90 protein-coding genes and 1 tRNA gene (1 of these 91 running past the window's edge) are annotated in these 115,343 nt (G+C 43.0%); 60 read left to right on the forward strand and 31 right to left on the reverse strand.

The features are described 5' to 3' along the window. Positions 1-247: 247 nt before the first annotated feature. The 4 genes from F2B13_RS06655 to F2B13_RS06670 form a co-directional block, all read right to left on the reverse strand. The gene (locus F2B13_RS06655) at positions 248-829 is read right to left on the reverse strand and encodes an outer membrane protein assembly factor BamD (RefSeq protein ID WP_149274224.1); all 582 of its coding nucleotides are present in this window, start codon (positions 827-829) and stop codon (positions 248-250) included. A gap of 612 nt (positions 830-1,441) precedes the next feature. Next, positions 1,442-2,290 carry a ThuA domain-containing protein gene (locus F2B13_RS06660; RefSeq protein WP_149303778.1) on the reverse strand — a complete coding sequence of 283 codons (849 nt, stop codon included), beginning with the start codon at positions 2,288-2,290 and terminating at the stop codon, positions 1,442-1,444. A 732-nt stretch (positions 2,291-3,022) separates the two neighbouring features. Beyond that, complete coding sequence (locus F2B13_RS06665; RefSeq protein WP_149303780.1) at positions 3,023-4,255, reverse strand: alkaline phosphatase family protein; 1,233 nt, start codon at positions 4,253-4,255, stop codon at positions 3,023-3,025. Positions 4,256-4,471: 216 nt separating this feature from the next. Next, on the reverse strand, positions 4,472-4,678 hold the full coding sequence (locus tag F2B13_RS06670) for a hypothetical protein (RefSeq protein ID WP_149303782.1): 207 nt from the start codon (positions 4,676-4,678) through the stop codon (positions 4,472-4,474). Between the two features lie 274 nt (positions 4,679-4,952). On the opposite strand from F2B13_RS06670, the gene F2B13_RS06675 reads away from it, so the two are divergent. Beyond that, positions 4,953-6,050 carry a pyridoxal phosphate-dependent aminotransferase gene (locus F2B13_RS06675; protein ID WP_149303784.1) on the forward strand — a complete coding sequence of 366 codons (1,098 nt, stop codon included), beginning with the start codon at positions 4,953-4,955 and terminating at the stop codon, positions 6,048-6,050. Positions 6,051-6,094: 44 nt separating this feature from the next. Here the strand turns inward: F2B13_RS06675 and F2B13_RS06680 are convergent, their stop codons facing one another. After that, entirely contained in the window at positions 6,095-6,658 is a 564-nt protein-coding gene (locus tag F2B13_RS06680; protein WP_149303786.1) for a sugar O-acetyltransferase, read from the reverse strand. 630 nt (positions 6,659-7,288) lie between these two features. On the opposite strand from F2B13_RS06680, the gene F2B13_RS06685 reads away from it, so the two are divergent. The 7 genes from F2B13_RS06685 (at position 7,289) to F2B13_RS06715 (ending at position 19,863) form a co-directional block, all read left to right on the forward strand. Further along, the gene (locus F2B13_RS06685; RefSeq protein WP_149303788.1) at positions 7,289-9,082 is read left to right on the forward strand and encodes an FAD-dependent oxidoreductase; all 1,794 of its coding nucleotides are present in this window, start codon (positions 7,289-7,291) and stop codon (positions 9,080-9,082) included. Next, the gene (locus F2B13_RS06690) at positions 9,079-10,200 is read left to right on the forward strand and encodes a hypothetical protein (RefSeq protein WP_149303790.1); all 1,122 of its coding nucleotides are present in this window, start codon (positions 9,079-9,081) and stop codon (positions 10,198-10,200) included. Before F2B13_RS06685 ends, F2B13_RS06690 begins: the two co-directional genes overlap by 4 nt. 50 nt (positions 10,201-10,250) lie before the next feature. Then, positions 10,251-11,690 (forward strand): carbon starvation CstA family protein, encoded by a 1,440-nt coding sequence (locus F2B13_RS06695; RefSeq protein WP_149303792.1) that lies wholly within the window; start codon positions 10,251-10,253, stop codon positions 11,688-11,690. Positions 11,691-11,832: 142 nt separating this feature from the next. Beyond that, complete coding sequence (locus F2B13_RS06700; protein WP_149303794.1) at positions 11,833-15,966, forward strand: hybrid sensor histidine kinase/response regulator transcription factor; 4,134 nt, start codon at positions 11,833-11,835, stop codon at positions 15,964-15,966. A gap of 218 nt (positions 15,967-16,184) precedes the next feature. Continuing rightward, entirely contained in the window at positions 16,185-17,303 is a 1,119-nt protein-coding gene (locus F2B13_RS06705) for an endo-1,4-beta-xylanase (protein WP_232625199.1), read from the forward strand. A gap of 30 nt (positions 17,304-17,333) precedes the next feature. Further along, positions 17,334-18,791: an MFS transporter gene (locus F2B13_RS06710; protein ID WP_149303796.1), complete on the forward strand. Its 1,458-nt coding sequence runs from the start codon at positions 17,334-17,336 to the stop codon at positions 18,789-18,791. Positions 18,792-18,819: 28 nt separating this feature from the next. Next, positions 18,820-19,863 carry a glycoside hydrolase family 43 protein gene (locus F2B13_RS06715; protein WP_149303798.1) on the forward strand — a complete coding sequence of 348 codons (1,044 nt, stop codon included), beginning with the start codon at positions 18,820-18,822 and terminating at the stop codon, positions 19,861-19,863. Here the strand turns inward: F2B13_RS06715 and F2B13_RS06720 are convergent. The 4 genes from F2B13_RS06720 to F2B13_RS06735 form a co-directional block, all read right to left on the reverse strand. After that, positions 19,860-23,192: a VCBS repeat-containing protein gene (locus F2B13_RS06720; RefSeq protein ID WP_149303800.1), complete on the reverse strand. Its 3,333-nt coding sequence runs from the start codon at positions 23,190-23,192 to the stop codon at positions 19,860-19,862. The genes F2B13_RS06715 and F2B13_RS06720 overlap by 4 nt on opposite strands. Positions 23,193-23,292: 100 nt before the next feature. Beyond that, the gene (locus tag F2B13_RS06725) at positions 23,293-24,825 is read right to left on the reverse strand and encodes a RagB/SusD family nutrient uptake outer membrane protein (RefSeq protein ID WP_149274257.1); all 1,533 of its coding nucleotides are present in this window, start codon (positions 24,823-24,825) and stop codon (positions 23,293-23,295) included. A gap of 33 nt (positions 24,826-24,858) precedes the next feature. Further along, the gene (locus tag F2B13_RS06730; protein WP_198440091.1) at positions 24,859-27,951 is read right to left on the reverse strand and encodes a SusC/RagA family TonB-linked outer membrane protein; all 3,093 of its coding nucleotides are present in this window, start codon (positions 27,949-27,951) and stop codon (positions 24,859-24,861) included. 411 nt (positions 27,952-28,362) lie between these two features. Further along, positions 28,363-30,498 carry an outer membrane protein assembly factor BamB family protein gene (locus tag F2B13_RS06735; protein ID WP_149274261.1) on the reverse strand — a complete coding sequence of 712 codons (2,136 nt, stop codon included), beginning with the start codon at positions 30,496-30,498 and terminating at the stop codon, positions 28,363-28,365. Positions 30,499-30,726: 228 nt separating this feature from the next. On the opposite strand from F2B13_RS06735, the gene F2B13_RS06740 reads away from it, so the two are divergent. The 11 genes from F2B13_RS06740 (at position 30,727) to F2B13_RS06790 (ending at position 41,825) form a co-directional block, all read left to right on the forward strand. Beyond that, complete coding sequence (locus F2B13_RS06740; RefSeq protein WP_198439706.1) at positions 30,727-31,371, forward strand: carbohydrate-binding family 9-like protein; 645 nt, start codon at positions 30,727-30,729, stop codon at positions 31,369-31,371. Between the two features lie 172 nt (positions 31,372-31,543). After that, positions 31,544-33,301 carry a PQQ-dependent sugar dehydrogenase gene (locus F2B13_RS06745; protein ID WP_198440092.1) on the forward strand — a complete coding sequence of 586 codons (1,758 nt, stop codon included), beginning with the start codon at positions 31,544-31,546 and terminating at the stop codon, positions 33,299-33,301. A gap of 215 nt (positions 33,302-33,516) precedes the next feature. After that, entirely contained in the window at positions 33,517-34,491 is a 975-nt protein-coding gene (locus tag F2B13_RS06750; protein ID WP_149274267.1) for a PIG-L deacetylase family protein, read from the forward strand. A gap of 2 nt (positions 34,492-34,493) precedes the next feature. Further along, complete coding sequence (locus tag F2B13_RS06755) at positions 34,494-35,777, forward strand: amidohydrolase/deacetylase family metallohydrolase (protein ID WP_232622900.1); 1,284 nt, start codon at positions 34,494-34,496, stop codon at positions 35,775-35,777. 107 nt (positions 35,778-35,884) lie between these two features. Further along, the gene (locus tag F2B13_RS06760; RefSeq protein WP_149274269.1) at positions 35,885-36,376 is read left to right on the forward strand and encodes a RidA family protein; all 492 of its coding nucleotides are present in this window, start codon (positions 35,885-35,887) and stop codon (positions 36,374-36,376) included. A gap of 22 nt (positions 36,377-36,398) precedes the next feature. Further along, positions 36,399-37,622: an aminotransferase class V-fold PLP-dependent enzyme gene (locus F2B13_RS06765; RefSeq protein ID WP_149274271.1), complete on the forward strand. Its 1,224-nt coding sequence runs from the start codon at positions 36,399-36,401 to the stop codon at positions 37,620-37,622. A 42-nt stretch (positions 37,623-37,664) separates the two neighbouring features. Continuing rightward, a complete protein-coding gene (locus F2B13_RS06770; protein ID WP_149274273.1) occupies positions 37,665-38,246 on the forward strand; it encodes a RidA family protein in 582 nt (193 codons plus the stop codon). A 7-nt stretch (positions 38,247-38,253) separates the two neighbouring features. Continuing rightward, positions 38,254-39,270 (forward strand): TRAP transporter substrate-binding protein, encoded by a 1,017-nt coding sequence (locus F2B13_RS06775; RefSeq protein WP_149274275.1) that lies wholly within the window; start codon positions 38,254-38,256, stop codon positions 39,268-39,270. After that, positions 39,260-39,724 (forward strand): TRAP transporter small permease, encoded by a 465-nt coding sequence (locus tag F2B13_RS06780; protein WP_149274277.1) that lies wholly within the window; start codon positions 39,260-39,262, stop codon positions 39,722-39,724. Before F2B13_RS06775 ends, F2B13_RS06780 begins: the two co-directional genes overlap by 11 nt. Then, on the forward strand, positions 39,721-40,995 hold the full coding sequence (locus F2B13_RS06785; protein ID WP_149274279.1) for a TRAP transporter large permease: 1,275 nt from the start codon (positions 39,721-39,723) through the stop codon (positions 40,993-40,995). The genes F2B13_RS06780 and F2B13_RS06785 overlap by 4 nt, the downstream gene beginning before the upstream one ends. A 17-nt stretch (positions 40,996-41,012) precedes the next feature. Next, positions 41,013-41,825 (forward strand): alpha/beta hydrolase, encoded by an 813-nt coding sequence (locus F2B13_RS06790; protein WP_149274281.1) that lies wholly within the window; start codon positions 41,013-41,015, stop codon positions 41,823-41,825. A gap of 26 nt (positions 41,826-41,851) precedes the next feature. Here F2B13_RS06790 and araD1 read toward each other — a convergent pair whose 3' ends face one another. Both araD1 and F2B13_RS06800 read right to left on the reverse strand, forming a co-directional pair. Then, positions 41,852-42,838, reverse strand: coding sequence for an AraD1 family protein (gene araD1 / locus F2B13_RS06795; RefSeq protein ID WP_149274283.1), 987 nt, complete (start codon positions 42,836-42,838; stop codon positions 41,852-41,854). Between the two features lie 3 nt (positions 42,839-42,841). Next, positions 42,842-44,686 (reverse strand): FAD-dependent oxidoreductase, encoded by a 1,845-nt coding sequence (locus F2B13_RS06800; protein WP_149274286.1) that lies wholly within the window; start codon positions 44,684-44,686, stop codon positions 42,842-42,844. Positions 44,687-44,931: 245 nt separating this feature from the next. Here F2B13_RS06800 and F2B13_RS06805 point away from each other — a divergent pair, with 245 nt between their 5' ends. The 3 genes from F2B13_RS06805 (at position 44,932) to F2B13_RS06815 (ending at position 47,361) form a co-directional block, all read left to right on the forward strand. Further along, the gene (locus tag F2B13_RS06805; RefSeq protein ID WP_149274288.1) at positions 44,932-45,369 is read left to right on the forward strand and encodes a BLUF domain-containing protein; all 438 of its coding nucleotides are present in this window, start codon (positions 44,932-44,934) and stop codon (positions 45,367-45,369) included. A 189-nt stretch (positions 45,370-45,558) separates the two neighbouring features. Next, on the forward strand, positions 45,559-46,635 hold the full coding sequence (locus F2B13_RS06810) for a peptidoglycan-binding domain-containing protein (protein ID WP_149274290.1): 1,077 nt from the start codon (positions 45,559-45,561) through the stop codon (positions 46,633-46,635). A gap of 45 nt (positions 46,636-46,680) precedes the next feature. After that, the gene (locus F2B13_RS06815) at positions 46,681-47,361 is read left to right on the forward strand and encodes a hypothetical protein (RefSeq protein WP_149303806.1); all 681 of its coding nucleotides are present in this window, start codon (positions 46,681-46,683) and stop codon (positions 47,359-47,361) included. 20 nt (positions 47,362-47,381) lie between these two features. On the opposite strand, the gene F2B13_RS06820 is transcribed toward F2B13_RS06815, so the two are convergent. From F2B13_RS06820 to F2B13_RS06845, 6 genes are read right to left on the reverse strand one after another with little or no spacing between them, the layout of a single operon-like run. Next, positions 47,382-48,512: a glycerate kinase gene (locus F2B13_RS06820; protein WP_149274294.1), complete on the reverse strand. Its 1,131-nt coding sequence runs from the start codon at positions 48,510-48,512 to the stop codon at positions 47,382-47,384. Then, a complete protein-coding gene (locus F2B13_RS06825; protein ID WP_149303808.1) occupies positions 48,509-49,273 on the reverse strand; it encodes a glucosamine-6-phosphate deaminase in 765 nt (254 codons plus the stop codon). Before F2B13_RS06825 ends, F2B13_RS06820 begins: the two co-directional genes overlap by 4 nt. Positions 49,274-49,284: 11 nt before the next feature. Further along, positions 49,285-50,526: an Nramp family divalent metal transporter gene (locus F2B13_RS06830; RefSeq protein ID WP_149303810.1), complete on the reverse strand. Its 1,242-nt coding sequence runs from the start codon at positions 50,524-50,526 to the stop codon at positions 49,285-49,287. A gap of 4 nt (positions 50,527-50,530) precedes the next feature. Further along, on the reverse strand, positions 50,531-51,745 hold the full coding sequence (gene nagA, locus F2B13_RS06835; RefSeq protein ID WP_149274300.1) for an N-acetylglucosamine-6-phosphate deacetylase: 1,215 nt from the start codon (positions 51,743-51,745) through the stop codon (positions 50,531-50,533). 6 nt (positions 51,746-51,751) lie between these two features. After that, positions 51,752-52,765, reverse strand: coding sequence for a Gfo/Idh/MocA family protein (locus F2B13_RS06840; protein WP_149274302.1), 1,014 nt, complete (start codon positions 52,763-52,765; stop codon positions 51,752-51,754). A gap of 36 nt (positions 52,766-52,801) precedes the next feature. Beyond that, positions 52,802-54,145, reverse strand: coding sequence for a Gfo/Idh/MocA family protein (locus F2B13_RS06845; RefSeq protein WP_149274305.1), 1,344 nt, complete (start codon positions 54,143-54,145; stop codon positions 52,802-52,804). Between the two features lie 110 nt (positions 54,146-54,255). Here F2B13_RS06845 and F2B13_RS06850 point away from each other — a divergent pair. The 4 genes from F2B13_RS06850 to F2B13_RS06865 all read left to right on the forward strand — a co-directional run bounded on the left by F2B13_RS06850 (position 54,256) and on the right by F2B13_RS06865 (position 59,046). Then, positions 54,256-54,327, forward strand: a tRNA-Arg gene (locus F2B13_RS06850). A 773-nt stretch (positions 54,328-55,100) separates the two neighbouring features. Further along, complete coding sequence (locus tag F2B13_RS06855; RefSeq protein ID WP_149274307.1) at positions 55,101-57,434, forward strand: TonB-dependent receptor; 2,334 nt, start codon at positions 55,101-55,103, stop codon at positions 57,432-57,434. A 47-nt stretch (positions 57,435-57,481) separates the two neighbouring features. Beyond that, complete coding sequence (locus F2B13_RS06860; protein WP_149274309.1) at positions 57,482-58,618, forward strand: PepSY-associated TM helix domain-containing protein; 1,137 nt, start codon at positions 57,482-57,484, stop codon at positions 58,616-58,618. A 77-nt stretch (positions 58,619-58,695) separates the two neighbouring features. Beyond that, entirely contained in the window at positions 58,696-59,046 is a 351-nt protein-coding gene (locus F2B13_RS06865) for a hypothetical protein (RefSeq protein WP_149274311.1), read from the forward strand. 233 nt (positions 59,047-59,279) lie between these two features. On the opposite strand, the gene F2B13_RS06870 is transcribed toward F2B13_RS06865, so the two are convergent. Both F2B13_RS06870 and F2B13_RS20380 read right to left on the reverse strand, forming a co-directional pair. Continuing rightward, positions 59,280-59,612 (reverse strand): cupin domain-containing protein, encoded by a 333-nt coding sequence (locus F2B13_RS06870; protein ID WP_149274313.1) that lies wholly within the window; start codon positions 59,610-59,612, stop codon positions 59,280-59,282. A gap of 343 nt (positions 59,613-59,955) precedes the next feature. Further along, a complete protein-coding gene (locus F2B13_RS20380; protein WP_198439708.1) occupies positions 59,956-60,111 on the reverse strand; it encodes a hypothetical protein in 156 nt (51 codons plus the stop codon). 514 nt (positions 60,112-60,625) lie between these two features. Between F2B13_RS20380 and F2B13_RS06875 the strand changes: the two genes are divergently transcribed. Next, complete coding sequence (locus F2B13_RS06875) at positions 60,626-61,186, forward strand: helix-turn-helix domain-containing protein (RefSeq protein ID WP_198439709.1); 561 nt, start codon at positions 60,626-60,628, stop codon at positions 61,184-61,186. A 338-nt stretch (positions 61,187-61,524) separates the two neighbouring features. On the opposite strand, the gene F2B13_RS06880 is transcribed toward F2B13_RS06875, so the two are convergent. Genes F2B13_RS06880 through F2B13_RS06890 form a run of 3 tightly spaced genes read right to left on the reverse strand, consistent with a single transcriptional unit; the run spans position 61,525 to position 65,506 of the window. Beyond that, positions 61,525-63,687, reverse strand: a complete 2,163-nt coding sequence (locus F2B13_RS06880) for a xanthine dehydrogenase family protein molybdopterin-binding subunit (RefSeq protein ID WP_232622901.1) — start codon at positions 63,685-63,687, stop codon at positions 61,525-61,527. 23 nt (positions 63,688-63,710) lie between these two features. Beyond that, positions 63,711-64,703: an FAD binding domain-containing protein gene (locus tag F2B13_RS06885; RefSeq protein WP_149303812.1), complete on the reverse strand. Its 993-nt coding sequence runs from the start codon at positions 64,701-64,703 to the stop codon at positions 63,711-63,713. Positions 64,704-64,714: 11 nt separating this feature from the next. Further along, positions 64,715-65,506: a 2Fe-2S iron-sulfur cluster-binding protein gene (locus tag F2B13_RS06890; protein WP_149274319.1), complete on the reverse strand. Its 792-nt coding sequence runs from the start codon at positions 65,504-65,506 to the stop codon at positions 64,715-64,717. 280 nt (positions 65,507-65,786) lie between these two features. On the opposite strand from F2B13_RS06890, the gene F2B13_RS06895 reads away from it, so the two are divergent. The 3 genes from F2B13_RS06895 to F2B13_RS06905 all read left to right on the forward strand — a co-directional run bounded on the left by F2B13_RS06895 (position 65,787) and on the right by F2B13_RS06905 (position 68,287). Continuing rightward, positions 65,787-66,290 (forward strand): hypothetical protein, encoded by a 504-nt coding sequence (locus F2B13_RS06895; RefSeq protein ID WP_149274321.1) that lies wholly within the window; start codon positions 65,787-65,789, stop codon positions 66,288-66,290. A 147-nt stretch (positions 66,291-66,437) separates the two neighbouring features. Beyond that, complete coding sequence (locus tag F2B13_RS06900; protein ID WP_149274323.1) at positions 66,438-66,917, forward strand: hypothetical protein; 480 nt, start codon at positions 66,438-66,440, stop codon at positions 66,915-66,917. Between the two features lie 158 nt (positions 66,918-67,075). Beyond that, the gene (locus F2B13_RS06905) at positions 67,076-68,287 is read left to right on the forward strand and encodes a hypothetical protein (RefSeq protein ID WP_149274325.1); all 1,212 of its coding nucleotides are present in this window, start codon (positions 67,076-67,078) and stop codon (positions 68,285-68,287) included. Positions 68,288-68,511: 224 nt separating this feature from the next. On the opposite strand, the gene F2B13_RS06910 is transcribed toward F2B13_RS06905, so the two are convergent. Beyond that, entirely contained in the window at positions 68,512-68,955 is a 444-nt protein-coding gene (locus tag F2B13_RS06910) for an SRPBCC family protein (protein ID WP_149274327.1), read from the reverse strand. Between the two features lie 91 nt (positions 68,956-69,046). Between F2B13_RS06910 and F2B13_RS06915 the strand changes: the two genes are divergently transcribed. The 18 genes from F2B13_RS06915 (at position 69,047) to F2B13_RS07000 (ending at position 87,357) form a co-directional block, all read left to right on the forward strand. Continuing rightward, complete coding sequence (locus F2B13_RS06915) at positions 69,047-69,472, forward strand: winged helix-turn-helix transcriptional regulator (protein WP_149274329.1); 426 nt, start codon at positions 69,047-69,049, stop codon at positions 69,470-69,472. 115 nt (positions 69,473-69,587) lie between these two features. After that, a complete protein-coding gene (locus F2B13_RS06920; protein WP_149274331.1) occupies positions 69,588-70,160 on the forward strand; it encodes a hypothetical protein in 573 nt (190 codons plus the stop codon). A 155-nt stretch (positions 70,161-70,315) separates the two neighbouring features. Continuing rightward, positions 70,316-70,783 (forward strand): DinB family protein, encoded by a 468-nt coding sequence (locus F2B13_RS06925; RefSeq protein WP_149274333.1) that lies wholly within the window; start codon positions 70,316-70,318, stop codon positions 70,781-70,783. A 468-nt stretch (positions 70,784-71,251) separates the two neighbouring features. Next, complete coding sequence (locus F2B13_RS06930; RefSeq protein WP_232625200.1) at positions 71,252-71,797, forward strand: helix-turn-helix domain-containing protein; 546 nt, start codon at positions 71,252-71,254, stop codon at positions 71,795-71,797. A gap of 51 nt (positions 71,798-71,848) precedes the next feature. Then, complete coding sequence (locus F2B13_RS06935; RefSeq protein ID WP_149303814.1) at positions 71,849-72,316, forward strand: hypothetical protein; 468 nt, start codon at positions 71,849-71,851, stop codon at positions 72,314-72,316. A 132-nt stretch (positions 72,317-72,448) separates the two neighbouring features. Continuing rightward, positions 72,449-73,531 (forward strand): serine hydrolase domain-containing protein, encoded by a 1,083-nt coding sequence (locus F2B13_RS06940; RefSeq protein WP_149303816.1) that lies wholly within the window; start codon positions 72,449-72,451, stop codon positions 73,529-73,531. Positions 73,532-73,812: 281 nt separating this feature from the next. Further along, positions 73,813-74,277 carry a hypothetical protein gene (locus F2B13_RS06945; RefSeq protein ID WP_149274342.1) on the forward strand — a complete coding sequence of 155 codons (465 nt, stop codon included), beginning with the start codon at positions 73,813-73,815 and terminating at the stop codon, positions 74,275-74,277. A 303-nt stretch (positions 74,278-74,580) separates the two neighbouring features. Then, a complete protein-coding gene (locus tag F2B13_RS06950; RefSeq protein WP_149303818.1) occupies positions 74,581-75,357 on the forward strand; it encodes a DUF2490 domain-containing protein in 777 nt (258 codons plus the stop codon). A gap of 469 nt (positions 75,358-75,826) precedes the next feature. Further along, positions 75,827-78,199 carry a glycoside hydrolase family 65 protein gene (locus tag F2B13_RS06955; RefSeq protein ID WP_149303820.1) on the forward strand — a complete coding sequence of 791 codons (2,373 nt, stop codon included), beginning with the start codon at positions 75,827-75,829 and terminating at the stop codon, positions 78,197-78,199. Positions 78,200-78,929: 730 nt separating this feature from the next. Then, on the forward strand, positions 78,930-79,538 hold the full coding sequence (locus F2B13_RS06960) for a hypothetical protein (RefSeq protein ID WP_149303822.1): 609 nt from the start codon (positions 78,930-78,932) through the stop codon (positions 79,536-79,538). A 2-nt stretch (positions 79,539-79,540) separates the two neighbouring features. Further along, complete coding sequence (locus F2B13_RS06965; protein ID WP_149303824.1) at positions 79,541-79,867, forward strand: hypothetical protein; 327 nt, start codon at positions 79,541-79,543, stop codon at positions 79,865-79,867. Positions 79,868-80,025: 158 nt separating this feature from the next. Further along, the gene (locus tag F2B13_RS06970) at positions 80,026-80,961 is read left to right on the forward strand and encodes a HamA C-terminal domain-containing protein (RefSeq protein ID WP_149303826.1); all 936 of its coding nucleotides are present in this window, start codon (positions 80,026-80,028) and stop codon (positions 80,959-80,961) included. Continuing rightward, a complete protein-coding gene (locus tag F2B13_RS06975; protein ID WP_149303828.1) occupies positions 80,958-83,228 on the forward strand; it encodes a DEAD/DEAH box helicase in 2,271 nt (756 codons plus the stop codon). Before F2B13_RS06970 ends, F2B13_RS06975 begins: the two co-directional genes overlap by 4 nt. A gap of 225 nt (positions 83,229-83,453) precedes the next feature. Further along, entirely contained in the window at positions 83,454-83,666 is a 213-nt protein-coding gene (locus F2B13_RS06980) for a hypothetical protein (protein WP_149303830.1), read from the forward strand. A 167-nt stretch (positions 83,667-83,833) separates the two neighbouring features. Further along, positions 83,834-84,718 (forward strand): helix-turn-helix domain-containing protein, encoded by an 885-nt coding sequence (locus tag F2B13_RS06985; protein ID WP_149303832.1) that lies wholly within the window; start codon positions 83,834-83,836, stop codon positions 84,716-84,718. A 96-nt stretch (positions 84,719-84,814) separates the two neighbouring features. Continuing rightward, positions 84,815-85,171 (forward strand): cupin domain-containing protein, encoded by a 357-nt coding sequence (locus tag F2B13_RS06990; RefSeq protein WP_149303834.1) that lies wholly within the window; start codon positions 84,815-84,817, stop codon positions 85,169-85,171. Positions 85,172-85,769: 598 nt separating this feature from the next. After that, positions 85,770-86,072, forward strand: coding sequence for a DUF1330 domain-containing protein (locus F2B13_RS06995; protein WP_149303836.1), 303 nt, complete (start codon positions 85,770-85,772; stop codon positions 86,070-86,072). A 382-nt stretch (positions 86,073-86,454) separates the two neighbouring features. After that, entirely contained in the window at positions 86,455-87,357 is a 903-nt protein-coding gene (locus F2B13_RS07000) for a serine hydrolase (protein WP_149303838.1), read from the forward strand. A gap of 1,175 nt (positions 87,358-88,532) precedes the next feature. Here the strand turns inward: F2B13_RS07000 and F2B13_RS07005 are convergent. Further along, entirely contained in the window at positions 88,533-89,774 is a 1,242-nt protein-coding gene (locus tag F2B13_RS07005) for an MFS transporter (RefSeq protein ID WP_149303840.1), read from the reverse strand. Between the two features lie 177 nt (positions 89,775-89,951). Then, on the reverse strand, positions 89,952-90,566 hold the full coding sequence (locus F2B13_RS07010) for a hypothetical protein (protein WP_149274371.1): 615 nt from the start codon (positions 90,564-90,566) through the stop codon (positions 89,952-89,954). A 349-nt stretch (positions 90,567-90,915) separates the two neighbouring features. Between F2B13_RS07010 and F2B13_RS07015 the strand changes: the two genes are divergently transcribed. Both F2B13_RS07015 and F2B13_RS07020 read left to right on the forward strand, forming a co-directional pair. Further along, positions 90,916-91,389: a hypothetical protein gene (locus F2B13_RS07015; RefSeq protein WP_149274374.1), complete on the forward strand. Its 474-nt coding sequence runs from the start codon at positions 90,916-90,918 to the stop codon at positions 91,387-91,389. 205 nt (positions 91,390-91,594) lie between these two features. Beyond that, positions 91,595-93,007 carry a sulfatase family protein gene (locus F2B13_RS07020; protein ID WP_149274376.1) on the forward strand — a complete coding sequence of 471 codons (1,413 nt, stop codon included), beginning with the start codon at positions 91,595-91,597 and terminating at the stop codon, positions 93,005-93,007. Positions 93,008-93,014: 7 nt separating this feature from the next. Here the strand turns inward: F2B13_RS07020 and F2B13_RS07025 are convergent, their stop codons facing one another. The 4 genes from F2B13_RS07025 to F2B13_RS07040 form a co-directional block, all read right to left on the reverse strand. Next, positions 93,015-94,427, reverse strand: a complete 1,413-nt coding sequence (locus tag F2B13_RS07025) for a c-type cytochrome domain-containing protein (protein WP_149274378.1) — start codon at positions 94,425-94,427, stop codon at positions 93,015-93,017. Positions 94,428-94,433: 6 nt separating this feature from the next. Further along, positions 94,434-95,348, reverse strand: a complete 915-nt coding sequence (locus F2B13_RS07030; RefSeq protein WP_232622902.1) for a beta-propeller domain-containing protein — start codon at positions 95,346-95,348, stop codon at positions 94,434-94,436. Positions 95,349-95,455: 107 nt separating this feature from the next. Further along, the gene (locus F2B13_RS07035) at positions 95,456-96,901 is read right to left on the reverse strand and encodes a DUF1501 domain-containing protein (protein WP_232625201.1); all 1,446 of its coding nucleotides are present in this window, start codon (positions 96,899-96,901) and stop codon (positions 95,456-95,458) included. A 2-nt stretch (positions 96,902-96,903) separates the two neighbouring features. Next, positions 96,904-99,813, reverse strand: a complete 2,910-nt coding sequence (locus tag F2B13_RS07040; protein ID WP_232622903.1) for a PSD1 and planctomycete cytochrome C domain-containing protein — start codon at positions 99,811-99,813, stop codon at positions 96,904-96,906. A gap of 192 nt (positions 99,814-100,005) precedes the next feature. Here F2B13_RS07040 and iolG point away from each other — a divergent pair, with 192 nt between their 5' ends. After that, the gene (gene iolG, locus F2B13_RS07045) at positions 100,006-101,016 is read left to right on the forward strand and encodes an inositol 2-dehydrogenase (protein ID WP_149303842.1); all 1,011 of its coding nucleotides are present in this window, start codon (positions 100,006-100,008) and stop codon (positions 101,014-101,016) included. Positions 101,017-101,019: 3 nt separating this feature from the next. Here iolG and F2B13_RS07050 read toward each other — a convergent pair whose 3' ends face one another. Further along, positions 101,020-101,673, reverse strand: coding sequence for a hypothetical protein (locus F2B13_RS07050; RefSeq protein WP_232622904.1), 654 nt, complete (start codon positions 101,671-101,673; stop codon positions 101,020-101,022). Positions 101,674-102,020: 347 nt separating this feature from the next. Between F2B13_RS07050 and F2B13_RS07055 the strand changes: the two genes are divergently transcribed. The 9 genes from F2B13_RS07055 to F2B13_RS07095 all read left to right on the forward strand — a co-directional run bounded on the left by F2B13_RS07055 (position 102,021) and on the right by F2B13_RS07095 (position 114,428). Further along, complete coding sequence (locus tag F2B13_RS07055) at positions 102,021-103,469, forward strand: type III PLP-dependent enzyme domain-containing protein (protein WP_149274386.1); 1,449 nt, start codon at positions 102,021-102,023, stop codon at positions 103,467-103,469. A 47-nt stretch (positions 103,470-103,516) separates the two neighbouring features. Beyond that, positions 103,517-104,458: an agmatinase gene (speB, locus tag F2B13_RS07060; protein WP_149274388.1), complete on the forward strand. Its 942-nt coding sequence runs from the start codon at positions 103,517-103,519 to the stop codon at positions 104,456-104,458. After that, positions 104,445-105,422: a deoxyhypusine synthase family protein gene (locus F2B13_RS07065; protein ID WP_149274390.1), complete on the forward strand. Its 978-nt coding sequence runs from the start codon at positions 104,445-104,447 to the stop codon at positions 105,420-105,422. The genes speB and F2B13_RS07065 overlap by 14 nt, the downstream gene beginning before the upstream one ends. Beyond that, positions 105,419-105,748, forward strand: coding sequence for a hypothetical protein (locus F2B13_RS07070; protein WP_149274391.1), 330 nt, complete (start codon positions 105,419-105,421; stop codon positions 105,746-105,748). The genes F2B13_RS07065 and F2B13_RS07070 overlap by 4 nt, the downstream gene beginning before the upstream one ends. 72 nt (positions 105,749-105,820) lie before the next feature. Continuing rightward, on the forward strand, positions 105,821-107,350 hold the full coding sequence (locus tag F2B13_RS07075; RefSeq protein WP_198439711.1) for a carbon-nitrogen hydrolase family protein: 1,530 nt from the start codon (positions 105,821-105,823) through the stop codon (positions 107,348-107,350). Positions 107,351-107,449: 99 nt separating this feature from the next. Next, the gene (rimK, locus tag F2B13_RS07080) at positions 107,450-108,820 is read left to right on the forward strand and encodes a 30S ribosomal protein S6--L-glutamate ligase (RefSeq protein ID WP_149274392.1); all 1,371 of its coding nucleotides are present in this window, start codon (positions 107,450-107,452) and stop codon (positions 108,818-108,820) included. 185 nt (positions 108,821-109,005) lie between these two features. Next, positions 109,006-110,697 carry an FAD-dependent oxidoreductase gene (locus F2B13_RS07085; RefSeq protein ID WP_149274393.1) on the forward strand — a complete coding sequence of 564 codons (1,692 nt, stop codon included), beginning with the start codon at positions 109,006-109,008 and terminating at the stop codon, positions 110,695-110,697. Between the two features lie 58 nt (positions 110,698-110,755). Further along, a complete protein-coding gene (locus F2B13_RS07090) occupies positions 110,756-112,174 on the forward strand; it encodes a sulfatase (protein ID WP_149303844.1) in 1,419 nt (472 codons plus the stop codon). A 94-nt stretch (positions 112,175-112,268) separates the two neighbouring features. After that, positions 112,269-114,428, forward strand: coding sequence for a sulfatase-like hydrolase/transferase (locus F2B13_RS07095; RefSeq protein ID WP_198440093.1), 2,160 nt, complete (start codon positions 112,269-112,271; stop codon positions 114,426-114,428). A 58-nt stretch (positions 114,429-114,486) separates the two neighbouring features. Here the strand turns inward: F2B13_RS07095 and F2B13_RS07100 are convergent, their stop codons facing one another. Further along, positions 114,487-115,343, reverse strand: the 3' portion of a protein-coding gene (locus F2B13_RS07100; RefSeq protein WP_149303846.1) for an NAD-dependent epimerase/dehydratase family protein. The gene runs 85 nt beyond the window's last position; only the last 857 of its 942 coding nucleotides appear in the window; its start codon lies beyond the right edge, outside the window; its stop codon occupies positions 114,487-114,489.

A 115,343-nucleotide genomic window follows, 5' to 3' on the forward strand; every position in this document is an offset into this window, starting at 1 on the left:
TGTAATAAACTTATTAAACAAGCTTATGGAATATCAAAATCAGGTATGGATTATGATCGAAATTATGTGGGTAGGTTGAGCTAAATTTCATTTGTTTTTTAGCTCAGTTCTTTGTTACCAACTGTTTTTTTTTCGTCCGAATGAATTTTACCGTTCTGTTTTTCATTTCCATCCGAGTAGGAAGTCCATTAGCACAATAGTTTCGTTCGAGTGAAAAGTCCAATTACAAATCAATTCCACCCCAAACTTATTGGAATGTTTCATTAGTTCTTTCCAAACTTCGTTTACTAAGTTGCGTGTTAACAAGTGTCCCGTCCTTTTCCAAATATGTCTCCGAAATCATTCCAGAATTACCTCGGATATTTATAGTTAAACTATTTTCATCAGCCAACCAAGTTCCAGATTTCCGGTCATCTGATTTTCTGATTTTATTTTGCCCATAATTGACCCATAACCATTCCGCATTACCTTCTTTGCTCAGAATATAAACTTCGACTTGTTTTTTCGAGGAAGTTCCTAAAACCTCTATTTTATAACTTCCTGCATATTTTTCTCTTAACCTATCACTTTCGTTTTTTGCAATGGAATCCTTTCGGGTATTTTCCATCAAAATAGCTTTCTCGATACTATCTATTTTCTTAAGATATTCTTGGGCTTTTTCATAATCAGAATCATCAGATTTAATTGTCGAAAACTGGTTTCTTGCTAGTGCATAATTTTCTTTCTCAAAAGAGTTTTTGCCTAACATTAAATATTTAGGTTTTTCCTCCACACAACTTCCAAGAAATACGATGGTTAGTATTAAAAAAAGAGAGTTTATTCTTTTCATTTGTTCAAATATTGGCACAAATTTCAAAATAGTTGGTAACGTAGGGATATAGATCATATGATATATATATCTTTTATATGTGGAACTAAGATAGCCGATTTTTTATGCCATTAAAGGTAGTTTCAGCCACATGCGTGTAAATTTCCGTTGTTTTGGCCGAATTGTTCCTTAAAAAAACTGAATGTGCTTGATATGAATAAAACGGTCAGTGTGAAAAACGTGCACCGTATTAAAGTGAGCATAACAATACGTATTGAAACTGTTATTTACCTTAGGCTACCATGCGTTTTCAGTGGTTCACTTTGACCGTATTTTGCAGTCTTGCTAAAGGCGTTCTCTTCGAATAACAAACTAAATTCTCCGTTGGCCTTGACCCCTCCGTGACGTCTTAATCATTTGCCATTTAAGATGGGGCGAACATCGCGATTGAAACTAATTTCAGTATTTGACGAATCATTGCAAGACCCCAAAATTAGGATGACCAAAATCCAAATAAGCCTATCTATACTCCTTATACCAATAGGTATTAACATTCCCCATAAATGTAATAGGATAATGGCCTAATATTTTATTTGCCCGACTCCATTAAGCAATAGGTATGCAATAGCTTTATCACTCTTTTTTTACCACCCATTTTATTCCCTCTATAAGATGTTGTCTTCCAAAATCCGTATTCAATGAACGGATATCATGACCCAATTCTGTATAGAAAAATCTTCCTCCTCCCCAAACCCTGGTCCAGGCTACAGGATGATCTTCCCCCATTGTCTCGCCTCCTCTTGTCTTGAAATATTCCCTCACGGGTTCATAAGTTGATTCGTCCACTCTTAATAAAACCTGTACTCCTGGCAGACCTGTAACCGCCCTGGTGTGGTTGGTCCAATCTGCTTCGTACCAAAACTCTTTACCCATTCCCTTAACGGCAGGGTGATCCATGGCAGTGGGATCGACTACTAACTTAGCTCTTAGAAATTCAGAATCACTGTTAAAATCACAACCTCCCAATTCCATTATCCATGGCCAGTTTTCCTGATGTACCAACAATGCATGCAAACCAACAATAGCACCCCCAGCTTTATACCATTCTTCAATGGCATTGCGCTGTTCTTCATTGAAAACCTTATCGAGAACATTTGCATTGTTGAACAGCAATACATCATAATAGCCCAGTTTTTCCTTCGATATGTCCGTACCAGTTTCACTTACATCTATCTGCATATTGTGTTCTGCACCTAAACGAACAATCCATCCATTTACTATGGGGATGTCAGGATGGCGAAACCAACCCGTACCGGAAAAAAGCAAAACCTTCAATGTTGTCTCGTCGCCCATCGCACTGTGCTCGTGCATTTTCTTTTCGTGGTCGGCATCGAGATGCTCTTGCGCAATTAATTGAAAGCTTGATAAAAAAAATAACGAAAAAAAGAGGGTTGCAAAAATTTGGTTTCGTTTGCTTTTCATAAGTGGTAATTCTTTAGAGGTTGGTATATAAATGCCTGTTATAGATTTCAATAAAAATAACGGTTTTATAGGTATTTATAAGGGTCAAAACCTTCCTGACGGGTACTCGACTTAAAGATTTTGCTTTTTCATCATAAATTATATCGAATATTCAACATCTTAAAGTATTGATTTCCAAAATAATCTGTTGAATAGTTGATTTTTGCCCTGTTTTTGAGCCTGTAATTGAGAAAAATCAACTTTCCCTGGGTAAAAAAACTGGAGATATAAATATAGAACATCCCCAAGCGACAAGCTACCCTAAGGGTTTATCTCTCTATTAATCAAGGGTTTGTAATCACCCTAAACGTAGCCGACGGACAACTTTAAGTGGTCATATACAACGGATTTTATTTATAGCCTGAAGGGTGAAACGTTCATAGGGAGCTCCATAATCCAACCCCTTTATGAAGTCGTTCTGGCGCAAATCATCTATAAATTCATTGGCCAACTGCTGGGTGAGTTTAAAAATGGTTAAGGCTATAGGGTTTTAACTGCATTAGGTGCACTACGTGCACTTTCTGCCAAAAGGCAACTTTTCAAGTTTTAGGGAGAACAAGGGACTCTATTCGGGACCCATCAGTTTTTTCGAGGCACCCATTTTGTGAAAGGTATGCCAATTGTATCACATTAAAATCAATTGGTATAAACCAAGAATCAATGACTATCATATTCCGTTACTTCGTTTTGATATTATTTTTTGAGAGCCCATGTGTTAATGGCATTATGTTTACCTTCTAGCACAATCTTATATAAATTGGATGGATATGTAGAGACATCGATGCTTGTTTTATTCAATTTAACCGGAATATGATCCACCAAAGTGTATTCATCCGTTCCACCTTCGGCAAATACATTCGTTGTCGCGATCCAAATAGTAAGCATTCCCTCTTCCTCAAAGGCATCCCAAGTAAGTTCTATTATATCGTTATCAAGAATAGCCTTGGCATTGGCCACTGAGATGGAGTCGGTCAACGCCACCCCGTCAAATTCCCACATGCGTTCTTTTTCTGGGGCTATGCGGAGTGCTTTTAAGAGCGTAGGTGCAATATCTACTATACCCGGACTCCGCCCTTTGAAATACGGGTTCAAATTTTTTGCGTTGGTACTAATCCATGTGAGGCGCTCCCTATCGCTTTGTCCACCATGCCCTTTGCCTGTTTCCGAATTTCTTCCGTGGTCGGTGGTGATATAGACTTGCCAATCTTCGTTGTGATGTTTCTTTCGGTAGTGCATGGCCTGCCATAAACGACCGATTTGGCCGTCCATCGTTTTTACCGCATTGTAAAATGGATCACTATCACCGTATTGGTGCCCCATATCGTCGGTATATTCCAAATATACCCAAGAGAGGTCCGGACTCTCTTCTTTTATGTACCTCGCCGCTTCGTTGGTTACATGTTCATCTATTTTATGGATGAACAGCCGATCATTGCCATGAGGAAAGGTGATGGTATCGTGTTCAAACCCATCAAAATGATAATCCAGTTTTATTTTCGCGGTCTCCGGAAGACCTTCCCCGACCAATTTGGTACGGTTGTCTTCCCAAGTGGAAAAAATGGCCGTTTTCAGTTCGGGGCGGTATTCTTTGGCAAATCTAAAGAGCGTCCAGTACCTATAGTTCGGCTCTTTAATATCGTTGCCCCAAACGTTGTGCTTATGGGCCCAAGTACCGGTAAGTAGACTGTTATAACCTACTGCTGATATTGTAGGGGTTTCAGAATACCCGCCCTTTTCGCCACCCATATAGGCACGTGTATACCCACCTTCCGCCGAAATGGCGTCCAAATTTGGGGTGGGTACTTTTTCGATTACATCTGCCGGGATGCCATCGACGATCACAAAAAGAATTTTTGGAGTGTTGGTTTGGGAAAATCCAAGAGCGTAAAAGGAAGCCCATACAAGCCAAGTAAGAGTCGTTTTCATCACTTTCTGTTTTTTATCCAATCTATTTGAAGGTACGCCGATACACTCTTTTGGTCTGAAAGCGATAGGTAATTGCTATAATAGAGCAATCGCAACACTTGGGTGATTGAGAATTTTTAAAATATACCGACCAAAAGCCCTAATGAACTTACACGAATCATTGGAGCCCCAATGCCTGCCTTTTTGATAGCGTTTCCCTAGAAGATGCCAAAGGCATTAGTCGGGCAATTGATCCCGGTAAATAGAGCCATCAGATCGAATTTCAAATTTTCCGGTAAAATAGGTTTCTTCCTTTCCATCCGGCGACTCGAGCACCGTGATGGCCAGTTGCACCAGTTCATCTCTTAGGTTGTGCACACGTATTTTGTTTTTCTCATAAATCTCTATTCCAGCGAACGCTGATTTCTTTTTTGTTGGAAACATACTTTCTGAATTGCTTCAGTTGTCCTAAGATAATCTTTTTTATAAGCGTGGTATCATAAATTTCTCTTCGATAATAGTATCAAAATGAAGAAAGGCTGTTTGGGTCACAAAATTTGAAATGTTAAAGCGTTTTTGAAATATTTTCGCCCGAGTGCTGTTTTTTAGCAAATTTTGGCACCTAATTATGAGTTTTGAATACTTTTTGCCTTGCCTTAACTTAAATAGGGAAGACAAACAATAATATTCGTTAACTTCATGCGTAAATGCTACCGCTATGAACCGACGAAATTGGATATCACGTGTAACAATGGGCTCTGCTGGACTAACCTTAGTGCCCCATTTGGGGATTTCCATGCCTGCTGCCGACAACAACCGTACTTATTTACGACTAGGAGCCAACGAAAACCCTTATGGTTGCTCATCTGAAGTATTGAAAGTATTCAATACGGCTCAGGCTGAGGTCAATAGATATGCTTTTGCTACAATACCTGAGGTCAAAACAACCTTGGCAGATGCATTTGGCTACGAGACGAACCACGTACTTATTGGGCCTGGATCTTCCGGGCTTTTAGAAGCCGTTGTCCATTTCATGTTGGAAGGTAAGGGAGAGATTACTACCGCAACCCCGACTTTTGATATATTGCCGGCTATGTTCGCCAGATTTAACGGAAATACAAACTATATTCCTCTCAAGAAAGACCATTCCCTTGATTTAAAGGGTATGTTGCAGAAGACCCAAGAACGACCAGGCTTGGTATATATCGTAAACCCAAATAATCCCATTGGTCATGCCTTGAATCCACAAGAACTTAGAACTTTTATTAAGGAAGTGACCCCATACTCCTACGTACTGATAGATGAGGCATATCTCGAGTTCAGTGATAGTAGAGAATCAATGATAGCTATGGTAAAGCACCCCAAGGTTATGGTCATCAAAACCTTTTCAAAAGTCTACGGATTGGCCGGCTTGCGTATTGGTTACGGCTTTGCCCACCCCGAATGGGCCAGTGCATTGGAAAAGCACATGATTTTTTCGGGGCTCCCAGTTTCATCCCCAGCACTAACGGCAGTGAAAATTGCGCTTGAAGACCAAGCGTTCGTTGATTTTGTAGTACAAAAAAACAAGGAGTCTCGTGCCTTGCTCGTAGATACCCTTGAGGGTCTAGGCATCTCTTTTATACCGTCACAGACCAGCTTCATGCTTTTTGACATTTCAAAGTATCGAGGAGATTTTGGTGCGGATATGAAGGATAAGGGTATTATTATCGGCATTCGGGATTATCTCGATAAAAAGTGGTGTAGGGTGAGTATGGGTACGGTTGAGGAAACCACCACTTTTTGCCAAGTGCTGCACCAATTATGGAACGCCTAAAATACCGTTACGCTTTCGAAAGCCAGTTACAAACTTTAAAAATTTCAATAAGGTAATTCTTTAACCACCTTTGCCGGAATGCCTGCCACCACGGTATTTTCGGGAACGTCTTTTGACACCAAAGCGTTGGCCGCCACTACTGAATTTACACCCACGGTCACCCCGGGCAATATGGTAGCACCGGCACCGATCCACACATTTTTTTTTATAAGGATAGGTTTGACTATCAACGATTTTCGTTCTGAAGGTTTCAAAGGATGGCTTTCTGTGATTAGCTTGACCTTGGGGCCGATTAAAACTTCATCCTCGATGGTGATACCCCCAAGGTCTAAAAAAGTACAATCATGATTAATGAACACCTCTTTGCCCAAGCGAATAAATCTTCCGAAATTGGTATGAAATGGGGTAAAAATAGTAGTGCTGTTGTCTATTTGGTATTCAATAATATCGCTTAATAGTTTTCTTATCTCCGTTATATCGGTGGCGGCATTCAGTTTTTTGGAGCGTTGAATAGTGCGTGCCGAGGCCTTGAATATTTTACGATATTGCGGGTCGTTGAAGCGAACGGCCTCCCCTGATTTCAACCGCTCAAAAATATCTTTTACCATGGTATCAATGTAGTTTTGCCTTTAATTGGTCCTAAGAGGATACATGCTCAACCATTAAAAGTACTACTTATCGTTTTTGTTGCCATAAACTGGTTGCTATGATTTTACCCATCTGGATTTAAAAATAAATTCTGGTATCTTAAGATCGAAGACGCTCAACCTTTATCGACCAAAAATCAAATCACTATTTTTAACTCTCCAATGCTTTTGGAATCCCTTATTCCGGTTTAAGCCGAATGGGTAAGAATAATTGCCATTTGAAACCAGTGTATGTCGCGTCGGATGGTGCGGCCCCTAGGGTGTTGAAAATAGTTGCAAATCTGACAAATTTACAGGCAAAGCCATGGAAATATACAGGGTAATGGGTGGATTGTTTATTGATATTTGGCTGTGATAAGAAAAGCCTTAAATTGAAGTCCGATAAAGATGTGTAGTTCACGTTGAATCTGCACTTTAACCATTATCTTGTAGGGCCTATACACTAAAGACTTTTGAACGTAAGGCTGGGCAGGAGATGGGGTACGATTTTCCAGAAGGATTTAGTGGCCATTGGGCGCAACTGCAATCGAGTAAAGGTTGTAGGGCTACGGCATGGTTCATTTATGAGTGATAAACGAAATATTAAAGAACATGAAAGTATTTTTTCAAATCTTTGTCTCGATAATTTGCACACTTCGTTTAGGATGGTGCCAAGAGCTCCTTATAGAGGCCGAAAGCTTTGACAACCCTGGTGGTTGGGTCGTCGACCCCCAGTTTGTACAGCAAATGGGCTCACCTTACTTGATGGCCCATGGTATGGGTGAACCTGTTGCAGATGCCAGCACTACGGTTCGTTTTCCAGAAAAGGGTACGTACCATATCTGGGTAAGAACCATGAACTGGGCTCCTGGGGACTGGCAGGCCCCTGGCAGGTTTCGTTTGAAGATCGACGATCGTTCTTTCGAGAAGCAATTGGGCCAACGGTCGGGTTGGGGATGGGAGTATGTCGGGGCTAAAGAGATACAGCATAATACCGTTGTGCTAAGTCTTGTAGATCTTACTGGTTTCAACGGCAGGTGTGATGCCATTTATTTTTCCGTACAGAAGGAAGAACCCCCGGCTTCGCCCCGAAAAGTAGCTGATTGGCGAATGCAGCTAGCCCAAGAACCCAATGCCCCGGAGGAATTGGAGGCATACGATTTAGTGGTTACAGGCGGCGGAATAGCAGGATGTGCGGCCTCGATTGCCGCTGCCGAACAGGGATTAAAAGTGGCGTTGATCCACGATCGACCGGTGTTGGGGGGGAATGCTAGTAGCGAAATAAGGGTGCATACCCTTGGAATATACGGTCATTTTGAACGTATCCTTAAAAAACTGGATACAGAGCATTATCCCAACGGCTCCGCTGAAGCCAAATTAGATCAAAAAAAACGCGATGATAATGTCAAGAGTTACGAGAACATCGACCTTTATCTCAATTGGCGGGCCTATGATGCGGTGGCCGAAAACGATTCGATTCGCTATGTAGACGCACGCCATACCCGAACGGGCAAAAGAAAAAGGTTTTCGGCCCCTTATTTCGTAGATTCTACTGGAGACGGATGGATCGGTTTTTGGGCGGGTGCCGATTTTTCGTACGGCCGTGAAAGTGTAAACACTTATGATGAAGATTGGGAAGAATGGGGGGAACTATGGAGCCCTGAGGAAGCCGACAACGCGGTAATGGGCTCTTCGGTGTTATGGGGTTCGAAGGAAACCGAAACGGAGCAGAGGTTCCCCGAAGTGCCTTGGGCACTGCCGGTAGCGAAAACCTATGAGGAAGTTAATGGCGAATGGCAGTGGGAGTTTAGCCGAAATGATTTAAATCAAATTGATGATGCCGAAGCAATTAGGGATCATATGCTTCGCGCCATATATGGTTCTTTTGCCAACGCAAAGAAAGACCCAAAAAATGCGACTAGAAAGCTGGAATGGGTATCTTATTTGGTGGGAAAAAGGGAGTCACGCAGATTGGTTGGGGATCATGTTTTTACTTTTAACGATGCAAAGAAGGGTACCAAATTCCCGGACGCCGTAGTTCAGGAAACTAGGGAGGTCGACGTTCATTATCAGACCGTTCTGGAAAATGAACAGAATCCTGACTTTATTTCAGAGGCCCTTTTCTATAAGACTCCCCGGTATTACATTCCTTATAGAAGTCTATATTCAAAAAACATTAAAAATCTGTTTATGGCAGGAAGAAATTTCAGCACGTCACATGTCGGATTGGGCGGCCCGCGAGTGATGCGCACCACGGGTCAAATGGGGGCTGCCGTAGGTCTTGCCGCGGTACTTTGTAAAAAATACGACGTGAATCCCAGGGATATTTATACGGGTTACCTTGAGGAATACCTTGATTTGATAGAAAGCCAGAAATATCTTAAAATTCCGGAATCAAAGAAATGAGATGGTCTTTGACGGCCATAGCGCTTTTTGTTCTGCAGCTAGGGATGGCTCAATTAGGCGGAACACCATCATTTTCCAACGGGTGGAGTAAGAGCGGTCAGGTACAGCAACCTGAATTTTTTATATTCCCTTGGGAACCCGGCACACGGTTACAAGAAAAGAAGACTTCTCTTAGTATTGAAATAGATTCAATGGGTATGCAACCTATTAAAGCTCTGGTCAATGAGGGAGGAAGAACTACACTATATGTCTCGGATATTTCTACACCGGTCTGTGCCGATGGCGATTGCCGCTTGATGGATATTCGATTATATTGGACCCTCTTGGGCGGATATGCGGGCTTTGATCGGTATCGAAGTGCACCATTGACGAAGCACGACCATGATGAGTTCGTGTATGCCGACTATCTAAAACTGCACCAGCTATTGCTTGATGACAATTCGATTCTCAAACGAAGAAAGATCGACGAGCTCGTAAAAAAACCGGCACAGCCCGAAGAAGAAGGGGTTGATGCCATTGCCGGTGCTACCATAAAGGAAGTTAAGGAATCAGTAGTTTCAGGGGCATTGTATTCGTGCTATACAGCTTGGCATTTGGTTAATGGGGGCATTAAAGACAAAATTAAAGATTTGACGATCAGTACATTGAACAATGAACTATTGGAGCAGATGCTAATGACCGATAATTCAGATTATCAAATGTTCGTTCTTAAGCGGCTTTCAGACCGTCAATATGAACAATATTACGTGCGTATCGCTGAAATTTTTGGCGGGGGTATCCCCTTGGTCAGGACTTTAATCGTAAAAAATCTTCCTGAAACCATTTGGAATTCCGAAAGATTACAAGAGCCTTTTTGGGGGCACTTTGAAAGAATCGATATCAATACGCGAAGTTTATTGTTGGGGCATTTATCGGAAGCACCCGCCTCAGTGGTACATGGTCTATCCAATAAATTGGGGCAAATGACGAAAAATCAACTTAAAATCTATCTAGAGTATTTGTCCGAATCACAATTTTTGGATACGTCGATACTCGATAATCTAAAGAATTTTTCCAGTGACCAAAGAGAGGCGAATGCCTATCTGGTATCCTATTTTTTGGAAGACCTTAGACTTTAAGAATGTCGGGGGCTATACTCGTTTTTTAGTATTAATTTAAATAAAAACTTATGGTTTCATTTCTTCTTTCCATTCTAGTTTTGATATTAGGATATTTTTTATACGGTCATTTTGTAGAAAAGGCTTTTGGAATAAAAGTTGAACGCGAGACCCCTGCCATGCGTCTCCGCGATGATGTCGATTTTGTGCCCTTGCCCACATGGAAGATATTTCTGATACAATTTTTGAACATTGCCGGTTTAGGTCCGATTTTCGGGGCGATAGCTGGTGCCATGTTTGGTCCCTCCGCTTTTCTATGGATTGTATTGGGGAGTATTTTTGCTGGGGCGGTACACGATTATCTTTCGGGGATGTTATCGGTGCGACATGACGGCCTGAGTATAAGCGAAATTGTCGGTATATATTTGGGTCAGGGTGCCAAACACTTTATGCGCTTTTTTACCGTGGTCTTACTTATTTTCGTTGGAACGGTTTTCTTGGTCGGCCCAGCTAAAATAATCGATGGTATGACATCGAACGCCTTTGGTATTTGGGTATGGGTCGGTATTATTTTGGTCTATTACATCCTTTCGACCTTGCTGCCAATTGATAAGGTCATAAGTAAGCTATATCCGATTTTCGGAGTTGCCATGTTGTGTATGGCAATAGGGCTGCTCATAGCCCTATTATTCGGCAACTATCATATTCCGGAACTGGTTCCTTCGAATATCCGAAACATGACCACTGATCCTGAGGCAAAGCCGTTATTCCCTATCCTTTTCGTTACTATAGCCTGTGGTGCCATTTCCGGTTTCCACGCCACGCAATCACCCTTGATGGCGCGGTGTATGAAAAACGAACGTTTTGGGCGAAAGGTTTTTTTTGGAACAATGATTACCGAAGGGGTAGTAGCTTTAGTTTGGGCCGCAGCAGCAATGACCTTCTTTGGTAATGTGACCGACCTCAATGCGGCCATGTTGGCCAACAACAACAATGCGGCATGGGCTGCAAACGAAATTTCTCTCAATATGCTCGGGGGCGTGGGGGGTATTTTAGCGCTTTTGGGCATTGTCGCTGCGCCGATAACTTCCGGAGATACCGCTTTTCGATCGGCACGATTGATTTTAGGCGATGTCTTTGCATTCGATCAGAAAAAGATCAAAAATCGACTTTTGATAAGTCTTCCTCTGTTTATTATCGCTTTTGCTCTGACCCAAATGGACTTTGGCATTATCTGGCGTTATTTTGCGTGGAGTAATCAAACTTTGGCCACCGTAGTTTTATGGACGGTGACAGCCTACCTGTTTTACGAGAGTAAAGCCTATTGGATTTCATTATTTCCGGCATTGTTCATGACGATGGTATGTTCAACCTATATTTTAGTCGCACCTGAGGGTTTTCAGTTACCAAATCATATCGCCTATATCGGAGGCACAATATTGACCCTGATTATTTCATTGGGTTTTTGGGTTTATGTGTTCCGAAAGAAAAAAGTCTTTGCCGGAATATGAAACAGTGCCTCTTCAATAGGAGAGGAGACAGCCCTAAACTAATTACTTAGAGTATCCTCTTACTTTTCGTAAATTAGACTTTCGATTACGAAACTTGAAACATCCCAAATTGATAGAAAAACTACTTTTTTTCATGCAAAACATGGCATTTAAGGTAAGGTTAAATTATAGCCTTGTTTTTTGTGTACTGCTGTCTATCGGATTAAACGCACAAATTTCCGGGGTGGACTACAATTTCGTCAACATTGACCAAAGGAATACCCAAAGAGCGGTTTCTACCATTGTTCAAGATAGCTTGGGCCTGATCTGGATGGGTACCAACGGCGTTGGTCTTCAAAAATACAATGGCGTCGATTTTGTTTCCTACAAGCAAGATTTTAACGATTCTACCTCCTTGAGCAGCTCCCTTATTTATGATGCCTTTGTTGATGAGGAAGATCAGTTATGGATTGGGACCGAAGCAGGTCTGAACATATATGATCGTGATCACGACCAATTTCACCAAATCGAATTCTATCGGGATTCGGTGTTGTTAGAGAACGTGCCTATTCGTGCCATCCAGGTCAGTCCAAAAGGCAAGATGATCGTCGGATCCCATTATCACGGTCTTTTTGAAATCGATAGGAATGCGCTGATCGGCCATAGAGTAGCGATGGATATGGTTGAAATTGCCTCCCTAGAAATAAACAGTATTGTACGCAACAAAGGGGAAGAACTATTGATAGGTTCCAACATGGGCCTTTTTACGTATGAGGCGGGGAAGGTAACTTATGTTTCTTTGAACAATGATGATCTGAAAGATGGGAATGGTATACCCTATCATATTGAATCGATGTTCAAGGATGATGAAGGCTCGATTTGGATGGGTACTTTTGCTAACGGTTTGGTAAAGGTCGAAATCAACCCTTTCAATTCGTACAGCATTTTCAATTATACCATTAGCAACGAACGCGTATTGTCCATTGCCCAAGACCCAGATGGTCTAATTCTTTGTGGCACTGAAAACGACGGGCTTTTCATTTTGCAAAAGAACGGCAAGATTTTAAAGCATTATCGATATAGTAAGTTCAATGCCAACAGTATTAAATCAAATTCAATTTGGTCAATTTTTGTCGATCATCACGACCGTATTTGGGTAGGGTATTACAATAATGGAGTAGGCATTTATGATAGGCTATATGACAAGTTTAAGGATGTACGTAGCCTAGCCAACGTCAACAACTCCTTACAATCGCCTTCCGTGACGGGAATAATTGGCGATACGGCAGGCAATCTTTGGATAGGATTGGATGGTGGAGGTGTAGATATATATAATCCACTAACGGGGCGTATTAAGCATCTGTTGAACTCGGCAGATTCGGAATACAAAGGGTTGGATGCCGAAGATGTCACGGCACTTTTTAAAGACAGTAACAACAATATCTGGGTAGGTACATGGAATAGTGGCATCTATTTGCTCCCTTACAAATCAAAAACCTTTCGTCATTTCACCGCATCGAATACGGTTGGCGGCCTTCAATCGAACCGGGTCATGAGTTTTGCGGAAGATGCGGACGGAACGATTTGGATCGGGTCTTTCGTAAAGGGTTTGCACGCTTATGATATACAACAAAAAAAATTCATCCATTACAATGAGGCCATATTCGATGATCCTAGTCCGGGCCAAGGAGCCATGAGGATCGTGTTGGTCGATAAGAACAATTCCATTTGGATGGGGACTACAGCAGGACTTTATAAGCTATCGAATAATGATCCGTTGAACAGTAATGTGATTTCAATGAATCGGGAAATGTACCGTAAGTTGGGGGATACATACGTCACCGATGCCATTGTATCGCTGTTCGAAGATCGTCGAGGGAATATTTGGATAGGAACGGATGGAGCCGGTCTTTGTAAATATGACCGTAATACCGATAGTTTTAAGTGGTTCGGGCAGCAAGAGGGTTTGAGACAGGAAACGATTGCTTCCATTCTTGAAGATGACAATGGCGACCTGTGGATGAGCGGAAATAATGGGCTGTCCCATTTTGATGTGAAAAATCAAACCTTCAAAAACTTCGATGTCAACGATGGTTTGCTTGCCAACGACTTTAATTTTAACGCGGCATTTAAGGATGGCAACGGTCTACTTTATTTCGGAAATTACGGAGGTATCAATTATATCGACCCTACGAATATCAAGATCAACAAAAACAAACCTGAGGTATATTTCACTGATTTTAAGCTTTTCAATAAAAAGGTAAAACCCAATGAAGACGGTACCCCCTTACAAAAGACCATTGCCGAGACAGATAGTTTGAGTTTGAGTCATCGCCAGTCGGTTTTCACTATCGAATATGCCGCCATTAATTTTACCCGACCCAAAAAAAATCAATACGCCTATTACTTGGAAGGCTTTGATGATGATTGGAACTATGTGGGGTCGACCCGAAGTGCTACCTATACGAATTTACCTCCTGGAAATTACACATTCAAGGTAAAGGCTGCCAACAACGATGGTATATGGAACGAGACGCCAAAGTCGCTAAAGATAACAATGCTACGGCCTTGGTGGTCTACTAGTTGGGCCATAGCCCTATACATCATAGCTATACTGCTCATCTCATATTTTTTGGTAAAGCTGATTACACAAAGGATCCGAGAAAAAAGAATGGTACGGATGGAAAGGGAAAGGAGAATACAGGAGGAGGCTCTAAATGATAGGAAAATACAATTCTTTACAAACATTTCCCATGAGTTCAGAACGCCATTGACCCTTATCTTAAATCCGCTGGAAGACATACTGGGAGACACCAATCAAAAGATATCCGGCACCATTCACGACAGGCTGCGAATCATCCACAAGAACACATCTCGATTGAAACGCTTAATCGATGAACTGATGGATTTTAGAAAGCTACAGACCAACAAGTTCAAAATTAAGGTATCACAATTTGAGGCTACGGCATTTGTGAGCGAGGTGGCAAGTCATTTTGATGAAGAGGCCTTGCTGAGAAATATCATCCTAATGGTGGAATCCGATGATGAACCGATTAGTCTATGGAGCGACCCTTCATTATTGGAAAAGGTAATTTTCAATATCCTATCGAATGCGTTTAAAATTACGCCCGATAACGGCTCAATTACCGTAGGGCTTTTCAAATGTGGGCAAGACGTTGTCTTTCCTATGATAGATATTAAAAAAGCTTTTCCTGCTTTGGAAATATATGTTGAGGATACTGGAAGTGGCATCAAGAAGGAAGAACTTGAAAGGGTATTCGAGCGGTTCTACCAAGTAAAGGAAATGAACAGCCAATATTATGGGGGAACAGGCATTGGGCTAGAAGTGGTCAAAAGTTTTGTGGATTTACTGAAGGGGAAGGTCGTTGTAGAAAGCGAACAGGCCATAGGAACCAAATTTAGGATTTTCTTACCGCTAGGAAAGAATCATTTCGACAGCAATGAATTATTGATTACACCGCAAGAGAAAGTGGCAATTTCTACTTCGGCGGATGCAGGGAAGACCTATGAGAGGAAGATAATTGACAGTTCTAAAAAAACATTGTTGATCGTTGAAGATAATGCGGAACTACGTACCTATTTAAAAAATGAACTCGAGCATGAGTATACTGTTATCGAAGTGGTCAATGGGGTTCAGGGTCTCGAAGCGGCTCGTAAACGGATTCCGGATTTAATTTTGACAGATGTGGTCATGCCAGAGATGGACGGTTTTGAGTTTTGTAGCCAAATCAGACAAGACCTTAAGACCAGTCACATACCCGTATTGATGTTAACGGCTAAGGCGATGACCGACGATTGGGTGAAAGGTATCGATTGTGGTGCCGATGTGTACTTGACCAAGCCTTTTGAAATGAAGGTGCTCAAGGCCCAACTCAGACAAATTCTTCATAGCCGTCAAATATTGTTTAAAAAGTACATTGAAGATTCGAATAGCTTTACCGTTCCTGAAAATACCTCAAGCCTGGATAAAAATTTTATGTCTCAAGTATTGAACTATATTTCTAAGAATATCGCCGACGAAAACTTAAATGTCGAATCCCTAGCGGAAGAACTCCATTTGAGCAGAAGCCAGTTGTATCGAAAAATCAAAGCTATGACAGGGCTGACAGCTACTGAATTTTTACGGAAAGTACGCCTTGAAAAAGCGAAAAGGCTCATCGAATCCGGTACGGAATCCATTAGTGAAGTTTGTTATAAGGTGGGTTTTTCTTCACCCTCTTATTTCACCAAATGTTTTAAGGCGTATTTCGGGGTATTGCCCACCGAATTGAAATAGGTAGACGAGACTTCTTTTATCCAATCCCTTTGTCGTTCTTTTTTCAAGTTGCCTTGTACCTGGCGGATATGACACAAATGTTTTAAAGACCGCCCCATATGAGATAGTCATTATTTTTAATATGACCGATATTTATCGTCACGTTTTAAGTTCATACCGTCGTAAAGATGGAACTTCTATAGTTAACTATGAGAACAAATAATATGAGAATTTTTAGTATGGTTGTTACTTTCCTCGTCTTTTTGCTAAGTCTCGGAGGTTGCACGGAAAATAAAACGGATGATATAAAGAAACCTGAACAGGCACGCTCACTGAAGAGAGCATTTGCCGATGATTTTTATGTGGGTGCGGCCATTAATGCCCGGCTAATTTCTGAAGAGGACAGCCTGGCCCTACAATTACTAAGAAAAGAATTCAACTCCATCAGTCCCGAAAATGATATGAAGTGGGAAAACATACACCCCGCTCCAGATTCCTTTTATTTTGATATCGCGGACAGATACGCGGCCCTCGCTGAGGACAATAATATGTTCGCTTTGGGTCATACCTTGGTCTGGCATAGTCAATTGGCAGATTATATGAATACGGTAAGCGATACGGCTACGATGAATGTCTATCTCGAAAATCATATCAGTACCATTGTACAACGTTATAAAGGCAAAATTGATGCTTGGGACGTAGTCAACGAGGCCTTAAATGAAGATGGAACGCTCAGGGAATCCGTTTTTTTTAAGGTACTGGGCGAAAAATACATCGCAAAAGCCTTTAAACTGGCTGCCCAATCAGATTCCGATGCAAAGCTTTTGTATAATGACTATAATCTATGCGTACCCGAGAAAAGGGGTGGTGCGGTGCGTTTGGTCAAAACCTTACAAAATGAAGGGATAAAAATAGACGGGGTCGGTATGCAGGGGCATTGGGGGCTGAAAGAGCCTTCATTGGCCGAAATCGAGAATAGTATTCTGGCCTATAGCGATTTGGGAGTAAAGGTTTCAATAACGGAACTCGACATTACGGTGCTACCAAACCCTTGGGATTTGGAAGGGGCGGAAGTAGGCCAAAATTTTGAAAACGAAGATCGTATGAACCCCTATCCAGATGTTTTACCCGACTCGGTACAGCTACAATTGGCGCAACGCTACCATGATATTTTCCAGCTTTTTGTCAAGCACAGTGATAAAATTGATCGTGTTACCTTTTGGGGAATCAACGATGGTAATTCGTGGTTGAATAATTGGCCAATAAGGGGTCGTACCAACTATCCACTGCTTTTTGATCGCAAGTTCCATCCTAAGGAGGCGTATGATAGCATTCTTTCCTTGATATCGGAAAATTGATTTCCCATCAGCAACCCACAAAGACCACAAATGAATTCAACTGCTCAAAAGTTATCCATTAAGGAGAAAGTCGGATATAGTCTTGGAGATCTTTCCGCAAACTTGGTCTTTCAGACCTTAATGACGTATCTCGCGTATTTCTATACCGATATCTATGGTCTTGAGACCAATGATGCATCTGCTATTATGTTGACCGTGGGTCTCATTGCGGCATTCGGGTTCAATCCGATTATCGGGGCATTGGCGGATCGGACAAAGTCAAGATGGGGAAAATTCCGGCCGTGGATTCTTTATACGGCCGTACCATTAGGGGTGGTTGCCTTGTTGGCCTTCAGTACACCTGATTTTGATTACAAGGGAAAAGTGATTTATGCCACGGTTACTTATACCTTGTTGCTTTTATTGTACGCAGCGAACAATCTTCCGTATTCGGCCTTGAGTGGGGTGATTACAGGAGACATGGGAGAGCGTAACAGTTTGTCTTCATATCGCTTTGTTGCGGTAATGTTCGCCCAGTTTTTTGTGCAGGTATTCATGCTGCCCATTATCGAGTCTGCCGGCGGAGGTAATAAAGCGATTGGAATCGAAATAGTGATGACTTGGTTAGCGGTTATAGGTACCCTCATGCTGATTATTACTTTCTTGACTACCAAAGAGCGTATTATTCCTAAACCGGAACAAAAATCGAGCCTTAAAGAAGATTTGGGCGATTTATTTCAAAATAGGCCTTGGGTAATCATGTTGGTAGTAACCACGTTGATTTTTATTACGTTGGCTATGAAGGGAGGGTCGTATGTGTACTACTTTGAAAACTATGTGAACAAAGAAAGTCTTACTACGTTTATTAGTCCTATACTGAATTTTCTTTCGGAAATAGGTATTAACTTCTTTGGGGAAAATCCGGTGTCAGCTGGTTTCGGTTTATTTAATGCCGGGGGTATTATTTTTATGATAGTAGGGATAACCTTTTCAAAGTGGTTCGCGGACAAATATGGTAAAAAAGATGTGTTTAGAATCGCTCTGTTTCTATCCACCTTATTTATTATTGTTTTCTATTTCTTTTCCAAGACGGCGATAGCCTTAATTTTTGTATCCCAAATTCTACATGGATTCTTTTATGGACTTACCATTCCCTTACTATGGGCTATGATTGCCGATGTGGCCGACTTTTCAGAATGGAAAAACAATCGCAGGGCCACCGCCATTATTTTTTCGGCTATGATGGTGGGCCTTAAGGGAGGATTGAGTATCGGAAGTGCCTTGCTAACTTGGATTTTGGGTCTTTACGACTACATCACCAAGGAGGCTGCTGGAGCCGCAGCTAGTGTCGTTCAGCCGGAAAGTGCCGTGCAGGGAACCAAGCTATTGGTAAGTATATACCCGGCTATCCCCTTTTTATTGGCAATCGCCTTATTGTTCTTTTATGAGATCAATAAAAAAATGGAAGTACAGATCGAAAAAGAATTGAATTTTAGAAGATCGAAATAAATCAAGTTATTCAAAATAGTTCAAAGCCATGCCAGAAGATCCTATAGACCATATTGATTTCGATGAACTCCGTGAAAAGGCCATTTCGCAACCCTTGGTAAAACACATGTATACCGCAGACCCTTCGGCCCATGTGTTCCATGGAAAAATTTATATCTATCCATCACACGATATAGACGCGGGGGAAGCTTTCGACGATCTGGGCAGTCATTTTGCTATGGAAGACTATCATGTTATTTCCATGGAGTCGCCCCTTGCCGATGCTGTTGACCATGGCTTGGCCTTGCATGTAGATCATGTGCCCTGGGCCCAAAAGCAAATGTGGGCTCCCGATGCGGCACATAGGAACGGCAAGTATTACCTATATTTTCCTGCAAAGGGGTATGACGGCATATTCCGCATAGGAGTCGCAATCAGCGATAGCCCCACCGGGCCTTTTGTTCCGGAAAAGGAGGCCATTAAGGGAAGTTTTTCCATAGACCCAGCCGTTTTTGAGGATGAAGACGGAAGCTACTACATGTATTTTGGGGGGTTATGGGGCGGCCAACTTCAGCGTTGGCGAACGGGCCGTTTCATCGCTGATGAGCCGGACAGTCCCTTGGCCCATTGCCCGGTAAGGAAAGAACCTGCCCTGTTACCGTTTATGGCTAAAATGTCTGAAGATATGCTTGAATTTGCCGAGGAACCCAGAGCGGTCAGGATTCTTGATGAAAAAGGCGATTTACTTTTGGCTGAAGATAACGATAGGCGTTTTTTTGAGGCCTCTTGGCTACATAAATATAAGGGTACCTATTATTTCTCTTATTCTACGGGGGACACCCATAATATTTGCTATGCTACTGGAGAAAGTCCCTATGGGCCATTTACCTATGGAGGTAGAATACTAAATCCCGTAGTTGGATGGACATCCCACCATTCTATCTGCGAATTCGAGGGTAATTGGTATTTGTTTTACCACGATTCGAGTCTGTCAAAAGGGGTGACCCATTTAAGATCTATAAAAGTAGCGGAAATCACCCATCGACCGGATGGGAGTATCGAGACCATCGACCCTTATGGAAATAGAACCTAGTCCAAGGAAATTCTATCCGGCGAATCTACGGGCCTAAACAACTTCAAACTATCCTTTTGAAGGCCTATAATGAGCAAATCATCCTTGGGGCCATTTTTGACCTTAAGAATAACCCTAGCTTCCTCAGGAACCGAAAAACCACTGGCCACTGAATTCAATGATTTCAAATGGCCGCCACCAGTATTCATAAGACATACCCCATTGCCCGCGTCATAATGCCCGGTAAGTACCTCGGTATCGTTAAAGTTGCCCACGCCCAGCACATCGGGCCTTTGATCCTTGTTCAAATCCGTAACTACAAAATCAAAAAGGGGCGACCATTGTGCCTCCCCGGGTAGAGGGGAATATTTAAAGTTGCCCTCCCCTAGGTTTTCTATGTACACCGAGGCCAATTCGTAGGTTTTGAATATTTCGGATGCATCAAAATCATAATTGCCAAAAATTTGGTCGAAAGAACGGTTGCCATAGTCTCGGTACGTATCGGTATATTTTCTAATTAGTGGAAGACGTCCCATTAAAGTAACTCTGGGGTGTGTAAGATATTCGGTATGATCGATGAATTGGGTCATCAAGGGTTCAATACTTCCGTTCTTGTCAAAATCTTTGGCGTAAATGGTCAGCGGCTCGTTTACGCTCACTTTGAAAGGAGTGTTCAAACCCCAGTTGCCTGCAATAAAATCAATATCCCCGTCGGCATCAAAATCTGCCGCTTTAATACAATTCCACCAACCGTTCGACTTTTGTAATCCGTTTGACGAAGTGTCGCGACTAAGCTGTCCTTTTTTGTTGTAAAACAACTGCACTGGCATCCATTCCCCCACTAAAAGCAAATCTTGCCAATCATCATTATCGAGATCGATCGCCAAGGCATCGGTAACCATGCCTGCACGACTTAAACTTGGGGCAAAGGTTTCTGTAACGTTGGTAAATTTTCCTTTATTATTTTGCAAGAGATATGATTTAGGGGAAAAAGGAAAATGGGTCGCATCGATCCGGCCACCTACAAAAAGATCAAGATCACCATCACGATCAAAATCGATAGGTACTACGGCTTGTGTGGGGTACTCGATAGGCGGTAAACTTTGGGGCTCTTGGGTGAAATTACCTAAACCATCGTTGAAAAATATTCGGTCTTGGTAGTACTCGGGATTCGAGTAATTCTCTGAACTTCCGTTGGCAATGTACAAATCCAGGTCTTGGTCTCCGTCAGCATCGAAAAGTAGTGCTCCAGAGGTTTCGGAATTAAAATCAATTCCCTGATCTATTTCACAGTGTTTGTCAAAGCTGCCCTTCACGTTTTGGAGATAGAATGTGCTTGGATGATTTTTCGTGCCTCCTATGAAAACATCCTCTAACAAATCTCCATTGATATCACCAGAAACCATAACAGGGCCTGGTTTGCTGTGCCCCCTGAAGCGCAAGGGCCATCGTTTAAAATCATCAAAGGAATTCTCTTGATTACGATAGGCCAATTTGTTGGTGTCCGTTACCTGTTCCAACAACGTAACATTTTCCATGGGTGGGGCAATTTGCTTCTCAAAAATTCCTTTCCGTGGATCAATCGTCTGGTTGGCTTTAAGGTCAGTTAGAAGTGCCATACTTTGGTCTGGCCACTGCACTTTAACAGAATCGATTATTCTGGTGTCGGCCAGGCCGAAATGAAGCGTTGGCTCGAAAGAAGACAAATACCCTTTTATAGGATTAAACTCGGCAAACTGCATACCGTTTCCTGTGAAAACCCAAACTTTAGCTCCTAAATTTTGAGCATTGGCCTCAAAAGATATCCTAAGAAAATTTGACGGCTCTTCATTTGAATCTGAGGTTTGGTTCTCGAACAATAAGGCTTTATCATCGATGTTGCTGACAATAAGGTCGAGGTCGCCATCGGTATCGAAATCTGCATAAGCGGCTCCATTGGAATAGGAGGGAAACTCAAGTCCGAACTTTTTAGTTGTATTGGAAAATCTATTACCTCCTATATTTTTAAAGAAGAAATTCGATTTTTTCATGCCTTCCATCTGTTCGAGTTGGTCGACCATTCGTTTTCTCTTTTCTTCGCTGGTACCGAAGGTATTCATGGAATTGTTGAAATCGACAAAATCCATGTTGGTAATATCTTTTTTATACCCATTGGTGATGTAAATATCCCTTAAACCGTCATTGTCAAAATCGGCTATCAAAGGCGACCAGCTCCAATCGGTTTCGGCAATATTGGCATAATAACCTATGTCGCTCAGCGTACCATCATTATTATTGACCTGGAGTACGTTCCTAACGTATTGGGGCTGATAGCCCATGGCTATAGACCGGTTAAATCGGTCAAAGGGAATATCGGCGAACATCGTTTTTTTGCGAAGATTGTCCTCTGGCAACATGTCGAGTACGAGCAGATCCAAAGATCCGTCATTGTTTATATCGGCGGCATCCATACCCATACTGTTATGGCTTTGATGCTTCAGGTAATCGGTAATCCTGTTGGTGAACGTAAAATCTCCATTGTTAATGTATAGGATATCGTTAGACAAGAAATCGTTGGCCACATAAATATCGGGCCATTGATCATTATTGATATCTAAAACGGTCACGCCCAAGCTCCATCCTTCAATGGTGATACCTGCCTCCTTGGAAATTTCTTCGAAAATGGGAATACCTTGCTCATTGAGGCCATTGTTTCTATAAAGGTGGTCGGTACTTCTGCCGCTACCATCTTTCCGTTGACCAAAGGCATTGTTCTTGGGATATTCTTCTTTAGAGTTATTCGCAAGAAACACGTCTAGATCACCGTCTTTGTCAAAATCTGACCAGACGGCTTGCATGGTGTACGAATCGTCCGCAAGATTCATAGCTTGAGCAAGATTTTCGAATTTGACCTCCCCGTTTTCATCGGTTTTATTGATGAAAAAATAATTTTCGGATTTCTCCAAGGAAAGATTGTGCGCTGTAGAAATATAGATGTCAGGTTTTCCGTCGTTATTGATATCGACAATAGAGACTCCTGTACACCATTGGTCGGTTTTAAAACCTGAAGTGTCCGTAATATCTTTGAAAGTTAAATCACCTTGGTTGAGGTAAATTTGACTGCTGACCATATTGCCTGTGAAACAGACATCGGGCAATCCGTCAGAATTGAAGTCTGCAATGCCCACACCTCCCCCGTTGAACATGTATTCATAGTCTAGTATATTTAATACATCGTTTTCGGTAATGGTATTACTAAAGGTTATGTTCGAGTGGTTGTACGTAATCCGCTCAAAGGTTCGGGAATTTTCATCAGTGGTTGTACAGCCTATCAATGCAATAAAATAGAAAGCCGTTAAAATTCTATACATGCTGAAATTTAATTATTTATTCTAGCCTTAAAAGAAAAGCGCCACAACTTTAACAGCCATGGCACTTAACAAACTAACTCAATCTGCTATTAAAACTTTCTTAGTATCCGGGGTTTTGATCTGCTTGCGATAATTCTGAGTTATTGTCGATTTCAGACTGTGGAAGCGGCAGTAATTCATGTTTAGGTTGAAAATAATCAATGGGATCGGTGTCGAATTTACCTTCTTTTCGCCACCTTAATATATCTCTGTTTCTGACTTGTTCTGAACTATGCTCCACTCTTTTTTCGTGAATGATAGCCCGCATAATTTCCGCGTCGCTATTAACAGGATATGACGCCGTTGGATACGGGGGCATGTCTACGCTCGGTCGGCTTCTTACTTGGTTCAATAAGGCTATGGCCCTTGTCGGGTTGCCAGTTTCCAATTCGCACTCGGCCAGACTGATCAATACTTCTGCGTATCGGATGACCCTCATGTTGATGCCACCAGTGAGAAACCCGCCTGGATCTACTTTGTACATCAAGGAGTATTTTCGCCAACTTATTTTCGTCGTTTCCCCTTCGAAGGTGGTTTCTTCCCCTTGGGTATCTTCTAGAACCGACTCACCGTTGTTATAAGTGTCCCCTAATACATAGAAACTCTTTGCAAAACGAGGGTCGTCTTTGGCATCTCCTTTTGAAACACGTTCAAAATCATTCAATAAACTTTCCGAAGGAATCAGGTTCCGCCATCCCACTGCAGAATATTCTTGGGTTCTTACCGATTGTTCATTGCCCACGCCATCTCCAGTACCGTCCCAGTTGAAACCTCCAATATCGGCATATCCGATTTCCATGATAGACTCTTTATTGTATTCGTTTTCTTCTTGGAAATTATCGTCATATTCATCAACTAACTCGTAATTGCCGGAATTCACAATTTGGTCATATGCGCTCTTTGCACCTGCGTAATCGCCTGTAAACATTAGTGCCCTGCCCAACATGGCCAACGCCGACCCCCTTGAGAAACGTCCCTGTAGTTTAACATTGGTCACAGGAGGTAAACCCGCAGCCGCATCACGTAAATCTTGAATGGCCAAGTTTAAAACTTCAGTTTGTGAAGATTTTGGAGCGGCCTCCTCAAAAGTCTCGGCGTATGTAGTATAAATGGGTACTCCCCCCCAAAGACTGCCCAGCTCGAAATAGGCCCAGCCTCGGGTAAACTTGGCCTCGGCGATAAGGGCGGTTCGTTCGCTTTCGGAAATTTCCTCGACTTCAGGGCCTTGGGTGATAACGATATTAGACCGGAGAATTACTTGGTACAGACCATTCCAAACGCTATTGGCTACGGAATTGGCGGGGTCGTTACTGCCGATCAAAAGTTGGTTTCTTGGGGTTTCTAGCTGCCCACCGCCCGATTTGTTATCATCGCCTCTCAGATCGTGCAGAAACCAATATTCGCGCGAATAGAGTTGTGCGGATTGTATGGAACCATATATGGCATATACCCCTGCCTCCAATTCGGCGGCATTTTTATAGTAAGTGGCTACGACCACCTCATTAGGGTTAATGAGGCTTAAGTCTTCCCGGTTACAGGAAAATGAGACCAGCATCGTCAAGAGAAATACGATAAGCGATTTTCTATTCTTCATGATATTCATTTTATTTTCTTTACTGACAATTTTTTAAAATCCGATTTCCACACCCATTAATATAGTTAACGGTCTTGGATATTGACCAAAGTCGATTCCTTGGGTACCGGTTGTGTCAAAACGATTACCTATTTCAGGGTCATAGCCTTCATATTTCGTAAAGGTCAATAGGTTATTTCCCGAAACATACCAGCTCATGTTGTTGATTGCACTACCTAAGTTATTTTCAAGCCAATCCGAGGGGAAACGGTACCCGATTTTTAGGTTCTGCATACGTAAGAACGAGGCGTCTTCGACAAAACGGTCGGAAGCCCTGGTGTTTTGGTTGGGATCACCATTGACCATTCTCGGAATTGTTGTGTCGGTATTGGTCGGGGTCCACGCGTCCAAAGCCTTGATACCGTGATTGAACAAGCGTAGCCCTCCTTCGGTATAGACCTTGGTTGCATTGTATACCTCGTTCCCTTGGTTACCGTACCAATACATGTTTAAAAAGAAGTTCTTGTAGCTGGCATCGAAATTCAGGCCGTAGTTAAAATCAGGGATAAAACTTCCCAGAATGGTACGGTCATCGGCATTAATTTGACCATCCGGGGTGATGTCCCTAAAAATTAGGTCGCCTGGAGCGGCGTTGGCCTGATAAGGAGTCGAAGGATCTCCATCAAGGGCATTGTACTGATCGATTTCTGCTTGACTTTGAAAGATACCCTCCACTTCCCAGCCATAAAAATGCTGAAAAGACTCGCCAGGTCTACTAAGTGTTATTGCTGTACCTCCGGCATCGGCATTCGGTGGGTCTGGTCGCGGGATTGTACCCGATTCAACAGCCAGTTCGGTTATTTCGTTACGTGTCAGGCCAAAGGTCAGGTTGGCATTCCATTGAAAGTCGGTACTGGGCTTCGAATAATAGGATCCTGAAAACTCAACCCCCCAGTTGTCCATACCTCCTACATTGGCGATGGTCGCACCAGAAAAACCTAAGGAGGCCGGTATAGGGACATCTAGAATCAGGTTGTCCGTAGTTCTTTGGTACCATTCTGCAGAGAACTGTACTCGGTTTTGGTATAATCCAACATCGAGACCCACGTTCGTCATGGTAGTAAGCTCCCACTCCAGTTCAGGGTTGGCCAACCGGTTGAAAAAGGCACCTTGGGCCTCTTCGTTCGCTATGATGGCGTTGGTATTGGTGGAAATGCCCGCTTGGCTTTCATAATCCCCAATTCCTGTAAAGCCGGTTTTCCCCCAACTACCCCGAATCTTCAATTCAGATAGGTTTTCATGATTTTCCATAAATGGCTCTTGGGCAATATTCCATCCCGCCGAAACCGCTGGAAAGGTGGCCCATTTAAATCCTTCGGCAAATTTTGAGGAACCATCGCGTCTTATGGAAGCGCTTAGAAGGTATCTTCCATCAAAATCATAGTTGACCCTACCTACAAAAGAATAGATAGTATTGTCGGCCTCCGTCCCTTGTACCGTTTGGGCCTCGGTACCTGAAAGTACCCCAAGATCGTTACTGAGACGCTGTCCTTGTCCGGTTAAAGTGTACTGGGCAAAATCCTGACGCTCGGCGACTGCGACTACGTCAATATTATGATTGCCCCAATTCTTTAGATAGTTCAACTGGTTGGAAAAGTAATTTCCCGTTGATGTATTTTGTTGGTCGATAGTGATATTTTCGTTCCTTCCCGCAAACCCATCGAAGTAAATAGGTTGTCTTTGAAGGTTGCGAAGGTTGTTCCAATCAATGCCTGCTGTGAATCGGTAGGACAAACCATCGGCAATTTTGACATCGGCATAGGCGGTTCCAAAAATACGTACGTTCGTGTTCGTATTCGTGTCGATTAGACCGCCACGCAATGGGTTTTCGGGGTCCGTGCCGTCTGCCCCATCGGGCGCTCGTAGTCCTCCGGGTAGGGTAGGGTCCCGTAATGGAATATAGGGGATACCCCTAATCGTATTTTGAATTGCGGTCCGACCCCCTAACTCGGCCTCATTTTTACGTTTGGCATTCGAGATCATCAATGATTGGCCAATGGTCAACCAATCGTTGATATCATGATCGGAATTAACCCTAAAATTATAGCGGCTGAATCCGGTGCCAACAATGATACCATCTTGTTTAAAGTAGCCAAAAGAACCAAAAACCCGTGATTTTTCGGAACCCCCTCTCAAACTGAGACTGTGGGAAGTGGTAACCCCGGTACGGAAAACCTCGTCTTGATAGTCCACATCGGTCTCGGCGTACGTTTGACTCGCCCCTTCATAGATAGGGGTATTAAGTTGGCTCCACCTGGTAGGGTAAGTTGCCCCGGCATTATCTAGAAGCTCGCGACCGAATTCCAAATATTGCTCCCTATTCAAAAGATCTAGTTTTTTAGAGGCCACCGCGAAACCGGAGAAACCCCGATAGGTTAAATCGATTTCACCATTTTGGGGCCGTCCCCTTTTGGTCGTAACGATAACCACACCGTTGGTGGCCCTTGAACCGTAAATGGCCGTTGAACTCGCATCTTTGAGTACCGAAATACTCTCAATATCGTTGTTATCGAAATCGGTCAAGCCACCTACGGGATATCCATCAACTACATATAAGGGGTCGGATGCGTAGCTGACCGAAGAAATACCCCTTATTTGCACAATGGGACTCGTTCCGGGTCCCCCCGAATTGGTAACCTGTATACCGGAAACCCGACCTTGTAGTGCTTCTGAAAAGCTTACCACGGGTAGGGCAACTATATCTTGGGATGATATGGTAGAAACTGCTCCGGTTACCGCCTCTTTCTTTTGGGTACCATAACCAATCACTACTACTTCATCGAGTTCTGCGGTATCTTCTTCCATCTGTACAGAAATGGAACTTCGACCATTTACTGGAATTTGTTGTGAAATGTAACCGATATAGCTAAATACCAAAGTACCATCTGAGGGTACATCGGTTAACGTAAAGTTTCCATCAAAGTCGGTCTGGGTTCCGTTGGTAGTTCCTGATACCACCACTGATGCACCAGGCAACGGAGAACCGGTTTCATCGTTTACGGTACCGGTTACAGTGGTTGCTTGGGAAAATGAGCTGTGGCCCATTAGTAGGAATAGCACTACCACTACATGTTTGAGTTGAATCATAATCATTGAGTTTAAGTTAGTTAACGATGTGAGATGTTCTATTACAACATACCATTAATACATGACAAAGATATATGGGGTACTCTCCGAGCACTACAATAAATGATGCAAATCATGGAAAATTTGATGCATTTTTATGAAAAAAATAAGAATATCTTAACAAATGACCTCTTGTGTTGTGGATATTATGAAATTCTTATAGCATATATTACAATATGTGATTGATGGTTTCGCAATAGGTTGATTTGGGTAGAATAGAAGGAAACTTTAGTTAAAATTGGTCAATGTGGACACTGAGGATAGGTGACCCTATTTTTCATTTTTTAGTACATGCCCATCTCTAAACTAGAGACCTTGGTTTTTTGGCAGGAGATCATATCACAAAGTTTGATCGGAGCGGGTTAAGATGGGCTATTTAAGACTGAATGCAAGATACCGATCTCCTGACTCGGTACCCGCCTTTCCGCCACCACAGGCAAGAACTATGAACTGTCTGCCTTCGATTTCATATACGCTAGGTGTCGCATACCCGGCAAAGGGTAATTTGTACTTCCAAAGTTCTTTGCCCGAATCTTTATCAAAGGCCCTAAAATATGAATCTACGGTAGCGGCTATAAACACGAGCCCCCCAGCGGTCACAACCGGTCCACCATAATTCGCAGTGCCCGTTTTCGGGATTCCCTTGGCGGTTAACTCCTCGTATTCACCGAGTGGAATTTGCCATTTTATAGTGCCTTGATTTAAATCGATAGCCGAAAGGGTACCCCAAGGAGGTTTTATGGCAGGATAACCTTCGGGATCATAAAAACGATTATAGCCTGTATGGTTATAGCGGGATATGCGTTCGTTGGTTTCTTTACCTGACTCATGCACTTCTAGCTTTTCGCTTAAGGTACCCAATATGAAATCTACCACGGCGGACTTTTCTTCCTCGGGAATATGTTTAAAACCGGGCATAAAACCACCCCCAAAATCGATAATTTCTAAAATTTCGGCTCTGTTTTTCCGTTTTGATAATTCCGTTAAGGCCGGATAGGTGCCGGAGCTATCGCCTCTCATGTCCTTGCCGTGACACATTACGCAGCGTGTATTATATACTATTTGACCTAGATCTACAGCTTCATCGATGTAACCATCTTGGTGTTCTTCCAAGGTTATAACACAGGGTATTTCCTTGGCATTGACATAGAGGAGCCCACTTTTTGGATCGAAGGCGGCCCCACCCCAACCCCCTCCTCCATCAAACCCTGGAAAAACTACTGTTCCTTGTTCACTGGGAGGTATAAAGGCTTCGCCCGTGCGCAATTGAGCTAATCTTCGAGCGACTGAATCATGGGAAGCTTGGGACAATCGTGTGATATCTTGCGCAACGAATTGTTGACGCGTAAAAGGTGGCGGTTTCACAGGAAAGGGTTGCGTAGTTGAAGCCAGTTCTCCCTTAATATCAGAAGGGGGTACCGGGCGCTCCACAATAGGGAATAGTGGTTTTCCAGTGTCCCTGTCCAAAAGAAATACGAATCCCGATTTCGTATGTTGTGCGACGGCTTCACGAGACTCCCCTTGATGATTTACGGTGACCAGGGCCGGGGGTGAGGGTACATCACGATCCCAAATATCGTGATGAACTGTTTGAAAGTGCCAGACAGGTTTGCCGGTATCTGCATGTAAGGCCAAGATACAATTGGCGAAGAGATTTTCGCCATGGCGATTTCCTCCCCAAAAATCGAAAGAGGCGGAACCGGTGGGAACATAAACGATGCCTCTTTTTTTATCTAAAGTCATACCCGCCCAGGCATTGGCCCCTCCGATATTTTGAAATGCATTTTTGGGCCAAGTTTCAAATCCCGGTTCACCCGGTTGCGGTATAGTATGAAAGACCCATTCAAGGGCTCCGGTTCTGACATTAAAGGCCTGCACGGTTCCTGGGGCGGCATCGGCATTTTCGGACACCCTCGTTCCCATGATAATCTTATCCTTGAAAATGACACCTGGGGATGTCGAAACCACATATAGGTCTTGTGCTTTTTGGCCCAGCCCTGTTTTTAATGAAACTCGGCCGTTTCTCCCAAAATCCTGAACGGTTTTTCCGGTCTTAGCGTCAAGGCAAAACAGGTATTCTCCTGCGGTGAAGAAAATTCGCCGTATCCCTTCTTGTCCATAATACGTGACTCCCCTATTTACGTTCATTCCGAAGTTGACTTCGACACCAGGGTCAAAAACCCATAATTTTTTACCGGTTTTGGCATTGAGTGCGAATGTTTTAAGTTTGGGTGAGGTCGCATACAAAATTCCATCGATGACAATCGCATTGCATTGCATTTGAGTGCTCTTTTCAGGGTCGGCGTCTCCTGTAGCAAACTCCCATGCTACCCTTAACTCGTGCACGTTCTCTTTGTTGATCTGTTCGAGCGGCGTATACTGGGTTCCGTTTGTGCCCAAATAAACAGGCCAGTCTATACCGGTCGTAGGCGGAGAAACAGAATGATCTTGACAGGCTATTAGCAGCAAAGTCAACGTTAGGAAGAACCCGTAATAAATAATTTTCATGATAATGGAAGCGACTTGAACATACAAGATACAAAATTCGGTAACCGCGCTATAAATACCGGTTTCAGCTAGGAATATAAGCCATACCGTGGCATTTTGGAAAATATATCATGAAAAAACGTATCTTGAGAGCATTAAAGCCAAACCCTAGTAATGAGAATTTTTTTTGTCCTGGTTTTTTTTCATCTTTTCGGTTTTGGTCAAGCCACTATGCCAAATGATAAAAAGATGAAGGTAATTAAAATAGAGACTAAAGACGACGTCGATATAGAGGCCATTTCCCGGCTATTAGAAGAGAGGGCCGAACTTCATGCCATTGATTTAATTAATTGGGATACATTTTCGTACCAACCTAAAGTACACTTTAGGATAGCGCATAATGGTAAGGCGATATGGTTAAAATTCTACGTTGAAGAAGAATTTATTTTAGCGGAACGTTCCGAAACCAATTCGGCTACCCATCGCGATAGTTGTGTCGAATTCTTTATCGATCCGTTACAAGACGGAAACTATTATAACTTCGAGTTCAATTGTATAGGCACCACACATCTGGCCTACGGACCTGATCGAAAAGACCGATCTTTTATCGATGCAAAGTTGATCAAAGACCAAATAAAGACCATGTCATCTTTAGGCGATAAGCCCTTTGAAGAAAAAGGCGGAGGCCATTCTTGGGAGATGACAGTAGTGATCCCCGCCATTGTATTTAGCCATTCCGATGAAATCGATTTACAAAATTTAAAGGCGAAGGCCAATTTCTATAAATGTGCCGACGATACCTCAAGACCCCATTATTTGACCTGGAATGCGGTAGGGACGGAACGTCCGGATTTTCATCAACCTGTCTATTTTGGAAATCTGGTTTTTGAGTAGCACGGATTATTTCCATTGACAACAAGGGGAACGTCGCGGTTTTACCTTAAATGTGCTCGAACACATTTTTTATGATTTCCTTGTTTCATAAGGAAAAGTATTTTACCTTAATCCTCGGAGAGGACCTTATTTTGTCAAGGCGGTTACTATTTTTAATTCTTCAAAAATGCGTATGGTTTCTCATATAAAAGAAGCTTTTCTTTTGTTCGGTGTAGCACTAATCTTCGTACAATGCGAAACTGACGTGCGTGACGGTGGTCTCGCTTTACCGGAGGGGTTCAAGTCTGCAGTTGTAGTGGATAGTATTTCTGAAACTGTCAGGCACCTAGCGGTAACGGACGATCATATCATATATGCAAAATTGAGAAATGCCAATGACACTGCCTCTGTTGTAGCACTACAAGATACTAATGGTGATAGTTACGCAGATATTATTGAAAAGTTTGGGGGACAGGGCCAAAAAGAAAGATGGAGCTATGCTACGGCCATGAGGATTTACAATGGCTACATCTATTATAGTTCGGATTTGGTGGTGTATCGGCAAAAACTTAAAAAAGGCACGCTGATACCCGAGGGCGATATTGAAATAGTACTCACCGATGACCACGAACACGGTAAGCATGAGCATATTGGTAAACCTATCGCTTTCGATAATAAGGGTCATATGTACGTGCCCTTTGGAGCGCCATCCAATGCATGCCAACAGCCAAAGCGCACGCCCAATTCTCCCGGCTTGGATCCTTGCCCACAATTAGAAGACCACGCAGGCGTTTGGCGTTTTGATGCTAATAAGTTGGGGCAGACACAAAAAGACGGGTACAAATACGCCTCGGGTATACGTAGTCTGGTCGCGATGAATTGGAATCCGGTCGACGAAGAGCTCTATGGTGTGATGCACGGGAGAGACGATTTGTTACGATTATGGCCAGATCGGTACAGTGCGCACGAGAGTGCCTTGTTGCCTTCTGAAGAATTCATGCGCATTACCGAGGGGTCTCACTTTGGATGGCCCTATTGCTATTATGATCAGATAAAGGGTAAGAAGGTACTGGCTCCAGAGTATGGCGGTGACGGAGATATCGTTGGCCGCTGTTCCGATTATGAAGACCCCATTCTTGGATTTCCTGGTCATTGGGCCCCCAATGATTTGCTGTTCTATGAGGGCGATCAATTTCCGGAACATTATAAAAATGGAGCTTTCATTACTTTCCATGGGTCAACTAATAGGGCTCCTTATCCGCAATCAGGATATATCGTAGGCTTCGTACCTTTTGAGGATGGAAAGCTAAGTGGTGATTTTGAAGTATTTGCAGATGGATTTGCTGAGGTAGACCCCATTGTGAACACCAAAGATGCCGCCCATAGACCTATGGGATTGGCTGTGGGTCCTGATGGAGAGCTTTACATATCGGATTCAGTAAAGGGTAAAATTTGGAAGGTTAGCTATGAGGGTGATAAAGATGAATTTGGAGATCAACAATTGTTGGCGATGGAGGAGCGTAAGAACAGATCGAACGTGCGTACACCCGATGTCGAAAAAGACAACCTCTTGCCTAAAAATTTGATTGGGGGTGCCAAGATTTATCAGCAATACTGTAGTGCATGCCATCAAATGAACGGTAGGGGCGCTTCTGGAAGGTTTCCGCCATTAACAAAGACCGATTGGGTGACTGGTGACAAAGAACGTCTGATCAAGGTTTTGTTGAATGGTATGGAGGGTAGTTTGAAGGTAGGAGAAGAGGTTTATAATGGGGTTATGCCACAACATCGTTTTTTGAACGATACCGAAACTGCTCAAGTACTGACATTTGTTCGGTCTAGTTTTGGTAATGAGGCTTCCGAAATAAATGCAGATGAAGTCGAGAAAGTTCGTAAAAGACAAGAGGAAAGCGGAGTTCCCATAGCGCCTATCCAAGCTACAACCGAATAAGGTTTATATGCTCAAGGAAAGAGATAACATCCATATAGGCTCCGTTTGTAAGCATTTTTATATTCGTATCGATAGTTATGTAAAAGACTAGATTGTCTAACACTTATCATGCGAAGGCCGGTGTGTTAAAGTTTAAAACATAAGAGGGTTCCTTCATTAGAGTGAGGGTTTAGTGTAATATGATAATGATGGCAATCGGAAAAGGAGCATAGCAAATGGAAAGAAGATCATTTTTAGGTAATACTATCGCCATGGGTTTGACCCCTTTGACCTTTGGACAGGAGCAAAAGGAAAGCGCTCATCAACCCGTGACGATAGAAAAGTTTCGGTCAGGGAAACCCCACAGAGGTAAGGTTTTGGCGGCGATTCAACCCCATTCTGATGATATTCCCATTTTTGCGGGTGGCACGGTCGCTAAATTAATAAAGGAAGGCTATACGGGCTATCTCATACGAACAAGCAACGATGACCATGCTGGAAGAGGGGAAACGGTGGGAGAAGTAATTCGAAACAATGAGAAGGATAATGAGGAAGTTGCAAAAGCCTTGGGCTTGACCAAAGTATATAATTTGGGCTATCGGAATCACAGAATGGACAATATCAGTATTCAAGAATTACGGGGTCGGTTGATTTTCCTCTTTCGACTGTTAAAGGTCGATACGGTCATCTCTTATGACCCTTGGGGGCATTATGAAGAGAATCCAGATCATTATATTACCGCAAAGGCGGTAGAGTCGGCCCGATGGATGGCCGGTGGGAGATTGGATTACCCCGAACACTTCGAAGCCGGGTTATCGCCTCATTCGGTGAAGGAAAGATACTATTTTGCACGCGGACCGCAATTGGTCAACAGAATTGTCGATATCAGTGAAACCATAGATGATAAAGTAGCATCCAATCGTGTTATCGTAACTCAAGGCCCGGGAGGAAATGCAGGCACAAGATTACGCGACCGCCTCGAAAAAGAAGGAAAATATTTGCCTGTATTGGGCGATAAGAAAGAAAGTTCCAACCACAATTATATCAAACATTTTGTTCTTGATATAGATTCGATGGCCACTAGAGGGGTTCCTTCTGATCGGGAAATAGGTAAAACCCATGGCCTTGATTGGGCAGAGAGGTTTCATTATATCGGGCCTACGGTCTCCAAACTGGAAGAATACATTGAAGCCAATGCAAAAATAAAGTAGAAATGAACGATTATAACGAATTCAAGAAGAACAGTATGAAAACTCAGTCTCGATTTATATACATAAGTATTTTATTTACTTTTTTTATCACGTCTTCCGCCTTAGGACAAAATTTTGATATCCTTATTAAAAATGGGCATGTCATCGATGCAAAAAATGGCATTGATAAAGTCATGGACGTAGCTATAAAAGACGGGGAAATTGTTGAAATTGCCGCTAACATTGGCGCAAATAATGCCGCCACTACAATTGATGCATCCGGGCTTTATGTCGCCCCTGGACTTATCGATATCCATAGTCATAATTTTCACGGGACCATACCCAATGCCTACTTGAGCAATAGTTTTACGGCCCTGCCACCAGACGGTTTTACATTTCGATCAGGGGTCACGACGATTGTCGATCTGGGTGGTGCCGGGTGGCGTAATTTTCGGGTATTCAAAGATCAGGTAATTGACCATTCCAAAACGCGGGTGTTATCGGTATTGAATATCGTTGGTTCGGGTATGAAGGGCGGGGCTATAGAACAGAACTTGGCCGATATGGACCCGAAGTTGACCGCGATGGTCGCCAGACAGTTTCCTCAGTATATAGTAGGAGTGAAATTGGCGCATTATCAGGGGTTTGATTGGACACCAACCGAGAGGGCGGTAGAGGCAGGAAAATTGGCCGATATACCAGTAGTAATCGATTTCGGGGGTAGCCAACCCGAACTTTCACTTGAGACCCTATTGATGGAAAAGCTGCGCCCGGGTGATATTTTTACCCATACTTATGCCCATGTAAAGGGAAGGCAGCCCGTGGTCAATGCCGATAATCAAGTAGAAGACTTTGTTTGGGCGGCCCAAAAAAGGGGTGTCATCTTCGATGTCGGCCATGGAGGTGGTAGCTTTTTGTTCGAACAAGTAGTGCCTGCCATGAAACAGGGTTTTAAACCGAATACGATCAGTACGGATCTGCATACGGGAAGCATGAACGGTGGAATGAAAGACATCGTAAACATCATGTCGAAATTTTTGAACCTCGACATGCCATTGGCCGAAGTAGTGGCGGCCACGACTTGGAATTCCGCACAGGCAATTAAAAGGCCCGAACTGGGGCATTTGTCGAAAGGGGGCATAGCTGATATAGCTATTTTAAGTTTGAAAAAAGGAGATTTTGGTTTTATCGATAGTCAGGGCAAGCGCATGAAAGGGAATCAGCGACTTCAGTGTGAACTGACAATACGTGATGGAAAAGTGGTCTATGACCTTAACGGATTGGCCGCGGCGGATTGGGACGAATAAGTACAACGGCCAGAATACATGTAGATGGGTCATAGAGTAGACCCTAAACCTACAGTTCATATCATATAGTAGAGGAAGAATAATTTAAATAATCAAATAGAATGAAAATGGAAACCAAAACAACGAGAAGAGCATCGTTTAAAAAAATAGGAACGGGCCTAGCCGCTTTATTTGGCATAGGATCCGTGAGTGCCATGACCAAAGACACAAACGCATTCACGGCGAAAAAGGTAAAAAAAGAAGTGGTGGGTGAAATTATAACCGACCAAGATATTCCCCTTTTCTCGGGGGCGGTCAAACATGGCAATACACTATATATCGCTGGTAAAGGCGCACATACCGAACCTTTTGAAATTAAGGCACATACAGAAATCGTACTTCAAGAATTACAAAAGGAATTGGAAAGAAATGGTTCGTCCATGGATAAAGTGCTGAAAGTCAATGTCTATCTTGCCGATTTAGGGGATTATAAAGCGATGAACGAAGTTTTTCGAGGGCGTTTTGGTAAAAACCCACCAGTGCGAACCACCGTGGCCACTTATGGAGGGGTGCCTGGTAATTCGTTGGTAGAAATGGACTGTATTGCGGCCATAGATTAATTAAATTTAAGTCAGAAAAGTTATGAGTAGTAGAAGAAAAGCATTAAAAACTCTTTCGACACTCCCAATAGTTGGAGGGTTGCTAGGGCCAAGTTTGGTATCCGCAAAAGTCGCGGAAGAACTAGTTAAAAAACCGGCGGAGTTGGCAGGTCGCGATTTTTTCAAAGAATTGGGTATTCGAACCTTTATCAATGCGGCAGGTACCTATACCTCGATGACTGGTTCTTTGATGCGCAAAGAAGTAACCGACGCTATCACTTTCGGTACGACGGAATATGTAAACCTCGATGAATTACAGGATAAGGTAGGGGAGCGTATAGCCGAGTTGCTCGACTGTGAATACGCAACCGTTTCCTCTGGTGCTTTCGGAGCCATGACCATTGGTCTTGCAGGCATCATTTGCGGAATGGATAACGAAAAAGTCAAACAGCTACCAGATACAACTGGCCTTAAAAACGAGGTCATTGTGCAGGAGGAACACGATATTGGGTATACCCATGCCTTGATGAATACCGGCGCCAAAATAATTTCCGTAAAAGGAACGAAGGAACTCGAAAAGGCCATTACTAAAAATACGGCCATGCTATGGTTCTTGAATGCCAATACCGATGCCGGTCAAATCTCGAGAGAAGAATTTGTGGCTTTGGGTAAAAAACATGGTATCCCAACATTTATTGACTGTGCAGCCGATGTACCTCCGGTTGAAAATCTTTTTAAGTTTACAAAAATGGGATTTGATCTGGTTTGTTTTTCTGGAGGAAAGGGCATACGTGGCCCTCAAAGTGCTGGGCTATTGTTAGGTAAACGAAAGTACATAGAAGCCGCACGTTTACACACGCCACCCCGGGGCACGACTATTGCCAGGGGAATGAAAGTGAATAAAGAAGAGGTTTTAGGTATGTTGGTCGCTTTAGAAATGTACTTGGCCAGAGACCATGAAAAAGAGTGGGAACTTTGGGAAAACCAAATCAAATTAATTAGTGACAGTGCTTCATCCGTCGCAGGGGTGGAGACCGAAATACATGTCCCCCCACATGCCAATCACGTACCTAGCCTTAAAATTCGTTGGGATGAGAGCGTGGTGAAAATTACTCCCGATGAACTACGTAGACAATTGCGCGATGGGCATCCTTCGATTGAAACGGTAGGAAACAAAGAAGAAGTAGGTATTACCACTTGGATGATGGAGCCCGGCCAAGAACGCGTCGTGGCCCATCGTATAAAGGAAATTCTTGAAAATGCGTAATATTGAAGTGATTATACGAACCAAAATCAAAAATTAGATACCATGAGAATACTTTCGGTATTAGTCCTTGCCTTTTTATGCGTTGCCTGTAACACCACGGCGGAAACTGAGAAATCCAACGTAGGGATGGATCAAACCGAACAGGAGAAAATAGATCCTGACTATGATCCGGAAGCTAAAATTGAGGCATTGGGCATTAAGCTGAGCCCACCTTCGGCACCTGTGGCCAACTATGTAAATGCCGTACGGGTCGGAAATATGATTTTTTTATCGGGAAAAGGACCTTTGAAAGACGATGGGGAAAATATTACCGGGAAGCTTGGTGCTGAGCTCACCATAGAACAAGGTTATGAAGCTGCAAGAGTAACGGGTATCAATCAGCTTTCCGTTTTGAAGGCTGAATTGGGTAATCTTAACAAGGTCAAACGTGTTGTGAAGGTTCTAGGAATGGTGAACAGTACGCCCGACTTTACCGAACAGCCCAAAGTAGTCAACGGATATTCCGACCTTATGGTCGAAGTATTCGGTGACCGGGGTAAACATGCGCGTGCCGCTGTAGGCATGGGTGCTTTGCCAAGTAATATTGCCATAGAGGTCGAAATGATTGTTGAGGTAGTCGATTGATTAAAAAATGTTCGGATCGGCAAAAAGATATGGAATCACGAACTTGTTAGGGTTCGGCCTTATTATTTACTTCTTTTTTGCCTTAAACGCGTGCAAAACCCGGGAAAAAGAACCCGAAGTCTTACTTAGGGCCGCCTTACTGGTCAAAGAAGATCATACTTGGTACAAAGGCTTCGCCTATTTCAAGGAAATTATGGAAGAGCGTTCCAATGGACGAGTAAAGGTCGAAATATATCCTTCGGAACAGTTGGCCAAAGAAATCGAGGCCATTCGCCTTATTCAAGCTGGGGTAATCGATATGACCACTACTGGGTCGACGCTCACCAATTGGTTCGAGGTAGCTGCCTTCTGTGAAATGCCCTTTTTGCTCAACGATGCTGCTGATATCGACAGCTACGTGAATGGTCCCGTTGGTCGACGTATAGAAAAGGAGATGATCGAGAAATCGGGTCTTAGGGCCATGGGCCATTTTGAAAGAGGCCCTAGACATCTTACTTCCAATCGGCCTATTCGCCACCCAGATGATTTAAATGGTCTTATTATAAGAGTACCTAACGTACCCTCTTTTGTAACGGCATGGAGTGCTTTGGGCGCCAAACCTACCCCAATGGCCTTTTCGGAAGTGTTCACTTCACTACAGCAAGGCACGATCGAGGCTCAAGAGAACCCTTTTGCCATGATCAACAACGCCGGTTTTGCCGAAGTACAGCAATATTTGAACCTTACCGGACATGTCATTAGCTGGGTATATCCTGTGGTAGGCGAAAAACAGTTTCAAGCACTTCCGCCCGACATACAACAACTGTTTTTGGAAGCTAGTTCTGAGATGCAGGCCTACGAGCATCGCCTTTTTCTAGAGAACGAAAAAAAGGTGCAAGATGAATTGAAGGCTAAGGGCATGAAGTTTATCGAGGTCGATAAGAAAGCATTTCAAGAAAAATGCGAGAAGGCCATTTATGAAAGTCTTTCGCCTGATATGCAAGACCTATATAACACCCTAAAACTTCAGAAAGATGCTGCATAAAGCCATAGGGCGCATATTGAAAATAGGTACGCTTATTAGTACTTGGGGGCTAATAGCTACGGTTTTGCTACAAATAATTTGTCGATTTACGCCTATTGATACCCCTTCTTGGACAGAAGAAGCATCACGACTATTTTTCATCTACGCCATGTCTTTTGCAGCTGGCTTGGCTATGAAGAACGAATTTTACGTACATCTCTCCATGTTCTATGAACGGCTTCCATCTCGACTTAAAAAAATTGTATCGCGAACCATACCGATCTTATCGCTGTTTCTTTTTTTATTTATGGCGGTTTGTTCCGTCCAGCTGATTATTTTAGGACTCGCTGAAAAGTCACCTAGTATGGGGCTTAATATGGGCTTTGCATTTCTCAGTATGTTTATTATGGCCACTTCGGTGGGGTATTACCTAGCGAGGAAGATCGCAAGGGATTTTAAAAACTGGAAGTCGTGATTTGGATTTTGGTACTCGTCTTTGTGGTTTGCCTAGTGTTGCGGTTTCCCATTGCCTTCGCTTTAGGTCTGTCATGTCTAAGCTATGTATTGGCCAAGGGTATACCGCTGATCATCGTTCCGATGAAAATGTATTCCGGAATCGATGTATTCGTTCTTTTGAGCGTTCCAGGTTTTATAATGGCGGGTAACCTAATGAATCATGGGGGGCTCACCGAACGCATCATCCGATTTTGTAACCATTTACTGGGTCACATTCGTGGAGGTCTCTCATTGGTCAATATTGGAGCCTCGATGCTATTTGCCGGAATATCGGGGACGGCCATTTCAGATACTGCTAGCATGGGCTCCATTATGATCCCCGCTATGAAAAAGGAAGGCTATGATACAGGTTTTTCATGTGCCGTTACCGCTGCGTCATCAACAGTAGGGCCTATTATTCCCCCTAGCGTACCGATGATTATTGCGGCAACACTCAGTGGGTTATCGGTAGGTAAACTTTTCTTGGCAGGGGCCCTTCCAGGGCTATTATTGGGGGTGGGTCTATTATTGACGGCCTATATCATTTCGACGAGAAGAAACTACCCGAAACACCCGCGTAGTAGCTTTGGTCAGATATTACGCGGATTTGTGGATACATTTTGGTCCCTTTTAATGACTTTTATTATACTGTACGGTATTATTGGAGGTATTTTCACACCGACCGAAGCTTCCATTATTGCAGTGGTCTATGCATTGCTCATAGGTAAGTTGGTTTATCGCAGACTGAGTTTTAAAAGCATTCAGGTTATTTTTTTGGATAGTATGAAAACTTCGGCATCTTTGATGGTGTTGGTAGGTTTTGCGAATTTGTTTGGGTTTATTTTAATTACCGAGCAAATTCCGCAAGCCATCTCGAATGAGATTTTAGGTTTTACTACAAACAAATATATAGTGCTCTTACTGATCAATATTTTACTTATCATCGTCGGTACTTTTATGGAAACCATTGCGGCTCTTTTGATACTATTTCCTATTTTATTGAAAGTGGCGCTGGCGGTCGATGTCGACCCTATACATTTTGCGGTTATCGCAGTTTTGAATTTAATTATTGGGCTGACAACACCCCCCGTAGGAGTCTGTCTTTTTGTGGCTTCCAGTATCGGAAAAATATCTATTGGAGAGGTAAGTAAAGCAGGTTTTCCGTTTTTAATGGTCAGTTTACTGGTCTTGGTTTTGGTGACACTTTTCCCCTGGTTTTCGCTAGCCTTGCCCAATTTATTTATGGAGTAACAACTAAAACATTGAAGATGTATAGAATCAAATTGCTAACGGTTATTTTTTGCTTCGGCTTAGGTCTGGTTCAGGCCCAATCCTCGTACGTTCTCAAAGAAAATGTCCCGTATTATGATGCCAAGACACAAGCCTCCGATGTCTACATCAAGGAGCGCTGCAAATTGGATGTTTATTACCCCAAGGATACTACCGGGGTAGCTACGGCCATTTGGTTTCATGGGGGCGGCCTAGAGAACGGCGAAAAGCATATTCCAGAGGGTTTATTGAAAAAAGGGATTATCGTAGTAACCGTGAATTACCGAATGCACCCCAAAGTAAAACATCCCGTATATATTGAAGATGCAGCCGCAGCTGTAGCATGGACTTTTAACCATATCTCGGAATTCAACGGTGACCCGAAAAAAATATTTGTTACGGGCCATTCTGCTGGGGGATATCTCGCCAGTATGGTAGGTTTTGATAAGCACTATTTGAACAAGCACGGGATCGATGCCGACGATATCGCAGGATTGATTCCTTTTAGTGGTCACGCCATAACCCATTTTACGGTCCGCAAAGAAATGGGTATTGCGGGTACACAGCCTATCATCGATGCATATGCCCCCTTGTTCCATGTACGCAAAGATGCCCCGCCCACGCTTTTGATTACTGGCGATCGAGACCTTGAACTACTGGGACGATACGAGGAAAACGCCTATTTCCACCGGATGTTAAAAGTGATAGGGCATCCCGAGGTCACGCTTATGGAACTCGATGGGTACGGACATAATATGGTCTACCCCGCCATCCCGCTACTTCTTGATTTTATGAGTAACAAATCACACTGATTGAAGGCAAAACGATATCAGAGGATTTAAAGTGCCTTTACTTCAAAAGGTTTTTCCTTGCTCCTTTTGACCCGATTGCACAAAGGTTTACCAAATACATCCGAAGCAATTTCAAAACAATCCCCGTTGTCGATTTGAATGCCGTCCGTAAAACTAAAAGTGGCCGTGCCAAAGTAATGGCAGTGTAAGTCGCCCGGTGTCCGAAATAGTTTATACTTAAAGTGGTGCTGTTCCAAATTATCGATACTATGAATCATATGTGCTGCGCCACTTAGAAAATCTTTGGCCCATAGGGTTTCTGTTCCCCTTTGCACCGATACCCGCCCCTTGACCGATTCGGGAAGGTCTCCGATCAAAAGCTCAGGGCCAAAGGAACATTGCCTCAATTTTGAGTGCGCAAGATAAAGGTAGTTGATGCGCTCCATCACATGATCGCTATATTCATTGCCCAAGGCATAACCCACCCGAAATGGAGTGCCGTCCAGACCAATTAAATAAATGCCGACTATTTCAGGTTCTTCGCCTCCATCAAGAGCATATGAAGGGTAATCTATGGTTCCATTGGGGGGTACTATGATAGTGCCATTGCCTTTATAGAACCATTCAGGCTGTACCCCGATCTGTCCTTTTTTGGGTTTTCCTCCTTCTATACCCATCTTGAAGATTTTCATAGAATCGGAAAACTCTTTTTCCTTTTCTAGAGCTTTGTGCATGGTGTCTCGCGCATTGGCCGACCCCGAATGGGTAAGTCCGGTTCCGGTAATCCAAAAATGGTAGGGGTCTTTGTGAAAAATAGGGGGCAAAAGTCGGTCAGCGGCTACAATCGTATCGTAATCGACATAGTCATCAGAAAGATTTTTTGCCACTAGGGTCTCTATTTTCTCCCCTTTTTGAATGGAGGCGTATGCCAGGTCGTAAGTCGAAGCAAAGTTAGTAATAGGGTACAGGCGGTCCCCAGAAACCTGGGCTACAATTATGCCGTCATTACGATCTAAATATTGTACTATTCGCATGGTTTAATTCGATTTTAAATTTCCATTCCAATCGATTTCCCAAGAGAAGGGATTTAAAATATGATCGGTCAATATACAAACTGTTCTACGGTCTAAGGGTGCTTTTTCCTCGAAAGGGGCGTCGATGCCCCAAGACTTCCATTGAGACCGAAGGGAAGACCAATCAAATTTCGGACTTAGGTTTTGGAGTATCGAACGCATGAATTCAAGAGTAATGCCTTTGCCTGAAGCGGCGATATCTTCCATTTCCTTGAAATAGGGAAGAAGTCCCTGTTTCCATTCGTATTCCGATACAATACGTTCAGGGTAGAACCAAGTTTGATTGGCCCATTTATAGGGTACACCATAACCCTTTAAGATACCGGTCGCGCCGATTTTTTGTATGGAAGCAAAAGCGTGATCGTCAGGCTTGACATCAATGAAGGGCATTAGATAGGCTTGGTCTTGAATAAGTTGTTGCTGTACCTTTCGAATGGATACCTCCGAAGGTCCTTTTTTTTCAATGATGGCGGTTGCCGCCAAGGCCCCTGCAGCTTGGCCGATCCCTAAAACCACAGGCTGTAACCGCGTGGTACCATTGACAATGTTGGAGACACTAATGTTTTTTTCAGCGACAATGAAATTTTCTACGCCCTTTGGAACAAGGCATCCCAGGGGAATGGTATAACTGGGCACTTTAATATTGATGAATTCGATTTTTGGGGCTTGAGGATTCTTATCGTGATGATGATCGATAGGATAATCACCTACAGCGATACCTGTTCGATATAGGTTGTAATCGTAAGGCCTTTCAAGATGGTCGGTTACTAAAAAAACTTTTCCCTTGACCCTCCTAGCCTCACGGTGGTATGCTATTATGGGAAAACCATCTTGGGTCGGAAATTCTTCGGCCAACCGAAGATTTTTAAAGCCCAGATCATTTTGTATATAATAAACAAAACCCTGTGTAAAGTGTTTTGCTTCTTCCAGTTTTTCTTGATAGCGCTCAGGGGAGAGTGTGGGCCAGTCAAGATAGAAGTCATTGCCACAATGGGGCCAATTGATCAGATATTTATTGTTGGGCAACTTCGCGTAACCCAACATTTGTTCGCATCCCGAAACCCCTCCGAACATAGCGCCCCCTTCACGTTGGCAGGCGCAGGAAAAGTCGTTAGGGTCATAGTTTTTCGGTTTTTTAACGAGCCCCTTGCGTCCTTTTTTCTCACCTACATCCTCTAGAATGGCCGTATAGGTCAGATCTTGTACGATGGTATTACTGGTTGCCGGTGCCTCCGCCTCACCTGTGTCGTTCTTGGCATCCATACCTACCCGGAATTCAGCTCCGACCATGGGCAGTAGGGCTCCGGTCTCCGTGGCATCGATAACGATGGTGGCCTTTGTTGAGTACGTTTTTTTGTATTTTTTATAGGTTATTTTCCAACCTTCCCCATCATATATTAGATCTTCGAGTGAGGCATTGGAAATGATTTCGAGGTTTGGAAGGGAAGCCATTTCTCGAAGTATATCCTGTGCGACCAAAGGCTCAAAAAGGGTATGGCTGACCCAACCTGTGGCCAAGGCTTCTGCTCCACCATAATGATTCCTTAACTTTTGACGGAACTCGCCCCAAATACCGGAAGGCATTTCGTGGTTGCCATCAATAGCTGAAACACCGGCAGAGGTCAACATGCCGCCCAGCCAAGGACCGGCCTCCAAGATTTGGACCCTAACCCCCATCCGGGCGGCCTGAATGCCAGCAGAGGTACCTCCCGTACCACCTCCTATTATTAGAATGTCCGTGGTATGTTGGGCGTGGAAGACCAGGGTGCCAAATAGAAAAATAAGTAGTATCGAATAGGTCTTGCACATCTTGTAGAGCGTATTTATGAATCGGTAGTAAGGTACAAAAAGACCGAATAAATATTTTGGTAAGGAATATGTAATCGAAATACGGTAGGGCAGTTTCTTAGTATCTTGAATCTATGAAGGCAATAACCTTCATATGCTTGTAAGAAAACATCCTCTGCTTAAATTTATTAAAATTTTTGCGTTTTTTGGCATTCTAAAATCTGCGGAAATTTTATAATTGTTTCTCAAATTTTCGATATTTAAGAATGTACACACTAACCTATGAATCCAAGGCGACCAAGCCATTGACGAATGCCGACTTCGGGAAGCTATTGAAAGAGGCCCGCTCCTTCAACCAAAATAATGGGATTACGGGTTGCCTAATTTCTTATCGGGGAAACTTTATACAAATATTGGAGGGAGATCAAAAGGTAGTTCAAGCGCTTTATGAGCGTATTAAGGTAGATTCCCGACATACTGATGTCAAATTGTTTTCTGAAGACCATATTTCGGAGCGTGATTTTCCCGACTGGGGTATGGCGTACTATCCTATTGATGAGAACTCCGTAAGCCCAAGTGAGTTGGAACAGTTTAAAAGTAACCTGACTCTTTTGGCCGATTTATCAAAGCCTACCAACGTCACCGCTATTCTGTTTTGGAAGCGTATAAAGTTTTTGATATCCTTCGCATCTGACGACCGTTAGCAGATATAGGCATAGTATCGGTAGGGTGGGTCTTTCCCCGCGCCTCTATGATCGCACTACATGTTCTGTACAATTGAGTTGGCTTCTTTATTTCGTTCTGAAGATCTGAAAACTTTTTGGTAACCGTACGAAATGTCATTACCTTACTACAGATATTAACACTCCCCCGCTAATAAAGTCCAACACATTATGGAATGTTCAAATCTGCTTGAGGCAGCGCTCAAGAAGGGAGATGTCAGTATGTCATTGAAGAAAGGCTCCCTAGACAAAGAATTGATTATCGATCTTCAAAAAACGCTTTACGAACTGGGTTTTGGTGATGAGCTAAAATGGCATTTGTATCAGGCCGATGGTGATTACGGGGGTGCTACTGTTTCGGCCGTTGAAGCTTTTGCACGCCGTAACGGCCAGGTCAACGATGGTAATTCGGTCGATAACGCCTTAGCCCAGCTCATAGTACAGCGTCACGATTTTCTACCGGATATGTATGTGCTTTGGTCCATACAGCAATCCGATTTACGTACCCGGAAATATATTTCTAAAGGTACTCGCACGAGCATCATGGCAGTACAGATACTCTTAAATACACTGGGCTATGGGCAGTTACTTGGTTTTAAAAAATATGGTGCCGATGGGTTGTATGGTTCGAGCACTCGCAAGGCGATTATCGCATACGCGAAAGACCATGGGATATCGTCCGATGGTGATTGGCTAACGAGGCCGCTCATCGATCTTATGCTCAGACATATTAATCAATACTATGGTAAAAATTGGAGCGCATTGGCCACGAACAACCTACCGCGGGAAAGTTCTCCTTTGGTATGGTTCGAAGCGCCTCGTTTTATGGGCAAACCGTGCAGGGCCGATGTGATGTTCGTGCCGATGTTGGAAAAGGTCAATGCCTATGCCGAACAAGCAGATGTGTATATTCATGTGACCAGCGCTTTTCGAACGACTACGAACGTACAAGGGGCCATTGTAAAGCCGGCGACGTATTCGAATCACTTAATCGGGCATGGTATTGATATGAATTTGCGGTATAGTGATGGGCAATGGGCCAATTCGAAAGTGTTGGCAAAGTACCCCGAGGTTCCCGTACCGGTAAAACAATTCTTAAAATCAATTATCGACGACCCCGATTTGCGTTGGGGGGGTGAGTTTCGAAATAGCGACCCCGTTCATATAGACGACCATTTTAATAAGGATATGCCCGCTTGGCGAGAGCGGTACGAGATTATGCAAAGAGCCGTTCAATTGGGAAATTAAATATGTAGAGATTGGGTTTTAGTTTCAGGCATCGTACCTTCGAATATGAATAGTTCGCATACAGTTTTCCTGTTTTCTGGAATTGGAAAGGCCATAGGCCTCGTTCTTTTGCTGACGGTGCTTACCGCATGTAAACAAAAGGCTTCCGATAATGCAACGCCTTCTGGGGGAGATGCGGAAAGAACCGTTGAAGAAAGCACAACAAACGAAACGCCAACAACACAGGGGAAGCTCTTGCTTTTCGAAGACCATATCGGAACTATTCCGCTTCCATTTCCACGAAAGAATATGCTATCGGACCTACGGGAGGCTTTCAGGCCGTTGACCGTCACCAAGGAAATAGGCCAACAAGACGGACCCGACTTTCCGTTATATTCTATTCGAAATGGTTCTAAGGAAGTCGCTTACTTTTCAATGGATTTTGAGGATACTTTGGCCTTGGTAGAGCTGCGGATCAATAGCGAATGGATTGCTGATGAATACGGACTAAGCGTTGGGGATAAATTCTCAAAAATTAAGAAGCAAAGAAAGGATAAACTGAATACGTATTCCGATGAGCATGGGCATACGTATGTAAGCATCAAAAATTCACAAATCGGCTATGAAATTTCCGATACCGCCCCACCTGCTAATGCCCCCGATGACGCACTTGACCAAGTATCGCATAACATTCGCGAAAATTGGGAAATTACCACTGTCATCTGGAGGGCGGCCTCCTCTCCATGATCCCTTATCATAAAGTCGAGTTAGAGCCCTTGTATCAACCGTGCGAAATTGTAGGCCGCGAAAGTCAAGTTGTCCCGACTGCTTTTTAAGGCGTTTTGCAAGGTAACAACCCCCTTGGTTATCGAAACGGCATACGAAAGGCCCAATGCCTCTTGTTCCTTGATGGAAATATCGACGGAACCGCACAAGGCAGCGACAGGTATCTTATGCTTGCGCGCCGATGAGATAACCCCATCTATGGTCTTTCCGGATAGTGTTTGGGAATCTAATTGGCCTTCCCCGGTAATAATCCAATCGGCTCCTTTGATAAGGGTATCGAAGGAGGCCAAATCCTTTATCAGGTCAATACCAGAGATTAGCTCAGCCCCTAAAAATACGTGTGCCCCGGCTCCCATACCCCCTGCGGCTCCACCTCCCTTAATCTTTTGCGGGTCAATGCCATAGTGGTTCTTGATAACTCGCGCAAAGCGCTTCAGCCCCTCATCCAATGTGATGATATTTTCCTTGGTCGCCCCTTTTTGGGCCGCATAGACAAAGGCCGCCCCTTTCTTGCCATAAAGTGGATTTTTTACATCGCAGGCTACTTTTACGGTAGTAGTTTTTAAGCGTGCATGTGCTTGGGAGGAATCGATTTCTTGAACCTGTATTAGATTTTCACCTATGGGCTGCAATTCGTTGCCTTGTGCGTTCAAGAACCGAAAACCCAATGCGGCCGCCATTCCCATACCCCCATCGGTGGTGGCACTACCCCCAATTCCTAAAATAATTTCTTGGGCTCCTTTGTCAAGGGCATCGGCTATGAGTTGCCCGGTACCCAACGAAGTTGCCTGCATGGTATCGCGTTTGTCGTCGTGCAATAATTTTAGTCCCGAAGCCTCGGCCATTTCAATATAGGCGATTTTGGCGGTTTCAGAGTAGAGATATGATGCGCTAATCGGCCTACATAAGGGATCATTTACTTCTAGGGTTGCCTTTTCCGCTTCGAGATAATGGCGAACGACTTCTATGGTTCCATCCCCTCCGTCGGCAAGTGGAGCCTTAACGATTTCGGCATCGTTGAGCACGGTCTGTAGCCCCATTTCAACGGCATCGCAAAACTCGAATCCCGTTAGGGAACCTTTGAACTTATCCGGAGCGATGACAATTTTCATAGGTTGCTTTCTTGGGCCGAAGCCTTATCTAAAAATAACCGGGTTTGTGGATGGGTGCGCAAGATGGTAGCCGGGCAAGCCGTATCTATTTCGTTATACAAGGTATCATGTACCGCTTTGGCCTTGCGTGCATCCGGCACCACACAGCTGATGGCCTTGCAGCGCATTATAGCGGGAATCGTAAGCGTAAGGGCTTGTTTCGGAACGTCGGCTAAAGTAGGGAACCACCCTTCACCCAACTGTTGGTTCCTACATGCTTCATCGAGATCTACGATTTTCACCCATTTGGAATCGTTGAAATCGGCCACGGGCGGATCGTTGAACGCAATATGTCCATTTTCCCCAATGCCAATACAGGCGATGTCGATATCTTGCTGCTCCAAGGCAGAAGTATAGCGCTGCATTTCCTGCTCAAGATCTTCGGCATCCCCATTGAGAAAGTAGATTTTCTTAGGGGAAACGGCATCCAGAATACGGTCCTTAAGATATTTTCGAAAGCTTGCCGGGTGCAAAGCGGAAATTCCCTTGTATTCATCCAAGTGGAACACCGTAATCTTTTGCCAGTCGATCGTTCGTGTTTTCAAGGCCTCCAAAAATGAAAATTGAGAGGCTCCGGTAGCTAAGATAAGATGGGCAAATCCTTTTGCTGCAATAGCTTCCCTAAGCTTATCTTCTACAAAATCGGCAGCGGCGGTTCCCAGAGTTTTAGGGTCTTCATATATGGAAACGTAGAGTTTATCGACGGTAAGGTTTTGTAACATAGGGTGCATTTTTATAAGAATTCTTCAAGGGCAAACCACGAGGTTAATAGGGCGAACAGAATAACGGCGAAAATTCCAATGTTTAACGATTTGCTGGCTTTGTGTTCGTGCATTACCCGTGATCTGTTGATGAGTAAAAAGATAGGAATGGCTACGGCCGGAAGGATACAGGCCTGAAAAGCCTGCGAAAAAACCATCAAAGCGGGCGGACGTTCATCTAAAAAGACGGTTCCAAAGGCAAAAAGCATGGCCAGAAAAATGAGCCATCGCGACTGTTTCGAATGTATATTCCTTGGCCGGCCCGTATAATCGGCTATCAACCAAGGGGCAATAAGTACAATGGGGAATATAGTAGATAACCCGGCTCCGGTGATACCAATGATTAGAACGAAAGCGGCAAATTCACCTCCGATAGGTTCAAAAAGTTCAATCATCTCTACCGTATTTTCGAGACGCAAACCCGAAACATGAAGTGTGCCCGCGGCAACGGCCATAATTACTCCGCTCAAAAAGAGCATCATAGCAGCGGAAACGGCCGCATCACGTTTCTCCGTTTTAAGATCTCTAATACCCCAACCTTTTTCGGCCACCACAGTACTTCGCATAATAAATACGGCTGCCGAACAGGTGGTGCCCGTTATGGCGGCTATAAGGCCTAACGCCCCAGGGGTATCGGGTATGCTGGGAACGATACCCTCGGTCAAGGCATCGACACTGGGGCTGACCATAAAAAATACCACCACGAACGAAAGGCCCATTAAAATGACCAAGACCGTAAGTACTTTTTCGAACATCTGATACCGGCCATACCACAACAGTACATAAAGAATTATGCTAAAGAACAGGATAATCCAAAAGCGGCTCATGGAATAGCCTTCAAAGGCGAGCCGTACTCCCTCTTGAACAAGATCGGCCACAATGCCCATCACCCCCATAAGGGCAAGTAATTCCCCGATAATCAGGGCAAAAATGATATATAGCGAAAGTACCCACCCCCCCTTGATTTCCGATTTAATATTATACAAGGCCGTCCTACCTGTAACAAGGGTAACCTTACCATAAGCTACCATAAGTATATAGGTGAAAAAGCAAGAAAGAATGAGGGCCCAAAACAGACTCATACCGTATTCGGCACCCGTTTTTGCCATTGTGGTCACACTACCGGTGCCGATGTTGTATCCTATAAGGAAGAGCCCCGGACCTACCGCACTCAGGGCTACTAAAATTTTATTTCTAAGGGATATTTTTTTCATGGTTTTAGTTTCGGGCATATACCAATTCTCCATTGACAAAGGTCTGCTGTACGACCATTTGCCCATTTTCTAAGGTAAAACGGATGAGGTCGGCACGATGGCCTTGCTGCAGATTGCCTATCTGGCTAAGGCCAAACATACGGGCGGGGTTACTACTGGCCATGTGAATGGCATTTTCAAGGGAGCAATCGGTGTATTTCATAACGACCCCGACGCATTTACTTATGGGGGAGGCCGCACCGGCCAAAACATTTTCCTTTGGAAGCTTGACCACGTTCTCGGTGAGCAGTAGTGTACGCTCACCACGCGTATATTCTCCCGGTGGAAGCCCGGCAAGGTCTAGGGCGTCGGATACTAATATCGTTCGCTCTACGCCTTTGGCCTTGTAAAACGTACGAACCTCTTCACGGGTCAAATGAAAACCATCGGCGATGATACTCGCAGTAATATCATCATTGGACAATTGGGGCCAAAGTGGGTTATGGTGGCGATTGATTTCGTTGGCACAGCCATTTCCAAGGTGGGTAGCCATTTTTGCACCGGCCTTTACGGCCTGTTGCACATCTTCGGCCGACCCATTGTGATGGCCGAGTGAAACCGTGACTCCACTAGCGACACATTTGCGAATAAAAGGAATGGCACCTTCCAATTCAGGGGCGACAGTAATTAGAATAATCCCGTTGTCCGCTGCTTTTTGGAGGTCTTGAAACTCGTTCCAATCTGGCTTTTTGATATATTTTTCCAGATGGGCCCCCCGAAAGCCCTTGACCGGGGAAATATAAGGACCTTCTAGATGGAAACCAGGAATCGACTTTCCGATTTCAGGGTCTTTTCGAGCCTCGGCCAAAATAGCAAAGTTCTTTTTGATCAATGCAATATCACTTGTAATGACTGTCGGAAAATAGGAGGTAACCCCTGCTTTCCAAAGAGCTTTCGTCGCCTTTTTAATGCCCTCTACGGTAAGATTGGGCCCAGAAAAATCGACACCGACATACCCGTTGATCTGTATATCTATCAATCCTGGGGCCACATAGGTCTCAAGGCCCTTCAATGCGGTCGGGGAAGATTGAATATCTGAAATGTTTCCGTTTTTTATCGCAAGGCTAACCTCTTTTTGAGTAGCATAGTGCAGCCCATCTACCGTATTCTCGGTCTGCGATTGCATGTAAAGGGGAAGTACTACCATTAGCGAAATATAAAAAGTTATTTTTCGTCGCATAGCGGTTTAAATTTTATCATAAGGGGTTACCTGTTCCCATTGGCCACTGGCTACGGACTTTTCAAGGGCTTCGAGCACCGCTACACCGTGAATGATACTTTCGTGACTCCTAGGTTCTTTGCCCGTCTTGAACATTTCGACCATATCCACATAATTTTTAGCAGGGTTTTTCTCAGGGACGTCCGCTGTTAATTCTACCATGCCCTCTTCGGTTTCGACGAAGGTCTGCCATCCATATTTTTTTGTCGTGAATACCAAGGTCGCCAACATACCGTCACTAAATACAAGGCTTGCACTGCTATTTTTGCCGTTTTGTTGCACCTGTACCTTTTCAACCTGGTCTCCAAAAAGATAGAGCAGGGGCTGCACGATATGTGCACCGTAAAAGAAAATACCCCCATATTCGGAATTCAGTTCAACGGGACCCGACCGTACCACTTGATTGATACCTCCCATGGATTTTAGCTTTTCTTTTTGTGCAAAAGTCTCATAACTCTGTGCAATGGAACTATAGGAAGTAACGGGAGTACCTTGTTTTCTAGCTATTTCCAAAAATGTCTTTCCCTCGGCGGCACGGTAACAGAAAGGTTTGTCTATAAATGTAGGGATACCCGCCTTGATAAACGGAATGGCAGGTTCGAGATGAAATTTCCCGTGCCGATGATCTACGATCAAACCGTCAATTTTGCCCAGCATTTCGCTGGGATCATCGACCCGTTTCGGAATGTGACCCTTTTCCATAGCGGCTTTCGCAAAGGCCTCTGTCTCTCCCCAAACATAACGTACTTCCATTCCGGGAAAGGCTTTTTCGATATTGAAAAGTTTTCCAAAGCCTGCGGTATGGGAGTTTTCGGCTCCGATGATACCAATTTTGAAAGGTTCAACGATTTTCCTTTCTTTTGAAACCCAAGGAGAGGCGGCTCGTAGCGCGGAAGGTAATGCCAAGGTGGAAAAGGCCGCGCCCTGGCCTAAAACAGTTATAAAATTTCTACGGGAATTCGGGATCGATTTTTTGCTCATAGATGCTGGAACGGTGTTTTTGATTGGTAGTGTTCTTTACAATTTCATTTCCCATCCTTGTTCGTAGGTGCGGCTCCACAGTTTTTGCGCCTCTGGATTTCGGATGATATGGCCGTTCGAGGAGTCGATTTCCAAGGAGTGGCCCACACGCTGGGCGATATTTCCCAATTGCACCAATAAGGTGCTTTTATGGCCCGAATCGACATCTGAATTGAGGGCGTCCCCGTCTTTGATAGCTGAGAACATATTCTGTATATGTAGGGCATCGAGCTGTTCGGCCGGATTACTTTTGTTGCGGGCATCAATTTTCTGGGTGTTCTGTACGTCTTTCACCACTTTACCATCAAGATCGAATTGGGTGTAACTGTTGCCGGAGGGTATGAGTAGACTTCCTTTTTCTCCGTAAAAGATAACCCCGACCGAGCTGCCGGCCACATCTTTGCCGTTACAGGAACGGCCCGTCCAAGTCATGGTTTTGTCGGCACCGAAATCGAGGTTGATGATCTGGGTATCAGGTGTTTCCCAATCATCGTCGTAACGATATCGACCTCCATTCGAACTGACCTTGGTCGGGAAGTCGACTTCCATGCCCCAGCGCAAGAGATCGATCATATGGGTTCCATTGTTGAGGGCCTCTCCGGTACCCCAATGCCATAGCCAGTGCCAATTGTAGTGTACAATATTGTCTTTAAAATCTTTTCGTGGGGCAGGTCCTTGCCATAATTCCCAATCCAGCCAATCGGGCACCGCTATTTTTTTTCCCGTACCTATAGAGGGTCGGTTATTGGTATACCATCCCTCGCCATAGTACACACGTCCTATCGCACCATTTTTTAAGGCCTCAATGCCTTCGACCACATTGGGCCATGAACGGCGTTGATTACCCATTTGAACGACTTTATTGTATTTCTTGGCTGCTTCGACCAAAAGTTCTCCCTCATGTGGATTATGACTGCAGGGTTTTTCGACGTATACGTGTTTGCCCGCTTTTAGCGCCAATAAAGAGGCGGGCGCGTGCCAATGGTCAGGTGCGGCGATAACCAGCACATCGATATCCTTGCTTTCCAGTGATTTGCGAAAATCACCCAAGCCTTCGGCCTTTGTGGACTGCCGTTCGGAAACAGCGGTCAGGCATTTGCTGATGGCCCTACTATCTACGTCACAAATATGGCGTACGTCACAATTGTCTTGGCTGGCAAAATTTTGGGCCAGCGCTTTGCCACGGCTGTTGACACCCATGACGGAAACATTGATTTTTTCGTTGGCTCCTATGATTTGGCCGTAGCTTTTGGCACTGAAATGAGGTAAAACACTACCGGCCACGAAGGCGAGGGAGCTCCTCTTAATAAATTTTCTTCTTGAATTTTTAGGCTGGGACATCGGGATGTCGTTTAGGGTTTGCAATGAATGTAATCCTAAATATACCAAATAAGTGTCTTCCGCTTTTAAGACTCACGAAAAAAACTTTATTTTTGCCCTCCTGAAAAGATGGCCCCGTAGTTCAATGGATAGAATAGAAGTTTCCTAAACTTTAGATGCAAGTTCGATTCTTGCCGGGGCTACAAATAAATAGCAATAGCCTTTTGAAAAAAAGGCTTTTATTTTTTGGTAAGGTTAAAGGCCATCCACTGACTGCTTTAAACGGAAAACAAACGGCCATATAGGGGGCCGACGGCTCCGTACTTTTACCAAGGGCCCTTCTGCGAAGAACCTAATAAAATACAGCCCGTTTGAAGATTTAGACCAATGGTTAAGCGATGGTAACCTGTAGCTTCGGCCAGAATTTACCGGTTCGGGTAATGCCAACAGCAGTACTGAATCAACGACCAAAGGGATTCGCCGTATCCCTATAGTCTACGGGCATTTATTTCTCCAAAAGACACCTCTTTCAGACCGAATGGCCAGCACGCTCCTCAATAGACCATGTAACTAGCAAAAGCCGGTGAGACAAAACACGTGGTCCTTTCGGCAAACCCTATTTTTAGTCGTTTTTACACTATAGCGATAGATGATCTACAATTGGTTTGCCGTACCAACCCAACTTTTGACGAGACCTAGCTTTTTAGTTGGGGTGTTGCCTATGCGCTCAACATATAATATCAAATCAACATGTGGAACGAGCCGGACAAATGCCCTCCCCGTTTTCTCAAAAGCATAACAGAGATACCTTTCAATTTGAGCGCCAGCTTACTAGCGGATTTGCCGAGGTCAAAACCTCGAATCGATGGTGCCAATTCACACCGTCACTATTTAAAATTGTTCTAAATAAACTTGTGAGGTTTAAAATCAAGAAATATATTTGGTATCTATTTATAATTAGTCTAAATAAAAATAAATGAAAAAAATTACCATCTTATCAGCCTTTATGATGCTCACCTTTTTTACTTATGCACAATCGGGTGCAATCAAGGGAAAGGTCGTTACCCAACAAGGTTTACCCATATCCAATGCCAACATTATGATTGGGAATAGCGGAATGGGTACTATGACCAACGCGAACGGAGAATACCAATTACATCATCTAGAAGTGGGCGCACTTACCCTTAGAGCTTCTTATGTAGGTTTTACCCCGCTATCAGTAGAGGTCGTCGTGAAGCCCAATGCCATAACTATCGTGCCTGATATAATCATGCAGGAAAAGCAAGAACAACTTGATGAGGTAGTAGTTCAAGGGCGTCGGAACGAATATGTGGTACGGGAGCCTTCTCCTTCTTTACGGTTAAGAACGGAAATTGCGAAGCTACCGCAGAACATTCAGGTCATCAGCGGCGAATTATTACAAGACCAACAGGCTACGAGCATTATGGACGGTGTGATAAGAAATGTTAGTGGCGTTACTATGTTGGAACACTGGGGCCATTTTGCCCGTATTCATATGCGTGGCTTTAGGCTGCCTGCTTTTCGAAACGGGGTCAATGTTCAAGATTCATGGGGTCCGCTCTCCGAGGATATGGCCTTTGTCGACCGCATAGAATTTGTAAAAGGCCCGTCCGGTTTTATGATGGCGGCCGGGGAACCTGGAGGCTTTTACAATATAGTGACCAAAAAGCCCTCGGAGGAACGTATAGGAAAAGTTTCACTAAGTACGGGAAGTTTCGATTTTTATAGGGGCAGTTTTGATTTGGGAGGTAAACTAACCGATAACGGTAAACTATTGTACCGCCTCAATGCCCTATACCAAACAGGAGATAGCCACAGGGGCCATGAAGATTCGGAACGATGGGGGATTGCCCCAGCCTTGACGTATCGTTTCTCGGACAGGACCCAAATAACAACCGAACTGAACATTCAGAACGCTGAAAGCTATATCGGGGCGGCCTATGTCTTTGCACCTGTTGCCGATGGTTATGGAAGTCTAGATCGTAATTTCAAGTTTACCGATACCAATTACCCGGCATCGGAGATTCAACAGTTGACCTTTTTTACGAACCTAAGACATGATTTCTCGGAAAACTGGGGGTTTGAAACCCAATTTGCCTATCTGCGCTATGACCAAGAAGGCCAGTCGTTCTGGGCATGGTCGATTACCGACGGTGGCGATGCCGATAGGCGGGTAACCCAGTGGGATGCCCTTTCCGTGGGCAAATATTTTCAGACCTATCTCAACGGCAGCTTTAACACGGGTGCAATTACCCACAACATATTGGGTGGTTTTGACTATACCCAAAAGGTATACTGGGCCGATTTTTCCAATGTCGTTGCCATAGACGATGTCCCATTTAACATCTACAATCCCGTGTATGGCCAGGCTAATCCTTTGCCCTTTGATCGCTCCGATCCCATACAGTACCGCAACGGAGGGGAACCTTATAGTGGTAATACCTTGAGGTCGTACTATCTACAAGATGAAATTGGTTTTTGGAACGATAAAATTAGGTTCACTCTCGCTGGCAGGTACTCTGAACTTTTGACCCAAGGCAAGGAGGATCAGGACAACCAGTTTTCTCCCAGGGCAGGTATCAGTATCGATATTGTACCCACTCTTTCTGCCTATGCATTGTACGACCAGTCTTTTCTTCCGGCCAACGGGGTCGATTTTACCGGAGACACCTTCGACCCCATAGAAGCCGATGATGTGGAGGGCGGCGTTAAAAAATCATTTTTTAGCGGAAGGTTGAAAACCTCCTTGGGAGCTTACCGGATTACAAAAAAAAATGTACTGGTAACGGATCCCGAAAATCCAAATTTTTCGGTGCAGTTGGGAGAGGTACTGTCCAAGGGAATCGAGTTTGATCTGCAAGGCGAGGTAACCCCCGAAATCGATGTAGTCTTGAACTATGCGAACACCAATGTCGAAATTACCCAAGATACCGATCCGACCTTAATCGGGCAGCGGGTAGCAGGCCACGCCAAACATGTGACCAATGGATGGTTCAACTACGATTTTGCCGAAACCACCGCTCTCAAAGGGTGTGCGGCCTCTCTGGGCTATCAGTACCAAATCGACCGCTCCACCTGGGCCTGGGGCGCCGATAGTCAGTCCGATTTGCCCGATTATTTTCGGCTCGACGGGGCGCTATCATGGAAAAATGACAAGTTCAGGGTACAACTAAACGTGAACAACATATTGAACGAATACCTCTACGCAGGGGCCAACTATGGTACCTACCTGTACTGGCAGTCAGAACCGGGTATTAATGGAAGGGTGTCCCTCACCTATAATCTTTAGGAATTTAGCAACCGAATTTTCGACTTTTTCCTTTTAACAACAACTCCATGAACTATAAAAAAAGTATACTCACCCTTCATAAAATCCTTGGTCTGGCCACTGGAATCGTTGTCTTCATCGTGGCGGTTACCGGGTGTTGTTGGGTATTCAAGGAAGAAGTCGAAAGCCTTTCGGACGGGTATAAAAAGGTAGTTCCAATACACCGACCCATGCTAACGGCCACAGAGGCAAAAACCATGGCTAAAACGGTATTTCCAGATCGTGCCGTACATGGAACCGTGTTTAAAAAGGCCGACGATGCGCTTGAGGTCATTTTTTACGAACGCGAACCCGAATTTTACCGAAGCGTGTTCCTGAATCCGTATACCGGTGAAATTATAGAGGTAGAGGACCATCTTTCAGGCTTTTTCGCTTTTATTCTAAAGGGGCACATGCGCTTGTGGCTACCAAAGCAACTGGGCGAACAGGTAGTTGGTATATCGGTTGTGTTGTTCGTTCTTATTTTAGTTTCCGGCTTTATCCTTTGGATGCCCAAAAAAAGGCAACACCTCAAACAGCGCCTTCGGTTCGATTGGAAAGCGACGACCCGCTGGAAGCGAAAAAATTTTGACCTTCATTCCATTATCGGATTTTACGTCGGTTCCCTGTCCCTGATCTTGGCACTTACCGGTCTGGTCATGTCGTACCATTGGTTTCAGTACGGGCTCTACAAGACGGTCGGGGGTCAAAAGGAAGTTACCTTTTCAGTACCCAAAAATAGTAGTACTAACGTGGTTCAAAATACCGATGTTCTACCGATCGACAAGTTAGTTCCTCTGCTCAAAAAATCCGCACCTGAGGCCGATAGTTTTGAACTTCACTATCCTTACGACGATACTTCGAGTATTTATGTGGAAGTTTCCAATAGCGAAGGACTGTACTATAATACAGACTATAGATACTTTGACCGGTATACGTTGCAAGAGATACCATCCGGTACCATTTATGGCAAGTACACCGATACGGATGCTGCCGATAAGTTGTTGCGTATGAATTACGACATACATATCGGGGCCATTGGGGGTATCGCGGGAAAAATTATTGCCTTCCTGGTAAGCTTGCTTACGGCCAGTTTGCCCATTACTGGAAGTCTTCTATGGTACGGTCGCCGCCATAAGAAGAAAAAAAAGCAGGCCACGACCTAATTATGGGATGGAAACATTGCTCCGCGCACCTTTTTTGCAAATGGAAAACCAATTGATGAACCAAAAAGAAATTGCTTATGAATGAGATACATATCCTTTACCAAAACCCATTAGGCATCGCCTTTAGGTGGAAAAATAATGTGTCAAAAGATGACAAAAAGATACAACTCGTCTTCAGGGACACAGGTCTCTTGCTCGATAAAAGTGAATTGGCCGAATTCTCCCTAAACATAAAGGAGGCAATGAAATCGGAGCCACTCTGTAACGATTGTAAACAGAACCACGACTGCCGTGCCCTGCTCTTGGAAACCCCCTTTCCCTCACTTAGTTTTGCGGTTAGCCATAAAGAATTGACCGAAATTGACGATTTGGTGGTGGGCACCATGTTTCAATTGCAATTGGATGGTTTTTTGGATGGTATTTTATAACATCCGCTCTTAAGTGGTATATGCAGGGGTTTCCCATGGAGAACCTATTTTCACAACTCCGGGACTGAACGAATGATACTCGGACCACTTGTTGTTGTAACGGCCCGGTCGTACTAGGCCACCAAAGAATATTCAAGAAGAGAGTAAAGGAGAAATTTTAGCAAAGAAGAATTCACAGGGGCACCTTTTTGTAGGCCAGAACCTCGGTTCGCCCTGGGGCATTCCCCGTATGACTATTCGCTTTCTATAGAAGTAACTATCATTTTGAACCGTTCATTGGCCTCAATGGAGAAAGCCGTTTGTCGGGGAATGAGTATGGAGTCTCCCTGCTTTAAGAAAGTTGAATTTTCATCTAAAACGACCTCAGCTTTGCCTTCGATAATGTAAATGAATCTACTGACCGAAGATTTTTTATACAATTTCACCTTGCCATAGTCAAAGACCAAGACCTGAATAACACACCCTTTCTGGACTTTTATATTTTTGGTTACAATGGCATTCGATCCGTAATCAAGCAATTCCGCTAAATTAAAGGTTCTAGATTCTTCAAATTCCGCCTTGTTCATAATGTTAATGAATACTTTGAAAGGCTATTCTGCTCTTTTTTTAGCGTTCTTTTTCGCTTTTTTAGCCGCCTTTTTTTCTTTAGGAGTGCTCGAAGCTGCCGTTTTATCGGATTTTTGTTTCCCCTCTTTTTCTTTTGACATAGTTTCTATTTTTTAAATTGAATTGTTACACATCCCTTGCCCTACCGGGCCATAAGCAATAGGAACAAGACCAAGGTCAAGAATAACATACATTTTCTCATTGCCCTATTTGCTGTTAGCGCCCTACTTGGAGGGGGACTCATTAAAAAAAGTAAATAATGCTCTGTTTGGCCTTCGTTGATGAAGGTACAAGCAGGCCATCTTATTTGCTAGTTTGAATAGTGACCAGTGCTAAATTTTTCTCAAAAGCTCTTTCCCGATCGGTTTCCGAGCTTCCATTGTAAAAAGCCGACCTGAAGAAGTTTCTGAATTTTGTGAAACCCCCATAGGCCCAACTGTTCCCTTTCCAAATATCCATATCCTATTTTCTTATGTAATTTATAGTGTTATAAAGGTCGGCATTTGATAGGGGGCCTTTACTACATAACTATTCATAAAAGTTATATAAATCACTTGTTTTCTAGGAAAAAGAGAGGCCTGCTTTGAGGGGAACTAATGATCAAAGGCCAAATACAGCTAGGTATTCGTCATTATCTAGGTATCGGATCGGAGCAAATGTCTTTTTGAATGTTTGCCAAAATTGTACGATGGTCCCTCCATTTTTTTTGGGACGATCTTTGAAGGTATAGTTAATAAGTTACGGCGGTACTAGTGAATTATCGTATCTTGGGGCATAGCTATTTTGATAAGTAAAATTACCGTACCTGTTGGTGAATGGGTTTTTTAAATAGCGATGCGTCATACCTTTTTCTAGTGGGTCAAGAGAGTTCCATTACCGCCAATATTTCTTACAGAATGCTATAAAAAAGGGGATAGACCCCTATGCTGCTTACACCGTTCCGCTTCCCTAAGAATTCTAATATAAAGCGCTCATGTTCCTTTACGTCAAATATATGGTAAGTCTGCGCTGCAAGATGGTGGTTCGGCAAGAGCTACAAAAGCTCGGCCTTCAGTACGTCCATATAGAACTAGGAACGATTGAGATTTTAGAAGAGATTACCGAGGTTCAAAGAGCACAGTTACGAAAGAACCTAAAAGCTTATGGCTTGGAACTGCTCGACGATAAGCGCAAGATCATCATAGAGAAGATCAAGGCTGCAATCATTACTATGGTGCACCATAGCGATGAATTTCCAAAAGTGAATTTTTCGGAGTATATCAGTGAAAAACTCGGCTACGACTATACCTATTTGGCCACGATGTTTTCTGAAGTTAAAGGAATCACTATTCAGCAGTTCATTATCATACACAAAATAGAACGGGTCAAAGAACTCTTGCTCTATGATGAACTCAACCTAACGGAAATATCCTATAAGCTACGTTACAGCAGTGTTGCGCATTTATCGAACCAGTTTAAGAAGGTTACAGGGCTCACCCCTTCGTACTATAAAAAGTTAAAAAAGAAGCGCTTCGGAAACCTGGAAGATCTTTAGGCGGTTGTGCTACCTACGAGTGACCCAAGCCTTCCTCCCAAAACATACCAACGTTGCGTTGACGATACGTTGTTCGATCAAAACATTGTAGAAGGTGGCAATAGGGGGTAAGGCCTAGAACTATTTGATGCGCCTTTGAAGGTATGGAGCCCATTCTTCTTTGAGGTGTTGAATGCCCTTTATTTAGTTGGAACAGCCTACTAAAGGCTGCGGAGAGGTAAACCTAAGTTCATAAGCGACTTTAGGAAGGTATACTGAAATATCCCTAGTCCGATTTTCCGGTCTCCTTAGGATACAAGTACTATCCGCTATCTTGAGGGGATGGGATACCTGACTTTTTAGGCCACTCCGGGTTCAAGGGGAGTCGTGAGTACTTTATCCGGAGTGATGGGCAAATCCCTGAACCGTTGCCCGGTCGCATTGAAAATAGCATTGGCAATAGAGGCCGCCACACTGGTGATGCCCAGTTCACCGATGCCTTTCACGCCCATCTCATTGGCGATTTTGTCTTCCTCTGGCAAAAAGACCACGTCGATGTTCGCCAGATCAAGATTTACCGGCACGTGATAGTCCGCTAGGGACCGCGTGATAAAGTTGCCGTGGGTCGGTTCTATATCGGCCTTTTCGGCGATGGCCATCCCTGCGCCCATGGTGAGGCCACCAATAATTTGGCCAAAAGCCGTTTTGGGATTCAGTATTTTTCCTGCGGCCCCCACATTGACCATCCGCTTTATACGGAACATGCCCGTATCTTTATCGACCCAGACCTCCGCAAAGTTGGCCCCGAACGAAAACACGGAATGCTTGTCAAAAGCTTCCGAAGGTGCCGCGGTTCCCATGGCCTCATAACTGGAGAGTCCGTTTTCTGACATCAATGCTTGCAGGCCGCCATTCGAACTGGATGTACCGGACTTCGATTGTAGCTCCTTCATCAGGTTCTGGCAGGCTACCCGTACCCCGTTGGAATACGAGGCCGCCCCCCAAGAACCTCCCGAACCGGGGGTTACGGGATAATCGGTATCGCCCAAGGCTACGGTAATATTTTCGGCCGGAATATTCAAATATTCCGAGGCGGTCTGGGTGAGAATGGTATAGGTGCCTGTGCCTATATCGGTACCGTCCATTTGAACGGTGGCCCACACGTTACCGTTCTTGAGTTCAGCGATTACCTTGGCGCTGGTTTCCCGGTAGGGCGACCGTCGCGAGGCCCCGCTCACTCCGTGGCCGATCAGCCAATTACCCTGTCGATTGGTTCTGGGTTGGCTCTTGCGCTGGTGCCATCCGAACTTCTCGGCCCCTATGCGTAAGCTTTCGTTCAACAACCGTGACGAAAAGGGTTTGCCCGCCCCTTGATCGATCTGTGTATCGTTTTTTATCCGAAAGTCGATCGGATCCATCTTGAGTTTCCACGCCAATTCGTCCATGGCACTTTCGAGGGCAAAGCTACCGGTAGCCTCCCCGGGTGCCCGCATGGAGTTCGGGCATTGAATGTTCAGCGGTATGAGCCTATGCGTGATGGCATTGTTCGGGGTCTTGTACAGCATCTTGGAAACATTGCCGCAGGCTTCGTAATACTGTAATTGCGTGGCACAATGTGACAGGGTGTGGTGCGCAAGGGCGGTCAGTTCCCCATTGGTTTTGGCACCTAGCCGCATCTTTTGCTCATCGAACTGCCGCATGCCCACATTGGTGAACATCTGTTGTCGGGTAAGCACGATCTTCACCGGCCTCTCCAACATGCGGGCGGCCATGGCCGCCATGATCACGTGCTCGTGAATACGGAGCTTGGACCCAAAACCACCGCCCACATAGGAGGAGATGATCTGTACGTTCTCCTTGGGTATCCGAAACGTGTCCGCGATGGCGGTACACGACTCGTCCAAAATCTGTTGGCTGGCAAACATTTTGACCTTGTCACCCTCCCAGCTTACGAGGGCCGCGTGCAGTTCCATGGGCTGCTGTACCTCGATGGGCGTCGTATAGGTGGCTTCGACGGTAACGTCCGCTTCCTGCATGCCCGCTTCCATATCGCCACGGCTAAAGTCGGCATTGTCGTCGGGTTTGTACGCCTTTTCCCGATGGGCGTCCCATAGAATATCGGGCGTATCTTTCTCATAGCTCACCTTGACCAACCTACGGGCATACTGCGCCTGTTCAAAGGTTTCGGCCACTACACAGGCTACATATTGCCCGTAATAGTGTATTTCCCGATCTTGAAAAATCGGCATGACCGTCGTAAGGGTAAACGGGGGGCGGTCATTGCCCAAGGTTTGTAGGCGGTTGACATTTTTATAGGTAATCACTTTGAGCACCCCTTCTTGCTGTTCGGCCTCGGTCGTATCGATCGCGGTAATCCTTCCTTTGGCAATGGTGCTGTTGACCCCTAGGGCATAGCACATGTTTTCTGCCGGAAATTCGGCGGAATATTTGGCCTTCCCCGTCACTTTTAATCGTCCCTCGACCCTATCGATGGGGTTTCCTAGGGCAGCTTCGTTCATCATTTTCATAGTTTGCAGGTATTGTATTATGCCTTTCTTTCAAAAGCCTGGGTTAAACTTCGTACGATGGCCTTTTTGCCCATCTCTATCTTATATGCATTGTGTTTCAGGGGTTTCGCATCGCGCATGGCGATTTCCGCCGCTTCCGTAAAATTGTCGGAGGTAGGTTTTTTGTTCCTTAAAAAATCTTCCGAAGCGATAAGTTTCCAAGGTTTGTGGGCTACGGCCCCCAGGGCCAGGGCTACATCGGTAATCATACCGTTGTTGAGCTCGAGCCCGGCCGCTACCGAGGTCATGGCGAACGCATAGCTGCTGCGTTCCCGGATCTTTAGGTAATAGTAGTGGTCCGAAAATTTAGGGGCGGGCAGTTCGATGGCCGTAATGAGTTCGCCCTTTTTCAGGGTATGGTCTTTTTCCGGCCTATCGCCGGGCAACCTGTGGAAGTCCGTAAAAGCGATGGTCCGTTCGGTACCGTCGGGCTGCCGTACCTGTACTTTGGCCTCGAGAGCGGCAAGGGCCACACACATGTCCGACGGGTTGGTGGCCACACAGCTTTCGCTCCATCCGAAGATGGCGTGGTTGCCGTTCATACCTTTAAGCGCACCGCAACCGGAGCCCGGTTCCCGCTTGTTGCAGGGCATGGACGTCTCGTAAAAATAGGGGCATCGGGTGCGTTGTAAGAGGTTGCCGCCATTGGTGGCCATATTGCGGATCTGGGCCGTCGCCGCAGAAAGCATGGCCATGGTCAGCAAGGGGTAGTGCTTACGGATATCGGGGTGGTTCGCCGTATCGCTATTGTTTTTCATGGCGCCTAGGGAATATCCGCCGGACGCCGTTTTGGTGATCTCTTGATGGGCCAGATCGGCCACTTCGATAAGGTGCGAGGGACGCTCCACGTCTTCCTTCATCAGGTCGATAAGGTTGGTGCCGCCGCCCAGATAGTGGGCTTTTTCGCTGGATGCCGAGGCCGATAGGGCCGCTTCGATCGTTTCGGGTGCTATAAAGGTAAAGGGTCTCATGGATTATCTTTTTATGATTGGGCCTGTTGCATTTGTGCCGTGGTGGCAAATTCCCACTTGGGGGCCTGTTCTTGGCCGGTATGTACTTCCTTGATGGCCTGTACGATATTGTTGTAGGCCCCGCAGCGACAGATGTTGCCCGACATGCGTTCGCGTATCTCCTCTTCGGAGAGTTCGAGGTTCTTGGGGACCTCGGTGAAGTCTTCGGACACATAACTGGCCTCCCCATTTTTGGCCTCGTCCATCAGGGCGACGGAAGAGCAGATCTGCCCCGAGGTACAATACCCGCATTGAAAGCCGTCGTGTTTGAGAAAGGCCGCTTGCATGGGGTGCAGCTGACTGCCCTCGGCGAGCCCTTCGACGGTGGTGATCTCCTTGTCTTTGCAGGTCGCGGCCAAGGTAAGGCACGAGAGTTTGCGTTTGCCATCGATGATGACGGTACACGCCCCACATTGCCCGTGGCCGCAGCCTTTTTTCGAGCCGGTGAGCTGTAGGCGCTCCCGCAGGGCATCGAGCAAGGTCATACGCGAATCGATACGTAGGGGTTTCACGGTATTGTTGATCTTAAGGTTGACCTGTACTTCATTGAGCAGGGCCTGAATTTCGGCCACCACCTCGTCGGGGGTGGACTTCCCAAAAATTTCGGAGCTCAGGCTAGGGGCGAACAGCACACTGAGGCTGGCCGCCGAAATACGGCCTAGAAAACGTCTTCGGGACTCGCCATGCAGGCCGAGGTCGTCCAAGACCTGTGCCTCGTCTTCGGTCAATTGGGGTTCGTTGGGGCTTTTATCGGATGTACACATAGGAAAAGGGTTAGAATTGAAAAGGACTTCTTAAGAAGTTAGAAAGTATACACCCATTTTTAGATACATGGGTGTTGAAACCGACATAAGATTAACGGGATACATCAAAGCGTGATACAATTTTCTTCAACTAATGGGAATAGGGCGCAACCGTTGAACCGGTTTTTTGATCATTTGATAGACAAACCCGAATAGTCTACGGGGTAGTTTCCTACATTGTAGGGATAGGGCAAATATGATCAATGATCATATTCCTATGTTAGCTACAATAAATTGCATAATGAAAAGGATATTCATATTAATTCTTTGGTGTACAGTTATTACAACGGTTTATGCCCAACAGGAACCCATTGAGCAAAACGAGAATATTAATCTCTATGCTTTTATTGGGGAAAAAATATCGGTAAACGAATTTGAACAGAGACCATCAATCGAATGGATCATTGGACTAAATGGAGATTCAGCTAAAATCGAAAATATTCCGTTTGACCAAGGATTTATTGCTAAGTATAAGGTGATTGCAAACATCTTCAATAAGTTAGAAACGGATACCATTGAATTCAAGGCCTTTGACCATTATGGAAGACCTAAATTTGTGAAAAATAAGTACGTACTTCTTTATTTATCTTTCTCCGAAGAAGACAGTACATACTATCACCAAAAATATCAATTTGATGAAGTAAAAAGACATAAGGGTCAGTGGACAGGTAAGGACAGAAAATCACTTAAAGAACTATTTGAGATCAAAAAGAACGGGGTTTTCAAAAATCGAGGAATTTTTTAAAATGTAGCTAACATTTCATAAAACAACCATGCCTTTACATATCCGGACTGGAAAGGTAATTCCATTCTATAAATTTGTGTCCTATCGGACACATTTGCAATTTTAACCAAAGGCACGGTGGTTATCGTGTCGTTGCCAGTAATTAAAATGAAAAACGGACAAATTAAAATTTTACTCTTCCCAATAATTGCTTTAACTATTTCTTGCTCGACACACAAAGGACTGATTAAAAAAGAAAAAACAGATTTTGGAACTATAAAATACTATGTACAAACTGATTCAAATCATTTTGATTACATCGACAGAAAAAAGGACAAGCGGATTTTAATAAGAGTTGACAACTCTATTTATTATAGTATCTATTATGACTATATCGCTAAACATACAAAACAAGATAAAGCTTTGGGTTATTGGTTATTTTATGGAGAAGTTCCAAAAGAAACGCACGAGCCAAAATCCTATAAAAAATTATCGGAACTGGACTCATTGGTACTATCTCGGTCGGACGAAATTTTGGACTCATTAAAATGGACTAATTTTAAACGTTGGAACGGAGCAACAGCTTTTCAGATTGAGGTCGTTTACTATCACGGATTCCCTAAAAATGAAAAATTTAAACCTTACTAAACGGAATAAAAAACTAATGGCAACAAAATGTATAATCAATTGCTGGCGGATTTCCCTGCCGGAAAATCCTGCAATCGATTATTCACAATACTAGAGGGCGATTACCGTTCTAAATATCGCAACTGATCATACATAGACCGTTACAAATAATTTAGAATATGATAAAAAAACTTATCCCATTATTGATTTTGATGATCCTATCTTGCAATAATGATGATTCACAAAACAATTCTAATAAAGACAATATATTGAATTTCTCCTTTGTGAAAAACATCAATACAAATCTCACTCAAGATGTAAAAGGTAAAATCGACTACATCTCCAATACAGTAACACTAAAATTACCCTTTAATACAGATATTACCGAATTAATTCCAAGTATTGAACTTCCAGAAGGAGCGTCTATTTCACCATCCGCAAGTACTACTCTTAATTTTTCCGATCCAATAACTTTCACGCTAAAAATAAAAAATGAAATTATTAAAGAATATGTTGTATCAGCGATTGTGGACGATATTTCAATGAATATGAATACTTCTGGAGAATTTTTAGAAACTGTTTATTACAGTCCTTTTAATTCTACAGACGATTTAATCGAAATTATAAAATATGATAGCGAAAAACCCATTGCAAGATTTCGAGAAGTATTTAACAATAATTTCAATTCATATGACGAAATATTCGTCGAACCAATATATGCTCGAAATATCGAACTCTTTGAATATGGATCCAATAACAAAGTATCTAAAGTTAAGGAATTTCCCTTTTGGAAACTTGAAGAAGGGTATGAATTCAAATTTGAAAATAATAAAGTTTTTACTTTCAATAAGACTACAGGTAGTCTTATTGATGTAACAAATAATTCTTCGTACTCAATATCAAAAACTGTAAATTATGACAATGAAGACAAAGTGGTTTCTTCAGTTTTAGTTCATGAATGGGGCGCCCAGTCGTACCATTATCAATTTAATTCTTCAAATGAAATAGAAAGCATAAAAGGTGGGGATCAGGCTATTGATTTTAAATATTCGGAGGGGGTCATTGAATTATGGTATGATACTTTTCCTCACACAAGTGTCCGTGCTCATAGTGGTTTTCTTAATGGTCATCCATTATATGGCACCGGTAGTTACCCTCCTAAGGTAGAACTCGCAAATAATCCGGAATATAATTTATTTTTAAAATATGGTTTAGCACGCTATGGAAATTATATGCCATACAAGCCGTTTATCGAAGCCTCAGGTGAATTTTTAGATCAAATTGAGGGAACTGAAAGATATGTAAATGAGGTAAATAGTTTTAAATACCCTATAATGGTGACAGAAATTAAGAATAAAGCTGAGAGAACTGTGGGATACTCATACCGATAATTAAAACTATTTGTAACACAACCAATAAACAATACGGGTTTTAGTCTTAATCGCTGGGTTTGCATATTTTTATGAAGTCCTCAAAATCTTTATCCTCGAAGCGTCGGGGTCGAGTTTAACAGGACTAAGAAATAAAGAAAACAAAAAGATTTCGCTATGTGCGTCGGGGGAACGTCCGTTGCGTGTCCGTCCCATACTGTTCATAGCTACAACGTTGTGGGTAATTAGGACAAATACGGCATTCCTTTTCCAAATTCAACAAAACTCTTTAAGCTTTCTGTAACGAATCTTTCCCAAGCAGGCCAACATATTTCGTAGCAATTTAATTCTGGAACAAGTCCACTATGAGTAAAGTTTAAAATAGTTTCATTTTGACTTTTCTCTTCCAAATTCCATTCAACTTTGGTTCCAATCCATTCCTTTTCAATTCCATCATAACCCGTATGAATATGCTTTGCATCTATACATTGCCAAACAATTTTCGAATTCGGTTCAAATTCTGAAATTTCAAATTTCCAAAAAGTTTTATCAAAACTTGTGGTAAACTCATCACCTGATTTTGAAACGGCAGAATTAGTGTTACCCCACCACTCTTGAACTGACTGGGCTATCGCGTTAAATACAGCTTCTGAACTAGCTTCAATTGATACACTTGTAGTATAAGACATAAATTTTATTTTGCAATTTGTACTTGCATTTTACAAGTACAAATATACAAAAGAGCTTTTATTATGCAAGTGCTTTTCGTAACTTTGAAAAATGGAAGAACAAAAAAGAAGGTCAGATTGCCCGATAACATTATCTCTGGACATTTTCGGAGATAAATGGACTCTTCTAATTCTTCGAGATTTCATTTTTTTTGACAATCGCCATTTCAACCAATTGGTTAGTATAGAAAGTATATCAACAAATATTCTTACTGATAGACTTAATAGACTTTTAGCCAACGGAATTATTAAAAAGGAGATTGATTCTAATAATAGGTCTGCTTATGTATATTCATTGACAAAAAAAGGTCTTGACCTTGTTCCAATCGTTATGGATATATATCGTTGGGGTGCTAATTATACCGAAAAGAATAATGCGGAAAAGGACTTCAAAAAGAAGATAGATTCAGATTATGATAAAACGGTTGAAGAAATAAAAAATAGATTAATAACTACCCACAACATTGTGTATAAGTAATAGCGGCCTAAGCGATAAGACGAAAGTACAAACATAAAACAAAGGTCAGTGCTAAACTGAAAAGTTAGCGAGTAGAAATCCGCTACTACTCATACACGAGGCCGTTATACACAATTTGATTCGCAAACTAGTTAAATATGGGGTTTTAGTATTTCTAGGATTAATGATGCTAAATCCTATAATTCCTATTGGAGATTATTGTGGAGGATTAATCAGTGTTTTAAACTTCTTCGTATTTGCAGGACTTTTAGGATTATCACTACTTATTATCACTATAGTTGATTTAATTCAATTAAGGCGTAAGAAAAAAAAATTTGACTTTATACCTTTAATTTTAACTCTAGGTTTCGGCATCTCGTTTTTTGTAATTTTTGAAAACAAAGAACACAAGTTTTGGACGAATCAGACCTTGGCAGGAATGGTTCTCAAAGATGGTACACCCAAGTCTGGAGCTCTTCGTCTATATGAGAATGGGAGTTTCGCTGCAACATACTATCATGCCGACTATAGCTGTACCTTTCAAGGAGATTACGAATTGAATCAAAATCGATTAGTCCTAAAGCGAGACGATTTGGTAACTCAGACAGACAGTCTATTTGCAACTGAATATCTATTGATTAGGAAGGATAGTATGTTGAAACCGACAAATGAAAATTTCGAAAAGATTGATATCCGAGAAATTAATTAAAGTAAACAATGTATAACATCGGGTATACCTCATGGCCAAACGCTTGGTCATTTTTTATTAAATTGAAGCAAACAAAAAATACCTGGCGCTTGCCACAGAGGCATACCCCAGGCCGTTGGCTGTAATGTAAAACGACATTCTCGAAAACAATGAAAATGACTCAATCTGCACTCATAATTTTAAACTTTACAGAGATTAGGAGAAGAAGCATAAAACTTTGGGAAGGACTTCCTGAAAGCTATTACAATTGGAAACCTGATGAAAAAGCAATGACTGCAATAGAAATGGTTAGACACGTTTTGGAAGCCGACTATGGATGGAATATAGTAATCAATAATGGAGGTATGACAAATTATCAAACACCCTGGAAAAATCGACCATTTATTAGCGTTGCTGACGAACTTGAATTTGCTGAAACTTACAGGAATACATTCCTAGAAAGCGTTCGCCAATTTTCGGATAAAGAATTAAACGAAACGAAAATCATTCACCCCGGAAATGGAGATAGAAAAACCCTTGGAAAATATTTATTACGGATTGGGTATCATGAATCAGTTCACGCAGGACAATTCCTTTCATATTTGAGAGCAATGAAAATTAATCGCCCAGAGATATGGGATTAAAAGTAAAAAACACTACAGTCAACAACACCTATAAGCAATGCCCTTCGGGACACTGCGCATAGCCAAACCGTTATGGGCAATAATCACTCTTTGATAACGTTTTTTCGAATTTGATTGGAGAATTTCACAAAATTGCACAGGTATTAAATTTTTGATTTTCAATTTATTACAAAAACGTTACTCAGAATATAAAATCCAGAAAAATTGGAAAATGATTTCATAATAGAAAAGCCATTCAATAATTACCTTCAAACGTGGGTGGACTATTATTTTTTCATTGAAATTCCTGTCAATAAACTGAAACTTAACGAAGAATTTATTTTCCCTTTTCCTCGAATTACTTTCGGATATTTTTTTGAACATCCGTTTTTAGTTACCAATCATTCCACAAACGAAAATTATAGTGCCGAAATGATTATTTCGAGAATTTCGACCAACCAGATTTCAATAAAACCGCTTACAGACAAGGTGAAAATTATCGGAGCACACATAAAACCCTATGCTTTGGCTCTGCTGACAAATGACAACATTTCCGAAAAGCCTTGGATAATAAAAACAGAGGATTTATTTAAAAAGGAAGCCAAAAGATTTAAGAAAAAAATTGACAGTTGTTCCAATCCGAAAGAAATGTTTACGGAGGTTGAGAATGTTTTTTTAAGTTCGGTTTTAACAAAGGATTTGAGTATTGTTATTAGTGCAATTGATTTGATAGAAGAAGAAAAAGGAAATATTTCCATTTCAAAATTATCGGAAAATACAGGTGTTTCAACACGGACTTTGCGTAACCATTTTTACAAATCTGTTGGCTGCTCCCCAAAGGAATACATTATGTTAGTTAAGTTAAGGCAATCCATCTATCAAATGAAATATTCGCCCGACTCCCTGACTTCGGTTTCCTACTCACAAAACTTTGCCGACCAGGCACATTTTACCAATACCGTTAAGAATATCATCGGAACTCATCCAAAAGAAATTAGAAAAAATTTACCCAATTTCCGATTCTTACAATTTTAGGCTATTTGATTAAGCGAGCTTTGTCTTAACAAACTTTAATACAATAAGATAATGAAACGCAAAACCATTGTAAAAGCCCATATTATCGCAACTTCCATTGCCGTATTGACCATCGGTTGTTTTTTCAGCTTTTCCCTTATTGCCGAAATAATTGGAAATCAAGAATTTATCAAGCAAGTAAAAACAGGAATACTGTATTGTTTGCCTGTTCTTTTGTTTGCAATGCCAATATTGGGAATAACGGGCAAAAAACTTGCGGGAAAGTCCCAAAGTCCAATCGTTGCAACAAAAATGAAACGAATGAAATTTGTTGCATTTAACGGAATTATACTCATCTCATTGGCAATTTACCTATATTTTAGAGCCATTAATAATAACATTGATAGCACATTTTTGTATGTACAAATCATCGAATTACTTTTTGGAGCTATTAACTTGACATTGATAGGATTGAATATAAAAGCCGGAATGAAACTTTCGGGTAGAATAAAAATAAATACTGCCCATAACATGGTATAAGTGTAATGCGGGCGAAAGTGCTAAATTTGAACTTAGAATCATTAACAAACATATCGGCAAAGTGGAAAGTGTAGGCTTCGCAATCCCGTACTACACTTATACTTTACCGTTATGACACATTAAAACCAACCTATGAGCATTAAAATAAAAATGGTTTTATTCCCTTTGTTTTTGTTTTTAGCTGTTTCAATAAATGGACAGAACATAAACCAACAAATCGAATCGTTCCTTAACCATCTAAATTCAGAGGATTTCTCTGGTGTAATCCTTGTTGCAAAAAATGGCAGCGTTACCCAAAAAAGAGCTTACGGACTTGCCAATATAGAATACAACGTCGAAAATAAAATCGACACCAAATTCAACATTGCATCGATTACCAAAATGATTACGGCGGTCGCTACTTTGCAACTCTACGAGAAGGGGAAAATCGATTTAAAAACTTCAATAGGCAAATATCTTCCTGACTATCCAAACAAACTTGTCAGAGACTCGGTAACGGCACACCAACTTCTCACCCACACCTCGGGACATAACAACAATTTGGATTTTTGGAAAAACAACAATCTTGATTATCAAAATGTATCAGATTTCGCAAAACTCTTTGCCAATGACACCTTATTGTCAAAACCTGGAACGAAATATGATTACAGCGCTTCTGGATTTGTAATCCTCGGACTTTTGATTGAGGAAGTTAGCGGAAAGAGTTACTACGAATACGTTAAAGAAAACATTTTCTTGCCTGCAGGGATGAAAAACACCACCGAACTTGAAATTGATTCCATTATTTCAAACAAGGCAAGTGGCTACACATCTTCTTTCGGTCAAAAAAACACCTTAAAACGAAATGACTACTACCTTTCAAAAACATCGCCAGCTGGATTTCATTATTCCACCGCAGAGGATTTATTTAAATTTTCCAAGGCATTGCAAGATGGAACGCTTTTGAAAAAAACAACTACGGAGTTAATGTTTGAGCCAAAAGTGAAAGGCTACAATACACATCTGGGTTATGGAATTGATATTGACCAAAGATATAATCAAATTATCCAAGGTCATAGTGGAGGTTGGTACGGCATTCATTGCGAATTGATGGACTTTATGGACGATAATTATACTGTGGTTATCTTATCGAATATCGATGACGGTGGCAAAAAAGGTGCATCATTGGTCGCAGACTTTTTTAAACAAACTATTGCGGACAAAAAGTCTGAATAGCTAACAATAACGTGGCATAACAACGTATAAACGCAATAGCGGTTAGAAGTGACAAAACGAAACAAAAAGTATAAATTTAAGGTCAGTTATAAGCCGAAAAGATAGTGCGTGAAAACCGCTACTGCGCTTATACAAAACCGTCAGACCGTCTTAAAACCCCCATTTTTGAGTTTCGTATTAGGTACCTTCGAAAAATTTTAAATACGGCCATCTCATGGGGTCAAGACGAGTTTTGAGACAGACTGCCGTTAGCATCAATCACTAAAAAAAATGACGCCAAAATGAAAAATATTCTGATAATAGTTCTATTGATGTCCCATCTGTGTTCATGTTCGCAATCTCATGAGATTGCCGGCGAATATGAGAAAGTATCAAACAGTGGGTCGGTTCAATCTTTATTGAAACTACACCCAGATGGCACTTTTCACTTCGATTCATATTCTGTTAGACAAATTGAGGGGCCAAACCTAAGAATTACCTCACCCGGCAAAGAAAACTTACCTGCCGAGCCCAGTATTAGTGGAAAAGGAAAATGGAGCGCCGAAAATGACATCATTTATTTCACAACCAATGGAGATACCGATGTAGACCATAATTACCCATTAAATTTCAATGATACCAAGGCTAAATTCAAAAATGAATCCTCTAATAATTCGTCCGAAGAAAAAGCTATCGCAAAGTTGGAATTCTTGGAATCAGGTATTTTCTGGATTGATGGACTTGAATTGAAAAAGAAAAATCCATAATGTAATACAGCATTGTCCCAATCAGAACTTCAAAAAATTGTGAGAGCCTAAACAATTTAAGCCTTATGCCCAACTTTGAAACTTAAAAGGCACACCATACATCCCGCCATTGATTCCAAGCCGGAGGGATTTTCAAAAACCGATTAGGTGATTTACTACCGAACAGGGGACAAATCGGATTTTTCAAACCACGGTAGAACGTTCATAAAGTCTGCCAATAATAGGCATATCGCCAAAAAATCATTATGGATAATTAAAAGTTTTATCGGACACTACTTACTTTTAGGTTCTAAATAAAGTCGATTGAAATCTTTTGTATTTGGTTTAACAGTAATTCTGTTTTTGGTAAGTGACTGCACTAGAGGTCAAGAACTACCGGAACGGGTTGTAAATGAAAATGCGCAATTCTGGATTTCCACAAATAATGTATTTAGAATTGCCAATCGCTGGGCAATACTGAATGATATCCATATACGCAGAAATAACTTTTTAGCAGATTCTAATTTTTATTTCCTCCGCGTTGGCGGCCAATACTATTTAAATGCCAATCTTCGTTTGGCAACAGGGTATGCGCACCTTTGGTTAACGCCAACCGGGGATTGGGACAATTTTCAGAACGAGAACAGAATTTACCAACAGTTGAGCGTATCGAAACGTTATGAAAGGATGAACGCTTTGTTCAGGATTCGATTGGAGCAACGCTTTTTCAATAATGTGCAGGATGGCCAATCCTTGAATGACGATTTCTTTGTCAACCGTATTCGATTTCTGGTGAGCGCTGGATTTCCCTTTAAACAGGACGGGGCTACAGAATTGATATTGGCCAATGAAATACACCTGAATTTTGGCCAGGATGTGGTCTTCAACACATTCAACCAAAACAGGTTGACCATTGGTGTAAAGCATAAGCTGAGCAGGCATTGGAAGGTAGATTGCGGATATATGATGGTATACCAGCAGCTCGCCGCAGGCAATGTCTACAATTTGAACCATACCTTGCGCCTGTTCTTTTACGGCAGCTTTGATTTCAGGAAAAACAAGAATGTACCGTTCAACGAGGTACGGCATGGGGAAGAATAAAACAATAGGACGGAAAGGTATTTTCAGCGTTAAAGTTGTATTGATTCGGCTTGAAAAGTGCCAAAAAAAGTCTGAATAAAGGATTGCGGATAAAAGAAGATGATTAGGATTTGTTAAAATCAATTAATATAACTGAACGAATCGAAACACCTTTAATCGGAAATGGCAAGCGGATTTAATCGATTCTCAATCTTTAAAAGGTGTAATGCAATGGGAAAAGTTACCAAGCCATATGTAAAACACATATTTAGTTTACTATGGTATAGCCATTCACTTCCAAATTGTCACTTTTGTGTGGTTTGAAAGCTATAATATCAATTTAGTGTTATATTTTATGTTGACTGCATTTTGTTTCGTAAGCTTCCCAACTTTCAAGTATATTAGAGTTCTTTAAAGCTGTATGGAAATATAAATCATTCTAAGAACCTAAAAAACCGGCTCTACATTGAGCGGTGTGTTGGAAAATCATATGATTTCAAAAAATATCAAACTACCACCCGAACATATTTATCCAGTGGACGACTGGAGGTTTATCCAAAAAAAATTTTCACCCCAATATCTGGCCCAGGACGAAACTGTTTTTGCCATTGCAAACGGCTACCTTGGCTTTCGTGGGAACCATGAAGAAGGCACTCCCGTGGTACAACGCGGGACTTTTATCAATGGGTTCCATGAACAATGGCCCATCCGTTACGGGGAATCGGCCTATGGTTTTGCCCAAACAGGGCAAACCATGCTCAATGTTACCGACAGCAAGGTCATAAGGCTGTATGTGGACGATGAGCCATTTTACCTCCCAACGGCAGATATCAAGGAGTATGAACGGGTACTTGATATGAGGGCAGGAAGCCTGCATCGTGAGGTAATCTGGGAAACCGCTTCTGGAAAACGGGTTTCCATTCGCTCCACCCGAATTGTTTCAATGGAACAAAGGCATGTGGCTGCAATTTCTTATGAAGTGAAAGTGTTGAATGCTTCGGCCAAACTGATTGTCTCCTCTAAATTACGCTGCCCAACAGAGAAAAATGATGCAGAAGACAACACAGTTGATCCGAGAAAATCACCTGGAGTAGGCCCTAGTGTTTTTGTTCCTCAAATGAATACGATCAAGGATGAGCGAGTACTATTGGGCCATCAAATACAGACGAGCGGAATGACTTTGGCCTGTGGTGTGGACCATTACATCAAAACGGAAAACACCTATTCGTATGCCGGGGAATGTTACGAAGATTCTGCAAAAATAGTGTATACCGTACACGCCGAGAAAGGGATGCCTTTTGAAATGACAAAATATATGGTGTACCATAGCTCCAGAAATGCGCCCGTCGATGAACTTTGTGGGCGTACGGAACGCACGTTGAATTCTGTCAAACAGGCTGGTTTCGAGGAGTTGGCCGAGAATCAGCAGCAGTTCATGGATAATTTCTGGGCCAGGAGTGACATTGAGGTTTCCATGTACAAGGACCGGAGAACCCAGCAATGTCTTCGCTTTAATCTGTTCCATATCCTACAAGCGTCGGCCCGTGTAGAAGGGACGGGTATAGGGGCCAGAGGCCTTACAGGAGATGCCTATGAAGGTCATTATTTCTGGGATACCGAGATTTACCTAATGCCATTTTTAATCTATACCTCACCAAAAATCGCCAAAAACCTACTGCGTTTCCGATATAGCCTTTTGGACAAGGCTCGTAAACGTGCCAAAGAATTAAATCAGAAGGGCGCACTGTTTCCTTGGCGAACAATTACAGGAGATGAAGCCTCTGCTTTCTTTGCCGCGGGAACCGCACAATATCATATCAATGCGGATATAATGTACGCCCTAAGAAAGTATGTCGAGGTAACCGGTGATGAGGAGTTTCTTTTTGAATACGGGGCCGAAATGTTGATTGAAACAGCTCGTTTCTGGGCAGATTTGGGGTTCTATTCACATAACGGTAAGGATGAGTTTCATATTCATGGCGTAACAGGTCCCGATGAATACACCGCCATAGTGAACAATAATGCGTTCACCAATATGATGGCACGCGAAAACCTACGGTACGCATCGCAGAGTTTACAGTTGCTCGAGAAAAAGAGACCTGAAAAATTTGAGGCTCTGGCCATCGATACCGATTTGAAGAAGGAAGAGATTGAAGAATGGGAAAATGCCGCGACCAAAATGTATATTCCTTATGATAAGGAAAAAGGAATCCACCCGCAGGATGATGAATTCCTGAAGAAGGAAATCTGGGATTTTGAAAATACCCCTTTGGAGAATTATCCGCTCTTATTGAACTTCCATCCCCTGGTCATTTACCGTTTTCAGGTCATCAAGCAGGCCGATGTGGTGATGGCCATGTTCCTTTTGGGCCATGAATTCTCAAAAGAACAGAAAAAAAGCAATTTCGATTATTATGATCCCATAACTACGGGCGACTCTTCATTGTCCTCTTGCGTTTACAGTATCTTGGCCTTTGAGCTGGGAATTCTTGACAGGGCAATGGAGTTGGTTAGATATACGGCCTGGATGGATCTCGCTGATGTAGGGGGGAATGTCAAGGACGGAGCGCATATAGCTGCCATGGGAGGCACCTGGATGGCCATTGTATATGGTTTGGCCGGTTTACGGGACTATGGCGGCAAGATAAGCTTTAGACCAAAAAAAACACCCAATGCCAAGGCCGTACGCTTTCGTTTAACGTTGCGCTGTAAATTGCTTGAGGTTGTAATTGAAAGGGATAAGGTGAGCTATTTGTTAAAGAAGGGGGATAACCTTACCATCTACCATAGAGAAGAGGAAGTGCGACTTACCAAAAGACAACCCTCCTGCACCAAGGAGTTGGAAAGCGCCAATTGCAACTGAAAAATATGTATTGGAAATATCCAATACCAATCGAGCTGTAGTAGTGAAAGGCTATCAAAGAAACGGGTTAAGTAATTGAAATCAAACAAAGTTTCTAAAATGGAACCTTTAGCGTCACTGCTTGATTTCTGCTTATCTTGATGTCCGGTTTCTCAAAGTTCAATTAAACGATTCTCGATAGCACCGGCTGATTCAATTTTGAAGACTTCCCTGAATTTCGGCCACCACTTCGTCGGGGGTGGACTTCCCAAAAATTTCGGAACCCAGTCTAGGGGCGAACAGCACGCTAAGGCTGGCCGCCTAAATACGGCCTAGAAAACGTCTTCGGGACTCGCCATGGAGGCCGAGGTCGTCCAAGACCTGTGCCTCGTCTTCGGCCAATTGGGGTTCGTTCGGGCTTTTATCGGATGTACACATAGGAAAAGGGTTAAAATTGAAAAGGACTTCTTAAGAAGTTAGATAGTATACACCCATTTTTAGATACAAGGGTGTTGAAACCGACATAAGATGAACGGGATACGTCAAAGCGTGATACAATTTTCTTCAACTAATCTTAATCGGGTACAACCGTTGAACCGGTTTTTTGATCATTTGATAGACAAACCCGAATCGCCCACGAAGTAGTTTCCTACATTGTAGGGATAGGCGGATATGATCAATGATGATATTCCTATGTTAGCCACAAGCTAGATAGAAACTGATTTTTTATAAAATTTATAACATTTTGAATATGAAAGCAGAAAGAAACACAGCCGTTACTTCATCTTTAATCAATTTTTTAAATATTGTAGAGAGCGGAGAACAATTAATCAATGAAATTAATTTTGAAAGAGACAGAGAGAATATCTCGAAATACAACATCAAACAATTTGCTCAAAATATTATTGATTCGAGGCGTAATCTACCTAACTGTGAGTTTCAATCAATCGAGGATATTATAAATTTAGATTGCGTAGACGACACTTTAATTGAAATATTATATAGTAATTTTGAAAGTAATATAATCTTCGGTAAGAAAGATTTATTTCTACTAAATACAATCGCAAAATCAAATCATAATTTTCAGATTGCATTACATGCCTGCCAAATATCAAAAACTTGTTTAAAATTCCCAATAAAATCATATAATGATTTAGAGCCACTATTCAAGCAAGAATTACATCCGAAAATAAAAAGTTCTAACATAGATTTTAAACTATTTAGAAAATATTTTAGTGATAAATTTTTCCCAATAACAACATCAGAAGATTTTTTTAGCAAGTTAATGTGTTCTTTATTTTGGGGAGAATATTGTCACACTGTTGAAAAGAATGAATTAAACTATTTTAAAAACTACTAATTATGCCAGCTATTTCACCTTCACCACTTAAAGACTCTTTTACTGTTCGTCCAAGGCAGGAAAAAACAATTCATGAACAAACTTACCTTCCATTCTTTTGGACAGGACAATTATTAATTTACAGCGTAAGAAGATGGGCAGGCCCCAGAGGACAAGGAGTATTTAAAATAAAACATGAAATGTCAAACCCACCATTTTATTTTGAAAAAACAATACAATATGAAGGTTTTGAGGATACTAAACATAGAATTGTATTAAATGGTGGTTGGAATAAAGTTAAGATAGTATCCCCAAGTATTGAGTATTTAGAGGTTCTTGTTTTTCACTAAAAGCCAATGGCTAACAAAGTATAACCGCAATTACGGCGGATTAGACTACGTCCGAATCCACTCGGAATTGCTAAAGTCAGTACCAAACCGAATATTAACGCATATAAATCCGTAACTGACGGTTATACGAGACCGTTGTGTAGCATTAAATAAAACAGATGAAAACACCATTTAGTTCAGAAAAAATTATTACTCATAAAATAAATGATACTGAACTAAGTACTTTTTTAGTAGGTTTTGATATTGATGATAATGGAAATTCAAAATACCGAATCAAACCATTAATTAATAAACTTTCTGATGTAATCTATGAATTTGCTTTTGGATTTCACGATGGAGAAGAAACACCAAACAATGAAATCTTAAGTAAGCTAATTGAAGCTGCTCAATCAATTTATAAGATTGATGCTTTTCAAAAAGTAAAAGACATTTATAATACTGGATCTATTGAAGACGACTTAGAGGATAAATATCTAAGAAGAGGAGAATTTGGAGAATTAGTTTTGCACCTTCTGTTAAGAGATTTTCACAATACAATACCTTTATTATCTAAAATATATTTTAAAGACGCATACGGAGCAACCGTTCACGGATTTGATGCAGTGCATATAGAACCAAACACTAAAACTTTATGGCTTGGAGAATCTAAACTCTATAAAGATGGTAAAGCTGGAATTAAAGCTCTAATTCAAGACATAGAAGAACATTTTAAAAGTGACTATCTAAATTCTGAATTTCTAATTGTATCTAAAAAACTAAAACATTTTGATAACATTCCCGAAAAAGATTATTGGATAGATTTAATGAGTAAGTCTTCTAAGCTAATTGACCAACTTGAATCAATAAATATACCTTTACTATGTACGTATAACTGTGAATTATTCAATAAATACTCAGATGAGAACTGCGAAGATTTCATAGAGGACTATATCAATGAAATGCAAGAATTAAAGCAATATTTTGATGATAACAACAATCATCCTCTAAAGACAAAATTGAATATTATTCTTATACTATTTCCAGTTCAAGACAAAGTAGAGTTAGTTAAGGGATTACATAATAAACTTTCATTAATGCAAAAACTAGGAGAATGATTGAAGATTTACTTCTAGAAATACAAAATGCATCATCATTCGATTTTGAAGATACTTTTGGTTTATATAAAAAATGTTCCGAATTAATTGTATCGAACGAAGAATTAGCGCGAAAAGTCGTAGTAAACTTTCTAGAAAATAAAAATAAGTTTGACCCTAGATTAAATGACGTTCTCACAGATATCATTGAAGCTGTAGGCTTTTATCCATACCTTTCAAAAGAAGGTCTAGAATTAGATTCAACGGATTCTTTAATTCGTCAAGTTTATCATCATTCAGACAATCTAGATAAGTTTCTGCATGAAGACCAAAAACATCTTTTGTCACTCTTGAATTCAGATAAAAATGTAATTGTAAGTGCGCCAACAAGTTTTGGAAAAAGTCTTTTGATTGAAGAATTTGTTGCTTCCTTTAAGTTTCAAAACATAATAATCATTCAGCCAACATTGGCTCTTCTTGACGAGACTAGAAGGAAATTAAAAAAATATGATGAGCGATATAAACTAATTGTTAGAACTTCTCAAGAACCCTCGACTGACAATGGAAATATATTTTTATTTACAGCAGAAAGAGTTAATGAATACAATTACTTTCCTAATATTGATTTTATCGTTATCGATGAATTCTATAAACTTAGCTCAAAAAGAGATGATGAGAGAGCAGATTCTTTAAATAATGCACTTCATTATATCATAAAAACATTTCAAAGTAAGTTTTATCTACTAGGCCCTAACATAGACGGAATTTCAGAAGGCTTTGAAGAAGAATATAATGCAGTTTTTTACAAAACAAAATCTTCACTTGTTGATGTAAAAACAATAGACCTCTACACACCTAATAAAGAAGTTTTTGATAAAACAAATCATCATAGAAGAGCAGGATACAAAGAGGCATGCCAGTTTAAGGAAGAAAAACTCTTTGAACTTCTATTAGACAAAAACGATGAACAATCTATTATTTATTGCTCTTCACCAAATAGAGTTAGATACTTATCTAAACAATTTTCTAAATATCTTAAAGAACAAGGCATCGTAGCAAATAACTCTAAGTTGGCTATAATTGAATGGATAAATCAAAATATTTCAGATAATTGGAGTTTAATTGATTTATTAAACTTTGAAATTGGAATTCACGATGGTGCACTTCAAAAACACATTACTACAACTATTATAGATTATTTTAATAATGGTGCTCTAAAATATCTATTCTGTACAACAACTATTATTGAAGGAGTAAATACTAGTGCGAAAAACATTGTTTTCTTTGATAAGACAAAAGGCCTGAGAACGCCTATCGACTTTTTCGACTATTCAAATATTAAAGGTCGTGCAGGTAGACTAATGATTCACTACACTGGTAAAATATTTAATTTTAATCCAATACCACCGAATGAGCAGGTTATAGTTGATATTCCTTTTTTTGAGCAAAATCCTATATCGGATGAAGTTTTAATTAATCTTGAAGAAGAAGAAGTAAGAAAGCCTGATACTGCACAGTATCAAAGAATAAAGCAAATCCCAAATGATGAAAAAGAAATAATCAAGAAAAATGGTATGCAAGTCAGTGGACAACTTGGTATCATTGATACAATAAGAGAAGACATAATCCCAAAATATAAACTCATAGCTTGGGCAAGAAACCCTAATTACAATCAATTAAAATATTGTTTGAATCTTAGTTGGAAATTTTTAATGAAACCCGGAGAATCAAAATCTTTAGGAATTGGACGACTCGTAAACAAGACATTTAATTATGGCCTTCATCAAAGTTTAGGTAGCTTAATAAGTTCTGATATAGAATATATAATCAAGTGTGTTGAATATTACAATAAATTCAAGGAAAATAATGATAGTGATATAGACCAAAGAGTATATGATTTTGGTAAACGATATTCTTCAATAAATGAATTGGAAGTCATGGAGGAAGTAATTATGAGTAATTTCCAAATTCAAAAACATTGGTTCCAATATAAAATACCAAAATGGCTATCTGTAATAAACTCAATTCAAGAATTTGTTTGTAATGAGAAAGGTTTAAGAGCAGGAAATTACAGCTACTATACTAATTTAATCGAGAACGAATTTTTAAGAGAGAACCTTACAATACTATCAGAATTTGGAATTCCAAGTTCAGCAATCAGAAAACTAGAAAAGTTCATTCCTGAAAAAATGAATCAAGACAATGTTATTAAAATTATAAGGGCTGAAAAAATTTTTGAAAAGCCTGACTTCATAGAATATGAAAGAAATAAGCTAAAAGGAACATAAAAAGTAGCCTAACAACGCATATAAAAAATAGCGGTTTTATCGTTTAATCGAAAGAAAGTGAATAAATTAAAGGTCTGTTATAATCCGAAAAGTTAGTACTTAAAAACCCGCTACTTTTCATATACTAACCGTTAGGGCATATTTAGCTGAGGCTGACATTTGTTGCTCCCTGCCAGGGCACTCCCGCCCAAAAAGAAATAGGCCCTAACGACCTACTACACCAAATTGCAAAGTTATCGTTGGCATAATCAGCTTTCAGCCGTCCGCTCAAGCGGCCAACGTGCCATAGCGCAGGGCGAAGAGCCATTTGTTCCCCATTTATTTTTATTTTATGGGTCTTCATCGGTCGCTACGCTCGGTGGTACGGTACTATATACTACCAATATCGAAACAGTAAAGACCGATGTTGCGGTGCGCGCTGCGGCCGCAGAACTATAGAGCGGATCGTATAGGAAAAAACATATCCCGCTCATTTAAGGGATTTTGCTATATTTCAGTAGAAATCAATACCAGCGTCACAACCCGCACACTGCTTTCGCAGATGTCGTGTGTAGCGCTGTAGTTGGCAAGAGTAATAAGAATAGCGTTGATTAAAATTCTGATTGATGAATATCTACGAAATACACAAATCAAATCCAGATATTTTCACCCAATTGTCTTTAAGAAATCAATTATTCTGTTATTACGAATGTCCTCAAAAGGCAAAAATCATTCAGCTATATTCTAAACACAACCAGTTGACCTTTACCTTAAGTGGAAAAAGAATATTTAGACATGGAAATAAAAAATGGACACTTAGTCAAGAGCAGGGATTTTTATTAAAAAGAGGTGCATTTCATCAAGAAATACCTGATGATTTTTCAGATTGGAAAGTTTTAGTTTTATACCTGAAGGATGATTATTTACAGCAGGTGTTTGAGGAATTCAGACCACATTTTTCATCCGTGAATTTACCTGAAATAGATATGGAAATGATTCAGGAATTCACTATTGACGAAAAAATTAAAAATAGTTACAAAAGCCTGCTTCCTTATTTCTCGAAACCACACTTATTACCCGACTCCATTTTTGAGGGGAAATTTAAAGAATTGCTGTTTAACATATTAATTCATCCAGACAACAAACAAATACTTGCCTATATCAATCAAATCGTTGACAATTATTCCATCCCTATTTGGGAAATAATGGAAGCCAATTATTTTTATGATCTAAAAATCTCAGAATTTGCGGATATCGCTAACAGAAGTATAAGTACTTTCAGACGAGAATTTGAAAAACATTATCAAACTACTCCCGGAAAATGGTTGACGGCCAAAAGACTTGAAAAAGCCACCATACTATTACAAACTTCGAACAAGACTATAAGTGCCATAACCTTCGATTGTGGATTTAAGAATGTATCTCATATGAGCAGAATTTTCAAAGAAAAGTATCAATTGTCACCGACTGACTATCGTGAGCAGAAGAAACAAGGAACGGACGTTGTCTGAACAAAAAAGCAAAGACATTGACTTTTTAAGAAAAGCTTGATCTTGAACGCTCTTCTAAATTTGTGATGTATTTATTAATCATTAAAATTTAGAATTATGAAGTATCTATTAGTAACATCCATGCTATTTGTAAGCGCTGTAACCTTTGGGCAAAATACTGTAACTGCCGGGCCGGGAGAAAAGGTGATAATTGACAACGACAAAATGAAAGTAATTGAGCATACTAGTCAACCGGAAGGTGATGTTTGTGGCGTAGGTATGCACCACCATGAACCACATTTAACTACTGTTTTAACCGATGCAAAAGTCCGGATTACGCCCGAAAATGGGGAGCCACAAGAAATGGAAGTAAAGTCAGGAACTTCAATCTGGTTTGATGTTGCTGAAACGCATTCGGTTACTAACATAGGAGACCAACCGACGAAGATGATTCTGGTGTATTTGAAAGAATAAAAGGTAAAACTGTTGCCAATATTTTGTATAGGTAATGGCAGGCAAATTGAGGAAAATAAATCTTTATAGCCACTCAAACCGCATAGCGGTTTGGCAATCCAATTAGAATGCAACCTGCCACTACTCATACAATTGACGGTAGGGCATATTCAGCTGCAGCTGACGTTTGTTGCCACGTGCCATGGCACTTCCTCCTAGATAGTAATAGGCCCTAACGACCTGCTACACCAAATTGCAGGGACACCCATTTCCCAACCGGCTTTCTACCGTATGCTCAAGCGGCCAACGAGCCATAGCGCAGGGCTAAGAACCATTTGTTCCCCATTTTTTTTTATTTTACGGGTGTTCATCGGTCGCTACGCTCGGTGGTACGGTACTATATTCTCAATATCGAAACAGTGAAAACCGATGTTACGGTGCGCGCTGCGGTCGACGAACGACGGAAGTGATTTTATATGGTATTTCATTATCACATTCATAGTTAAGGGATTTTGCTATATTTCCGTAGAAATCAATACCGGCGCCACAACCCGCACACTGCGTTCGCAGATGTCTTGGTTAGCAGGTGGTTGTGTGTCATTCATACAATGAACAATGCATGATTTATATTACTCAACTAATTTTTGTCAAGGAGGGTAAAGAGGAAAAGTTCCTGGAATTTGAGAGGCATGCTATTCCGTTGATGGAGAAATACAACGGCAAATTAATTTATAGACTAAGACCTTCGAAAAATGATTTTATAGATAATGACAAAGAAACACCTTATGAAATACATTTTATTTCATTTGAATCTGAGCAAGACCTGACTGAGTTTATGAAAGATGATAGTAGGTTGGGGTTTATTCACCTGAAAGACGAGTCAATAAAATCAATTCTACTTGTAAAGGGAGAAAAATTATAAGACGAACGCACAACAAGGTATCCTATGAAAAGCCCTAGTCCAGTTCTTTAAACTTAATTAATATGTACTTTTTGCCTTAACCCCCTTTTTTTCCTTTTATATAACTTGCTCGGCATTACTGAATCAAGTTCAGCACAGGCTCTATAGTTATACACTTTTTAGTGGGTGTAACGGCAGCTGTATGATAATAAGCTATACGAAGTTCCGTCTCTTGCTAATCGATGTGATCCCTGCTATGGGCAAGGTCACCTATTATTTACGCGTTCAGCCTTTCCCAAAGCCTATATACTTTCATTTCCCTACCTTTAACGTACGGTGTTTGCGGTACCGATACAAAACGAAGTAAAAGACAATTATCCGCTATATACCAGATACATCGAAGATGACTGATTTTTTAAAGTGCACGGGTATTTTTTTGCTCATTTTCGGCCTGGGTGCCTGCCAGCCCCATCGGTCGAAACAGGCCTTATTGGGCACCCACATTCGCACCCAAATCGATGCCATAGACGGCGAGGTGGCGGTGGCCTTTCAAAACCTATCCGATCCCGACGATAGACTGCTGATCCATGGTGATGAAACCTTCCACGCCGCCAGTACCATGAAAGTACCGGTGATGATCGAACTGTTTAAACAACAGCGGGAGGGCTTGATCGACCTTAACGATTCCATCCTCTTGGTCAACGAATTCAAGAGCATTGTCGATGGCAGTCCGTATCAAATGAGCATCGACGACGATAGTGATGATGTTATGTACAGCAACATTGGCCAAAAGATGACCTTTTACGATTTGTTGTACCCCATGATTACCGTAAGCAGCAATTTGGCGACCAATGTGCTCATCGAATGGGCCGATGCGAAAAAGGTCACGGCTACCATGCGCGATCTCGGTGCCCAAAACATCGAGGTGTTACGTGGCGTCGAAGACATCAAGGCCTATGAGCTAGGGCTGAGCAATACCACCACCGCAAGGGACTTGATGGTCATTATGCAGGCCATTGCCGAGCACAAAGCGGGTAGTCCGGATGACTGTAAAGAGATGCTACGCATTCTGAAAGACCAGCGGTTTAATGAGATTATTCCGTTCTACCTGCCTGATTCGGTGGAGGTCGCCCATAAGACGGGATCGATTACCGGGGTTCACCACGATGCCGGTATCGTGTATTTGCCCGATGGCCGTTCGTATGTGTTGGTATTGCTTTCGAAGAATCTTGAGAATTTTGAAGAGGGCACCGAACAATTGGCGGGCATATCGAAAACGATCTACGAGTATATGCTACAGGAGTAGAATGGTTGTGGATTCCTGCTTTCGCAGGAATGACACGCAATAATGTTCAAGGGAGCCCTGTCATTCCACATCGGATACGGAATCCTTTCTTCAGCGTTTTGTCATTCCTTGTTTGACAAGGAATCTTCTGCACGGCAGGCACGTAGCCTTTTCTTGGATTCCTGCTTTCGCAGGAATGACACGTAATAATGTTCAAGGGAGCACTGTCCATCCGCATTGGATACGGAATCCATTCTTCAGCATTTTGTCATTCCTTGCTGGACAAGGAATCTCTGCACGGCAGGCACGTAACGTTTTCTTGGCTTCCTGCTTCGCAGGAATGACACGCAAGAATGTTCAAGGGGGCACTGTCCATCCGCATTGGATGCGGAATCCATTCTTCAGCGTTATGTTATTCCTTGCCCGACAAGGAATCTTCTGCGCGGGGCGCATTTCGTTTTTTTGGATTCCTGCTTTCGCAGGAATGACAACTGATGTAAGGATTAGAACCTGTCATTCCGCACCTGATGCGGAATCCATTCTTCAGCGTTTTGTCATTCCTTGCTCGACAAGGAATCGTCTACGCGGCGGGCACGTAACCTTTTCAGGATTCCTGCTTTCGCAGGAATGCCAATCCTTGAGCGGGGGAAAAGAAACCCAGCCTGTCATTCCGTATTGGATAAGGAATCCATTCCTCAGCGTTTTGTCATTCCTTGTTTGACAAGTAATCTTCGGCACGGGGCGCGTTTCGTTTTCTGGATTCCTGCTTTCGCAGGAATGACACGCAATAATGTTCAAGGGAGCCCTGTCATTCCGCACCTGATGCGGAATCCATTCCTCAGCGTTTTGTCATTCCTTGCTCGACAAGGAATCTCTGCACCCTTGGCACGTAACGTTTTCTGGATTCCTGCTTTCGCAGGAATGACAATCCTTGAGCGGGGGAAGAGAAACCCAGCCTGTCCTTCCGCATCGGATACGGAATCCATTCCTTAGCGTTTTGTCATTCCTTGCTCGACAATGAATCTTCCGCACTGCAGGCACGTAGTGTTACCTTGGATTCCTGCTTTCGCAGGAATGACAATCCTTGAGTGGGGGAAAAGAAACCCAACCTGTCCTTCCGCACCTGGTGCGGAATCCATTTTGCGTAAGGCATTACGTTACTCGATTCCTCTTGTCTCAGGAATGACAAGTGGAGCTTAATGGGTCAAACCATTTTTTTCGGCTTTGGCCAAAAATTGAAGGATGACAAAAATTAAAACGCAAAGTCCGAAGTACGAGAACCCCAGTCCCTGTTGGGTTTCTGGTCCGATCAGTCCGACTACTCCATAGCTAAAGATCGAGGTGATAAAAAAGGCGGAACCGCCGATAAATCCACCGGAAATACCCGCCATTTTTGGGAAGCGCCCGATACAATAGGCAAAGTAGTTGTTGAAGATAAACCCGACACCGACATGTACCAAAAAAGCAAAGAACACCAAGCTGTATAGGTTTTGCCACCAATAGGTACTTATGATCATTAGGCCAATGGCCACCAATTCCAAATAACTGGCAATGCGCAACTTCGGTAAGAAAGGTCGGTCAATAAGCAGTTTTCCCAAAAACCCACCACATAACCAAGCGATACCCATAAAAAGGGAGGCATAACCGGCCACCACCGGGGTATATCCCATTCCGTGCTCAATAATAAAGGCCCCGGCAAGGTTGAAGACCATTGTGGTACCGTAGCTCAGGCCTACACAGATAACCCCGTAAAGAAACAAGGGCGTACGCAGCATCACGCCATAATCTTCAAGAATCGACGCCCACTTAAAGGGCCGGTACTCCGGAACGGTCTCCCCGGAGAAAAACAGTTCAAAAAGAAGGAGCAGGGAGGCATAGCCTGCCAATACGTAAAAACTGGCCTGCCAATCGAAATAATGTTGCAGATAGCCTCCTATAAAAGGGGCAATAATGGGTGCAATGGACCATACGATAGACATAAGGCTCAAGTAATGCTTTCTTTTCTCCCCTTCGTGTACATCTACGAAAAAGCTGCGTTTCGAGACTCCGATACAGCCTATGGCCATCCCTTGCAGTACCCGCATGGCATAAATGACCTCGATGTGCAGGGTCAAGGCAATGGTGATGTTACTGGCAATGAATGCCATCAGGGCGATCAAGGTCAAGCGATACCTGCCAAAGCTGTCCATTAACGGCCCCGTAAAAAACTGGGTAAGGGCATAGCTCAATAAAAAGAGGGTAAGCGTGAACTGTACGGCGGCGTCGCTCTGTTCCAGGGCCAGGGCCATGGCCGGCATAGAAGGCGCGTACATATCGGTAATAAAACCTGATAAGGGAATGGTCAGAAAGGCCAGTACTGTCGCAATACCCTTATGTCTCGGCCGTAGTTTCTTCACCGTATTCGGGCGAAGCCATAAAAGGGTGGGTTTTACCGCCATTCGTAATAAGTGATTGGGTATTTAACTCGCGGTAAAGGTAAGGCCCAACTGGCAATCTTTTCGTATCGAATGCCCACGGATTTGTAATCGACAGGTCCTTTAGCGAACGTTTTCGTACCCGCCTATAAGAAGGGATAGGTACGAACGATACCGTTATACGGTTTGAATCGAATACGATTAATTGGGGGATACCACTTCCCATTCACGCAAATAAATATTGCGAACAGCCGCATGGGGCACTTGTTCTCGGCTTTTTGCGGTAAAATGGAAGGCGCCCAATGGATTTTCTGTAGAAGCAACGGATGAATGGTCTAAGGTAAACTTTTGCATTAAAAATTTTCCAAGGGCCTCATGGCGCTTTTCCATTAAAGTGTTGACCATCATCTTTCCACCGTCTGCCGTAGAGAGAATCATGGGTACCAGTTTGCTCTGGGTCTCCGTTAGGGTATAGTTCATTTTACATGAGCGGCATCTAACGACCAATACCTGTTCCTGACAGTTCCAAAGTTGCATGTGGGTGTTCTGACATCGGCTACAGCCATACACCCAATGGCCAAGTTGGTGTAACAAATACCTTAAAATAAGTTGTTGTCGCAAAAGACCCGAATGCTCGCTGAGCCATTGCCTTTTTTCTCGATGTTGTTGGGGTAAATTGATGCCAAAATACCAAGCTAAAAACAGGAGGGATGAAATAAAAAGCGAAATTAAAAGTATGTTTCCATTGTCCCAGAGAAAGGATTGTAGGGTGGCCGGAGCCAAGGGTGGACCCGATTGTGCATAAGCAGCACTCATAAAATCAGTTAGTTTAAAGGTGTTCTTTTTCCGTTTGCCCCGCCGAGATATCGACGTTTCTGAAGGTAAAAAAACAAAGGGAAAAAACGAGTTTCAACAGAACAATTTCGTCTATAAAAACGAGCCTTTTATCGATTAATCGGGGTTCAGGAATAGTACATGTATTCGTATCGAATTATTAGGAGGAATAATCTATTTTATATGTAGGTAAATACATCATTTTGATAAATTCGCTACCTCTCTTCTTTATAGAGGGATATGAGTTGCCAGCATCTAAAATAGCACTAGGAGGCACACATCTTGAACGCAACCGAAAAGGCAAGGCTACATCTTATTCCTAAATAATGGAATGAAAAGTGTAGCTATGCTCATCAGCGGTCTGGCCATTTTGTTATCCTGTAACAAAGACGAAGGCCTTGAGATCAATGAGCAAGATTTTCTGATTTTCGGACATTTCTATGGGGAATGTATCGGGGAAGGGTGTGTTGAAATCTTTAAACTCACCGACAAAGGCGTATTTGAGGATACTGTTGATGATTATTCGGGGGAAAATCTGGAATTTGTCCCCCTGGAATCCGGGCTGTTCGATGAGGTCAGGGATTTACAAGATTATTTTCCGGTGCAATTGCTAAGCGAAAGGAAAGAGGTCTTCGGTTGTCCCGATTGCGCGGATGGAGGAGGTCTACATATTCAATATTCCAACTATGGCATCGTGAGCCGTTGGAGAATCGACCAGATGAAGGATAATGTGCCCACCTATTTACACGATTTTATGGACAAGGTGAATGAAAAAATTGCGTTGATCCATGAGCGTACCGAATGACCAGGGCCATTATGATCCTTGTAAAGCCCAATCAGTACAAAGATGTAGCGACCGCCAGATGCTCAATCCATAGGCGCTAAAACCGATTATGGTCATTTTCGCGGATAGGTGAGGAAAACGTTGAACAGCTATCTGTAGAGAAAATTTGATACCCTTGGATTTCCATCGTATTTTAGGAGGAATTGTATAGACCTAAAAACTAACCATGCGCTTTTCAAAAGAGTTTCTTTCTTTGGGTACCCTTCTCTTTTTTTACGTAGCAGGTGTCTTTGCCCAAAGCACCGAAAAACCGAACATCATTTATATCTATACCGACCAGCAAAGCGCCTCTATGATGAGCTGCGCAGGTAATAAATGGCTCAAGACCCCGGCTATGGACTATATTGCCGAGCACGGCGTACGCTTTACGAGGGCCTATGTGACCAACCCGGTCTGCTCGCCCTCGCGTATGAGTTTGATGACAGGTCGCTTTCCCAGTGCGTTTCAAGATACGACAGGTCAAAAAGTATATGAGAACTGGGGGGCAATGCGGGTCGCTACCCTCCCTGAGGCGGTTCGTGAGAACAGCTTGCCCATACGCTTAAAAGAAGCCGGCTACGAACTGGTATTCGGGGGCAAACAGCACCTTCCCCAACCTTTGACTCCCGAAACCCTGGGTTTTAAGGTCATTAGTACCAACGAACGAGAAGGCCTGGCAGCCGAGGCGGCCGACTATATTAAGAACAAGCATTCCAAGCCTTTCTTTATGGTAGTGTCATTGATCAATCCACACGATATTTGCTATATGGCCATTCGCGATTTTGCAGAGACCGAACACGAAAAATTGTTGGTGAGCAAGGGGGTAGTGGAAACGGCCACTTTAGACAAGGCTTTGGTAAAGCCAAAGGGAGTCAGTGATGAGGCGTTCTATACCTCGTATGCCCCGCCTCTACCACCTAATTTCGAACCTCAAATAGATGAGCCTCAAGCCATCAAGGCCCTCATTGCCCAGCGGAATTTTAGAAAGAAGGCCCGAGAAGCATATTCAGAAAAGGACTGGCGCATGCACCGTTGGGCCTATGCGCGGCTCACGGAGACCGTAGACCAACAGGTACAGACCGTACTCGATGCGGTTCGTGCTTCGGGCCAAGAAGAAAACACGCTTATCGTCTTCTCTTCCGATCATGGCGATATGGATGGCTCCCATCGTATGGAACATAAGTCCACCCCATACGAAGAGGCGACCAACGTGCCTTTTATGATGATGTGGAAGGGCAAAATTCCGGCCGGTGTGGTCGATGATACCCATTTGGTGTCCAATGGTCTGGATGTGTTACCCACGTTGACCGACTATGCCGGTATACCGACCCAAGCCGATAAAAGGGGCTTAAGTCTCAAACCGTTGCTCGAGGGGGGAGACGATTGGCGGGAAACCTTGGGCGTAGAATGTGAGGTAGGTCGTATGGTGGTTCATAAAGACGGCTATAAGTACATCCGCTATTTTGGAGATGAAGTAGAGGAACAATTATTGGATTTGAACCGCGACCCCTACGAGACAAGACATTTTACCGCTAGTGCAGATCACACTCAAATCTTGAACGACCTGCGTACGGCTTTCGAAACCCTATGGTTCGACTAGGCCATGCTTAGAAACCCTCCCTTTCGTAAACTATAGTTATATTTTTATGGGCCTTTTGAAATTGTAGGGCCAACGAATCGTTGGTAGGCGTTTGCCAAAGATAGACCGTTTTAAGTTTGGGAAATTGGGGAAGCAACTCGAACACACCATCTGAAACTTGGGTACCGAAGAGGTTGAGCGATTCTAGATTTTTCAGTGTTAAAAGATGGGCTATGCCCACATCGGTAATCGGATTGCCGCGCAGGTCGAGCCGAACTAAATTTTCAAGCTGGCCTATTTTTTCGAGATGCACATCTTTCACCGCGGCATTGGCCAAGTTCAACCATACGAGCTGTTCTTTGAGTGCGATAAGCATTTGGGCATCGCTCGGTTTGAAACTTCTGCCGCTCAAGCTGAAATTGGCCTCGTAAAAGTGCTTGTCTTCCATTAATCGGTTCATCAAGAAGCCCTTATTTTGAAGGGAATCGATATCGGCAGCGTTCGGTACAGGGGGGATCTTATTGAACACGGTATTCCTATCAAGGCCTAAGTAGTGTATGACCGTCGGAAGAATGGCGTCGTTGGCAGGGAGTTCGGTAACATATCCGTTAGGCAAAGCTCCAGCTTGAATCCAAAAGCCGATAATCTCAACCTCTTCGTCGGATAGGGGTGGTTTTCCCTCGGAGGGCATAAAGTCATCATGGGTTTCGGGAAGGGTTATGCGTCGAAAGAGTTCGCTACCCTCAGGATTTCCTGGCAGCACGGTCTCGTTACTTTCGCCTCCTGCCAATATATGGTTGTGGGAAGTGAGTAGTAAGTCACCCTTTCGCTTTCCTTCATTATGGCAGCTCACGCACTTTCTTTCCATGATCGGTACTACTAAATCAAGAAAGATATCGGCTGAATCAATGACCGCAACTTTTTTTCTAGGTTCTTTCTTAGGAGGCAGTCCCGCCACATTACGCAACGTATTGGGGGCATACTCGAGCAGGTAGGTAGAACCATGGGTCAGATTTCCGCCCAGATGGCCGGTGTACATCAAAAGCACGACTACTAGAACTACCGGGACCCATGTGATATAAGCGCTAAGGCGAAACTGACTTTTAAATAACAAATAGCAGCCTGTCGAAAGGGCCAATAGGGCGATGCCGCTCCACTGGTGCCAAAATAGGGTGTCCGTATCGTAATCACCCGAAAGGGAAAGCAAGTAGCCGAATACTACGGAGAAGAAAGCACTCCATGCACCCAGGGCCCATAAGTAAGGGGTGTAAGGTTTCAAAGTATAAAACTTAGGCCACCGGGTCGCGAGCTGAGAAATACCGGCCATCAGTAAAAACCCAATAGGCAGATGTACCACCATTGGATGGAACCTTCCTAAAAATTTTAGAACGTCGGGAGGGTTTTCAAGAAAGCCGTTATTCAGAACGATAGTCCACTCCATCAACGCTTATTTTAACGGAGTACCTTTAAGTTTCTTGCCATTGGTGGTCAAGAGTTGAAAATGATGCACGTTGTAGCCCATATATTTCCAAAGCAAATTTTTATCCTTATCGATTTCAAATAATTTGATGCCTTCTTTCGCACCATAACTGGCAATAACGGTATGGCCATTGGGTAATCGTTGTGCTCCACATGGGTCGGCAAAAGGTTTTTCATCAAAGTCGTCATTGGTTGCTTTCCAGACCACTTGGCCATCTTTATCAAGTTCGACCACTTTATTGCCATGGGTAAGGGTGACCAAGGTACGTCCATTCTTCAGTCGAATGGCCGTAAAAGGCCAGTTTTCGGCCGCTCTTCCGCCGAGTGCTCCTTTGTCCGTTTTAAAGGTATTCACTACAGTTCCGTCAAGTCGATATTCTTTGACGGCAAAGGCCAATAAATGTGGAACGAGGTAATTACCATTGGCTAACTTTCGGGCCATTCGGGTCTGCATATGCACATTGTCGGTTTCGGGAAGTAGCGGAACACTTTGAACCACTTTCCCCTCTTTATCCACTTCAACGATTCGGGGTTTTGTACCCGATTCGGTTATCATGGTATTTCCGTTTCGAAGCCGAACGGCAGTCCCCAATTCCATGGGGGGTTCGGATTTAGAGTAGGTGAAGATTACCTTTTTGTTCCGATCGTATTCTTTGACCTCGTCGGCCCAACAAATCAGAATGTTTCCATTGTCGAGCACGTAGCCATCGCGGGCACCGGGTTTTTCGGAATCCCAGAGTACCTCATTGGCTTCTCCGATAATTCCGGTGAATTGTGGGCCGGCCATGAAAAAGGAATGGGTTATTTCCTGGGTATTTTGACCCAAAAGGAATAGAGGCAACAACATTAAGGGCACCCACCCCATCTTTATTCTTTTATTCATTGTAATTCTTTCGGTTTCATGCTTACGGTGCCGCAACGCGCAAAAAGCCAATGAGCTGCTAAATTGCAACTATCTGCCTACTGCTACTGCCATTTTTATATGGAACATCAAGCTAAAACATCTTTCATAACGTGACCGTGCACATCGGTCAAGCGCATATCCCGCCCTCCAAAACGAAAGGTCAGGCGTTCGTGGTCGATACCCAGTAAATGCATAATCGTGGCATGTAAGTCGTGTATGGTCACTTCGTTTTCAATGACCCGATAGCCATATTCGTCGGTCTTTCCGAAAATGGTACCTCCCTTGATTCCCGCTCCGGCCATCCACATACTGAAAGCCGAAGGATTATGATCACGTCCATTTGTGCCCTGGGCAAAGGGAGTACGGCCAAATTCCCCGGTCCAGACTACCAAGGTCTCTTCCAGCAGCCCACGCGATTTTAAGTCTTTGAGCAGTCCTGCAATGGGTTGGTCGACGGCATGGGCATTGCGCTCATGGCCCTCGATAAGATTACTGTGTTGGTCCCATCGGTCGGCCTCTACCTTAGGACAGGTCAGTTCGATGAACCGAACCCCACGTTCGACCAATCTTCGGGCGAGCAAACACTGTGCCGCATAGCCTCGGGTATGCGGGTCATCCGAATCCATGCCGTATAATTTTTTGGTGGCTTTCGACTCTGCAGAGAATTCGGTAAGTTCAGGAATCGACGATTGCATCTGATAGGCCAGTTCGTAATTCGATATAGCCGACTCGACGGCATCGACCTGCCCCATTTTTCCGATCAAGCTATTGTCGATGTTTTTGATAAAGCCTAATTTTTTCTCTTGAAGGGCGGTTATGTTTTCTTGAGGCTTGATATTGGCGATAGGCTCGGCACCCGCACGTAAGACGGAAGCTTGGTAGGAAGCGGGCAGAAAACCGTTTTTAAAGTTATCGAGACCGCCCGGAGGAATAAGGCCACCATCCAAGACCACGTAGCCGGGAATATTCTTGTTTTCGCTCCCTAGGCCATAGGTCATCCAAGATCCCATACTCGGTCTTCCTTGAATGCCGCTTCCGGTATGCAGAAAATAATTGGCATTCGTATGCTCGGGAAAATTGGAGGTCATCGATCGTATCAAGGCAATATCATCGACACAGGTGGCAATATGCGGAAACAATTCACTGACAGGCATTCCACATTCGCCATATTGATTGAACTCCCAAGGGCTTTTGAGAATCTTTCCGACATTGTCAAATTGCGTGGCATCTACCTTGAATTTCTGTTTTGGGTCTTCCCCATGTTCTTTTGCGAGCCGCGGTTTGGGATCGAACGAATCTACTTGAGAGACCCCACCGTCCATATAAAGAAAAATAATATTCTTGGCCCTGGGCATATAATGAGGGCCTACGTATAACCCTGAGGAAGAAGTCGTGGTCGCCGACCGACTGCAACCCAACGAAAGTCCACCGAAAAGGGAGGTGAATGCCAAGGCTCCAAACCCCCCTTTACAGATACCGAGCATCTCACGACGTGAGAGGGGGCGTTGCATAAAATGGTCGTACTTTCCCATAATCAGATAAGGTAAATAAATTCCTTTACATTAAAGATGCTATGGCAGAAATCTTTCCAACTATCCAATGCCACGTCTATATAGGGTTCTCCTTCTGCTTCCATCTTTTTTAGGTCTGCCATAAATTGTTCGGCCTGTTGGAGTTCATCGGGCGTAGGTTTTCTAGCAAAGGCATGTAAATAGACCCACTCGATTTTTTGTGTGAAATCGAGATCTTGGGCAAGCAGATGTTGTGCCATAATCTCGGCCTGTTGTGCCACGAAGGGGTCGTTCATTAGCGTAAGTGATTGTGCGGGCACGTTGGTTACGTTACGCTTACCGAAGGTACTGAACGGAATGGGGCGATCAAAGGTAACCATCATCGGCTCCAGAAAATTGCGGCGTACCTCTTGGTAAATGCTACGCCTACCCTCCCCATCGATAGGCCCTGATTCCGAGGGTCGCCCCCGGCCTTGCATGAACTCGGTGAGATAGGTCTTCACCGGTGGGCCGTACAAAGTCGAATCAAGACTTTGCGAAACCGCCAGAATACCGTCGCGGATTGCTTCCGCTTCGAGTCGACGTACTGGAAAAGAGGCCAAATAGGTGTTCTTCGGGTCTTTTTCGGAAAGCATTTCTGTTCTTTCGGTACTTCGCTTAAAAGTTTCCGAAAGCACAATTTCTCGAATTATGTTTTTCATCGACCACCCCCCCTTTTCGAAGCGCAGGGCGAGGTAGTCCAACAGCTCGGGATGGGAAGGCAGTTTTCCCTGCAAGCCAAAATTGTCGACCGTTTCTACGATGCCCTTCCCGAAAAGATGGTGCCAAATACGGTTGACCATAACCCTAGAGGTCAATGGGTTGTCTTCGTCTAGCATCGCTTCGGCGAGTTCAAGGCGGCCACTTTTTTTAGTGGTAAAAGGGGCGTCCCCTTGGGGTAGGACCGATAAAAATCTACGGGGTACCTTTTCTTCCGAAAGATCATTGTGATTGCCCCTATTGAAGATGGGACTATTGATGCCGTATCCCTCGGATATACCGTAAAAGAATCCTTTGGTGAGCAGCTTCTGGCTCAAGTTTTTGCTGCTATCCGCAAGACTGGCCAATTCACGAAAATCACTGGGCAGCTTCCCTTCTTGTAAGGAGCGGTTGAGGTGTGCTACCAAACGGGCCGAAAAGAATGGATTTTTTGGGTCAATTTTGTAAGAATCCAAAGCAGGGAGTGCATCTATTTCCGAAGGCCATTCCGTATCGAAACCGATTGCATACGCCGCTTCGATAAAAGCTCCCTCAGGCAAGCTGTAGTTATGGCCTTGATAGCCTCCGGGCAGAATTTCAATATAGGCCTTGTGGCCTTTCCAAGGGCTGATGTCAAAAGTATAGTGCTGCCAGTTCTGACTATCTACCTTTTGCTCCAATTCACCGTAAATAGGGTTTTGAATCAATTGAAAGTTATCGATGATGATACGGATGGTACTTTTCGAACCTCTGGCTTTCACCCCGATATAATCGCTTTCTAAGATAAAGTTGGGCGATTGAAGGATACCGAAGAATTCGGTGCCAAGGGCTTTGCTGGAAGCTCTTCCTTCATCAAGGGATATCAATTTTTTTGAGGCGGTATCGACGATCGGATTTCCTAACGTGGTGCGCTTCCCAAAAGCCAAGCCTTGGGACGTCCATCCATAAAAATCGGCGTTTCGAAAGTCACCTATGGTGGTGAAAGCGGAAGGCTTCGATGGTTTGATTTTTTCCTCCTTTGCTAAGGTCTTGCTTTGTTCCGCCAGAGTTTCGGGCCACTTTTTAGCGACCAATTGTTTCATATACCGTTGCAGGTCGGCTATTTCCTGTGCCGTATGAAGGGTAGTATCGGTCATGTCGGCTCTAGGACCGAATCTCGAGCTTTCCATGATACCATACAACGCATAATAGTCCGCGGCCGATATGGGGTCGAACTTGTGGTCGTGACATTTGGCACAGGATACCGTTAGGCCTTGAAAGGTCTTACTGGTCACATCGATCATATTGTCGATATAAAGGGCTTCTTCCTGTTTGATATCGACAGGCGAATGTTTGCCTTCGCCCATGGAAAAAAAAGTGGTGGCAATTTGAGACTCCAAGATACCGGTTTTCGGATCGGTACGTTGTTCGATGAGGTCACCGGCCAAGTGTTCCTTTAAAAACTGATCATAGGGCACATCATTATTAAATGCCCGAATTAAATAATCACGATATTTATAGGCTCCTGTAACGGGGTAGTCGAATTCATGTCCCTTGGTTTCGGCATAACGAACGAGATCCATCCAATGTCTTGCCCAACGTTCCCCAAAAGCGGGGGAGTTAAGATAGGTGTCGACCATTGTCTCATAGGCATCTTTTGAAGGGTCGGCCGTAAAATGTTCCACATCGGTAACCGAGGGAGGAAGGCCCGTAAGTAAATAGGAGACCCTACGGATCAGCGAATTTCTATTCGCTGGGGGTGCTTTGGTTAGGTTTTTAGACTCCAATGCCTTGTCAATGAAGGCGTCTATCGAAAGAGTATCGGTAATTTCGGGTTTTAGTTCAGGTGCTATAAAGGCCCAATGGGGTTTCCATTCGGCTCCTTGTGCGATCCATTTTTCCAAAATGGCTTTTTCGCGTGCGCTGAGCTCATAGTTCGAATCGGGCGGAGGCATCACTAGATCTTCATCTTCGTGATTGATACGAACGACCAATTGACTTTTTGAAGGCCTTCCCGGTACGATGGCATGTCCGCCTTCTTTTAAGGCTGCCGTGGCACCTTCGAAGGTGTCGAGCCGAAGGTCGGCCTTTCGGCCACTGGCGTCGGGACCATGGCAGAGATAACAATTCTGCACCAAAATGGGTCGTACATGAAAGTTAAAATCAACCGTCTCCGGAAGGGGTTCGGAGAATTTTTTGGACTCGTTGCAAGACATAAGTGCCAAGACTATGAAACAAACGATACAAAATTTTCCGCGATAAAAAAGCATATTGATATTCCCATTGAGCTCAACTCAAATATAACAATTTAAGCCGAAAGGGCCGATGCGTTTATTTGCTTTGCCAAGTACCTATTTTGTCGCTTGATTGCCTTTGGAATACTGAGGGGCAATAGCTACTTTTAGCGTATGGAGCACATTAAGGTAGGTATTATCGGTATGGGCAGAATTGGGAGACTTCACCTCAAAAACCTGTCTACTAAATTTCACGGAGTCGAAGTGGGAGCGGTCATGAACCCCTCACAGCGAGGCAGGGACTATGCGGCCCGTTACGGGGTGCCTAATCTTTCGGATAACGTCGACGCCATGTTAGACGACCCTAGTATAGATGTAGTGCTGATATGTTCGCCTAGCGCGTCGCATGCAGACTATATAATCAGGGCCGCGGAACGGGGTAAAATCATTTTTTGCGAAAAACCCATCGATATGTCTCTGGACCGTGCTAAGGAAGTGGTGGCAAAAATAAAGGAGGAGAATGCCCAAATGATGGTCGCTTTTAATAGAAGATTCGATCCTGATTTTGCCAAAGTGCAACAAGCCGTTTCACGCGGTGAAATCGGAACGCCCTTGAGCCTACATATTATCAGTCGTGATCCAGGGCCTCCGTCCATAGATTATTTGAAAGAATCGGGGGGACTCTTTCGCGACATGGCCATTCACGATTTTGATATGGCGCAATTTATTATGGGCAGTAAGGTCAATGAGGTTTTTGCCACGGGAGGTTGTTTGATTGACCCGGAAATCGGGAAGATAGGTGATATAGATTCCTCAATGGTCATGCTACGTTTCGAGAATGGCGCTATTGCCGTTATTGAAGATAGCCGCAAAGCGGTCTATGGGTATGATCAGCGGCTTGAAATTTTCGGTACCGAAGGAATGCTCCAGATAAGAAATCCCTATAAGACCAATGTGTATCGCGCTTATGAGAAAGGAACGCGTTCTGATGTGAATCTTAATTTTTTTATGGACCGTTACGAGGTTTCCTACATGAAAGAGATGGAAGACTTTATCGATGCCATAAGGCATCAACGACCGCTACCGATCGATGGTGATCAAGGTATCGAAGCGATGGTTATCGCCGAGGCGGCCTATGAATCGTTAAAGGCGAATCGCCCTGTCAAAGTTGAAAAGTTCAGATAAGTGTCAGCGTTTTGACCAAATCTCATACATAGGCTCACCACGACTATTCTTTCCGGTGTGATGCCAGTCGTCACCCTTCATTTCGTAGTTGAAATTCAGAGTAGCGCCCACTCTGGAGTTATCTCTTGAGAAGTACTCGATGTCTTCTGTATAAACGCCGCTTTTGGCGGAATAATCGCCGCCGCCCGTTCCAAAAAACTGCATCGTATCGGTATTATAGGCAATCCACTGAAAACGACCTTCCTTTAAGAATTTAAGCGTTTTTCGGGGGTTCTCGTCGCCACGACGTTCTTGTCCCTCATCGGGCCCCCGGGTGGCGAAAAGCCACATGCCGTCAAGTACTTGGTTGTTCGAAGCCGCTTTTTCGAAGACAAGTCGAGGGTCGGTATCGAAAATAAGCGTCCCGTTTTCGACTAAAACCGGAATAGTAAGTTCGGTCACCCCGTCATTCTCGTAGGCCGAATTAAATTCCAAGTCGGCTTTTAGGATATCCCCATCGAGTTTGTAAAAACCACCCATGGTCTTATTAAATTCGGGTGGTGCCTCTGAATAGATAGAATGTACGAAATAATTATCGATGACCTTCAATTCATGGCGTTGGCCATCCGCTTCGGCAAAGTACACTCCGGTCTCGATTTGGGCGCTTATGCCTGACATAAAAGCAAGCGTTAGCGAAAGGATAAGAGTAGTGAAAAAAGATAGGGTCTTCATATCAGCTATATCTAGGTTATAAAGATAAATATTATAGGGCTATGTGGGCACCGGAGATGTTAAAGTTTACGTGCGAAATCTATCGGTCAAATCTATTTTTCTTATTTTATCGTAATTTAGGATTGACCCCTTGTTTTTTAAGATATTTTGTTTTCATTTGTCGTATTGTACAGTATGATACCGAATGTCAAATCTTAATTTAGGGATTGAATTAGTTATCGTCTTATTTGAACCATTAATTTAGAGAGCATCCCCTTATATTCCACCAAAACTTTTGTAGCTAACCCGACTCAATGAATACCAAATACATTGATCTTATTGATCAGACCTATTATTTTCCACAGGAAGAGTTCGCCTTGGATGACCAGTATCTACGATTTCACAATATTCCTCTCAACGAGCTTGTAGAGAAATATGGTAGTCCTTTGAAATTCACATATCTACCCAAGATTTCGGAAAATATAGCACGCGCTAAGAATTGGTTTTCCAATGCCATGCAAAAGTATGACTACAAAGGGCGCTACCAATATTGCTATTGTACCAAAAGCTCACATTTTCAGCATGTTCTTTACGAAGCTTTGAAAAACGATATTCATATCGAGACTTCTTCCGCCTTTGATATCAATATCGTTGAAAACTTGAAGCGTGACGGAAAGGTCAAAGATGATACCTATGTACTATGTAATGGTTTTAAAAGGGAACAGTACGTCGAGAACATAGGAAGATTGATCAATGAAGGGCACCGCAATTGTATCCCTATCATCGATAATTATGAGGAAATAGAGTTGCTTTCTGAGGTTATACAAGACGATTTTCAAGTGGGTATACGTATCGCTTCGGAAGAGGAGCCCAAATTTGAGTTCTATACCTCTCGTTTGGGAATCGGTTATAAGAATATTGTGCCGTTTTATGAGAACCAGATCAAAGACAATGACAAGGTCGAGCTGAAAATGCTCCACTTTTTCATCAACACGGGCATTCGTGATAACTCGTATTACTGGAACGAACTATTGAAGTGCCTAAAGGTGTACGTGCGCCTTAGAAAAATCTGTCCCTCTCTGGATAGCTTGAACATTGGAGGTGGGTTTCCGATCAAGAACTCGCTCGCCTTTGAATATGATTATCAATACATGATTGATGAGATTATCAATCAGATCAACATTGCCTGTCAAGAAGCAGAGGTGCCCGTCCCACATATTTTTACCGAGTTTGGTAGTTTTACGGTCGGGGAAAGTGGGGGGTCGATTTATGAGATCCTTTACCAGAAACAACAGAATGATCGTGAGAAATGGAACATGATCGATTCTTCTTTCATCACCACACTTCCCGATACTTGGGCGATTAACAAACGGTTTATTCTACTGCCCATCAATCGATGGCAAGATGAGTATGAACGAGTGTTGCTAGGGGGGCTCACTTGTGATAGTGACGACTACTATAACAGCGAGCAGAATATGAACGCCATCTATCTTCCCAAGTATAAGAGAGACAAGCCATTATATATCGGCTTCTTCAATACCGGCGCCTATCAAGAGACCATAGGTGGTTTTGGTGGTTTACAGCACTGTTTGATACCGCAGCCGAAACATATTCTGATCGATAGGGATAAAGAAGGAGCGTTGACCTATGAACTGTTCAGCCCTCAGCAAAAGGCCGAGGACCTCTTAGAAATTTTGGGGTACGATATGTCAACACGGAATAGATCCAAAAAGAAAAAAACAACTACAGCGGCGAAAGGTTAGCTGCATTAATTTTTAAAAAAAAACTAAATACAAGTAATTCAACAACGATGAGCTATTCAAAGAATTATGCCGGAATTCCGGATGAATTTGCGCAATTGGAAACGGCAAAGATCATTTTGATACCAGTACCCTATGATGGAACGAGTACTTGGGGGAAAGGTGCCGATAAGGGGCCTCGAGCGTTCCTAGAAGCTACTGAGAATATGGAGCTGTACGATATTGAAACCGATACCGAAGTGTACGAGCAAGGTATACATTTGACCGAGCCAATAACCGAAAATGCCTCCCCAGAGGCCGTAGTCAACGCTGTGTATAAAACCACCAAAGATTATATAAAGCGCAACAAATTTGTCACCTTGTTCGGCGGTGAGCATTCGATATCCATTGGAACGATTCGTGCCTTTAATGAATGTTTCGATAATCTTACGGTATTGCATATCGATGCCCATGCCGATTTAAGGGAGTCGTATAATGGCTCGAAATATAACCATGCCTGTGCCGTTCATGAAGCAAGTCAAACGACCAATTTGATTCAGGTAGGCATACGTTCAATGGATGCTATCGAAAAAACCTTGATCGACGAGGAAAAAACATTCTTCGCCCACGATACCGTGAACGACGAATATTGGGTAGATAAGGTTATTGAAGCCATGACGGACAATGTTTTTATCACCTTTGATCTCGATGCCCTCGACCCCTCGATTTTACCTTCCACCGGAACCCCGGAACCGGGAGGTCTTTTTTGGTATGAAACATTGGATTTTTTGAAACAGGTTTTTGAAGAAAAGAACGTTGTCGGTTTCGACATTATAGAACTTTGCCCGAATGCCTCTGATAAATCTTCCGATTTTTTAGCGGCAAAATTGTATTACAAGATGTTAAGCTATAAATTTATGGGTGAAGCTGCCGATGAAGAATACGACAATACGTACGATGTTGATTATAAGGCCGGAAATACTAATTTAAGATTTGACGATGACGAAGAATAAAGGAGCGATTTCAAATTTTATAGAAAACTATTATTTGCATTTTAATGCGGCGGCCTTGGTCGATGCGGCTAAAGGCTACGAAGATCAGTTGAACAAAGGTGCCAAAATGTTGGTTTCATTGGCGGGTGCCATGTCGACTGCCGAGTTGGGCAAGATTTTCGCTGAGGTTATCCGCGAAGACAAAGTGCATATCATTTCGTGCACCGGGGCCAATTTAGAAGAAGACATCATGAACTTGGTAGCCCACTCCCACTACAAACGCGTGCCCAATTACAGAGATCTCACCCCGCAGGAAGAATGGGATCTTCTTGAAAAAGGCCTGAATCGGGTTACGGATACTTGTATTCCTGAAGAAGAGGCATTTCGTAGGTTACAAAAACATATTTTTAAGATTTGGAAAGAGGCGGAGGCAAATGGGGAGCGTTTTTTTCCACATGAGTTTATGTATAAAATGTTGCTTTCCGGTGTTTTGGAAGAGTATTATGAAATCGACATTAAAGATTCATGGATGTATGCCGCGGCGAAGAAGAACATACCGATTATCTGCCCCGGTTGGGAGGACAGTACCATGGGAAATATTTTTGCTTCCTACGTAATGAAAGGGGAACTGAAGGCCACTACCATGAAATCGGGAATTGAGTACATGACTTTCCTGGCAGATTGGTATACCGAAAATTCATCGAATGGCATCGGTTTTTTTCAAATCGGTGGAGGTATAGCCGGGGATTTTCCGATTTGCGTAGTGCCCATGCTCTACCAAGATATGGAGCGTACCGACACGCCTTTCTGGAGTTATTTTTGCCAGATAAGTGATTCTACTACAAGCTATGGATCGTATTCCGGTGCCGTGCCCAATGAGAAGATTACCTGGGGAAAATTAGATATCGATACCCCTAAATATATTATTGAAAGTGATGCAACTATTGTTGCGCCCCTAATTTTTGCCTATCTTTTGAATCTATGAGCAGTAAAAAAAACAATTCGAATTTAAAACGAGTTATAGTAGACTTTAAAAAATTGACTCCTGAAGTTCTCAAACTTTTGGTAGAACGTTACCCCGATGGTTATGACGATCGCAATATCATATCCTTTAAAAATGCACAAGGTGAGCGTGTCGAGGCAGTCGAGGTTTTGACCGACGATACCAAGTATTTGGTCAAGATCAGTGCTAAACTTGAGTACACCATGGAGAACTACGACGAAGAAGACTATGAAGACTTTGCAGATGACGATCCAGAGGCTATTGCCGAGCCCGATCCCGAGGCCTTAGATGACGATGACGAGGATTAATGATTGCATATGCCGTAAGACCACACTTAAAGGGCAACACCGTGATGCCCCCGTTTTTTCCTAAAATTTAGAATGATTTCAAAAGAAATAGAGAACGTAGAGTTGAAGTTTTTAGACCTGAAAGATTATCAGGAACTAAAAACTGCCATGAAAGAGGTCTACAAGAGCTTGCCCGATTCCTATTGGGACGAAAAGCAAATCAGAACGTTGATCAAAATGTTCCCGGAAGGACAGGTGGTTATCAAGGTAAATGGGCAACTGGCGGGTTGTTCGCTATCAATTATAGTCGAATACGATGAGTTTGAAGATAACCATACCTTTCTTGAAATAACGGGTCAGGAGACTTTTAGCACGCATACCGATGATGGCGATACCCTATATGGAATCGACATTTTTATAAAACCTGAGTTCAGGGGGCTGCGATTGGGGCGAAGACTTTATGATTATCGAAAGGAGTTGTGCGAAAAGTTAAACCTTAAGGGTATAGCTTTTGGCGGACGGATACCAAATTATCATCAATACGCTGAGAAACTTTCCCCAAAACAATATATCGACAAGGTGAAACGGAAAGAGATTCACGACCCCGTTCTCAATTTTCAGATTAATAACGACTTTCATCCAGCCAAGATACTAAAGGGATATTTAGCTGGTGATAAAGATTCCAACGAGTTTGCGGTTTTGATGGAGTGGGACAACATCTATTATCAAAAGCCCACGAAGAAAGCGGCTACCAAGAAAAAAGTCGTTCGCTTGGGGTTGATACAATGGCAGATGCGCCCCTATAAGAATCTTGATGAACTTATACATCAGGCCGAGTTCTTTATCGATTCCGTATCGGGGTACCGCTCCGACTTTGCCCTTTTCCCCGAGTTTTTTAACGCCCCCTTGATGGCCGAAAACAATCACCTTCCAGAATCTGAGGCCATAAGGGAACTGGCAAAGCACACCGACGCAATCGTGCAAAAATTCTCGGAGTTTTCCGTTTCCTATAACATCAATATTATAACGGGTAGCATGCCGGAGATGAAGCGTAACCGACTCTTTAATGTAGGTTATTTGTGCAAAAGGGACGGCTCTGTAGAGCGCTACGAAAAGTTACACGTGACCCCCGATGAGGCTAAAATATGGGGTATGCAAGGGGGCAACACTTTAAAGACCTTTGATACCGATTGTGGAAAAATCGGGATATTGATCTGCTACGATGTGGAGTTCCCGGAATTGAGTAGGTTGATGGCCGATGAAGGTATGGACATTCTTTTTGTGCCCTTTTTAACGGATACACAAAACGGCTTTTCAAGGGTTCGTAGTTGTGCCCAGGCCAGGGCCATTGAAAACGAGTGTTATGTTGCTGTCGCAGGAAGCGTAGGCAATCTGCCCAAAGTACACAATATGGATATTCAATTTGCCCAATCGATGGTATTTACACCCTGTGATTTTTCATTTCCGACCAATGGAATAAAAGCAGAGACCACACCCAATGCAGAAATGATTTTGATCGCAGACGTCGATATTGATTTACTCAGGGAATTGAACCAATTCGGAGCCGTACGTAATCTAAGAGATAGAAGAACCGATATTTTTGAACTTAGAAGAAAGAAATAAAACAATTCGCTTCTAAATATTATAAGATACATGGGAGGCCCTGATAATCGTTGTTTAGATGGGTCCGATGTCAAGGTAAAATGTTGGAAATGAGCAATTATGCATGAACTAAAAGTAATAGGTAGCGAAGAATGGTGCGTTTTTGAGCACTTGGGGATCCCCGCCATCAAGGCACGGGTCGATTCTGGTGCGAAGACCTCTTCCATTCAGGCTACCAATATCAAAGTATTTACAAAAGGAACCCAAGAATGGGTGAAGTTCGAGGTCAATCCCTTACAGGAAAATCGCAGTATCGCCATCGAATGCCAAGCCCGACTGATCGATCGGCGTATGGTCAAAAGTTCGTCGGGAATTTCTGAGGAGCGACTTGTCGTTCGAACAGCGGTCACTTTAGGTGCCGACATGTTCGATATCGAATTGACACTTGCCAATCGCGATACCATGGAGTTTCGAATGTTGCTCGGGCGAGAGGCCATAAGTGGACGTTATATGGTCAATCCTGCATTGAACTATCAGGTACAGGATTTTGAGGATAGTGAGGTCAATACAAAATACACCCCCTATTTTAAGGAAAAAACAGGCCTTAAAATAGCACTCTTGGCCAGTAACCCACAGTTATATAGCAACAAAAGAATTATTGAGGCCGCCGAAGCCCGCGGACATGAAATCGTTTTTCTGAACGTAGAACTGGCCTATATGAAATTAGACGCCCATTCGCCAGAAATACGATACCGTGGCGGTAATATCTTAAAGGAATTCGACGCGGTTATCCCGAGGATAAAACCTTCGGTTACTTTTTATGGATGTGCTTTGATCAGGCAATTCGATAATCTTGGGGTGTATTGTCAGAATTCCGCTGAGTCGATATCCCAATCCCGTGATAAGCTTTTTGCCTCTCAATTATTCTCAAAAAATGACATTCATATTCCCATAACCGGTTTTGCCAAATCTCCGATGGATACCAAAGACCTGATCAAAATGGTGAATGGAGCCCCCTTGATTATTAAGCTTTTGGAAAGTACCCAAGGGAAAGGCGTTGTGCTGGCAGAGACCAATAAAGCAGCAGAAAGTGTAATCAATGCCTTTAAAAGTGTAAATACTAATATCTTGGTGCAAGAATTTATAAAAGAGGCCAACGGTCAGGATATCCGTTGCTTTGTGGTCAATGGAAAAGTGGTTGCTTCAATGCAACGACAGGCTGAAAAAGGCGAATTCAGAGCCAATATTCACCAAGGAGGAAGGGCTTCTATAATTAAAATCACTTCAGAAGAACGAAAATTGGCTCAAAAAGCGGCCAAAGTATTGAATTTGGCCGTCGCTGGGGTTGATATCATACGTTCCAATAAAGGCCCTTTATTGCTAGAAGTCAACTCTTCTCCGGGTCTCGAAGGCATTGAGAATGCTACGGGGAAAGATATAGCCAATACTATGATCGTAGCCATTGAAAAGAAGTTACGCGTTCATGTTTAAAATTGGGCGAGTTTAGTTCATGGGGCAAGAAGAGATTCAAAGTGCTTTAGTACCGCATATTTTGACACTAACGAATCGTAGAAAATAGAAGTTTTCTTAGTAAGTTTTATACCATTGCAAGCGGTATGCCTGTAAAGAGGCTGTACGTAATGTTCAGAAAATGACCACCAATAAAAAGAATTCTTATGAAGATTTTAAAATTCCTTTACTTGCTTGTATTCTGCCTAGCTTTTCAGATGGTAGAGGCACAGAATAAAAAGTTTGATGTCGTAATCTATGGGGGTACCTCTAGTGGGGTAGCCGCAGCGATTCAAGCGTACAGAATGAATAAGTCTGTTGTGCTGATCGAGCCCTCAAACCGAATAGGAGGACTTACGACCGGTGGTCTGGGTCAGACCGATATTGGAAACAAACAGGCTATCGGAGGTATTTCCCGCGAGTTTTATGAAAATGTCAAAACGCATTATGACGATCCAGCGAATTGGAAATGGCAAAAGCGGTCTGATTATATTGATGGCGGTCAAACCCGAACCGCCGAAGGAGAGGAGGCCATGTGGACTTTTGAACCCTCTGCCGCACTTCAGGTGTACCATAGTATGATGCCAGAGGAAGGAATAACTCTCGTATACAACGAACGTTTGGATAGGGCATCGGGAGTGCGCAAAAAAGGTGACGCTATTCAATCCATTACCATGGAAAGTGGAAAAAGGTTCTCGGGAGAGGTGTTTATTGATGCCACCTACGAAGGTGATTTGATGGCCACTGCCGGTGTGAGCTATACCGTGGGGCGTGAATCGAATGAACAGTATGGGGAAACCTTGAATGGGGTACAGGCCAATAATATCAACCTGTCGTTAACGGGTCTCGTTTCAAAAAATGCCTTTAACCATAATTTTCTCCCGGGTGTAGACCCTTATATTATAAAAGGCGATCCGTCAAGCGGACTTTTGCCAAATGTGAACGAAAAACCAGGTCTTGAAGGGGAAGGAGACGATAAAATCCAAGCCTATTGTTTTAGAATGTGCTTGACCGATCACCCCGAAAATCGTATTCCCTTTGAAAAGCCTAAAAACTATGAAGAGATAAATTATGAACTACTTCTAAGGAATTATGAAGCACGAAAGGGAGCGGTTCGTGATATGTACAGTTATGGCAATTCGTTACTTCCCTGGATCAATTCGAAAATGCCCAACCGTAAAACCGACACCAATAATAAGTTCGGGTTTTCAACGGACTATATCGGTAAGAATTATGACTACCCCGAAGCCTCTTACGAAGAGCGGGAAAGGATTATCGAAGATCATAGAAACTATCAAAAGGGATTGATGTGGACGCTCGCCAACCACCCAAGAATTCCAGAAGAAGTGCGCAGGGAAGCGTCAAGATGGGGTACGGCGAAAGATGAGTTTGAGCGGCAAGACGGTTGGCAACAACAGCTCTATATTCGGGAGGCACGCCGGATGATAAGTGATTATGTAATGACCCAAAGCAACTGTGAGGGTATAACGGTAGCTGAAGATGTTATTGGGCTTGCCGCCTACGGAATGGATTCTCATAATGTACAACGCTACGTGGATGCCAATGGTTTTGTACAGAACGAAGGAAATGTTGAAGCTCATGGTTTTAAGCCTTATCCGATTAGTTATAGGGCGCTAGTGCCCAAGAAGGAAGAATGCACGAACCTTATTGTGCCGGTTTGCTTGAGTGCGACCCATATCGCATTTGGATCGATTCGAATGGAACCCGTTTTTATGGTTCTGGGGCAGTCGGCCGCGACCGCAGCGGCTATGGCGATCGATTCAGGCCTTGCCGTTCAAGATATTCCATATGGCGATTTACAAAAGAGATTGTTACAGGACAAACAGCGTTTAAAGTGAGCTAAAAGGTATATGGAGCGTGGGTTTTTCAATGATGAAAATCGAAGGTGCACAAAAAATGAAAAAGTGGATATCCATCCTTGCCATGATGCTATCATTTTGGTTTTTGGAAGCTTCGATTAATATCAGTCTGCCAAGCGTTCAGGATCAAAAGCCAAACGTCCTATTTATCAATGTTGATGATTTAGGATGGCGGGATCTTGGTTACATGGGCGGCGATTTTTTTGAGACCCCGAATATCGATGTACTATCGAAAAAGGGAATGTATTTTACTCGAAGTTATTCCGGTGCGGCAAATTGTGCACCGAGCAGGGCTTGCTTGATGACCGGTCAAAATACTCCACGGCATGGCGTCTATACCGTGAGTCCCTCGGCCCGAGGCCGATCGAGTACCCGTAAATTGATTCCCATAACCAATATAGATTCTTTGTCTTCTCAAGCTTTTACCCTTGCCGAATTGTTCAAAAAGGCGAACTATCGTACAGGCACTTTTGGGAAATGGCATTTGGGCCAAGACCCCACGGATCAAGGTTTTGAGCATAATATTGGTGGAAATCTCCGTGGAAACCCGGGAAAAGACGGATATTTTAGTCCATATAATCTTGCGAACATTAAGAACGGTCCGAAGGGAGAGCTCTTGACGGATCGCTTGACGGATGAGGCCATCACCTTTATGGAAGCGCATAAAGAAACACCGTTTTTCACCTACTTGGCCTATTACGCAGTTCATACTCCCCTTATGGCAAGGCCGGCCCTTATTGAGAAATATCAAAAGAAAGACAATCCTTTGAACATCGATCCAGTATATGCGGCCATGGTGGAAACAGTGGATGATAATATCGGTAAATTAGTGGATTTCTTAGAGGTATCGGGTCTTGAGCGAAATACCCTTGTCGTTTTTACTTCCGACAATGGGGGCATTCGTTCCATTGCGACCCAAGCGCCGTTAAGGGCCGGCAAGGGCTCATATTACGAAGGAGGTATTCGTGTGCCCTGTATCGTGAAATGGCCAGGGGTCGTGAAAGCGGGTACCCGGTATGACCGTCCAATTTCAAACCTTGACTTCTTTCCGACATTTCAAGAAATATTGAATATAAAGCTAGATAAGCCTGTTTTAGACGGGAGAAGCATTTGGGCCGTTCTCAAAGGTGGGGCTTTGAAAGTACGTCCGTTATTTTTTCATTTTCCGATCTACCTTCAAAAGTATAATGCAGCCGAAGACGATGGCCGTGACCCACTTTTTCGCACCCGACCGGGTTCGGTTATTATCTATGGCCAATGGAAATTACACCACTATTACGAGGATGATGGTTATGAGCTCTATAACTTACAAACGGATGTTGGCGAAAGAAACAACTTGGCCGCACTTCGACCGGGGAAAACCAGGGAGCTTAATGATTTATTGAAGAAATGGCTTACGGTGGTACAAGCACCGATACCTGTAGCCCTCAATCCGGAATATGAGGGGGAACGATGACCATACAATTTATAGTTGCGTTGGTTTGTTAGTTTAGAGACCGCCCGAGTTTTCGATTAGGGTGGTCTTATCCAACATTGAAAAATAGAAATTAATGATACTCCAAAATATGAAGCAGCACATGCAAGGGCCTTTGACATTAGCATATAATTGGTTGCCCGAGACGAAGATTTTACTGGTAGGATTCGCATGGATAGCCACGTTTTTCCTCGGTCTTGAGGATGTAAGAAGTCAGTCTGAAGGAAAGTCAAAGCCCAACATCCTATTTATCTTTACCGATGATTTGGGCTATGGCGATATCGGGGTCCTCTATCAGAACGAGCGAAAAAAGAGGGATGACCGATCAAAACCTTGGACGTCTACGCCCCATTTGGATGCCATGGCCCGAGAAGGGGCCATCTTGACCAACCACTATGCGGCGGCCCCGGTGTGTGCTCCCTCGAGGGCATCGCTTCTGAGCGGCTTGAGTCAAGGGCATGCCAATGTGAGGAATAATCAATTCGATAAGGCCATTGCCAATAACCATACCCTGGGCAACGTATTGCAAAAGGCGGGTTATGCTACTTCGGCCATCGGAAAATGGGGGCTTCAGGGAGATAAACGCTGGTCTAGAAACGATGGTGCGTGGATAGGAAGACCGACCCTCCGGGGCTTCGACTATTTTTATGGGTATATGCGTCATGTCGACGGGCATGAACACTATCCGGTAGAGGGACTCTATCGGGGTAAAAAGGAGGTTTGGGAAAACGAAAAAGAGGTTAGCGATGGCCTTGATAAATCGTATACTGGAGACCTCTGGACGGCAGCGGCAAAAAAATGGATAACGAATCAGGTACAGAACGACCCTAAGCCATTTTTTATGTTTTTGGCCTACGACACGCCCCATGCCGTACTCGAACTTCCGACGCAAGCGTACCCAGAAGGAGGTGGCTTAAAAGGAGGAGTGCAATGGAACGGGAAAAAGGGTCACATGATCAATACCGCAAGCGGCGTTCCTGATTCGTATATACATCCAGACTATGCGAATGCTACGTACGATCATGATAGAAATGAAACTACGCCGGAAATACCTTGGCCTGATACTTATAAGCGATATGCGACCTCGGTACGAAGAATTGACGATGCGGTAGGTGATTTGTTGCAATTGCTCAAAGATCTTGACATTGATGAGCAGACCATGGTGGTCTTTAGTTCTGACAATGGTCCTTCAAAAGAATCATATTTGCCCGATCCCTACGTTCCGAACACGCCTGATTTTTTTGATAGTTTTGGCCCTTTTGATGGCATCAAACGCGATGTGCTTGAGGGCGGGGTGAGAGTTCCTCTTTTGATTCGCTGGCCTGAACATATACCGCCCAACAGCAAAGTGAACACCCCTAGTATTTCCTACGACTGGCTTCCTACTTTTGCCGAAGCAGCCGGTTTACCAGCACCTGCAAACAGTGATGGGGTCACGTTGCTTCCTGCATTAACAGGAAAAGGCGTTCAAGAAAAGGGTCTGGTTTATGTGGAGTATTTTCAAAACGGAAAAACACCGGAGTATAAAGAATTTTCTCAAAAAAATCGGGCTAGAAGCCGCAAACAAATGCAGCTGATCCGCACCGGTAATCTTCTCGGATTGAGGTATGATATAACTTCGGCAGATGATGATTTCGAAATTTACGATATTCTTAATGATACGCATCAAATGCGGGATTTGGGCACCCAAAGTGCTATGGATAGCCTACAGCGATGGATGAAAGAAAGAGTACTGCAAGTGCGTAGATCCGATACCTCGGCAGTTCGACCCTATGATGATGAGTTGATTCCTGCTTCCAGGGTCGAGGTGGTTTCAGAAGGTTTGGAATGGAAGACGTATCAAGGAGATTATCCTTGGTTACCGAAGCTAAATGCTTTGGAACCTGTGGAAAAAGGCTTTTTCTCGGCATACGAAAATTTCGCATTTCATACGAAGCCACAAAACCTTTTTCTCATTAGAGGATATCTAAAAGTACCCGAAGACGGGGAATATACTTTTACGTTTCGTACCAACGAAAAGGCATTCTTGCGCCTGCATGATCTCATACTTTTCGATGCCGATTATGGATACAAATCCAATCAAATTTTAAAAAGCCAAGTAAAGTTGAAAAAAGGCCTTCATCCAATTAGACTCATTCTGCAAAACAAAAATCATTTAGAAAAACCTTTTAAGCTTGAGTGGGAAGGGCCCAACCTTACGAAGGGTAGCATTCCAGCTTCTGCCTTTTATCACTGAAAGATAGCAAACCGATTGCCGGCTAAGGCAAATTGTCGCCTATCGGTTTTCAGGGAACCTAAGGTGTTAGGTGCTTTAGCATTTCCGTGGTGGTTCGCTCTAGATCGAATTCTGACTTCCAACCCCAATCTTGATGGGCTTCTGAATCGTCGATACTACTGGGCCAGGAATCAGCAATGGTCTGTCTAAAATCGGGCTCGTAGGTCACTGTAAAATCTGGAATTTCTTTTTGTATACTTTCAGCAATTTGACTGGGGCTAAAACTCATAGCGGCCAGATTGTAGGAAGACCTTACTTTGAGAGTATCCGCCTCTGCATCCATAATCATCAGGGTGGCCCGAATCGCATCGTCCATAAACATCATCGGAAGTTTCGTGTCGGGTTGTAGGAAACAGCTATACTTTTTTTCCGATAGCGCCTTATGGTAAATTTCGACCGCATAGTCGGTTGTTCCGCCCCCGGGCATAGTTTTCCAACTGATCAGCCCCGGATACCTAATACTACGTACATCGACTCCGAATTTGTGATGGTAATAACTGCACCATCTTTCCCCAGACAGTTTGCTTATACCATACACCGTACTCGGTTCCATTATGGTGTTTTGGGGCGTATTTGTTTTTGGCGTGTTCGTACCAAAAACTGCAATGCTGGAGGGCCAGAAAATCTTTTGTATTTTTTTTTCTTTTCCTAAATTCAACACATTGAATAGCGAGGTCATATTCAGGTTCCAAGCCCGTTCGGGAAATTTCTCAGCAGTTGCACTTAGCATGGCTGCCATTAAATACACAGCTTCGATTTCGTAATAGGCCACCACTTCTTCGAGGGCGTCGTAGTCAGTTGCGTCCAGAATTTCGAAAGGACCTGATTCCATCAGACTTTCAGAGCCTTCACGGATATCACTGGCAATCACATGAT

It is taken from the genome of Pareuzebyella sediminis (assembly GCF_008367235.1).
GTDB lineage: Bacteria > Bacteroidota > Bacteroidia > Flavobacteriales > Flavobacteriaceae > Pareuzebyella > Pareuzebyella sediminis.

What these genes read in the sequence shown, in the direction of transcription:
- F2B13_RS07000 (WP_149303838.1), top strand. Translation starts at nt 86,455, where the DNA reads ATGACTGATTTTTTAAAGTGCACGGGTATTTTTTTGCTCATTTTCGGC.
- F2B13_RS07020 (WP_149274376.1), top strand. Translation starts at nt 91,595, where the DNA reads ATGCGCTTTTCAAAAGAGTTTCTTTCTTTGGGTACCCTTCTCTTTTTT.
- F2B13_RS06900 (WP_149274323.1), top strand. Translation starts at nt 66,438, where the DNA reads ATGAAAAACGGACAAATTAAAATTTTACTCTTCCCAATAATTGCTTTA.
- F2B13_RS06880 (WP_232622901.1), bottom strand. Translation starts at nt 63,687, where the DNA reads ATGATGAACGAAGCTGCCCTAGGAAACCCCATCGATAGGGTCGAGGGA.
- F2B13_RS06755 (WP_232622900.1), top strand. Translation starts at nt 34,494, where the DNA reads ATGAACGATTATAACGAATTCAAGAAGAACAGTATGAAAACTCAGTCT.
- F2B13_RS06800 (WP_149274286.1), bottom strand. Translation starts at nt 44,686, where the DNA reads ATGTGCAAGACCTATTCGATACTACTTATTTTTCTATTTGGCACCCTG.
- F2B13_RS07065 (WP_149274390.1), top strand. Translation starts at nt 104,445, where the DNA reads ATGACGAAGAATAAAGGAGCGATTTCAAATTTTATAGAAAACTATTAT.
- F2B13_RS06680 (WP_149303786.1), bottom strand. Translation starts at nt 6,658, where the DNA reads ATGGTAAAAGATATTTTTGAGCGGTTGAAATCAGGGGAGGCCGTTCGC.
- F2B13_RS06655 (WP_149274224.1), bottom strand. Translation starts at nt 829, where the DNA reads ATGAAAAGAATAAACTCTCTTTTTTTAATACTAACCATCGTATTTCTT.
- F2B13_RS06775 (WP_149274275.1), top strand. Translation starts at nt 38,254, where the DNA reads ATGTTCGGATCGGCAAAAAGATATGGAATCACGAACTTGTTAGGGTTC.
- araD1 (WP_149274283.1), bottom strand. Translation starts at nt 42,838, where the DNA reads ATGCGAATAGTACAATATTTAGATCGTAATGACGGCATAATTGTAGCC.
- F2B13_RS06845 (WP_149274305.1), bottom strand. Translation starts at nt 54,145, where the DNA reads ATGTCCCAGCCTAAAAATTCAAGAAGAAAATTTATTAAGAGGAGCTCC.
- F2B13_RS06940 (WP_149303816.1), top strand. Translation starts at nt 72,449, where the DNA reads ATGAGCATTAAAATAAAAATGGTTTTATTCCCTTTGTTTTTGTTTTTA.
- F2B13_RS06975 (WP_149303828.1), top strand. Translation starts at nt 80,958, where the DNA reads ATGATTGAAGATTTACTTCTAGAAATACAAAATGCATCATCATTCGAT.
- F2B13_RS06715 (WP_149303798.1), top strand. Translation starts at nt 18,820, where the DNA reads ATGCCAGAAGATCCTATAGACCATATTGATTTCGATGAACTCCGTGAA.
- F2B13_RS06710 (WP_149303796.1), top strand. Translation starts at nt 17,334, where the DNA reads ATGAATTCAACTGCTCAAAAGTTATCCATTAAGGAGAAAGTCGGATAT.
- F2B13_RS06750 (WP_149274267.1), top strand. Translation starts at nt 33,517, where the DNA reads ATGGAAAGAAGATCATTTTTAGGTAATACTATCGCCATGGGTTTGACC.
- F2B13_RS06700 (WP_149303794.1), top strand. Translation starts at nt 11,833, where the DNA reads ATGGCATTTAAGGTAAGGTTAAATTATAGCCTTGTTTTTTGTGTACTG.
- F2B13_RS06685 (WP_149303788.1), top strand. Translation starts at nt 7,289, where the DNA reads ATGAAAGTATTTTTTCAAATCTTTGTCTCGATAATTTGCACACTTCGT.
- F2B13_RS06770 (WP_149274273.1), top strand. Translation starts at nt 37,665, where the DNA reads ATGAGAATACTTTCGGTATTAGTCCTTGCCTTTTTATGCGTTGCCTGT.
- F2B13_RS06905 (WP_149274325.1), top strand. Translation starts at nt 67,076, where the DNA reads ATGATAAAAAAACTTATCCCATTATTGATTTTGATGATCCTATCTTGC.
- F2B13_RS07010 (WP_149274371.1), bottom strand. Translation starts at nt 90,566, where the DNA reads ATGAGTGCTGCTTATGCACAATCGGGTCCACCCTTGGCTCCGGCCACC.
- F2B13_RS06720 (WP_149303800.1), bottom strand. Translation starts at nt 23,192, where the DNA reads ATGTATAGAATTTTAACGGCTTTCTATTTTATTGCATTGATAGGCTGT.
- F2B13_RS06855 (WP_149274307.1), top strand. Translation starts at nt 55,101, where the DNA reads ATGAAAAAAATTACCATCTTATCAGCCTTTATGATGCTCACCTTTTTT.
- F2B13_RS06725 (WP_149274257.1), bottom strand. Translation starts at nt 24,825, where the DNA reads ATGAAGAATAGAAAATCGCTTATCGTATTTCTCTTGACGATGCTGGTC.
- F2B13_RS06990 (WP_149303834.1), top strand. Translation starts at nt 84,815, where the DNA reads ATGAAGTATCTATTAGTAACATCCATGCTATTTGTAAGCGCTGTAACC.
- F2B13_RS07095 (WP_198440093.1), top strand. Translation starts at nt 112,269, where the DNA reads ATGATACTCCAAAATATGAAGCAGCACATGCAAGGGCCTTTGACATTA.
- F2B13_RS06705 (WP_232625199.1), top strand. Translation starts at nt 16,185, where the DNA reads ATGGTTGTTACTTTCCTCGTCTTTTTGCTAAGTCTCGGAGGTTGCACG.
- F2B13_RS06675 (WP_149303784.1), top strand. Translation starts at nt 4,953, where the DNA reads ATGAACCGACGAAATTGGATATCACGTGTAACAATGGGCTCTGCTGGA.
- F2B13_RS06790 (WP_149274281.1), top strand. Translation starts at nt 41,013, where the DNA reads ATGTATAGAATCAAATTGCTAACGGTTATTTTTTGCTTCGGCTTAGGT.
- F2B13_RS06660 (WP_149303778.1), bottom strand. Translation starts at nt 2,290, where the DNA reads ATGAAAAGCAAACGAAACCAAATTTTTGCAACCCTCTTTTTTTCGTTA.
- F2B13_RS06985 (WP_149303832.1), top strand. Translation starts at nt 83,834, where the DNA reads ATGAATATCTACGAAATACACAAATCAAATCCAGATATTTTCACCCAA.
- F2B13_RS06780 (WP_149274277.1), top strand. Translation starts at nt 39,260, where the DNA reads ATGCTGCATAAAGCCATAGGGCGCATATTGAAAATAGGTACGCTTATT.
- F2B13_RS07015 (WP_149274374.1), top strand. Translation starts at nt 90,916, where the DNA reads ATGAAAAGTGTAGCTATGCTCATCAGCGGTCTGGCCATTTTGTTATCC.
- F2B13_RS06690 (WP_149303790.1), top strand. Translation starts at nt 9,079, where the DNA reads ATGAGATGGTCTTTGACGGCCATAGCGCTTTTTGTTCTGCAGCTAGGG.
- F2B13_RS06840 (WP_149274302.1), bottom strand. Translation starts at nt 52,765, where the DNA reads ATGAGCAAAAAATCGATCCCGAATTCCCGTAGAAATTTTATAACTGTT.
- F2B13_RS06815 (WP_149303806.1), top strand. Translation starts at nt 46,681, where the DNA reads ATGAATAGTTCGCATACAGTTTTCCTGTTTTCTGGAATTGGAAAGGCC.
- F2B13_RS06820 (WP_149274294.1), bottom strand. Translation starts at nt 48,512, where the DNA reads ATGAAAATTGTCATCGCTCCGGATAAGTTCAAAGGTTCCCTAACGGGA.
- F2B13_RS20380 (WP_198439708.1), bottom strand. Translation starts at nt 60,111, where the DNA reads ATGGATATTTGGAAAGGGAACAGTTGGGCCTATGGGGGTTTCACAAAA.
- F2B13_RS06965 (WP_149303824.1), top strand. Translation starts at nt 79,541, where the DNA reads ATGCCAGCTATTTCACCTTCACCACTTAAAGACTCTTTTACTGTTCGT.
- F2B13_RS07085 (WP_149274393.1), top strand. Translation starts at nt 109,006, where the DNA reads ATGAAGATTTTAAAATTCCTTTACTTGCTTGTATTCTGCCTAGCTTTT.
- F2B13_RS06825 (WP_149303808.1), bottom strand. Translation starts at nt 49,273, where the DNA reads ATGTTACAAAACCTTACCGTCGATAAACTCTACGTTTCCATATATGAA.
- F2B13_RS06730 (WP_198440091.1), bottom strand. Translation starts at nt 27,951, where the DNA reads ATGATTCAACTCAAACATGTAGTGGTAGTGCTATTCCTACTAATGGGC.
- F2B13_RS06960 (WP_149303822.1), top strand. Translation starts at nt 78,930, where the DNA reads ATGAAAGCAGAAAGAAACACAGCCGTTACTTCATCTTTAATCAATTTT.
- F2B13_RS06935 (WP_149303814.1), top strand. Translation starts at nt 71,849, where the DNA reads ATGAAACGCAAAACCATTGTAAAAGCCCATATTATCGCAACTTCCATT.
- nagA (WP_149274300.1), bottom strand. Translation starts at nt 51,745, where the DNA reads ATGCGACGAAAAATAACTTTTTATATTTCGCTAATGGTAGTACTTCCC.
- F2B13_RS06810 (WP_149274290.1), top strand. Translation starts at nt 45,559, where the DNA reads ATGGAATGTTCAAATCTGCTTGAGGCAGCGCTCAAGAAGGGAGATGTC.
- F2B13_RS07030 (WP_232622902.1), bottom strand. Translation starts at nt 95,348, where the DNA reads ATGAATAAAAGAATAAAGATGGGGTGGGTGCCCTTAATGTTGTTGCCT.
- F2B13_RS06885 (WP_149303812.1), bottom strand. Translation starts at nt 64,703, where the DNA reads ATGAGACCCTTTACCTTTATAGCACCCGAAACGATCGAAGCGGCCCTA.
- F2B13_RS06735 (WP_149274261.1), bottom strand. Translation starts at nt 30,498, where the DNA reads ATGAAAATTATTTATTACGGGTTCTTCCTAACGTTGACTTTGCTGCTA.
- F2B13_RS07070 (WP_149274391.1), top strand. Translation starts at nt 105,419, where the DNA reads ATGAGCAGTAAAAAAAACAATTCGAATTTAAAACGAGTTATAGTAGAC.
- F2B13_RS07050 (WP_232622904.1), bottom strand. Translation starts at nt 101,673, where the DNA reads ATGTCAGGCATAAGCGCCCAAATCGAGACCGGAGTGTACTTTGCCGAA.
- F2B13_RS06665 (WP_149303780.1), bottom strand. Translation starts at nt 4,255, where the DNA reads ATGAAAACGACTCTTACTTGGCTTGTATGGGCTTCCTTTTACGCTCTT.
- F2B13_RS06745 (WP_198440092.1), top strand. Translation starts at nt 31,544, where the DNA reads ATGGTTTCTCATATAAAAGAAGCTTTTCTTTTGTTCGGTGTAGCACTA.
- F2B13_RS06875 (WP_198439709.1), top strand. Translation starts at nt 60,626, where the DNA reads ATGTTCCTTTACGTCAAATATATGGTAAGTCTGCGCTGCAAGATGGTG.
- speB (WP_149274388.1), top strand. Translation starts at nt 103,517, where the DNA reads ATGAGCTATTCAAAGAATTATGCCGGAATTCCGGATGAATTTGCGCAA.
- F2B13_RS06860 (WP_149274309.1), top strand. Translation starts at nt 57,482, where the DNA reads ATGAACTATAAAAAAAGTATACTCACCCTTCATAAAATCCTTGGTCTG.
- F2B13_RS07055 (WP_149274386.1), top strand. Translation starts at nt 102,021, where the DNA reads ATGAATACCAAATACATTGATCTTATTGATCAGACCTATTATTTTCCA.
- F2B13_RS06995 (WP_149303836.1), top strand. Translation starts at nt 85,770, where the DNA reads ATGATTTATATTACTCAACTAATTTTTGTCAAGGAGGGTAAAGAGGAA.
- F2B13_RS06955 (WP_149303820.1), top strand. Translation starts at nt 75,827, where the DNA reads ATGATTTCAAAAAATATCAAACTACCACCCGAACATATTTATCCAGTG.
- F2B13_RS06695 (WP_149303792.1), top strand. Translation starts at nt 10,251, where the DNA reads ATGGTTTCATTTCTTCTTTCCATTCTAGTTTTGATATTAGGATATTTT.
- F2B13_RS06670 (WP_149303782.1), bottom strand. Translation starts at nt 4,678, where the DNA reads ATGTTTCCAACAAAAAAGAAATCAGCGTTCGCTGGAATAGAGATTTAT.
- F2B13_RS06805 (WP_149274288.1), top strand. Translation starts at nt 44,932, where the DNA reads ATGTACACACTAACCTATGAATCCAAGGCGACCAAGCCATTGACGAAT.
- F2B13_RS06915 (WP_149274329.1), top strand. Translation starts at nt 69,047, where the DNA reads ATGGAAGAACAAAAAAGAAGGTCAGATTGCCCGATAACATTATCTCTG.
- F2B13_RS06945 (WP_149274342.1), top strand. Translation starts at nt 73,813, where the DNA reads ATGAAAAATATTCTGATAATAGTTCTATTGATGTCCCATCTGTGTTCA.
- F2B13_RS06760 (WP_149274269.1), top strand. Translation starts at nt 35,885, where the DNA reads ATGGAAACCAAAACAACGAGAAGAGCATCGTTTAAAAAAATAGGAACG.
- F2B13_RS07090 (WP_149303844.1), top strand. Translation starts at nt 110,756, where the DNA reads ATGAAAAAGTGGATATCCATCCTTGCCATGATGCTATCATTTTGGTTT.
- F2B13_RS06925 (WP_149274333.1), top strand. Translation starts at nt 70,316, where the DNA reads ATGACTCAATCTGCACTCATAATTTTAAACTTTACAGAGATTAGGAGA.
- F2B13_RS07005 (WP_149303840.1), bottom strand. Translation starts at nt 89,774, where the DNA reads ATGGCGGTAAAACCCACCCTTTTATGGCTTCGCCCGAATACGGTGAAG.
- F2B13_RS07025 (WP_149274378.1), bottom strand. Translation starts at nt 94,427, where the DNA reads ATGGAGTGGACTATCGTTCTGAATAACGGCTTTCTTGAAAACCCTCCC.
- F2B13_RS07040 (WP_232622903.1), bottom strand. Translation starts at nt 99,813, where the DNA reads ATGTCTTGCAACGAGTCCAAAAAATTCTCCGAACCCCTTCCGGAGACG.
- F2B13_RS06910 (WP_149274327.1), bottom strand. Translation starts at nt 68,955, where the DNA reads ATGTCTTATACTACAAGTGTATCAATTGAAGCTAGTTCAGAAGCTGTA.
- F2B13_RS06765 (WP_149274271.1), top strand. Translation starts at nt 36,399, where the DNA reads ATGAGTAGTAGAAGAAAAGCATTAAAAACTCTTTCGACACTCCCAATA.
- F2B13_RS07035 (WP_232625201.1), bottom strand. Translation starts at nt 96,901, where the DNA reads ATGGGAAAGTACGACCATTTTATGCAACGCCCCCTCTCACGTCGTGAG.
- F2B13_RS06895 (WP_149274321.1), top strand. Translation starts at nt 65,787, where the DNA reads ATGAAAAGGATATTCATATTAATTCTTTGGTGTACAGTTATTACAACG.
- F2B13_RS06890 (WP_149274319.1), bottom strand. Translation starts at nt 65,506, where the DNA reads ATGTGTACATCCGATAAAAGCCCCAACGAACCCCAATTGACCGAAGAC.
- rimK (WP_149274392.1), top strand. Translation starts at nt 107,450, where the DNA reads ATGCATGAACTAAAAGTAATAGGTAGCGAAGAATGGTGCGTTTTTGAG.
- F2B13_RS06830 (WP_149303810.1), bottom strand. Translation starts at nt 50,526, where the DNA reads ATGAAAAAAATATCCCTTAGAAATAAAATTTTAGTAGCCCTGAGTGCG.
- F2B13_RS06740 (WP_198439706.1), top strand. Translation starts at nt 30,727, where the DNA reads ATGAAGGTAATTAAAATAGAGACTAAAGACGACGTCGATATAGAGGCC.
- F2B13_RS06865 (WP_149274311.1), top strand. Translation starts at nt 58,696, where the DNA reads ATGAATGAGATACATATCCTTTACCAAAACCCATTAGGCATCGCCTTT.
- F2B13_RS06870 (WP_149274313.1), bottom strand. Translation starts at nt 59,612, where the DNA reads ATGAACAAGGCGGAATTTGAAGAATCTAGAACCTTTAATTTAGCGGAA.
- iolG (WP_149303842.1), top strand. Translation starts at nt 100,006, where the DNA reads ATGGAGCACATTAAGGTAGGTATTATCGGTATGGGCAGAATTGGGAGA.
- F2B13_RS07075 (WP_198439711.1), top strand. Translation starts at nt 105,821, where the DNA reads ATGATTTCAAAAGAAATAGAGAACGTAGAGTTGAAGTTTTTAGACCTG.
- F2B13_RS06970 (WP_149303826.1), top strand. Translation starts at nt 80,026, where the DNA reads ATGAAAACACCATTTAGTTCAGAAAAAATTATTACTCATAAAATAAAT.